The sequence below is a fragment of the Colwellia piezophila ATCC BAA-637 genome, assembly GCF_000378625.1.
In the GTDB taxonomy this organism is placed as follows: domain Bacteria; phylum Pseudomonadota; class Gammaproteobacteria; order Enterobacterales; family Alteromonadaceae; genus Colwellia; species Colwellia piezophila.
The window spans coordinates 1-115,343 of sequence record NZ_KB905170.1; the positions used below are offsets into that span (position 1 = coordinate 1).

Annotated in this window: 88 protein-coding genes and 3 pseudogenes (1 of these 91 running past the window's edge); 18 read left to right on the forward strand and 73 right to left on the reverse strand. The window is 37.5% G+C overall.

All coding sequences use genetic code 11. The features are described 5' to 3' along the window. Positions 1-100: 100 nt before the first annotated feature. From F580_RS0117110 to F580_RS0117185, 15 genes are all read right to left on the reverse strand, one after another. Positions 101-385 (reverse strand): hypothetical protein, encoded by a 285-nt coding sequence (locus tag F580_RS0117110; protein ID WP_019028973.1) that lies wholly within the window; start codon positions 383-385, stop codon positions 101-103. 120 nt (positions 386-505) lie between these two features. Then, positions 506-778 (reverse strand): hypothetical protein, encoded by a 273-nt coding sequence (locus tag F580_RS0117115; RefSeq protein ID WP_019028974.1) that lies wholly within the window; start codon positions 776-778, stop codon positions 506-508. Between the two features lie 478 nt (positions 779-1,256). Beyond that, positions 1,257-1,715: a hypothetical protein gene (locus tag F580_RS0117120; RefSeq protein ID WP_019028975.1), complete on the reverse strand. Its 459-nt coding sequence runs from the start codon at positions 1,713-1,715 to the stop codon at positions 1,257-1,259. A gap of 131 nt (positions 1,716-1,846) precedes the next feature. After that, positions 1,847-2,569, reverse strand: a complete 723-nt coding sequence (locus F580_RS0117125; RefSeq protein WP_019028976.1) for an SIMPL domain-containing protein — start codon at positions 2,567-2,569, stop codon at positions 1,847-1,849. 122 nt (positions 2,570-2,691) lie between these two features. Further along, the gene (locus tag F580_RS0117130; protein WP_157443158.1) at positions 2,692-3,048 is read right to left on the reverse strand and encodes a hypothetical protein; all 357 of its coding nucleotides are present in this window, start codon (positions 3,046-3,048) and stop codon (positions 2,692-2,694) included. 120 nt (positions 3,049-3,168) lie between these two features. After that, positions 3,169-3,606, reverse strand: coding sequence for a hypothetical protein (locus tag F580_RS0117135; protein WP_019028978.1), 438 nt, complete (start codon positions 3,604-3,606; stop codon positions 3,169-3,171). Positions 3,607-3,723: 117 nt separating this feature from the next. Then, positions 3,724-4,251 carry a hypothetical protein gene (locus F580_RS0117140; RefSeq protein WP_019028979.1) on the reverse strand — a complete coding sequence of 176 codons (528 nt, stop codon included), beginning with the start codon at positions 4,249-4,251 and terminating at the stop codon, positions 3,724-3,726. Positions 4,252-4,379: 128 nt separating this feature from the next. Further along, positions 4,380-5,036 (reverse strand): hypothetical protein, encoded by a 657-nt coding sequence (locus tag F580_RS0117145; protein ID WP_019028980.1) that lies wholly within the window; start codon positions 5,034-5,036, stop codon positions 4,380-4,382. A 116-nt stretch (positions 5,037-5,152) separates the two neighbouring features. Further along, positions 5,153-5,824 carry a leucine-rich repeat domain-containing protein gene (locus F580_RS0117150; RefSeq protein WP_019028981.1) on the reverse strand — a complete coding sequence of 224 codons (672 nt, stop codon included), beginning with the start codon at positions 5,822-5,824 and terminating at the stop codon, positions 5,153-5,155. A gap of 83 nt (positions 5,825-5,907) precedes the next feature. Next, positions 5,908-6,588, reverse strand: coding sequence for a hypothetical protein (locus F580_RS0117155; protein ID WP_019028982.1), 681 nt, complete (start codon positions 6,586-6,588; stop codon positions 5,908-5,910). Positions 6,589-6,858: 270 nt separating this feature from the next. Continuing rightward, positions 6,859-7,362, reverse strand: a complete 504-nt coding sequence (locus tag F580_RS0117160) for a hypothetical protein (RefSeq protein WP_019028983.1) — start codon at positions 7,360-7,362, stop codon at positions 6,859-6,861. 109 nt (positions 7,363-7,471) lie between these two features. Beyond that, positions 7,472-7,789, reverse strand: a complete 318-nt coding sequence (locus F580_RS0117165) for a hypothetical protein (protein ID WP_019028984.1) — start codon at positions 7,787-7,789, stop codon at positions 7,472-7,474. A 112-nt stretch (positions 7,790-7,901) separates the two neighbouring features. After that, positions 7,902-8,306 (reverse strand): hypothetical protein, encoded by a 405-nt coding sequence (locus F580_RS0117170; RefSeq protein ID WP_019028985.1) that lies wholly within the window; start codon positions 8,304-8,306, stop codon positions 7,902-7,904. Between the two features lie 506 nt (positions 8,307-8,812). Further along, a complete protein-coding gene (locus tag F580_RS0117180) occupies positions 8,813-9,031 on the reverse strand; it encodes a DUF7661 family protein (protein WP_019028987.1) in 219 nt (72 codons plus the stop codon). 115 nt (positions 9,032-9,146) lie between these two features. Continuing rightward, the gene (locus F580_RS0117185) at positions 9,147-9,521 is read right to left on the reverse strand and encodes a hypothetical protein (protein WP_019028988.1); all 375 of its coding nucleotides are present in this window, start codon (positions 9,519-9,521) and stop codon (positions 9,147-9,149) included. 230 nt (positions 9,522-9,751) lie between these two features. On the opposite strand from F580_RS0117185, the gene F580_RS0117190 reads away from it, so the two are divergent. Continuing rightward, positions 9,752-10,714 (forward strand): integron integrase, encoded by a 963-nt coding sequence (locus tag F580_RS0117190; protein WP_019028989.1) that lies wholly within the window; start codon positions 9,752-9,754, stop codon positions 10,712-10,714. Between the two features lie 468 nt (positions 10,715-11,182). Here the strand turns inward: F580_RS0117190 and serS are convergent, their stop codons facing one another. The 6 genes from serS to lrp form a co-directional block, all read right to left on the reverse strand. Continuing rightward, a complete protein-coding gene (serS, locus tag F580_RS0117195) occupies positions 11,183-12,463 on the reverse strand; it encodes a serine--tRNA ligase (RefSeq protein WP_019028990.1) in 1,281 nt (426 codons plus the stop codon). A gap of 115 nt (positions 12,464-12,578) precedes the next feature. Continuing rightward, entirely contained in the window at positions 12,579-12,980 is a 402-nt protein-coding gene (gene crcB, locus F580_RS0117200; RefSeq protein WP_019028991.1) for a fluoride efflux transporter CrcB, read from the reverse strand. Next, a complete protein-coding gene (locus F580_RS0117205; RefSeq protein ID WP_040357632.1) occupies positions 12,961-14,355 on the reverse strand; it encodes a replication-associated recombination protein A in 1,395 nt (464 codons plus the stop codon). Before F580_RS0117205 ends, crcB begins: the two co-directional genes overlap by 20 nt. Positions 14,356-14,533: 178 nt before the next feature. Next, positions 14,534-15,301 carry an outer membrane lipoprotein periplasmic chaperone LolA gene (gene lolA / locus F580_RS0117210; protein WP_019028993.1) on the reverse strand — a complete coding sequence of 256 codons (768 nt, stop codon included), beginning with the start codon at positions 15,299-15,301 and terminating at the stop codon, positions 14,534-14,536. Positions 15,302-15,414: 113 nt separating this feature from the next. Next, positions 15,415-18,078 carry a DNA translocase FtsK gene (locus F580_RS0117215; protein ID WP_157443160.1) on the reverse strand — a complete coding sequence of 888 codons (2,664 nt, stop codon included), beginning with the start codon at positions 18,076-18,078 and terminating at the stop codon, positions 15,415-15,417. Positions 18,079-18,312: 234 nt separating this feature from the next. Beyond that, positions 18,313-18,789 (reverse strand): leucine-responsive transcriptional regulator Lrp, encoded by a 477-nt coding sequence (gene lrp, locus F580_RS0117220; RefSeq protein WP_019028995.1) that lies wholly within the window; start codon positions 18,787-18,789, stop codon positions 18,313-18,315. A gap of 156 nt (positions 18,790-18,945) precedes the next feature. On the opposite strand from lrp, the gene ald reads away from it, so the two are divergent. The 5 genes from ald (at position 18,946) to infA (ending at position 23,605) form a co-directional block, all read left to right on the forward strand. Then, entirely contained in the window at positions 18,946-20,064 is a 1,119-nt protein-coding gene (ald, locus tag F580_RS0117225) for an alanine dehydrogenase (protein WP_019028996.1), read from the forward strand. A 248-nt stretch (positions 20,065-20,312) separates the two neighbouring features. Continuing rightward, positions 20,313-21,263 carry a thioredoxin-disulfide reductase gene (gene trxB, locus F580_RS0117230; RefSeq protein WP_019028997.1) on the forward strand — a complete coding sequence of 317 codons (951 nt, stop codon included), beginning with the start codon at positions 20,313-20,315 and terminating at the stop codon, positions 21,261-21,263. A gap of 140 nt (positions 21,264-21,403) precedes the next feature. Next, complete coding sequence (aat, locus tag F580_RS0117235; RefSeq protein ID WP_019028998.1) at positions 21,404-22,126, forward strand: leucyl/phenylalanyl-tRNA--protein transferase; 723 nt, start codon at positions 21,404-21,406, stop codon at positions 22,124-22,126. A 374-nt stretch (positions 22,127-22,500) separates the two neighbouring features. Beyond that, a complete protein-coding gene (locus tag F580_RS0117240) occupies positions 22,501-23,256 on the forward strand; it encodes an arginyltransferase (RefSeq protein ID WP_019028999.1) in 756 nt (251 codons plus the stop codon). Positions 23,257-23,386: 130 nt separating this feature from the next. Beyond that, positions 23,387-23,605: a translation initiation factor IF-1 gene (gene infA, locus F580_RS0117245; protein ID WP_019029000.1), complete on the forward strand. Its 219-nt coding sequence runs from the start codon at positions 23,387-23,389 to the stop codon at positions 23,603-23,605. A 153-nt stretch (positions 23,606-23,758) separates the two neighbouring features. Here infA and F580_RS0117250 read toward each other — a convergent pair whose 3' ends face one another. From F580_RS0117250 to F580_RS0117300, 11 genes are all read right to left on the reverse strand, one after another. After that, entirely contained in the window at positions 23,759-24,145 is a 387-nt protein-coding gene (locus tag F580_RS0117250; RefSeq protein ID WP_019029001.1) for a VOC family protein, read from the reverse strand. A 78-nt stretch (positions 24,146-24,223) separates the two neighbouring features. Next, positions 24,224-24,793 carry a DUF3087 family protein gene (locus F580_RS0117255; RefSeq protein WP_019029002.1) on the reverse strand — a complete coding sequence of 190 codons (570 nt, stop codon included), beginning with the start codon at positions 24,791-24,793 and terminating at the stop codon, positions 24,224-24,226. A gap of 230 nt (positions 24,794-25,023) precedes the next feature. Then, on the reverse strand, positions 25,024-27,342 hold the full coding sequence (recD, locus tag F580_RS0117260) for an exodeoxyribonuclease V subunit alpha (RefSeq protein ID WP_019029003.1): 2,319 nt from the start codon (positions 27,340-27,342) through the stop codon (positions 25,024-25,026). A gap of 1 nt (position 27,343) precedes the next feature. After that, complete coding sequence (recB, locus tag F580_RS0117265) at positions 27,344-31,294, reverse strand: exodeoxyribonuclease V subunit beta (RefSeq protein ID WP_019029004.1); 3,951 nt, start codon at positions 31,292-31,294, stop codon at positions 27,344-27,346. Further along, entirely contained in the window at positions 31,294-34,956 is a 3,663-nt protein-coding gene (gene recC, locus F580_RS0117270) for an exodeoxyribonuclease V subunit gamma (RefSeq protein WP_083927012.1), read from the reverse strand. The genes recB and recC overlap by 1 nt, the downstream gene beginning before the upstream one ends. A 527-nt stretch (positions 34,957-35,483) precedes the next feature. Then, positions 35,484-35,843, reverse strand: a complete 360-nt coding sequence (locus F580_RS0117275) for a DUF4870 domain-containing protein (protein WP_019029006.1) — start codon at positions 35,841-35,843, stop codon at positions 35,484-35,486. A gap of 168 nt (positions 35,844-36,011) precedes the next feature. After that, positions 36,012-38,225: a transglutaminase TgpA family protein gene (locus F580_RS0117280; RefSeq protein WP_019029007.1), complete on the reverse strand. Its 2,214-nt coding sequence runs from the start codon at positions 38,223-38,225 to the stop codon at positions 36,012-36,014. Then, on the reverse strand, positions 38,222-39,292 hold the full coding sequence (locus F580_RS0117285) for a DUF58 domain-containing protein (RefSeq protein WP_245560639.1): 1,071 nt from the start codon (positions 39,290-39,292) through the stop codon (positions 38,222-38,224). Before F580_RS0117285 ends, F580_RS0117280 begins: the two co-directional genes overlap by 4 nt. A 44-nt stretch (positions 39,293-39,336) precedes the next feature. Continuing rightward, on the reverse strand, positions 39,337-40,404 hold the full coding sequence (locus F580_RS0117290; protein WP_051092106.1) for an AAA family ATPase: 1,068 nt from the start codon (positions 40,402-40,404) through the stop codon (positions 39,337-39,339). Positions 40,405-40,468: 64 nt separating this feature from the next. Then, complete coding sequence (gene aroG, locus F580_RS0117295) at positions 40,469-41,527, reverse strand: 3-deoxy-7-phosphoheptulonate synthase AroG (RefSeq protein WP_019029010.1); 1,059 nt, start codon at positions 41,525-41,527, stop codon at positions 40,469-40,471. A 305-nt stretch (positions 41,528-41,832) separates the two neighbouring features. Further along, positions 41,833-42,093: a DUF5062 family protein gene (locus F580_RS0117300; protein WP_019029011.1), complete on the reverse strand. Its 261-nt coding sequence runs from the start codon at positions 42,091-42,093 to the stop codon at positions 41,833-41,835. Positions 42,094-42,336: 243 nt separating this feature from the next. Between F580_RS0117300 and F580_RS0117305 the strand changes: the two genes are divergently transcribed. From F580_RS0117305 to F580_RS0117320, 4 genes are all read left to right on the forward strand, one after another. Next, positions 42,337-43,452 (forward strand): DUF3083 family protein, encoded by a 1,116-nt coding sequence (locus tag F580_RS0117305; RefSeq protein WP_019029012.1) that lies wholly within the window; start codon positions 42,337-42,339, stop codon positions 43,450-43,452. A 152-nt stretch (positions 43,453-43,604) separates the two neighbouring features. Continuing rightward, on the forward strand, positions 43,605-43,820 hold the full coding sequence (locus F580_RS0117310; protein WP_019029013.1) for a hypothetical protein: 216 nt from the start codon (positions 43,605-43,607) through the stop codon (positions 43,818-43,820). A gap of 305 nt (positions 43,821-44,125) precedes the next feature. Beyond that, positions 44,126-45,475 carry an NfeD family protein gene (locus tag F580_RS0117315; RefSeq protein ID WP_019029014.1) on the forward strand — a complete coding sequence of 450 codons (1,350 nt, stop codon included), beginning with the start codon at positions 44,126-44,128 and terminating at the stop codon, positions 45,473-45,475. Between the two features lie 50 nt (positions 45,476-45,525). After that, positions 45,526-46,314, forward strand: coding sequence for a slipin family protein (locus tag F580_RS0117320; protein ID WP_425393352.1), 789 nt, complete (start codon positions 45,526-45,528; stop codon positions 46,312-46,314). 34 nt (positions 46,315-46,348) lie between these two features. Here F580_RS0117320 and F580_RS0117325 read toward each other — a convergent pair whose 3' ends face one another. The 3 genes from F580_RS0117325 to F580_RS0117335 all read right to left on the reverse strand — a co-directional run bounded on the left by F580_RS0117325 (position 46,349) and on the right by F580_RS0117335 (position 49,070). Beyond that, the gene (locus F580_RS0117325; protein ID WP_019029016.1) at positions 46,349-47,320 is read right to left on the reverse strand and encodes an FAD:protein FMN transferase; all 972 of its coding nucleotides are present in this window, start codon (positions 47,318-47,320) and stop codon (positions 46,349-46,351) included. A 76-nt stretch (positions 47,321-47,396) separates the two neighbouring features. Further along, the gene (locus F580_RS0117330; RefSeq protein ID WP_019029017.1) at positions 47,397-48,746 is read right to left on the reverse strand and encodes a DUF3570 domain-containing protein; all 1,350 of its coding nucleotides are present in this window, start codon (positions 48,744-48,746) and stop codon (positions 47,397-47,399) included. Between the two features lie 54 nt (positions 48,747-48,800). After that, positions 48,801-49,070: a DUF4266 domain-containing protein gene (locus F580_RS0117335; RefSeq protein WP_019029018.1), complete on the reverse strand. Its 270-nt coding sequence runs from the start codon at positions 49,068-49,070 to the stop codon at positions 48,801-48,803. Between the two features lie 611 nt (positions 49,071-49,681). Between F580_RS0117335 and F580_RS0117345 the strand changes: the two genes are divergently transcribed. Then, the gene (locus F580_RS0117345) at positions 49,682-49,963 is read left to right on the forward strand and encodes a hypothetical protein (RefSeq protein WP_019029020.1); all 282 of its coding nucleotides are present in this window, start codon (positions 49,682-49,684) and stop codon (positions 49,961-49,963) included. A gap of 145 nt (positions 49,964-50,108) precedes the next feature. Beyond that, a complete protein-coding gene (locus F580_RS25655) occupies positions 50,109-50,876 on the forward strand; it encodes a substrate-binding periplasmic protein (protein ID WP_019029021.1) in 768 nt (255 codons plus the stop codon). Between the two features lie 326 nt (positions 50,877-51,202). Here the strand turns inward: F580_RS25655 and F580_RS0117355 are convergent, their stop codons facing one another. After that, the gene (locus tag F580_RS0117355; protein ID WP_019029022.1) at positions 51,203-52,735 is read right to left on the reverse strand and encodes a winged helix-turn-helix domain-containing protein; all 1,533 of its coding nucleotides are present in this window, start codon (positions 52,733-52,735) and stop codon (positions 51,203-51,205) included. 292 nt (positions 52,736-53,027) lie between these two features. On the opposite strand from F580_RS0117355, the gene F580_RS0117360 reads away from it, so the two are divergent. Beyond that, complete coding sequence (locus F580_RS0117360) at positions 53,028-54,545, forward strand: amidohydrolase family protein (RefSeq protein WP_019029023.1); 1,518 nt, start codon at positions 53,028-53,030, stop codon at positions 54,543-54,545. A 407-nt stretch (positions 54,546-54,952) separates the two neighbouring features. Here F580_RS0117360 and F580_RS24870 read toward each other — a convergent pair. Next, positions 54,953-55,660 (reverse strand): annotated as a pseudogene (locus tag F580_RS24870) (IS6 family transposase). A gap of 709 nt (positions 55,661-56,369) precedes the next feature. Here F580_RS24870 and F580_RS26050 point away from each other — a divergent pair. The 3 genes and pseudogenes from F580_RS26050 (at position 56,370) to F580_RS24875 (ending at position 58,735) form a co-directional block, all read left to right on the forward strand. Further along, entirely contained in the window at positions 56,370-57,077 is a 708-nt protein-coding gene (locus F580_RS26050) for an HNH endonuclease (RefSeq protein ID WP_019029027.1), read from the forward strand. Positions 57,078-57,162: 85 nt separating this feature from the next. Beyond that, on the forward strand, positions 57,163-57,783 hold the full coding sequence (locus tag F580_RS0117385) for a hypothetical protein (protein ID WP_019029028.1): 621 nt from the start codon (positions 57,163-57,165) through the stop codon (positions 57,781-57,783). 283 nt (positions 57,784-58,066) lie between these two features. Then, a pseudogene (locus F580_RS24875) lies at positions 58,067-58,735 on the forward strand (endonuclease). Between the two features lie 50 nt (positions 58,736-58,785). Here the strand turns inward: F580_RS24875 and F580_RS26450 are convergent. The 24 genes and pseudogenes from F580_RS26450 to F580_RS24905 all read right to left on the reverse strand — a co-directional run bounded on the left by F580_RS26450 (position 58,786) and on the right by F580_RS24905 (position 89,449). Beyond that, positions 58,786-58,950 (reverse strand): hypothetical protein, encoded by a 165-nt coding sequence (locus tag F580_RS26450; protein WP_019029031.1) that lies wholly within the window; start codon positions 58,948-58,950, stop codon positions 58,786-58,788. A 103-nt stretch (positions 58,951-59,053) separates the two neighbouring features. Continuing rightward, entirely contained in the window at positions 59,054-59,881 is an 828-nt protein-coding gene (locus F580_RS25660) for a tetratricopeptide repeat protein (protein WP_019029032.1), read from the reverse strand. An 18-nt stretch (positions 59,882-59,899) separates the two neighbouring features. Beyond that, positions 59,900-60,088 carry a superinfection immunity protein gene (locus F580_RS0117410; RefSeq protein ID WP_019029033.1) on the reverse strand — a complete coding sequence of 63 codons (189 nt, stop codon included), beginning with the start codon at positions 60,086-60,088 and terminating at the stop codon, positions 59,900-59,902. Positions 60,089-60,098: 10 nt separating this feature from the next. Continuing rightward, entirely contained in the window at positions 60,099-60,959 is an 861-nt protein-coding gene (locus F580_RS0117415) for a hypothetical protein (RefSeq protein ID WP_019029034.1), read from the reverse strand. 176 nt (positions 60,960-61,135) lie between these two features. Continuing rightward, positions 61,136-61,522, reverse strand: a complete 387-nt coding sequence (locus tag F580_RS0117420; RefSeq protein WP_019029035.1) for a hypothetical protein — start codon at positions 61,520-61,522, stop codon at positions 61,136-61,138. 349 nt (positions 61,523-61,871) lie between these two features. Next, positions 61,872-62,354: pseudogene (locus tag F580_RS24885) on the reverse strand (tetratricopeptide repeat protein); the annotation flags it as partial. Positions 62,355-62,516: 162 nt separating this feature from the next. Then, a complete protein-coding gene (locus tag F580_RS0117430; RefSeq protein ID WP_019029037.1) occupies positions 62,517-62,831 on the reverse strand; it encodes a nucleotidyltransferase domain-containing protein in 315 nt (104 codons plus the stop codon). After that, positions 62,828-63,469: a hypothetical protein gene (locus F580_RS0117435; RefSeq protein ID WP_019029038.1), complete on the reverse strand. Its 642-nt coding sequence runs from the start codon at positions 63,467-63,469 to the stop codon at positions 62,828-62,830. Before F580_RS0117435 ends, F580_RS0117430 begins: the two co-directional genes overlap by 4 nt. Before the next feature lies 1 nt (position 63,470). Beyond that, positions 63,471-64,166 (reverse strand): hypothetical protein, encoded by a 696-nt coding sequence (locus F580_RS0117440; RefSeq protein ID WP_019029039.1) that lies wholly within the window; start codon positions 64,164-64,166, stop codon positions 63,471-63,473. Positions 64,167-64,403: 237 nt separating this feature from the next. Further along, positions 64,404-64,769: a hypothetical protein gene (locus F580_RS0117445; RefSeq protein WP_019029040.1), complete on the reverse strand. Its 366-nt coding sequence runs from the start codon at positions 64,767-64,769 to the stop codon at positions 64,404-64,406. A 69-nt stretch (positions 64,770-64,838) separates the two neighbouring features. Then, complete coding sequence (locus F580_RS0117450; RefSeq protein WP_019029041.1) at positions 64,839-65,039, reverse strand: hypothetical protein; 201 nt, start codon at positions 65,037-65,039, stop codon at positions 64,839-64,841. A gap of 69 nt (positions 65,040-65,108) precedes the next feature. Continuing rightward, on the reverse strand, positions 65,109-65,735 hold the full coding sequence (locus F580_RS0117455; protein ID WP_019029042.1) for a J domain-containing protein: 627 nt from the start codon (positions 65,733-65,735) through the stop codon (positions 65,109-65,111). Then, positions 65,735-66,310: a hypothetical protein gene (locus tag F580_RS0117460; protein ID WP_019029043.1), complete on the reverse strand. Its 576-nt coding sequence runs from the start codon at positions 66,308-66,310 to the stop codon at positions 65,735-65,737. Before F580_RS0117460 ends, F580_RS0117455 begins: the two co-directional genes overlap by 1 nt. A gap of 63 nt (positions 66,311-66,373) precedes the next feature. Continuing rightward, entirely contained in the window at positions 66,374-66,559 is a 186-nt protein-coding gene (locus tag F580_RS0117465) for a superinfection immunity protein (protein ID WP_019029044.1), read from the reverse strand. 84 nt (positions 66,560-66,643) lie between these two features. Beyond that, a complete protein-coding gene (locus tag F580_RS24890; protein ID WP_169338322.1) occupies positions 66,644-67,840 on the reverse strand; it encodes a tetratricopeptide repeat protein in 1,197 nt (398 codons plus the stop codon). A gap of 336 nt (positions 67,841-68,176) precedes the next feature. Continuing rightward, positions 68,177-73,480, reverse strand: a complete 5,304-nt coding sequence (locus tag F580_RS0117475) for a protein NO VEIN domain-containing protein (RefSeq protein ID WP_019029046.1) — start codon at positions 73,478-73,480, stop codon at positions 68,177-68,179. Positions 73,481-73,985: 505 nt separating this feature from the next. Further along, entirely contained in the window at positions 73,986-78,596 is a 4,611-nt protein-coding gene (locus tag F580_RS25665) for an nSTAND1 domain-containing NTPase (RefSeq protein ID WP_019029047.1), read from the reverse strand. 504 nt (positions 78,597-79,100) lie between these two features. Beyond that, positions 79,101-82,013: a UvrD-helicase domain-containing protein gene (locus F580_RS0117485; RefSeq protein ID WP_019029048.1), complete on the reverse strand. Its 2,913-nt coding sequence runs from the start codon at positions 82,011-82,013 to the stop codon at positions 79,101-79,103. 267 nt (positions 82,014-82,280) lie between these two features. Then, positions 82,281-83,192 (reverse strand): hypothetical protein, encoded by a 912-nt coding sequence (locus F580_RS0117495; protein WP_019029050.1) that lies wholly within the window; start codon positions 83,190-83,192, stop codon positions 82,281-82,283. Between the two features lie 715 nt (positions 83,193-83,907). Then, positions 83,908-84,495 carry a hypothetical protein gene (locus F580_RS0117500; protein ID WP_019029051.1) on the reverse strand — a complete coding sequence of 196 codons (588 nt, stop codon included), beginning with the start codon at positions 84,493-84,495 and terminating at the stop codon, positions 83,908-83,910. Further along, a complete protein-coding gene (locus F580_RS0117505; RefSeq protein WP_019029052.1) occupies positions 84,492-85,178 on the reverse strand; it encodes an RNA polymerase sigma factor in 687 nt (228 codons plus the stop codon). The genes F580_RS0117500 and F580_RS0117505 overlap by 4 nt, the downstream gene beginning before the upstream one ends. Before the next feature lie 539 nt (positions 85,179-85,717). After that, complete coding sequence (locus F580_RS24900; RefSeq protein ID WP_019029053.1) at positions 85,718-86,638, reverse strand: hypothetical protein; 921 nt, start codon at positions 86,636-86,638, stop codon at positions 85,718-85,720. A 157-nt stretch (positions 86,639-86,795) separates the two neighbouring features. Then, positions 86,796-87,980, reverse strand: coding sequence for a hypothetical protein (locus tag F580_RS0117515; protein WP_019029054.1), 1,185 nt, complete (start codon positions 87,978-87,980; stop codon positions 86,796-86,798). Between the two features lie 677 nt (positions 87,981-88,657). Further along, on the reverse strand, positions 88,658-89,449 hold the full coding sequence (locus F580_RS24905; protein ID WP_019029055.1) for a GIY-YIG nuclease family protein: 792 nt from the start codon (positions 89,447-89,449) through the stop codon (positions 88,658-88,660). 771 nt (positions 89,450-90,220) lie between these two features. On the opposite strand from F580_RS24905, the gene asnB reads away from it, so the two are divergent. Further along, positions 90,221-91,885 carry an asparagine synthase B gene (gene asnB / locus F580_RS0117525; RefSeq protein WP_019029056.1) on the forward strand — a complete coding sequence of 555 codons (1,665 nt, stop codon included), beginning with the start codon at positions 90,221-90,223 and terminating at the stop codon, positions 91,883-91,885. A 98-nt stretch (positions 91,886-91,983) separates the two neighbouring features. Here asnB and F580_RS0117530 read toward each other — a convergent pair whose 3' ends face one another. Beyond that, the gene (locus F580_RS0117530; RefSeq protein ID WP_019029057.1) at positions 91,984-93,666 is read right to left on the reverse strand and encodes an amidohydrolase; all 1,683 of its coding nucleotides are present in this window, start codon (positions 93,664-93,666) and stop codon (positions 91,984-91,986) included. A gap of 214 nt (positions 93,667-93,880) precedes the next feature. Between F580_RS0117530 and F580_RS0117535 the strand changes: the two genes are divergently transcribed. Continuing rightward, positions 93,881-94,567 (forward strand): cytochrome b/b6 domain-containing protein, encoded by a 687-nt coding sequence (locus tag F580_RS0117535; protein WP_019029058.1) that lies wholly within the window; start codon positions 93,881-93,883, stop codon positions 94,565-94,567. 311 nt (positions 94,568-94,878) lie between these two features. Here the strand turns inward: F580_RS0117535 and F580_RS0117540 are convergent, their stop codons facing one another. From F580_RS0117540 to prc, 11 genes are all read right to left on the reverse strand, one after another. Beyond that, entirely contained in the window at positions 94,879-95,358 is a 480-nt protein-coding gene (locus F580_RS0117540) for a c-type cytochrome (RefSeq protein WP_019029059.1), read from the reverse strand. Between the two features lie 169 nt (positions 95,359-95,527). Next, positions 95,528-96,538, reverse strand: a complete 1,011-nt coding sequence (pyrD, locus tag F580_RS0117545; RefSeq protein WP_019029060.1) for a quinone-dependent dihydroorotate dehydrogenase — start codon at positions 96,536-96,538, stop codon at positions 95,528-95,530. A gap of 143 nt (positions 96,539-96,681) precedes the next feature. Continuing rightward, positions 96,682-101,547, reverse strand: a complete 4,866-nt coding sequence (locus F580_RS0117550; RefSeq protein WP_019029061.1) for an NAD-glutamate dehydrogenase — start codon at positions 101,545-101,547, stop codon at positions 96,682-96,684. Between the two features lie 502 nt (positions 101,548-102,049). After that, entirely contained in the window at positions 102,050-104,368 is a 2,319-nt protein-coding gene (locus tag F580_RS0117555) for an efflux RND transporter permease subunit (RefSeq protein WP_019029062.1), read from the reverse strand. 62 nt (positions 104,369-104,430) lie between these two features. Continuing rightward, positions 104,431-105,465, reverse strand: coding sequence for a WD40/YVTN/BNR-like repeat-containing protein (locus F580_RS0117560; protein ID WP_019029063.1), 1,035 nt, complete (start codon positions 105,463-105,465; stop codon positions 104,431-104,433). 142 nt (positions 105,466-105,607) lie between these two features. After that, positions 105,608-106,981, reverse strand: a complete 1,374-nt coding sequence (locus F580_RS0117565; protein ID WP_019029064.1) for a DUF1329 domain-containing protein — start codon at positions 106,979-106,981, stop codon at positions 105,608-105,610. 15 nt (positions 106,982-106,996) lie between these two features. Next, positions 106,997-109,069: a DUF1302 domain-containing protein gene (locus F580_RS0117570; protein ID WP_019029065.1), complete on the reverse strand. Its 2,073-nt coding sequence runs from the start codon at positions 109,067-109,069 to the stop codon at positions 106,997-106,999. A 376-nt stretch (positions 109,070-109,445) separates the two neighbouring features. Then, complete coding sequence (locus tag F580_RS0117575; protein ID WP_019029066.1) at positions 109,446-109,661, reverse strand: DUF2835 domain-containing protein; 216 nt, start codon at positions 109,659-109,661, stop codon at positions 109,446-109,448. Positions 109,662-109,772: 111 nt separating this feature from the next. Beyond that, on the reverse strand, positions 109,773-112,391 hold the full coding sequence (gene pepN, locus F580_RS0117580) for an aminopeptidase N (RefSeq protein ID WP_019029067.1): 2,619 nt from the start codon (positions 112,389-112,391) through the stop codon (positions 109,773-109,775). A gap of 25 nt (positions 112,392-112,416) precedes the next feature. Next, a complete protein-coding gene (gene nhaC, locus F580_RS0117585) occupies positions 112,417-113,898 on the reverse strand; it encodes a Na+/H+ antiporter NhaC (RefSeq protein ID WP_019029068.1) in 1,482 nt (493 codons plus the stop codon). A gap of 387 nt (positions 113,899-114,285) precedes the next feature. Further along, positions 114,286-115,343, reverse strand: the 3' portion of a protein-coding gene (gene prc / locus F580_RS0117590) for a carboxy terminal-processing peptidase (protein WP_019029069.1). The gene runs 994 nt beyond the window's last position; only the last 1,058 of its 2,052 coding nucleotides appear in the window; its start codon lies beyond the right edge, outside the window; its stop codon occupies positions 114,286-114,288.

The following is a 115,343-nucleotide window of genomic DNA, read 5'->3' on the forward strand; positions in this document are numbered from 1 at the left end:
CCTAACGCCCTAATAATGGGCAAAAAATTGTTGGCTAAAATGTTGAGGAACGAAAACAGCCAACTGTTTTTTGTCCTTATTTATTAGCTTGTTATATGGCTTAACTGCCATCTGCTAAATGTACAACTGTATAACCCATTACTTTGGATTGAAACCATTTAGTAGAGTCGTTATAACACTTTTTAAACTGAGGCGTTTTATAATTACCTAACCCGTATTGATTACCACAGTTTTCTAAACTATATGAATTGATTATCCTAGCGAGTTCCAAGTTAGCTTTTCTTTTACTATTTTTAGCTTCCTTGGTGTGAACAAAATATCCAGTTGTTGCTGAGGCGATTACAGCAACTACAATAATAATACTGAAAAACTTCAGATTGCTCATACTGATCCTTATGCCATATAACGCCCACTTAAGGGGCAAAATAGAGTTGGCTAAAATAGGTGAACGGAGTGAACAAAACAGCCAACTGTATTTTGTCCCTCTTTAAGTTCTTGTTATGTTTTAAATACTTACCAAGCCTAAATCTCTTTGTGCATCAGATTTTACCGAAAGTAAATCAGAGTAAATACCACCACAACCAGAAGAAGACCAAAAACCTTCGCCTATACAATCGTATTCGCTTAGATCCCAAGAATAAATTACATATGTGTAAGTCAAATCTAGTTTTTCGCCAAATACAGCTACATGAAGTTTTGAGTCACTTACATATCGGCCTAACTCTTTAAACTTTTCAAATCTTTCATCGAAATTAAAAGACGTTGGATTAACACTCATATTCGCCTTAAAACATAACGCCCCGTTAAGGGGAAATTTATTGTTGGCTAAAATGTTGAACGGAGTGAAAACAGCCAGCTGTAAATTTTCCCTCTTGAACGGCTTGTTATAAGTACTATTCAAATTTCTCGCCGCAATTACGACAGAAGCCTTTGAAGTAAGAATTATAAGAACCTTTCGGTGTTTTAAAAATATAACTCTTACATTTAGGACATTTCAACAGCCATTTAGAAAAAACTAAATTTAGATAAAATAATCCGATAAAAGTACCAATCGAAACTAATGTATGTGAGTTTCCAAAAGTTTGTGCCCAAATTATAAAGCTCATAAACAAGATGATATAACTTGCGTACAACGTTTTCCGCATACTCCAATCCTTAAGTACTTATAACGCCCATTTAACGGGCAAAAAATTGTTGGCTAAAATAGCGACGAAGGAGCAAAAGCCAACTGTTTTTTGTCCTTGTTTAAATGCTTGTTATGCGTAATCACCATAAAATTTAATGATTTTGGCTCTTATAAATAATATGGTAATGCCAATCAATAAAAAGACACCTACTAGACGGTAATCAAAACCTTTTTTGATTACCGACACTCTTGGTATAAAAGGTAATACATAGGCAGTTATTACTTCGTTATAACGTTTTAACGTATTAATAGGTAACTTATTATTAAATGGTAAATAGAATCCCATAAATGACGAAGTATATTTTTCATTATTGAATTTATAACTATAACTAACGGATTGCCATTCTGTAATTGAACCACCTTTATAAGCTCTAGCTATATATTCAACATTAGTATACCCATACTGCACAGTTTTACTGGTTGAGTAGTCATTTAAAAGTGCTTTTGTAGGTGACCAAAAAAAAGTACTCATACCAAGAATAAACAAAAGCAATCCAATAGCTAATGAAAGAATCCCCACGATTTTCATTTTGATTAGTTTAATTTGAGCTCCAATTTACGCATAACGCCTCACTAAGAGGCTAATAATAGTTGTTTAAAATAAGCGACGAAGGAGCAAAAACCAACTGTTATTTGTCCTTTTGAGTGACTTGTTATATTTTAATTTTCCAGTCTATATACAACATTTATACTTTTAGATATTTCTATAAATTGTGGTATGAATAAAGTAGATGGCGGTACACGACGCCTTTGTTCAGCTACGAATCTAATGCGTCCAGAATTAAGCCCGAATGTAGCAAAGAATGATGAAAAAGAGCCGGTATCATTAAATGCAAACACTGAATCAATTTTTACATCAAGACCTAAAGCCATTTGCTGGGCTTTTTCCTTGGCATTTTGACCCGCTTTCTTTATCAGTTGCGCTTCAATACTTTGTCTCTTGGTTGTATCAAATTCAGAGTTTATATTTTCTACATTATTTGTGTTTAATAATAATTTTGTAATTTCGGAATACACTGATAAATTATTCAAGTGAACATTGAAAGACTGGGATACCTCATAACCCAATATAGATAGTTCGTTATATCTATCATCACGATCTCTTGTAGTTCTTTTATTAACTTCAAAAGAACTAATATCTTCTGGTATTACTCCAAGAATTTTTAATTCCTCTACAAGTCTTCCAACTGTCTGTTGGTGAAGTTGATTCGCTTTATTTGATTCTTTATCAAATGTAAGGATAGAAAACTCTATATTTACGATATTGGGTTTTACCTTACTTGTGCTTTCACCCGTTACAGTTACAAAAGGAAAATCAGGAATAGTAGCCGCTGTACCGTAGCAAGAAATACAAAAGAAAATAATTAATCCAAAAAATTTCACCAGACTCTCCATAAAATATAACGCCGTTTTAAGCGGCAAATTGCAGTTGGCTAAAATAAGTGAGGCACGAACAAAAAGCCAACTGTAATTTGTCCGACTTGAAAACCCTTGTTATGTTTTGGTTAGCACTCATCTGCCTTATGATTTAGTCCCTGCGTAAGGCTTTCTCTCGTTTTAGAACTGATTGAGTCACTTTTTAAAAGAAGCTCAATATCTGTTTTGAACATTTCCAAATATAAGTCTAGCGTTTCAACATCTTCGTTAGAAATATTAGGTAATGAGCATTCGATGTTTTTTAGGTAGCGGTAGTAGTACCCTTTATTTAACTGGTTACGTGCCTGCTCGGTTGAAAAAGATTTATATATCATCTCTTTCTTTGTCTGTTCGTTATTTAGAGTGAAGTAAAATAATACCGATAAAATTAGTAGTGGAAAAAAAGCTGCGGTGTATTTTTTAACTTTACTATTTAAATTGAGCACATAATCTCCGAAAAACATAACGCCCAAATAACAGGCTAAGTAATTGTTGGCTAAAATGTGAAACGAAGTGGAACGCAGCCAACTGTTACGTGTCCTTGTTAATTTACTTGTTATATGACGTTAACTCTTCCATATCGGAGTTATTTCTAACTGAGAAAGAACCTCATCAATAAACTCACGGCTATAAGAATCAACATAAAAGCACATTATTTTATCGCACAATACGTATGTAAAATCATCTTTTCCATTTTCTTTGGTATGAGTAAAAAAATGCTTATAGCTACCGATGGTTTCAAACTTATGGTCTATAAGTTCTATCTCCCAGACATTTTCACTTTTTGCTTTTTTAAGAAAACTATTCGCGGAAAACTCTCCATCTTTTACAGAAGAAAATGTTAGGTGATGTTGAGTATCCTTGCATTTGATAGTTATCAGAGCATGATTTTCTACTTGTAAGGAACAGCTTTCAGGAAGACTTAAGTTCTGGGAAAACACATTAAGGTCAACACCAGCAAAACAGCTTGTGCTTAAAAATACCAAGCATAGGAGGATTCTCATAACTTTCCTTAGTCATATAACGCCTAATTAACAGGCAAAAAGTAGTTGGCTAAAATAAGTGAACGGAGTGAACAAAAAGCCAACTGTTTTTTGTCCTTGTTTAATTTCTTGTTATACCTACTCTACCACTGTAATTGTTTTTGATAATTTTAAAGTTTTACCTGATTGATAATCTTTAACTGAAACCTCAAAGGTATAGTTACCTAGTTGTTCATGTGGTTCAACAACTAAACGGACATAATCGCGTCCTAAACCAATAGAGCCGTCTAAAGGTGATTGTCGGTTAAACCATAATTCGCTTTCTGGAATGTCAGCATAGTCTTCGCCGTCTGGCTGAATAATTCTATGCTTTTGAGATAACTGACACTTATTTTCTATTTTTTGGCAGCCTTTAAATACAACTAATGCCGTGATTATTTTGCCTTTATGAAATATTTCTGCCGTTGGAAAGAGAACACCTTTTGACTCAGTATTCCAATTTTTAAGGGCTTCTTCTTCTTTATGAGTTATAACAAGCTCAGCACCAAACTTACCATCAGTTTTCCTGAATTTTGTTTCCGGATAAGGTTTACCATCAGGTCCAATAAATGATGCATTAGTCATACAAGGAACTAATAATAAGATCATCCATAATCGATTAAACATGCTCAACTCCAAAGTAGGTATAACGCCCAAATAACAGGCTAAGTAATGGTTGGCTAAAATTGTGTAGCGAAGCGAAACGTAGCCAACTGTTACGTGTCCTTGTTGATTTTCTTGTTATATTTCGTTTGTTAATCTAAATATGGTTTTAATTTTTTGTTGGAGAAGGCGATCCCTGCCAGCGTAAAGAAGCCAATAAATATAAGGGCTACAATACAACCAATTACTTTAAAAAATGTAGCATATGAATTTCCTGATTTAGCTACAGTTTTGATTCTCATTGATTCGAAGTCTTTTGAAACCCTATAGGCTAAATTGTCACCAGATACCTTTATAGATTCAAACATCGGAGATGAAGTTTGACAATAAACGTATAATTTTTCATTTGATAATAACTTAAAATTTTCAAGGGTTAATACGCTACTATTCTTAATTGATTCTGGCTTCACATAGTTAAATGGTAATGTTTCACATGCTCTAATTTCTGTTCCACCGAAGTTTACAGTGAGTAGCATATTATTAGAGGGATTTTCAGATTCGTTTGAAATTTCAGTATAAAATATTGAATCTATATTTGTATTAATTCTTGGGACGTAAGTATTTGAAATTAATATCTTAGCAAGCTTTTTATTCTCAACTACTTGTTTTCTTAACTCAACACGCTGCTTTTCGGCTTCGTGTATTTTAGTCTGTAGAGTTCTTTCATTATTGTAATACATGACTCCAGCAGTGATCGCTGAAGCAACAATAGCCCCTATACATGTGAAAATTGCAGCTTTAGTGTCCATGAACCCTCGAGAAATATAACGCCGTTTTAAGCGGCAATAAAATAGTTGGTTAAAATAGCGACGAAGGAGCAAAAACCAACTGTTTTTTGTCCGACTTGAAAACCCTTGTTAGGGTACTACACGTCATAATTTTCACACCAATTACAATTAATATTTGGCATGAGGTTTTTCAAAGAATCAAAACTTGATTTAGGCGCAAATCTAGCCGAACGCAAATACGAGAGCTTAGGATTAGTTGATAAACAATCCAGATTTTTATCAGTTAATTGAACCGACGATAAATATAGAGCTTCTAGATTAAGTAGACCTGATATAGCTTGTAAACTATCAAGTTTCTGTTTGGTATACATACCACCTTCGATACCTAAAACAATTAACTGATGTGCACCAGATATAAAATCTATTGAGCCAAGGTGTTTGGCACTTTCAAGGAAAAGTTTTTCTAGAGAGTTAATTTTGATAAGTGCGCTATAGTCGGTAGCTTTTCTAATGCCTTGAATTTTTAGATAACGTAATTTGGGCAATTCAGAAAGCTTTGCTAGCCTTTCCGCTGTTACTGTTTCCAGCTCTAAGTATTCTAGATTTTGTAACTCAGATATTTCATTAAGAAACCCTTGATTTACTTGTTTAGCTGAAAGCTTAGTTATACCTTTAAAATTACTAATTCCTTTGTAATTATTCTTTTCACGGTAAAAAGAAACCGTAGTGGATGCCTCTTCGATATGTTCTACAGAGGTGACGCAATCAGGCCAGTCAGTCCATTCTCTAAAAGCTTCGTCTATGCTCATGATTGAATTAGTACCCTAACGCCCCATTAAGAGGCAAATAATAGTTGGCTAAAATAGGCGACGAAGGAGCAAATAGCCAACTGTTATTTGTCCTGCTTGAATGGCTTGTTATATGCAAAATTTCGTACACTGTCTAGCTTATTTAAATCATATTCATTATTGCTACGAACTTTAAATGAGCCTTGGCAATTAGATACAAATCTAAAACCATCTGAGTCCTTTGGAATGAACACAACGTATTCAAGACCTATTTCCAAGTCTAAACCACAGCTCCCTAACAAGATAAAAGTATGAACTTTTGTGACTGAATCCTGATTTACTTTAAACGATTCAATTATCGAAAATGTTGCTTCGTATGCAGTTAAATCGTCTTTTATAAATTTCTTATATTCAACTGCTTTGACTTCGATGAGTGATACTTGTGATGACTCATTAAAGTTATCTTCCATCGCTCTGTGCTTACATTTACAAGCATAAGAATTAAATGCAACTAAGCAAAAGCTAATTAGAATTATTCTCCACATCATAAATTTACGCCAAACCTTTTTGCATATAACGCCACAATAAGCGGCTAAGTAATGGTTGGCTAAAATGTGTAGCGCAGCGAAACGCAGCCAACTGTTGCGTGTCCGTTTGATTGCCTTGTTAGTTGCTTTTTTATTAAAAGCACAACATAAGCAATAAGTTACCATGTTTGTGAGTGATGCGGAAGAGTCAAAATACACCCAGTACCGCTGCATAAAAAAGGTTGGAATTTGAGCCACTCAATATCACTTATTGAAGCGAACACGCCAAACCTACAATTGACAAATGAGGTGAGTTTCGCTGGTTATCGCTAAACAGACAATGGCGAAAACTCACCGACATACATGCCAAGCCAATTTATAAAACACTGCTTTTACAATAACAATTTAACTTGAACTAGCGGTGCCAACTAACGCCTCACTAAGAGGCTAAAAATTGTTGGCTAAAATAGTGAGCGAAGCGAACCTAGCCAACTGTTTTTAGTCCTTTTGAGTGACTTGTTAGCTTGCTTAGCCACACTTACTATTTATTGGGAATAGTAAAGCCCCATTTAAAGAAACGCCCATTTTTGGTGATTTTGAAATATTTATGTCTTCCATATTATCGCTATAAATTGAATGTTGATAAACCTTATCACCATCATTTAAGTGTAATTTAAGAGAGAAATGAAACTCGTAAAACCAGCCCATTGATAGAGATTTAGTCAGAGTAATTCTAAATATATCTGCTGAATAATTAACACTTCCATTTAAAATATCTAGATAATTATCTTTTTTATCAAACTTCAACGATTTTTCGATGATTCTCACTTTGTTGTTATTGAAAGTATCAATTACATCATCAATCGTAAATGGAATATTTCCACCACCAAGATCCCATGAATTTTGGGGCTTACTCGTGTTGATATCAAAAGCCGTATTTTCAGGAGTAATAGAAGTAAATATTGCGCACGAACTTGCATTACTACTAAAGCAGGAAATTCCGACAGCTAAAATTAGAATAATTATGTGCATATGATTCCCTGCAAGCTAACGCCGTTTTAAGCGGCGAGTAATAGCTTGCTAAAATGTGAAACGAAGTGGAACCGAGCAAGCTGTTACGAGTCCGACTTGAAAACCCTTGTTAGGTGGTAGAACCCTTTTCAATTTCTTCTTTGTCTTGCTCTGAAATATTTACCCAATCAACTTCTGAACCCAAGCATATTGAGTAATATACATTATCAGAGTTACAAGTATTTAATATATGGAAAAACCATTCAGGATATGACCATTTCACACGGCTAGTTGACTTGAAAGCACCGCGTTTATTATCCCACGAGACACCTACACCTTCTCGATATATATGCTGATACCCAGAGCGTCCACCACTCTCTAATACAAGAATCAGCTCTCCACTTTCAAGAACTTCGACTCTATTTATTATCTCATCATGCTCGGCCATCATGCCACCTAACGCCCCATTAAGAGGCTTTTAATTGTTGGCTAAAATGTGAAGCGAAGCGGAACCTAGCCAACTGTTAAAAGTCCTGCTTGAATGGCTTGTTAGGCATAAATTAGCTGTACTTATCCAGTTTAGGATCACTTGGATTATGACAGATTACTTTTACATTCCACCAAGTTCCTCTTAGCCACCTTTTAGATTGTTCATTATCTTCGTAAGATTTTTCTTCGACGAAATCTAGGCTTTCACAACCAGTATGATATTTACTTTTTAGCAATAAGTTGGCTGTTTTCATTCTTAGTTCTGGTGTATTAGTTTGGTAGGTGTGTAGATCTCCTGATCCAGCACTTTTCTCCCAAACGAGAACATCATAAAAATATGAATTATCAGAATGCTTTCCTTTCTGATAATACTCCAAACCACCTTCTACAACATAAGTTGAAACCATAGTTTCATGAGAATATATCGCACAACCAGATATAATGCTGACAAAACCTAATACACTTAAAACTTTCACCGGATACTCCTTTATGCCTAACGCCCCAATAAGAGGCTTTTAATAGTTAGCTAAAATGAGAAGCGAAGCGGAACTAGCTAACTGTTAAAAGTCCTGCTTGATTGCCTTGTTAGTTGCTTGATGTTAAAAGCACAACAGAAGCAATAAGTTACCATGTTTATTTGATAAGCGAAAGATACAATAAACGCATCCGCACTACACACTAAAACATGAATTTTGAGCCTTAAAAACTAAAGCTATTTAAATCATTTAACACTGAAAGGCGAAAACTGGGTTGGGCAAAGATGAAGTGAATATTTGAAGGCACTTCCATTGCCAAACCAAAGATTGAACCAAACACAAAAATTAAGATAAGCACTGAACTAGCAAATAAATTAAGCTCAATTAGTGCGTGCAACTAACGCCCTCGTTAATGGGCAAAATTTAGTTGGCTATAATTGTTGAGGAACGAAACACAGCCAACTGTATTTTGTCCTGATTTAACAGCTTGTTATGTGGCTATTACTCTAACCTATTTCTATCACCTTTGGATTCTTATCAGTAGAATACTCATGATAAATATCATCTAGGTAAGTTGCTAGTTCTCTAGGTTCCATATCCGATGGAATAACAACATCGTAAACCCGCGATCGTAGACCTGTATCTGATTCATTAAACAGTAGCCACTCATTCTCTTTTTTGAGGATTGACATCGGCTTCCCAAAAACATTGAATTTGATAATCACAACTGAAACCTCCTAGACACATAACGCCTAATTAACAGGCAAAAAATTGTTGGCTAAAATAAGTGAACGGAGTGAACAAAAAGCCAACTGTTTTTTGTCCTTGTTTAATTTCTTGTTAGGTGAAATTACTGATTATTTCTTGTGCTCTACTTTTTGAAAACACACCATTGATTTCAGGATCTGTAAACTCGGCTACTACATCTTCTATACACTCATCGGAGAATGAAATAGATTCACACAATTGTGCCGCATCTGCAATATAGCTTAATTCAGAGTTAGATAACTTATCTTCAATAAACAAAGTGCACAATTTGGTTATTTCGTAATTGCCTATTTGAAGCTTACGATCTTCAATTACTATGATATCTATTGAGCTACCAACTACTTTTGTTAGAGCTTCATAATCTTCGTGGTATTTACTAAATTCAGAGAGGAAGTCTTTAGGCGATAACTCTTCCTTAAGTAAATTTGATAGCGAGCTTAGCTTCATGCACTTTTCACCTAACAGCTTATTGTCAGGCAAAACACCGTGTTTAAACAGCCTGTTTTGCCTTATTTTATGATTTTATTAATTTTACACTATATGTAATTAGTCTATTAATCAATAAATTAAAAAACATCTATAAAACAGAAAGGTTATATTTTGCCTTCTTTGATGAAATTGTGTTCACATACGCCTATACTGTACGTATATACAGCTTTAATTTAAAGGGATTTAAAATGAAATCAGAATTCCTAATATATGTTCATGAACAGATGTGGATCAGACATTATGCTAAACGAACAATAGAGTCTTACCTCTATTGGATCAAAGCTTTTATAAATTTCGCTGGTAAAAAGCATCCTATTAAATCGCATAATCACGAAGTTGAGTGTTTCCTCACCTATTTAGCGACTCAACTTAACCTAGCACCAAAAACTCAAGCCCTCGCTTTAAATGCTTTAGTGTTTCTTTATCGAGAAATATTAAAAAAACCATTAACCTTATCTTTAAACTTTCAAAAAAGTCATATACAACCCAAATTACCGGTTGTTTTAACCATTGATGAAACATCTCGTTTATTAGATAAGATTTCAGCAGGCTATTCCCTGCCCTGTAAGCTTATGTACGGTAGTGGCTTACGTTTAATGGAAACTGTTCGTTTAAGGGTACAAGATATAGATTTTGATTACCTTTCAGTTATGATTTGGCATAGTAAAGGAGGAAAACATCGTCGTGTTACGTTAGCAAAAGAATTAATAGAACCACTGAAACAACAAATAATGTCAGTAAAGCTTTATTACCAGCAAGATTTAAGAAATGCATACTATCAAGGTGTATGGTTACCCAATGCTTTACATCGAAAATATCCATCCGCCCCTAAAGATTTTGGTTGGCACTACTTATTTGGGTCTAATAGATTGTCTGAAGACCCTAAAAGTAATAAATTAAGAAGGCATCATATTGACGAATCATGCTTACGAAAATTCATTAAAAAAGCAGCTACAGATGCAAGTATTGATAAAAATGTTACCTGCCACACATTACGGCATTCATTTGCAACCCATTTATTGCAACGTGGTGCTGATATTAGAACAGTACAAGAGCAACTAGGCCATAGTGATATTCGCACAACACAAATATATACTCATGTTATTCAAGCGGGTGCCAATGGTGTGCGTAGCCCTTTATCAGATTTATAACCACTGTTAATAAATCCAAGGGCTGAGCAATCGTGCAACGTAAAGAATTTTTATTAAGTGTGTGGTGTTGTTGTACTCAGGAAAAAATTTCAGAGCAGCTTAGAATCGACGTGTTTTAACCAACACAAGTGAGAAATCACTGAGGGAATAGGAATTAGTCCTAAAAAAACAAAAGCTTTTATAGCCGCTTCATTAAGGTTGTGATCTTGTTGTGCATAGGAAAAACAAATCAGGGCAAGGCGCTCGATTGAGTAATAGCTGGCGATTGGGATTGGGATTGGGATTGAGAGTAACGCTGACATGTCGTATTTTAACCAGCACAAATGAGCAGTAATTAAATGAAATTGGTATTATACCTATATCCGCCTATCCTGATGTCCCTTGCCATGTTGAAGGTAAATCAAAAAAAGCGACCCAGATAACTGAATCGCTTTTATATTTTATCTAAGTGACTTAACTTAAGGTCGTTTAACCTATGTTAGTTACACCAGCCATATACGGTTGTAATACCGTTGGAATGTTAATACTGCCATCGGCTTGCTGGTAGTTTTCTAAAATGGCAACTAAGGTACGCCCTACTGCCAAGCCTGAGCCGTTAAGTGTGTGCAACAATTCAGGTTTATTGGTCTCACTATTTCTAAAGCGTGCTTGCATACGGCGAGCTTGGAAAGCGCCCATATTTGAACACGATGAAATTTCGCGGTAAGTATCTTGTGCCGGTAACCAAACTTCTAAATCAAAAGTTTTCATGGCACTAAAACCAACATCACCACTACATAATTGTACCGTGCGATATGGTAGTTCCAGTTTCTCTAGAATAATTTCAGCATGACGGGTTAATTCATCAAGTGCTGTCATTGAGTTTTCAGGTTTAACGATTTGCACCATTTCAACTTTATCAAATTGATGTTGACGAATAAGACCACGAATATCTCGACCACCAGAGCCTGCTTCGCTTCTAAAACACGGCGTGTGCGCAGTCATTTTAATCGGTAATTCAGCTTCATCAACAATTTCGTCACGCACTAAGTTAGTCAGTGGCACTTCCGATGTTGGAATTAATGAAAGCTTTTTGTTTGATAAGTCCGTGTGGAATAAGTCTTCACCAAACTTAGGCAATTGGCCGGTACCAAATAATGACGTGGGATTAACTAAATACGGCACGTACATTTCTAGGTAACCATGCTCTTCTGTATGGGTATCAAGCATGAACTGGCCAATAGCGCGGTGTAACTTAGCAATTTTGCCACGCATAACTACAAATCGTGTTCCCGCAAGTTTAGCGCCGCTTTCAAAATCTAAGCCTTTATCAACTGCAAAGCCTAAATCTACGTGATCTTTAACGTCAAAATCAAACTCACGTGGTGTACCCCAACGCTTTATCTCAACATTGTCATCTTCGTCTTTACCGTCTGGCACAGAGTCATCAAGTAGATTTGGCAGAGCGCTAGCAATGGCCTCAATTTTAGCTAAAACTTCATCTTGCTCAGCTTTCGCGGCATCAAGGGAGTCGCCAAGTTGGCTTACATGAGCAAGTAAAGGTGCAATGTCTTCACCACGTGCTTTCGCTTGGCCAATAGACTTTGAACGAGAGTTACGTTCACTTTGAAACTCTTGGGTTTTTACTTGGATAGCTTTACGTTGCTCTTCTAGGGCTCTTAACGTAGCGGTATCTAATACGTAGCCTCGTTTGGCAAGTTGTTGGGCGATATTATCTAAATCAGTTCTAAGCAGTTTGGCATCAAGCATAATTATTCACATTCTTGTTTATAAAGTTATTAAAATCGTATTTTTTGTTCAATATAAAGTTCGTTTATTCTGTAAAAATTTGGTTTGTTCTACGCGTTAAAAAATCAATTAACGGTTATTTTGCTAAAGCGGTAACCATATACATGCCAAGTGCTGCTGCGCCAATACACAGTGAAACATTCAGTAAAATATTTATCGCCGCTTTTAGCACTTCGCCTTGTTGTAATAATAACAAGGAGTCTAACGAAAATGTAGAAAAGGTGGTAAATGCACCTAAAAACCCTATTCCTATTAAGGTTCTATGAACACTAATGTCGAGAATTTCATGTTCGATAAGCTGATATAGCAAACCCATAATAAATGAGCCGCTGATATTAACCATCAATGTCGCAAAAGGGAAACCTTTTCCAAGCCAATTGAGAACTAATTGCGAAATATAAAAACGTAAACTCGCACCACAGGCGCCACCAAGGGCGACAAAGGCGTATAACGTAAAGTTACTTATAGCGTTGCTCATGGCTATTCCTATTAAGCTGGTTTAAATAATCGAGTTTTTCTTTGAGTTTTTTCTCTAGGCCACGGTCAGTGGGTTGATACAAGCAAGTGTGTGAGCTATCGGCATTGGCTAGCGCTTCTGGAAAGTAATTTTCACCGGCGGCAAAGGCATTTATTTCATCATGAGCATAGCGATATTCACTACCATGACCTAATTCTTTGGTAATGCTACTGGTGGCATTTTTTAAGTGCAAAGGTACATCTAAGTCACAGGTTTGCTGCGCTAAGACTTTCGCTTTATTAAAGGCTTGATAAACAGCATTACTCTTAGGGGCTAACGCCATATAAACCGTAGCTTGAGCAATAGCGCGTTCACCTTCACTTGGCCCCACACGGTGAAAGGTATCCCAGGCATTTATTGCCAGTTGCATAGCCCGAGGATCAGCATTGCCAATATCTTCACTGGCAATGGCAAGTAAACGTCTGGCTACATAAAGTGCATCGCCACCTGCGGTTAGAATTCGTGCATACCAATAAAGTGCAGCATCAGGGCTAGAGCCACGAACTGATTTATGAAAAGCGCTAATTAAGTCATAGAAGGCATCGCCACCTTTATCATAAAGAGCAATTTTGCTACCTGCTACTTGGGCGATTAATTCAACGGTAATTGTTTTAACATTGCCTTGAGGAACATCATTACCCTGCTCTTTTGCATCTGCCGATAGATTTGCAGTGACGGGTACTGCCATAACACTATCAAGACAGTTTTCTAGTAAGTTAAGTAAACGCCTCGCATCACCATCACTGCGGTTAAGCAAACTTTGCTTGGCATCATCACTCAGTGCAATCACCAACGATTGCGCTGTTTCAGCCTCACTTTCACAAAGTGTGATTGCCCGTTGTAATACTTGGGCTAAATCATCACGGGTTAATTTTTTTAAGGTATACAAGCGTGCGCGTGATAATAACGCTTGGTTTAACTCAAAGGCGGGGTTTTCCGTGGTCGCGCCAATAAAGATGATGGTACCGTCTTCAATATGCGGTAAAAAGGCATCTTGTTGTGCTTTATTAAAACGATGTACTTCGTCAACAAAAAGTACGGTTCGGCGCTTATTCGCGCCCTCACCTTGGGCACGTAATTTAGCTTTATCAATAGCAATGCGAATTTCTTTTATGCCTGAGGTAACCGCCGATACGCGCTCTATTTCGGCGTTAGCATGCTGAGCAATAATTTCAGCCAGGGTCGTTTTACCACTGCCTGGCGGGCCCCAAAAAATAAGTGAATGGCAATGACCTTGTTCAATCGATTGGGCTAACGGTGAGTTTCCTCCAAGAATGTGCTGTTGGCCAACATAATCAGCTAAGGTTTTCGGGCGCATTTTTGCTGCAAGTGGCATAAAGCTACTCGCTTTCTTCTCCGTTGGAGAAGTGTTATCGCCAGACCCTAAATCACTTTCTGCAGGGGGAAAATCAAACAATGAATTCTGCTGTCCTTCACTACTACTTTGATGACCTAACCCCGAAGGTGATTTGCCTGTCGGCAACTTTCCTGTAGGTAACGTTCCTGTAGGCAAATTATCGCTGGTCTTCAAGTCTCACGCCTTGCGGTAAGATAAATTTAAATAACGATGCGTCAGGGCGAACGGTACTATTAAAGTGACTCAAACTTATTTGGCTCACTTGACCGGTTGCATCTTGAAATGAAAATTCAGTTAGCTGGGGTTTTTGATTATTTTTAGCATCCGCGTTTGGCTCATGGCTGCGAGTAAAGCTCATGATTAACTGTTTAATCTGACTGTTTTTATCTTTGGGCGTCACGATGAAACGTGCGACTTCACTAGCAACATCTTCCTGAACAACATCATATTGCTGCCAAAGTGAAGGTTCATCACTGGTTAGCAATAAAATGGGGGTGTTATGGATAGACTTAGCAAGGCTATAAGCACTGGCTTGTTCAATGAACGGGTCATAAAACCATAAGGTACTACCATCACTAACGATCAAGGTTTCATCTGGCGTAATGGTTTGCCAATGGACCAAATTAGGCTTAGTAATGGCCATTTTCCCCGAGCCTTCTTGCAACAGCTCGCCTTCTTCGTTCAATATTTTTTGGGTGAAATCTGCACTAAAAAAAGCTAGTTGTCTGAGTTTAGCCATAAGTAGTTTTTTGGCTTCACTTGATTGCCTTGCTGTACCTTTGAGAGTTGTCGGAGCAGCATAGGTAGCTTGGGGTGCAAAGTCCGTCGATTGAGCAAGACCCATAACAGGTACTAAGGCCGTGGTAAATGCGCTAGTAAACAAGATAGTGCGAAAAAAGGGCTGACTGGTAAAATTGATTTGCATAGCAATACTTCTAATAAAGTTAACGGTGTTAAGGGTTAGCCGACACCGTAATAAATAAGTCGTGGTAAATTATAATAAAAAGTTACACCACGCTGAATAAGGTCAGGTATTAATTAAAAATCACCAACCGGTGGCGGCGCTAATACTTCACGGGCACCGTTATTGCCTGGTGTAGAGACAACACCTTGCATTTCCATTTGTTCAACGATACGTGCAGAGCGGTTGTAACCGATTCTAAATTGTCTTTGCACACTCGAAATTGACACACGGCGTTTTGCTGTAACGAAATTAACGGCTTCGTCGTAAAGTGCATCAACATCTTCTGCTTCGCTGCCCTCTGCCTGCTCACCGGGTAATAAAATATCTTGCTCGTTTTCACCGGATAAAATTTCTTCAACGTAATTAGGCTCACCACGAGATTTCCAGTCTTTTACTACGGCATGCACTTCGTGATCATCAACAAACGCGCCATGAACACGGGTTGGTACCGCAGTGCCCGGTGGTAAATAAAGCATATCGCCCATACCCAGTAATTGCTCTGCCCCTTGTTGATCTAAAATGGTACGAGAGTTCAACCCTGACGAAACCTGAAACGCCATACGCGTTGGGATATTGGCTTTAATTAATCCGGTAATAACATCTACCGACGGACGTTGTGTTGCGAGTATTAAGTGAATGCCTGCAGCACGCGCTTTTTGCGCAATACGGGCAATAAGCTCTTCCACTTTTTTCCCGACAATCATCATCATATCGGCAAATTCATCAACGATAACCACAATACTAGGCAGTTTTTCTAACAGCGGTGGCGTTTGGTCCATGCCATCATTTGGCTGCCATGTAGGGTCAATTAATGGCTCGCCAGCAGCAATCGCTTCAAGTACTTTTTTGTTGTAACCTTTTAGGTTACGTACACCTACCGCAGACATCACTTTATAGCGCCGTTCCATTTCACCAACACACCAACGCAAGGCATTTGCGGCGTCTTTCATATCAGTAACTACTTCAGCCAGTAAATGTGGAATACCTTCATAAACCGAAAGTTCAAGCATTTTAGGGTCAATCATGATCATACGCACATCTTCAGGCGTTGATTTGTACAGTAAGCTGACAATCATGGCATTCACGCCAACAGATTTACCTGAGCCGGTAGTACCCGCAACCAGTAAATGTGGCATTTTACCTAAATCGACCACTACTGGGTCACCCGCAATATCTGTACCTAACACCATAGCAAGTGGTGATGATGACTCTTCAAAAGCCGCACAGCCAATAACTTCACTTAAATAGACAATTTCACGGTGTTTATTGGGTAGTTCTAAACCAATAACTGATTTGCCCGGAATCACTTCAACAACACGGACACTAATAGCAGATAAAGCACGGGCTAAATCTTTCGACAAACTGGTTATTTTATTTACTTTAACGCCGGGTGCTAAATCTAGTTCAAAGCGTGTAATGACAGGCCCAGGGTAAACAGCCACAACTTGTGCTACAACGCCAAAATCGAGTAATTTCGCTTCAACAAGGCGGCTAACTTGGTCTAATTCATCTTGGTTAATCGGATTTTTGGCTTTATCAGGTCTATCGAGCAAATCGATAGACGGCATTCCTTGAGAAGGTTTTTCTTCAACAGGCACAAGATTTACTTGGCCATTCTCATCCGTGATATTTTGCGCAATTGGCGCTAATTTAGCGGGTATTGGACAGTGATTATCATCAGCAACGTCAGGTTTTTCTACGGTAGCAAACGCGGCGGTAATTTCTTTCTCACTCACATAGTCTTGAATATTGCCTATAACAGGCTCTGCCATCAGATCTGCAATATCAATAAAAGGTTCGCTTTTTGGGCTAACTGCTTGCGTAGTTAGATCCTGCTCTACTGTCACACTAAAAGGTTCCGGTAATTCAATGGGGTCTGTTTGTGCATGTATACCTAAAGGCATATCTTCTATAGACGTTAGTTCTGCCTGTTTTGCTTTTAAAGGCTCTGGCACTGACGTCAATTGCGCTACTTCCGCCGTTTCTTTTACCTTAACTTTCTTTTTAAAGAAGCTACTTTTAACCAATCGACTCTTGGAGGTAGCTAGCTTTTCATCTTCATCTTCAGCCAATGACTCACTGGTACCGAAGTGCGTTTGAATCAATTTAGGTATTTGTACTAGCCAAATTGTAGTCATTATGGCGTATTGACCGACCCTGTCGATAAATTTCAGCCAAGAGAAACCGGTTAAAAGCACAAAACCTGCGCAGGTAAATAATAAAAATAATAAGGTAGAGCCGACAAATGAAAAATACGGCAATAAGGTCTTACTAAGCACATCGCCTAAGATACCGCCGGCAGAAAAGTAGAAAAGATCATCAAAGTTCATGCTTGCCAATGAGGTTACCCCAAGGTAAAACATGAAAAAACCAATCAGTTTCAAACCGAGTGTTAAATAATCTAGTTTCATCAGTTCATGGAAGCGTTGAAACAAGAGCCAACCCACGATAGCGATAATAAAAGGTAAGGTATAAGCGATAAAACCGAATAGGGTTAAAAACAAATCCGAAAGGTAAGCACCAACCGTACCGCCTAAATTGCGTATTTCAGTTTGATATCCCGTTTGAGCCCAACCGGGATCAGCGGGATCAAAACTAAATAACGCCAACATCATAAACATGGCAAAGACTGTGAAAAACAACAAGCCAGTCTCGAGCAAACGCTGAACGCCGGTAAGCTGATTGTTTTTCAATGAATCCAAAGAGACATCGGAATTTTCTATAAGATCAGAAGACAATTATGAGTACCATCGAAAATAAATAGGAAAAAATTACATGTATAGCAGCTAAAGTATCAAATTAGCGCTTAGTTGGCAGTAATAAATTAGTATTAGTGCACTATATTTCAAGTGACTCGGAAAAAATATTGTTACCTAGTGGAGATTTACTTCGCTATTGCTCACTTGCGTTGGCATTCGTTCTTGATATTGATTAATGATATAAGCCATCGTCGTTATACTTAATTGATGATATTAACGTTGGATTGGCAAGTTATTGGTCGATTTAATTTCATCCATTACCACATAAGTTCTACTTTCACTTACCGCCGGCAATCTTAATAAGGTATCACCGAGTAGTTCCCGATAAGCCAACATATCTTTTACTCGCGTTTTCAGTAAAAAATCAAAATCACCTGAAACCAAGTGGCATTCTTGTATCACATCCAAGTCATCTACCGCTTTAGCAAAATCATCAAAAACATCGGGACTGGTCTTAGTTAACGTAATTTCAACAAACACTAATAAGGCTGCATCAAGTTTCATGGGGTTTAAAATCGCTTTATAACCACTAATGTATTGCTCTTTTTCTAAGCGCTTAACTCTTTCTAAACAGGGTGTTGGGCTTAAGCCTACCCGTTTAGATAGTTCTACATTGGATAAACGTCCATTTTTTTGTAGTTCAAATAGAATGTTTTTATCAATGCGATCAATGCCTTTATTCAGACTCATTTATATAACTCTGCAAATATGCCAATTGGCAACATTATATATCGTCATCCTACAAAAAACGACAGGTTATTCTAATAAGTTACTACTATACTAGTCGCAAATATTAGAAGCATTTATAAAATGCATTCCTACAAGCTTCGCTTAAGAGAGAAAAATATGATTATTGGTGTACCTAAAGAGATTAAAAATCACGAGTACCGTATCGGCTTAACACCTGCAGGTGTTAAAGAGTTAATCGTCAATGGTCACGAAGTGATTGTTGAAAATAATGGCGGTGCATCAATCGGTTTTGATAACACACAATATATTACTGCGGGCGCAAAAATCATTGATAGTGCCGCAGAGATATTTGCCACGGCTGACATGATCATCAAGGTAAAAGAGCCTCAACCGGTTGAATGTAGCATGCTTCGTCCAGGTCAAATCTTATTTACTTACTTACATTTAGCACCTGATCCTAAGCAAACTGAATTATTAGTCGCTTCTGGCGCAACCTGTATTGCTTATGAAACGGTGACTGCGGCTGCGGGTGGTTTACCCTTATTAGCGCCTATGTCTGAAGTTGCTGGTCGTATGTCAATCCAAGCCGGTGCACATGCACTTGAAAAAGCACAAGGCGGTTTAGGTGCTTTATTAGGCGGTGTTCCGGGTGTTGCTCCAGCTAAAGTTTTAATTATTGGTGGTGGTGTTGTTGGTACTCAAGCTGCACGTATGGCAGTAGGTATGGGCGCTGACGTTACTATCTTAGACCGTTCTTTACCGCGTTTACGTCAATTAGACACTGAATTTGATGGTCGTTTGAAAACTGTTTATTCAACTGCTGATGCCATGGACCACTTAATTGTTGAAGCTGACTTAGTGATTGGCGCGGTATTAATTCCAGGTGCCGCTGCACCTAAATTAGTCACCAAAGCACACATAAAGTCGATGAAGAAAGGTGCGGTTGTTGTTGATGTTGCGATTGACCAAGGTGGCTGTTTTGAAACTTCAAAAGCAACCACTCATCAAGAGCCAACTTATGTTGTTGATGATGTTGTCCATTACTGTGTTGCAAACATGCCAGGTGGCGTAGCACGTACTTCAACGATGGCGTTAACGAATGCAACTATGCCATTTGCGGTAACTATCGCTAACAAAGGTGCTAAGCAAGCTTTATTAGATGATGAGCATTTAATGGCTGGTTTAAACGTAGCGGCAGGTAAAATTACTTACAAGCCAGTTGCTGACGTTTTAGGTTATGAGTATGTTGAGCCAAGTGTTGCTTTAAACTTATAAGTTTAATCGAAAGAATTAAATAATTCGGTAAAGATGGCAGCAATGTCGTGTTTACCGTAAATAGCGCACTTTTGCTTACAATTAAGCAAAAGTGCGTTTTTTTTTATTTAACTATTTATATAACTTATAGCGCACTAGCTATTTACCCCCTTGCTTTATTCCCTTACCATCCCAATTAATTAAACTATTATCCCTGTTGCTGCATTCTATTAGCCAGCAACGTGGCAAATTATCATTTTGGAGAATCCATGAGCGACGTAAGACACTGTCCCCTTCTAATTTTAGGCTCAGGCCCTGCGGGTTATACTGCCGCAGTTTATGCAGCCCGCGCTAACTTAAAGCCGGTAATGATCACAGGCATGCAACAAGGTGGTCAATTAACCACTACCACTGAGGTAGAAAACTGGCCCGGTGATGCTGATGATTTAACCGGTCCAGCATTAATGGAACGTATGCAAAAACATGCTGAGAAATTTGATACTGAAATTATTTTTGATCATATCGAATCAGTAGATTTTTCTTCTAAGCCTTATAAATTAACTGGCAGCAATGAATATACTTGTGACGCGTTAATTATTTGTACGGGTGCTTCAGCACAATACCTTGGTTTACCTTCTGAAGAAGCCTTTATGGGCCGTGGTGTTTCCGCCTGTGCTACCTGTGATGGTTTCTTTTATAAAAACCAAAAAGTTGCGGTTGTTGGTGGTGGTAATACCGCCGTTGAAGAAGCACTTTATTTATCAAACATTGCCAGTGAAGTTCATTTAATTCACCGCCGTGATACTTTCCGTAGTGAAAAAATCTTAACTGACCGTTTACATGCCAAAGTAGCTAACGGTAATATCTTTTTACACACCTTCCGTACTTTGGACGAAGTACTGGGTGATAACATGGGTGTTACGGGTTTACGTTTAAAAGAAACGCAGTCTGATAAAACCGAAGAGCTTGATGTCGCTGGTGTGTTTATTGCCATTGGCCACAAACCGAACACAGATATATTTAAAGATCAGCTTGATATGAAAAACGGTTATTTAACCATTGAAAGTGGCACACAAGGTAACGCAACACAAACCAGCGTTGAAGGTGTTTTTGCTGCGGGTGATGTAGCTGATCATATTTATCGTCAAGCAATCACGTCTGCTGGTGCCGGTTGTATGGCCGCATTAGATGCTGAGCGCTACCTTGATGCGAAAAGCTAGACGACAAAAGCTAACGGTACAATAACAAGAGTCATTATGATCTTGGTTGCACAACAATAAACCACTTAGGCTATAACCGTTTAAGTGGTTTATTTAATTCTGCTTTAGAAACTTATCAATCAATACATTTGGAAGGTAATATGAGCGAAATGTTATATCAACTTGATGATGATAGTGTAGCTTTCCCCCCCACTGATTGCGCATTAACCGAACCAAATGGTTTACTGGCACTGGGTGGTGACTTATCGACTGCTCGGCTACTTAATGCCTATAGCCAAGGTATTTTCCCCTGGTATAGCGAAGACGACCCATTAATGTGGTGGTCACCTAACCCAAGAGCCGTTATAGACATTAGCGAATTACGGGTCAACCGCACGTTGGTTAAAGCCATTCGTAAAGCGCCCTTTACCATCACGCTAAATCAAGCCTTTACTCAGGTTATCCAGCTTTGTGCCGATGCGCCCTTTCGCTTTGATGAAACCTGGATACTTGATGATATGCAAACCGCTTACATCAACTTACACCAACAAGGCCATGCTCATTCAATTGAAGTATGGCAACACAATGATAATACAAAAGTGCTTGTTGGCGGCTTGTATGGTGTTGCTATTCATGGATTTTTTTCCGGTGAGTCAATGTTCTATAAACAAAGTAATGCCTCAAAATTTGCGCTTGTCGCCCTTGGGCAGTTATTGCAAAGCGCAGACATCGATTTTATTGATTGTCAGCTATTAAATCCCTTCCTTGAAGAGATGGGCGCCAAAGAAATCAGCCGTGAAAATTTTCTTAAAAAACAACAAACCGCGATAACTCAGTCATTGCCTGAAAATTTTTGGCGACCACGGACATTAACCCTGCTTTAACGAAAGCTAAAACATTAACTTTAAGATATTATTAAGGTTATCTAATTATAAGTTTGTTGAACTTAGTTATACCCAAGTAACTTGAAGGTGCTTGTTTCAGGATGTCTGAACTAATCATGATCAAGACGTCTACTTTTATTAATGGTTATTCCCTTAAAAAAGGAGACAACGAAGTGCATGGTTGGCTCAGGAATCCCCGCAGGGCAGGTTTAAAAACGATTTATACAGCGTTATTGATTTCGACAATGGAACGACCATTCTCTTCAATCAAAGCCTTGCCTAAATACGTTTTTAATTCCAGCTGAATCCGGCATCTTCATGTTGCTTGGGTATATAATTAACCTTGAGAGAGAGCAAAAATTGGTAAATTATTAATGAATGAAATTTCTTATAAACTCGGGGTTACTAAAATATTTCCCTGTAATTATTTACCCGACAAAGAAGAGCGCTTGCTGATTGCGGTTGATGATCGCCTCGCCAATAGTGAAAGTTACGGCTGGCTGATGACACAAGGCTTTCGCCGTAGCGGAGAGCAAAGTTACCGGCCACACTGCCCAAATTGTAATGCCTGTCAGTCTATTAGGGTATTAACGGCTAACTTTATTCCATCGAAAAGCCAAAAAAGATCACTGAAACGTAATAGTCATTTTATTATTAAACAATCCTCACAGTTAAAAGAAAGTTATTATCCGCTGTTTGAAAACTATATTAATACCTTACATCAAGACGGCAGTATGTATCCCGCCTCTTTTGAGCAATTTGAAAGTTTTTTAAGCTGCAACCTCACCAAGCAGCTGTTTATAGAAACGTGGGCACCGGCGAATGAGGAGGGTGAAGAAGAAATCTTGGTCTGCGTTGCGGTAACCGACGTATTGAGTGATGCTTTATCCGCCGTTTATACTTTTTATCATCCACAATATAAAGCCCATGGTTTAGGTATTTTCTCGATTCTCACTCAGCTTAACTTTTGCCAACAAATGTCATTACCTTATTTATATTTGGGTTATCAGATAGATGATTGTCAAAAGATGAATTATAAAGACCGATACTTTCCCTTTGAGCGCTTTATTGACGGTGAATGGCAATTAAAACTTAAACATGACGTTAATAAGCACAATATTACTAAATAATTGCCGGCAAGCCTTTACATTAGCCAAGCAATTAGGCATCATTCGCGCAGCTTTTTTATCTGCCAGAAGTAATAACCACTATGGATATATTTCTTGGCTAATTTGCACAACATTAGAGGTTTAGCGCCCCATGGCGAAAGAAGAAAACATTGAAATGCAAGGTACGGTTATTGATACTTTACCTAACACTATGTTCCGAGTTGAACTTGAGAATGGTCACGTCGTAACGGCACATATTTCTGGAAAAATGCGTAAGAACTACATACGCATTTTAACGGGTGATAAAGTAACGGTTGAGCTAACGCCTTACGACTTATCAAAAGGTCGCATTACTTTCCGCGCTAGATAAGCCAACAGATTACTTAGGTTGACCTACCCATTAAGTTTAATGACTTGAATTGGGTAAGTGTTTAAACCGAACTAATTAAAAAAACCAGCAGTCCTTTGGGATTACTGGTTTTTTATTGTCTGAAATTTGAAGAGAATTTAGCCTGCGGATAAGTTATGCCTCGGGCATATCCATATGAAAAGCATTAAGTTTGTTACCGTCAAGATCACGAAAATAAGCCGCATAAAAGCCACTCATTTCACCGCGTAGTCCTGGCTCGCCTTCACAGGTTGCGCCTAAACTCAGCGCCTTGTGATAAAAAGCATCCACTTTTTCATTGCTATCAACCATGATGGCTATCATGGTGCCATTACCAACAGTCGCTGGCTTAGTGTCAAAAGGTTTAGTGATGGCGAATCCTGCCTGTTCCATACCTGTAGACCAGGCAACAAATTGCTCAGTTTCTAAAAAGCGCCCTGCTCCGATACTGCCGAACAGCTCATCATAAAAGCTTACCGCTTTGGTAAAGTCATTTGTGCCTAAGGTAATATAACCAATCATATTTCGTCCTTAAATTGAAACATTGAGCCATTGCACCTGCTCAGTGTTACGACAAATATACCCGTCGTATATTTGTTACTAATATGAAGCTAGCAGACTTTTTTCAAATTGGGCAGCATTAATTGTTAAACCACTTGTTGCGATCATGTCATTCACTTGCTGCAAGTGTTTTTCAATACTCGATAAGGTAATGGTATTATCATCCAATTGGTACACTTGCAGTTGGCTTTGATAATAAAAAGACAAGATAATTAAGGCATTTTCTTCACCCTCTTTCGCGCTAAGTTTAATTTTTTTAAGCTTACGGTAAACTAAGTTTTGTAGCTGTTTAACCCGCCAAACGTAAAAAACTTCGCTCATAAATTTACTATTTTTAATACTGTGTAAAATAGCCCCATTAGCCAGTAACGCTAGAATAACGCCAAGTAGGTTGTATCTAAAGTTTGTATCTGGCTCAGCGACCACGCCATCAGTAACGACGTCAGTTACCGCTTGTACTAGTTCAGTGACCTCACTGACATTAGAAAACACACTAATAAGCAGGCTGCCAAATAATAGTGACATCACTAATAATGAGCTAATAAAGCCGACAATAATTATGTTTAAATGTTTTCTATAACGGGCTTTGTCTATATCAATCAATTGCATTAGGGTATAAATCCTTGGGTATTCTGGTAAGTAAAAGTGAAAGCTAACATAAGTGCCTAAGTTCAAGCGGCCATATTATACCAATTTCATTAAATTATTGCCCACTTGTACTGGCTAAAACATTCCAAGTCTGTGTTGCATCCCAATAGCAAGCTATTGCTCAATTGAGCGCCTTACCTTGATTTATTTTCCCTTCGCACAACAAGATCACAAACTTAATGAAACTGGTATTAACATTTTTCCTGCTTGGTAGATAAACGTAAACCGGAATGGCGCTTAACTTGTGCAGTAACACCTTGTTGCCAAATACGTTGGTTAGCCGCGATGGTCAACTGCTTTTTCGCCCGCGTAATGCCGGTATAAAGTAATTCTCGTGATAACAGCTTACTGCCTCGTTGTGCTTTATGTGGCTCGCTGACTGTCGCGGAGAGAACCATAGCCACATGGGAGAATTCACTGCCTTGGGTTTTGTGAATAGTCATGGCATAAACGCTCTCAAATTTGGGTAATCGCGATGGCAATATCTTTCTTATGCCAGGCTGCGGTGTTTCATCGGTGTTAACTTGACGATCACCTTTACTGTCAGTATTAGTATCGGTTTGAGTGTTAGCTGTAGAGCCTGCTTCAGCGCTATCTTCAAAACAGGCCATTAAATGAGCTTTGCCTGTTTGATCGAAAACTCGCCAGAGTATACCTATATCACCATTGTACAACCCTAAGCGGTAGTCATTTTCATTAATCATAATGGGCTGACCATGATAAAGCACTTGCTGATTTTGTTGGAAAGGTGCGTTATTTTTCCCTAAATAGCCTTTGATCACTTCATTGATGCTTTCAACCCCGTAATCACCCTTCCTAGTTGCACACAGCACTCTAAATTGCGCTAACAGGTCAAAAGCATCACTGACACTAGCGCAATACTCAATCGGCTGGTAATACTGTTTAACCAGCGGTGCTAACCAACTACCAAGCTCGCCTTGGGCCAGTGTTAACTGGCTCGGGCTGTGCTGACTTGTTGAAGATTGTGACTCTTGGGAATTTTTAAGCAACTGCCAACTCGACTTAACATCGCCTCGAATAACACTATTGGCGATTAAACCTATGCCGCCCTTGCCGTCAAAACGTCTAGATTTCATTAAGAAAGATAAATAATCAACCTTACTTTTACCATCACTGTATTGTGACTGCCCTGAAAAAGCCTCGCTAATTTGATTATTACTCAGCTGACAAACCTGATTTAAATACTTTTCATTATCAAGGCTGTAACCGCCGTGGGGACGCGGGGCGATATCAGCCAGTACGCTACCGGCGGCAACTGACGGTAATTGATCGGCATCGCCTAATAAAATGACTTTAGCATTGTCTTTTAACGCTCTAAATATCCGGGTCATTAACGGTAAATCAACCATAGAGACTTCATCAATAAGCACGACATCATAAGCTAAGCGATTATCTTCATGGTGTCTAAAGTTAGGCGAGTTCGGTAATACCCCTAACAAACGATGAATAGTTTGCGCCTGTGTTGGAATTTCAGCCAGTATATTATCGTCGATTAAGCCTTTAAACCCTGAGACGGCGTTGATAATAGATTCTGATAAACGTTGTGCCGCCTTTCCTGTAGGGGCAACCAGGGCGATATTGAGTGCTGACTGACGTGGTCTGTGTTCTTGTTCATTTTTCGCGGTTAAGCTTGTCTGCTCTAACATAAGTAGCGCTGCTAGCAGTTTTGTCACGGTATAGGTTTTTCCCGTACCCGGTCCGCCGGCAATCACACTAAAGTTTTTATTAATGGCATTGGCAACGGCAATTTTTTGCCAATCAATTTCTAATGGCGCTTCGTTATGTTGTCCACTAGCCAAACTCGGCTCATTTGGAAATAAAGCCGTTATACATTGCTCAATGTGGTCATTATCATAATGACCTTGCGGTGCTAAGCGCAAAGTAATGGCTTGTTCAAGTTCAGTTTCAAAGTAAAAATAGCGACGTAGATATAAGTTGTCATTGTTCAGCACCAACAATTGTTGGTCTGTTGCTTGGATAGCTAACCCTGTCAATAAGGCTTGCAATTGCGTTAATGGCGCGAAGACAAAACCCGCATGGCTAAGCGTCACTTGTTGCTCGGTTAGTTGCTGCGTTGCGGCTAACTCTTCGTTCTTCGCCTGAGCTGAGTTGTCTGAGTCGTCTGATTGCTCTGATATGGAAGCAGACACCGCTGTACTTTGTACGGGAAAGCCTTTCGCCCAATGTTGCTCAGCAATTTCACTTAACGGTAAACAACTGTGTCCTGCGCGTAAACTTGCGCTCAACGCTAAAAACATATGGAATAAATTTTTCTGTTGCCCCTCATCGAGCACCTTACCAAGTGTTAACGCGGTATTCATTTCTTTTGCAAAGAAATAATCGATAGCTTCAACGCCTTGGATAACTTGTTTAACTTGATTAAAGTGCTTATATACGGGTTCATTTACCGCTTTAGTCATTCCCTTTGTAATAGAACAATGGCCAGTCGCATCACTGGTATTAGTTGTATTAGTTGTTATCTCAGTCATATTAGCCCCCTTCATTTACGTGTGATTGGGCAGGACATTCATTAGAAAATAAGCTATCTAAGTTATTTATTTCTTGCTCACTGATTTGACGATAATAAACACCTGCGCCTTTATGGTCGGGATCTGTAGTCATACCGCGGAGATATAAATAATACACGCCGCCAAAATGTTGATTAACATCATAATCAACCAGGGTTTGTTTTAAATAGCGGTGCAACGCTAATGAATATATAAGATATTGTAAGTCATAATAATTTTTCTCAACATTATCGAGTAATGCATCAAATTGATAATCTTGAAAACTATCGCCTAAATGACTCGACTTATAATCACACAAGTAATATTTACCTTGGTGTTCAAAAATCAAATCGATAAAGCCATGCATCATACCGGATAGCTTTTTATAACTTGGTAACATCACTGGATATTTTAAAGATACCGATGAGCTCTGAGCTGAGGTATCAGTTGAGCTGTCACTTGCTTGCCCACGCTGTGCGCTATTTCGGTGATCGGTTAGCAATTTAGCCAAGGCGTTTGTGCCCTCACCTTGCATTGGAAAATAGAACTCACTTTCGCGTAAGGTTTTATTGCTACCAAGCTCGGCCAGACATGCTGCTGGTTCATCATCAGTAATACTATCCATTGTGGTATCACTTGTGTTAACGGTAAGGTGACTGGTAATGAATGGCGTTTTAAGCACGTCTTCTAACCACACCCTTAAATCAGCTTCAGTAAATGAGGTATCGTTGCTGGCATTAAGGTCACCGTAAACTAACAGCGGTTTTTCAAAACTTTCTTGCCAATCGGGGCCAGTAAAATCCGTTTGTTCTAAAATATCGTGTAATAAATTACCTGTGTGGGCACCTTTCGCTAATTTAAAGCATATTTGTTCACTGACTTGTAAAGCCCTTGCTTCTATGGAAATAGTTTCGATGGCGATGACTTCATTGGCGACCGCTGCGATGGTTACTATATCCGTATCCCTGTCAGGGTTAGACACACCCGCATGGCGAATATTGCGACTTAACGCTGAGAATGAGCTCAACCACCAATCTCGCTCTATTTTACCCTTGAACTTACTGGCCGCCGGCTTGGGCAAGTCTTGTTGGCTATTCGTCGCCATAACTAATGCTCGTTCATCTACGCCAGCATTGTCACTATCATAATCACTATCTAATGCCACTTCACGAATACCTATGGCATGTTCAGCACTGGCTTTTAGTGCCTGTAACGATTTAAGTATACTTTCTTGCTCTTGTATTTGCAGTGTTTTACCTAAGGGGGATAAATGATAAGCATCAAATGCACAGCACAATACATAACATCGACGCTCGGCTCTGGTAATCGCGACATAAAGCAGACGTATACTTTCGGCATAGGCTTCGTTGCTCATCGCTTTTTTAGCTTCTTTTGAGCCATCAAGGCTTAAACAAAGTGCACCTTTACTATCGTGATATTCAAGATAACTAACGGATTTATTGCCAAACTTCAAAGGATCTTTATGACGCGTGGCAAAAGGAATAAATACATAAGGGTACTCCATGCCTTTTGAGCCATGCTGAGTAATTAAACGAATAAGGTCGCCATCGCTCTCTAAACGTAGTTCTGCTTCAACGTCATTGGTTTCTAGGTGACATTGCTGCTCAAACCAATGTAGCAGCTCTTGTCCCTGACTTAAGCGCACACTCGCCGCTTGTAGTATTTCAAATAAATGCAGCACATTAGTTAAACAACGATCTTTATTATTTTGCGGCACATCAAACAGGTTGTGCATCAAATTAATGGCCATGGTAATAAAACCTTGTCGTTGCCACTGCGTTCGATAATCAATAAAAGCAAACTTCAATGTTTGATAAGCTATTTCATCTTGTTGTAGTTGATGAAGTTTTTGCGCATTAAAACCTAATAATCCACAGGATAATGCCGCAACAAATAACCGTTCATTTTCAGGAAGCAATACACCTTTGAGTAAAGACAATAATTGCTTGGCTTGCTCAGAATGAAATAAGTTAGCTCTATCTGATAAGAACACGCTGTCAAGACCTGCTTGTTGCAAAGCCTGTTTGATATCGCGTGCTTCAGCGCCATCTCGCACTAATATGGCGATGTCTTTTGGTTTAACTTTATCTCGTTCTCTGGTCGAGTCGAGTAAGGTGATGATTTCATTGGCACACCAATTAGCCAGCACAGGACGACTACCTTGACTGACTTTGTTACCTTGAGGTTTAGTCGAGCCGTGTTCACTGCCATTATCACTTTCTGTCTCCGTGAAGTGAATAAATTGCAGGGCTTTATCACTATCCGGGCTAACTTGCTCGCTCGCGCTTTGTTCTAGTATCGAAACTTTAGTTTTCTTACCCGCTAAGACAGGTAAATAAGGAATACCAAAACCAAAGACACTCTCTGCTTGGTGACGCTTTTTTTCGTCATCTAAGGGCTCATTACCTTGAACTGTCTCATTACCTTTATAAGTGAAAAACTGATTGTAGCCGTCGATCATCTCTGGCGTTGACCGCCAATTGGTATCCATTAACCAATGATAATCACAACCGCTGCGGGCATTTAAGTAGGCAAAAATATCGCCACCACGAAAGCCATAAATAGCTTGTTTAGGATCGCCAATAAGAAATAAACCGGCGCTGGCTTGTTTAGCGCTATTACCATAATAAATTGACTGTAAAATACCAAACTGTTTAGGATCGGTATCTTGAAACTCATCAATCAAGGCTACGGGGTATTGACCAAGTAACTGTTTTGCCAAAAACTTTGCTTTATCATCACTTGCACTGTCTTCGTTTGAATTGTCTTCGCTTGAACTACTTAAGCGAAGGCAGTTGGCTAAGGTATTGATAAGATCGTCAAAATCCAATAAGTTAAGCGCTTGTTTTTGTTCAATCACTTGCTGCCTGATAAGGTAGATACCTGATTTGACGATGGCATACGCTTTGGCTTTATTGATATTGTTAGCAATTTTCTTAACCTGCTCTTTAACGGCTTTTACCCCCTCAAACGCTGCAAGTAATTCAGCTTTATAAGTCGACCTTGCATAACGTTTACCATCAAAAAAACCATCCGGCATTGTTACTCTTCCCAGACCAACATCCATCAGTGAAAGTTCTTTACTGATGATGTTTTCAAGCCAAATTTTTAGTTGTGATAACTCGTCTCGTCTTTTTTCTTGCTCTGCGCCCTTTTTTACCAGTATTAAGGCATTTTCAAAGAGATCACTATTGGCGTTTAAATCGTGCAGGGCAATACGTACCAAGGATACAAATTCTGCGGCTATCTGTTCAACATCAATAACCGATAAAACACTGGTGTGGCCGATGGCTTTACTAAAACTTGATAAAAAACTATCTGGTGTTGCCCAAAAGCTGGCAAGTAGCATAAAACTATCATCATCTGACTTTGCTAAACTGCGGTACCAATCCTGGCACACTTGTAAGGTAATCTCAGAGGAGTTGGCCGCCATATTGGCGTTGAAAGGTAAACCACTGCTAAAAGCATATTGATTCAATACCCGCTGACAAAAACCATGAATAGTAAATATTGCTGCTTCATCTAAAAACAGTAACGCGCGTTTTAATAAGAATTCACGTTTTGTTTTTTCAATACGTGCATCAAGCAAGGAAAAATAAGCGTCATCGACACACAAGCTGTCCCAATCACTCAGTGCTAAGCGAATAAAGGCATCGATACGCCCTCGCAACTCTTGCGTGGCATCTTTGGTAAACGTCATCAATAATATTTGTTCAACGGTTAATTCACGCTCAAGTAATAATCGTAAATAAATACGGGTAATATTATAGGTTTTACCGGTGCCGGCACTCGCTTCAATGAGGTGTATACCACTTAAGTTGATAGTGGCTGCATCAAGGTTTTTTAGGGTTAGCACTTCGCTCGCTACCATGTCAGGTGTTTGATTAGAATCAGGAGTATTAACGTGAGACATTATTTGTTCTCCTGGGAAGCTTTAGTTTTAGCTGCGGCTTTTTTGGTTGCTGGTTTGGCTGCTCTCTTAGCGGCTTGTTTAACGACGACTTGGTATAAGTCCTGATAGATAAAATCGAGATCAGCTTCATGGCTAGTGTATTGTGGGCACTGTGGCCAAAAGTAACGTAGATAGTCATCATCACTTAAACCGCGCGTACTCATATCCCCTAACCATAAACTTTCAAAACGGGCTTGCGTCATCTCCACTGGCTGCCCACGCTTTTTAGTAAAAACATGCTCGGCCAATTGTCCGTTTAACAACAAAGGTTGCTGTTGGCCTTTAAAAAATAGCTTAATGAGGTTAATAAGTTTGGCTTTCGCCTCCATTATGGTGCCCACAGTGAACTGCTCTACTTTCTGCACCCTAGTATTAAAATATAAACCAATGGTGTCAGTCACTTTCTGTAGTTTATGTCCATTTTCGTCATTGATAATCAGTTCACCGGCGATGACCTGTTGCTGCCACACTTGTACGACAAGTTGCTGAAAATATAAGGTGAATTTGTCTTTTGCTTTAGCACTTGAGCTACGATAGTGCACCAATAAATTACCTTTAACGCTAAGCTGGCTATTCAGCGATACCTTGATACCCTCTACTTGAAGTTCGATATTACAGGCTATAATTTCAGGATTATCACAGCTAAGTTTGCTAATTTCCTCACTAAATTGCTGAACATCCTGCTGATAGTCATTAAACAAGTTTGCTGTGGTCGGTAAGTCGGGGAATTTCCCTGATAGCTGTGCACGAACGATTGCCTGTTGCGTCGCATCACTGGTTGCGGTTGAGTCTACTGACTGCTTTGACAAACTGTCTAATGAGGCACTGAGCAAATCTTGGCGTAATAAGTAACTTTGCAATTGATTGACGCTAAAAGGTTCAACATCTTCAAGTAGGCTATGGTTATTTTCGAAATATAAATTTAATTGCTGTTGAGCAAACATTTTGGATGGATGCTGATAAAAACGAATGAGTTGCTGACAAGATAAAGTCACTTCATCAAGTTGCTCATTTACTGTTAATGGCGGATCGATTGTTAACGGTGATTTATCGTTAAAGGTTTCAGTATCAGTTGCCTGCCCGGTCACAGCAGAACGTTGACCCAGCGCTAACCAATTGGCATCAAAACTCGGCCACTTACCTTGATAGTTGTTAACACTAAACGCTTGCATGGCTAACTGATAGATACCTGATTGCTGCGCTTCACTGTTACCTTGACTACTACTTTCATCGTTATTTTTACTGACGTTATCGCTATCACTCGCCTTTTCATCTTCATCTTCAACAAAATTCCAACCATAACCGTGCGTTAGATATTCCATCAATTCTTTAACCACCAATGACGGCTGCTTTTCATTATTGTTCTTAATATTGCGACCTTGGAAGCTTAGATATAATGAATTTCGTGCCGAGATAATCGCTTCAAGAAATAGATACCTGTCGTCTCCACGGCGCGATCTATCGCCGATTTCTGCTTTTGACAATGACATTAAATCAAAACCTAACGGTTGACGTTGCCGAGGAAATTCACCATCATTTAAACCCAATACCGCGATTACTTTAAAAGGAATGCTGCGCATTGGTAACATTGAACAAAAGGTAACTTGGCCAACCATAAACTGTTTACTGGCATCGCCCTGACTAAAATGTTGGCTGAGGTAGTCCACGATGATGAGTAGCGATATGTCCTCTTCAAAATGGGCATGATGACAATGTTCAACTAGCCCCGCAATCGCCTGTTCAATAACCATAAGACTGTTTTCATTACTGACATTATCACCATCAACGCGACTAAATAACTCGTTCAATTGCTCAAGTAAAAAGCTTTGCCATTGAATTGCGCTGCGAGTTCTTTGCAAGTTTTCACTAAAATACTGTAACTGTTCGATAAAGAGCATTAACTGACCGAGTAATTCGCCGTCACTGCCCTCTACATTGCTCAATAACAATTGCTCTTGGTAAATTTCTTCACTGTCAGCATAAGCAAAACCGCGTAATAAACGCGATAAACCTTGTTGCCAGGTAAAGGCAGCGTTAGCTTGTGGTCCTAATAAGGCTTGTTTATGGGTTAAATCTAAGCCCCAGTGAACTGTTGCTTGTTCTAACCAAGCAGAAATTTTCACTAAGTCTTCAGAGTTAATGGCGAACTTACTCGCCATGGCCGGTAACCGTAAAAAGGCCAATAATTGAGAAACACCAAATCGGCTATCGGGTAAGCTTAATAATTCCGTGAATGCTGCCACTAAAGGATCGCTATCTTTCGCACTACGATCGGCAATTGAGCATGGCAATGGTGGTACTTCACCCGCTATATCTTGCCAACCGCGAGTAAATACTGCATTTACATAAGGGGCGTATTCTTCTATCTGTGGGCACATCACTAGAATATCTTTTGGCGTTAAGCTTTTATCGTCATTAAATTGATGTAATAAGTAGTCGTGTAATGCCTGAACTTCGCGTAGCGCACTATGACAACTGGTGATAACTATAGAGTCATCTTGGCGTGCTTGATTAAGGCTAGGGGACTCATCTTTGTTCAGAATTCTGGCATCAGACAATTCAAGAATATCATTTTGTAGACTGTGTAAAACACTACTATGGGCGGTAGTATCTTGGCTTGGTTCATTTTTAGTCGCTTGCTCAAAAAATTCCACATCGATGGTACTGTAGTCTTGTAACATCGAGATAAATTCTCGGCCCTGCTGTCCTAAGTTGGCTAATAATGGATTGCCAACAAAACTTTGTACGTCGTTCACTTCCGCTGAAACGCCATCTGACCATTGCGATAACTTATTCAGCGCATGTTTTTCAGTGACTATGTCTCCCCAATAAGAGAAACACGGATTAAGGTGAAAGAAATGCACCTCAACATGTTCACTCAAGGCATTAATAAAATTTAGCCACATCGGTGCCATGGTATTTAAACCAAAGAAACTAATGCGTGGTGGAATCAGGTCTTTTTTGTTAGCAATATTAGCGATGGCATCATTGAGTAATTCCACCGGATTATAAGGTAATTGTGCAATTAATAACTGCCACAGCTTGCCTTGCCATTTATGTTCACTGGTGGCTACATTCTCCAGACCTGACAATTCAAATTGTCCTTGCTGCCAATTGTCTAACCACTGCGGCCTAAAAATTAAATACTGCTCATATAAATCGGCCAATTGTGTTGCTAATTGATAGCGTTTTAACTGTGCTTGTTTATCTTCTTTATGTTTTGTTTTAGCCGCTTGTTTTTCACTTTCGTTGGCGGTAACGTCACCGCGCCAATAATGAGTCGCTTGGCTAAAGTCATCATCTTCAACCACTGAATCTAGCTCTAAAAGTGCATGGATACGCCAACAAAGCACCTCTCTTGAGTATGGCGACTGATCAGGCACCTTATCTTCGCTAGCGAGTGTTCTTATTAGCTTCCATAAAAACTGAGCCGGTAACGCGTAACGCATATTCATGCTGATACCACGTTCTTTGGCAATGGCTAAGTTAAGCCAATGCTGCATACCGGCATTTTGCACTACGATGACTTCTTGATTAAATACACCTAGAGGAGAAAGTTGGGAAATTTTGTTGAGTAACAGCAACAAATTTTCCATTTTATTGGCAGGATATAAGTGGATCAAGATAACGCCTTAATGAGCTAATATTCAGCTAGAATTTAGCTAAATTTTTATACCCGTCACCCTTCAAGATGCTTGTTTCAGAGCGGTTGAGCGATTTCACTTCAAGGCGCAGTGATGAAGGAATGGTTATTCCGGAGAATATGCTCCTGCATTCTCTAATAAGCTACATCCATGTAGCGTCCTCCTTAAGTCACTGCAACGAAGAAGTGATATTGCTCAAACGCTTCTATGATGGGTTTAAAATGACTTTATGCTGCGGTAAATAATCAAAACATAGAGTGACTATGTTGGAATTATTCTCCTTGCCTAAAGCCATTTTAATTCCCACTGAAATCGAGCACTTTGAATGGTAACGGGTATATAACAAAAATAAAGACAAATTTAACCACAAGGCGTTGAAGAAAACTAGTAATATCAGTGTGCTATTTGTTAACCATTTACCCTCTGCTCACTTACTGCTTAATTACTGTTTAATTACTGCTTAATTACTGATAACTAATTGATAATTAATTGAAGACTATTTAACTTTATTTGATAAAGTCTAACTGCTGTTGATAGAAATCACCAAGTATAGGTACTTTGATTTCTTGGCCTTTTATCGCGGTGTATAATCCATATCCCCAGGCGAAAAATACCGCTATATTGAGAACCCACCCTACTAACGGCACAAATGACAACAGAGCACCGGTAATGATAAGCCCTAACGATTGACGCAAGTGAAAACTCGATAATGATGATTGATGTTTATCATAAATGACCAAAGCGACTATCCAACCAATTAAGGTAAAGTAACTGATAACCGCCACTAAAGTCGCCATTTTATATTGCTCAGCTAGGCTTAGTTTCTTTTCAAAAATATTGTCATAATCACTTGGGATATGTGGCATAAAAAACTCTCCGTCGCTAATATTGTCAAAAATTTATTGGAATTGGTTTACTTTAAATCTAGGAAAAATAATGCCATTCAACAAGGGGCTATTATTCTTCCCTCAGTACAGTAACGGCTAATTGTTTCAATTTTATGAATAAAAGCGAGTTTAATATGTTTAATTTTTTTATGCAGAACGTTTCATCGCATGGATAAAGTGTTGATACTGGTGCTGCATGGCCAGGGTAAGTTCTTCTTGTTTAGCTGCAGATAATGGCTGGTAACACAAACAATTATAACTCGCGCTAAGTCGAGTAAAAACAATGGCTAACTCTGGACATTCGCGCCTTACCTGTTTGGAAAAATCATTTACTGTCATGGCGACAGGTTTATCTAAACCTTGTTTGGCTAATTGAGTTAATGATTTTTGATAGATACGCTGCCACTTAGTTAATGAACGCGATTTTTTCTTTGGTTGGTTCAATAAGTGTAAAAACAGCATCAATATAGCCATGGTCACCACTAACGATACGGCCATGATCAATGCTAATTTCCATGACGCCATCTTGCCAAACCAGTGTTTGAATAGATCATATTGTTGCTTGTTGTTAAAACCGATAACCCAACGGGTCCATTGATAATCAAGGGCATCAAATTGTAAACGCAGTGCACTTAACCATTTGATGTTTTTCATTTGATATAAGCTAAGAAGATCGTTATTCAGGGCAGATTGCTCTTGTAATAATCGAGTGGACCAACCCGAATCTACACGCTGGGGATCGACAGCACTGGTAGGGTCAATACGCAGCCAACCTTTGCCTTCAATCCATATTTCAGACCAAGCATGCGCATCGTATTGATAAATGCTTAAATGGCCGGTGTTATCGGCTTGCTGACTATCATTGATACCATTATATTCGCCGCCCAAATAACCCGTCACCATACGTGCAGGAATACCTGACGCGCGCATTAAAAAGGTGAAGGCGCTAGCATAGTGCACACAAAAACCCGCTTGGGTATCAAAAAAGAACTGATCTAAGCTGTTATTATCAAGCAATGGCGGCTGTAGTGTATAAGCGTAATTTTCTTTATTTATTAGTGTTAATACCGCTTGCGCCCGCGACATGACATCGACATAGTTGTGCTGTAACTGCAAGGCTAATTGCTCAAGCCTAGGATTACTGTTTTTTGGATAACTCAAGTTAGCCATTTTACTTTTTTGTGATAACTCAACACCAAACGGCGCCGTTAAGTAACTGGATAATTGATAAGATTTAGCCTGGCTAAGCATCTTGGTACTGTTAAACGTATAACCCGCTTGGGCTTTGATACCACTGCTATCACCGATAGCTACTGCCGGTGCTAAAGCAAATAAATACTTTTGATAACTCGGCTCAGCAACGACTTGATAAGTTAACGGGCTAACTTCGGTTTTACTGACATCAAAGCTAAAGGCTTTAATTTTAGCGCCCGGTATTTTATTACTAGCAAACCGTTTTTGTCGAGTCCACTGCCGGCCATCATAATCCTCTAGCACCATAGCGCGCCAATAGAGTTGTGAATAAGCAGGGATCGCTTGTTGGCCAAAGTCTGCGCGAAAGGCCAACTTGGTTGATCGAGTCAAATTGGCAATATCGCCAGGTTTTACCGTGTCCGATAAACCCGTTGCTGCTGACTTTGCTGAGGGTACCTGCCAAAAAGGTGATAATCTTGGAAAGACTAGGAAAAGTACCACAGCTAAAAGCGCACTTTGAGTTAGTAACATAATGATAACTTTAACGTTAGCGACAAACTTTCTTTGGTAGGAGAAGAGCTGGTGTAATACCGCTAAATTTAGTACTAACAAGGTCAAGATTATCAGAGTAGCCGTTAGGTCTTGTCTAAAAATGAGTGATGCCGCTAAGACAAATAAACCTAACAGTAATAGTTGATAAAAATCACGGCGGCTTCTTACTTCAAAAGCTTTAAGGACATAAGAAAAACACAATAAATGTAGCATGCTCACCAGAATGCCCACTTGTTTCGCGGTAATGGCAATGGCTAAACAACCGAGTAAAGCAAAGACAGCCAATATAATTGGCGAAACAGGTTTGTTTTGATTGTTATTGGCGTGCTTACTTTGCCTAGTACCTTGTCTAGGCCCTGGTTGTTTAGCTGTTTTTAGCTGTTTTTTATTTCGAACACTGTCTCGGCTTTGATGTAATAAATGCGCCTGCCATGCCAGTGCTAAGGAGATAATGCCTAACATCCAGGTACTTAACTCTAAACCAATAACCGCAACATTTAAGCATTGGCACAACCACAGTAACCAAGAATTTTTTCGACTTAAATAAAAACTACTGCTCGCTTTTTGTTTAATGCCCCATGACTGTTGATTGACTTTCGTGTTGAAGAAAATCATTGATATAGGGCCAATGCGGTCAAACAAGCTTGTTGATGATTAATGCCAGAACTGGGCTGGATATTCAGTAAGGTATTAGTGGTGTTAGTGGTATTAGTGGTATTAGTGCTATTGTCGATATTAGCTGACAGCTGTAGGCCAAAAGTTTGATTGCTTGTCGTGAATTCACCAATAAGAAAACTTAAATAAGCCAGTTTTGTTTCTAACTCATCACTGGGCATATCACTTAATTTAAGCCACTGTAGCTGATTTTGACTTGATTGATAATGTTTGGAAAAGTGACCCTGCCCTTTGGCTAACTGTTTCCAAGCCGTTCTTGCTCTTGACTCGCCTCGAACAAAACTCTTCAACTCACAGAAATCATCTGTGCCGACTAAGTTAGCCGTATGGTAACTTTCTATACTGGCTGAATCTTCCTGAGCAGAACATTGATATTGTGCCAACGTTAAACGCCTTGGCTTTGGAAAAATAATCACGTAATGACCGAAATCTAGCACAGTTTTACTTTTAAAGAGACCTAAAGAGTACTCGCTAAAAATGGTCACTCGACCCAAAAAATGCTTACCTCGTTGTGATGATTTAACCCGTAAGCTGAACTCTTGACTGCCTCGTTGGCATTGCTCTACTGTCTCAATGTTACTATTTAAAGTACGATCAGTAAAATGCGCATTGATATCATAGTGAATTTTCTCAGCCGTTATTTTAATAGCAAAAGATAAGGTATCGTCAGCATAACCTTGCTGTTTAGCTAAGCTAAAAAAGCGTATCTGTGAAAAATTATAAAAGCTATGCAACATGACACTGATAAACAAACTAGCCAATAAATAACTCAACAATAAAATAATATTATTCTGGTAGTTAGTCCCTAATAAAAATACCAAGATAACAAAACCTAGATACGCCATGCCAAATCGGCTTGGGTATATCATGATATTACGACGGTTCAGTTGGTGTTCCTGCCTTTTGGGGATCCTTCGAGCTAGCCACCGCTCAAAATTTGATTTAAAAAAACCGCTAATCAACTGTCTGGGTAAAAATTTTGCCTTAGCTGCCTTAGTTACCATCATGACTCCCCTGTTCAATGGTGCTAATAACCACTTAAAAAACTATCTTAATAACCAAAGGGATTGAGCACATCAACACTATCAAGTATTTGTTTCGCCACCGAAGCGCCAAACTGATTTCCACCTAACGGTTGGTTTGGTTGTATTTCTAACCTGTGCTGGCAAACCACATAAAAGACGGCCTGCACATCATCTGGTAAGACATAATCTCGGTTATCTATAAATGCCATGGCCTTTGCAGCTTGTAGTAACGCTTTTGATGCTCTTGGTGATAATGGCTTGCAGCGAATTTCGATTTCGTCGGCGCTACCATTAGGCTCTTGATTAGCTTGAGCAGTCTGGCCACTATATGCCCGTCTACTGACATGACTTAAGGCAATAATATATTCAATAACATCATTTGAAACAGTCACTTCAGTCACTGCCTGTTGCATAGCAATAAGTGCTTGTTCTGTTATCACCGGCTCATTATCAACGGTATTAGATCCTTGGTTAGTTGACGTCGACTGATTTGTCCGCAGAGCAGGTGATAATAATATTTGTTTTTCTGCTTTTAAGTCAGGAAACCCTAAGGATAAGCGCATCATAAAACGATCGAGTTGTGACTCAGGTAATGGGTAAGTACCCGCATGAAACAACGGATTTTGAGTCGCTATCACAAAAAATGGGTTCGGTAACGCATGGGTAATACCATCAATACTGACTTGGTTTTCAGCCATTGCTTCTAGCAGCGCACTCTGTGTTTTGGGACTTGCTCGGTTAATTTCATCAGCCAAGATAACCTGGTTGAAAATAGGGCCTTTGTGAAGTTCGAAGCCGTTAGTCTCATTATTAAAGATTGAAAACCCAACAACATCGGCGGGTAATAAATCATTGGTGAACTGGGTACGCTGATAGCTTAAACCTAACGTAGTGGCAAGTATGTGAGCCAAGGTGGTTTTACCCATACCAGGTAAGTCTTCAATTAACAAATGTCCTTGGGCAAGCAAACAAGCAAGTGCTAATCGACACTCTTTGGGTTTACCAAATACTACCTTTTCAATGGTCGTTAAAATGGCAGAGATGGACTGTTGACTGGCGTAGACTTTATCGACAATGGGTGGCGATTTCGGCATAAAAAAACGTCTAATTAAAGAATTAATTAGACGTTTTATCATGAATAGAGGGTAAAGGGAATTGCTAGCCCTTATTATTTCGACGGCTAACAACCGCTTCATTTAACTGACTTAATAATAGCTCGGTATCATCCCAACCAATACAAGCATCCGTGATACTTTGGCCATAAACCTCTGCCTTGCCGTTAACAAGCCCTTGATTGCCTTCTACCAAATGGCTTTCGACCATAACACCAAAAATATTATCGTTACCTTGACTAATTTGGCCGCTAACATCGGTAGAGACTAACATTTGGTTCTCGAATTTTTTATTTGAGTTGGCATGGCTAAAGTCGATCATCACTTTAGTATTCAAATCAGAGCTTGAAAGTTGTTCGGTTACCGCGTTAACACTTTTCGCGTCAAAATTAGTGGTTTTGCCGCCACGTAAAATAATATGGCAATCACCATTACCGGTAGTTTCAACAATGGCCGCATGACCAAACTTTGTGACCGATAAAAAATGATGTGATGCCGCTGCTGAGCCAATAGCATCAATAGCAATTTTAATGGTGCCATCAGTGCCATTTTTGAAACCTACCGGGCACGATAGACCTGACGCTAATTCACGATGAACTTGTGATTCAGTGGTACGCGCGCCAATAGCGCCCCAACACATAAAGTCAGCCATGTATTGCGGTGTGATCATATCTAAAAATTCGCCCGCGGTTGGCAGACCCAAATCATTTAAATCAAGCAGTAATTGACGACCAATACGTAAACCATCGTTAAGTTGAAAGCTGTTATCCATATAAGGGTCATTGATTAAGCCCTTCCAACCCACGGTAGTACGCGGTTTTTCAAAATAAACACGCATAACAATTTCTAAGCTATCTTGATATTTTTCACGTAATTTTACTAAACGATTGCCATATTCAAGTGCCGCTTTTGGATCATGAATAGAACAAGGACCGATAACCACGAGTAAGCGATCATCTTTGCCCTTTAGAATATTGTGAATAGCAGTTCTGCCCGCAACCACTGATTTAGTTGCTTGCTCTGACGCAGGAAATCGCTCTAACAAGGCGATTGGAGGTAATAAGTCTTTAATTTTATTGATGCGTACATCGTCAGTTTGGTACATAGTTGGCTCTCTTTACTGCTATTTCAGTGCTAATTAATGATAAAACTTGTGTCTTATACTTAATTTGCAAAATGTCGACGATACTTATTTGTTGGTTAATTTTCTATGACTTTACGTTCTACTTTACGTTTAAGAACCAGAAAATCAACTTAAGTACCTTATTATTTATTCCTAATTAGGATCCCATCATCAATCTAGCAGTGTTGTTAATCGAATGCCACGAATAATTGACCCGACCTGTAAGTATTTAGACTAATTATTCTAATCAGGCCAAAGGCAGAGTAAATAAAGAGAAAAGCTAGCGGTTACTTAAGTAAGGCATGTCCCTCGGGTAACTGTTTTGCTATCCATAATGCCAGTTTATGTTTCATATTGGGTTGATCCTCATTATCCACAGCTAAGGGTTGAATAAGTTTATCGCTAACCAATAAACGATAAAGACTTTCTATTTTATCCTTAGCTGAATTGGTTGCTGAAAAGGCACTATAACCGCGGTTAACGGCATATTTTTCACCTATGGTTAATGCTTTTTTTAATAATTCGGCTTCATTCTTTAATTTTTTCATCGGTTTTGTCCTGCTAGAAATATGGCTTGATTTAACCATGTCTTAAAAGACCAAAGAATACAAGATAAATACTAATACCTTAGGAAAGTTACCGAACAATAAACGCCTAATAAACAACCAATTACAGTTTAATTTTCTTTCCTCAACACTTTCTGGCATTTCTTTTGATATACATCATATTAGCGGATCATCATGCTCGTATAATTGCGGGATAAACTAATAATTAACTATTCCGGTGTCACTATGCCTATATCACGTACAAAAAATTTACAACACAAAGCCTATATCCCTTCATCCGCTCGTGAAAATCAATACTTGATGGCTAAAATCCCCTTAACTGATGCGTTAATTACTCAGTTCCAGTACCTGATTTATAAAAATAAAGAGAATCCTTTTGAGAAACTCTACCAGTACTTCGCCGATACATTTTTCGCTATTAATGATAAATATGCCCTAGAAAGTACTCAGTTTATTGCCAATGATAAATTTGCTAGAGTACGCTTTAGCCCAGAAAAATTTACCGCACAAACAAAGCAACAAGTGTTGTTTTTATATAATCCTAAATATCATACCAGCCGCAATAGCTTTTTTAATGGTGCCAATAGAGCCAAAAAGATAACCTTAATTTTTTTGGCAAACGGGGAAGATATTCGTGGTCAGTCAGCTCAATTTCATAGACTAGTGACTAAAGCCTTAACCGACTTTGCCCAAGAAACGAATATTGCACTAAGCCAAATACGCGTGAGTGATCATCAGCACTTAACTTATGACTTATTTGCCAAAAACAAGGGCATAGAAGGCAGTCAAGCACACAAATTTAGAGCTATTGCTGACCGATATTTGGCAGACAACCTAGTATTACCTGAGCAGGCGAGATCACTAACCTACGCGGTAGTTGATTTCCCTATTAACGCCCGCATTCGAGGGTTAGTGGATCTAGACGAAAATATTCAAAAGCGATACAACCCACTTTACAGCCTTATTGCTGATGCTTTTATTGGTGCAGCTAAAAATCAAAACTTAAATAACGGCGCGGTTATCGCCAATGGTTTAGTGCCGATAATACGTTCGGCTGAAGATGAAAACGTGGTTACCGCGGGTGAATTACTCATGTTGGGCTATAACCCTCAACATACCAGTTGTGGTTATACCTGTAAGTGGAATTCAGCTAAATTAGTTGACAGTATTCAACTAATATTTGTCGCCAGTGACCAGGATAAAACTAGCCATGGTTATGGAAAGTTTGTAAATAATGTTGAGCAAGCTTTACGCGTATTTTCACAAAAACTTGATATTGTTACCGAAAAAGAAGAAATAATGGTGAGATTACATCAGCATATTGGCTTTCATTTAGCATAATTGCGCTTAATGTATTTTCATTGATTTGTTTCAGTAGTCGTTAATAATTTTGGCTAAACTAAGTGTTTTCGGCTATTTACTTCAATTATCCATGCATCATCCTATTAACCGTTATACTCATAGTTACGAGGTTACGCTTGCTGGAGATTGGTATGTTTTTAAAAAACAGAAAGAATGGCGATATGGTTGATGTTGATAAAATCCAAGATTTAACTAATTTGTACCATGAAAAGGTTTTAGGAAGTTATCAAGTGGGCGAAGAAGTTCAAGATCCACAAGAATTTGAAAAATCAGAGCTGACTTTTCTTTCGGGTGAAGACCTACCCCGGTGTTGGACTGATCCACACTATAGAGCCCATAGGAAGTAGTTTGACTACACAGGGTTATAAAACTTTGCTCGGCACAGAAGAACAATCACCTTACTAAGGAAGAGTATTATCCCCCTTTCTTAGCTCAATTTAGCCATTTTATTGAGTAAAAATAATTGGCTGAAAATTTAACTCTGCTTGAAATACCTCAAGCCATTAAGATGTGCGGCAAAACGCGCTATCTGTAAGTTAATATAGCTATACATTGTTATACATTCGCCCTGATAGTTATAATTTTCTATAGGCAGGGTTTCGCTATTTGAACTAAAATAATAATAAGTCGCGATTAACTTGAGCGTGAGTATATGTTGCGTTTATTCTTTTTTATAATGCTGCTCAACCCTTTGTTGCTCAATGTCACATTAGCTGCAAAGCCCCCTCCTTCTGTTCAAAAAACCATCCCTGTTTTAACCATAAAAGGCGCTATTGGCCCAGCAGTGAGTGACTATATTGCTAAAGAAATAAGCAAAGCTAATCAACAAAAACAAGCTGCCGCTATACTGCTTATCATCGATACACCCGGAGGCTTAAGTAGTAGTTTGCGCGATATAAATCAACGTATCCTTGATTCAGACATACCACTACTGTGCTTAGTTTTCCCACAAGGTGCACGCGCAGCTAGCGCTGGCACTTATATATTATATGCTTGCCATGTTGCAGCAATGGCCTCAGCAACAACATTGGGCGCCGCTACACCGGTAAATATCGGCGGTGGTTTTACCCCTAAGCAACAAGACAAAGCAGCTAAACCACAAAAATCTGCCATGGAGAAAAAAGTGCTCAATGATGCCATCGCCTATATTCGCTCGTTAGCGCAATTAAGGGGACGCAATGTAAAATGGGCTGAACTGGCCGTTAGCGAGGGCGCCACTTTATCTGCCCAAGAAGCCTTAGCAAAAAATGTCATTGACTATTTAGTCGAAAGCCCAGAGCAATTGTTAAAAGTACTTGATGGTAAAACCATTACGGTTAAAAAACATCAATATCCGTTAAAACTCGCCGGTGCACAACTGGACTACCGGCAACCCGATTGGCGTAGTAAATTTATTGCCACCATTACCGATCCTAATATTGCCTACCTGTTAATGATCATTGGTATCTATGGCTTGTTGCTTGAATTTTATAATCCCGGTATTGGCATCGCCGGTATCACTGGTGCTATTTCGTTATTTATCGCCCTATATGCATTTCAACTTTTACCTCTTAACTACGCCGGCTTAGCTTTATTATTACTCGGCATTAGCTTACTCGTTGTCGAGTCTATGGTACCGAGTTTTGGCGTGTTTGGACTCGGTGGTTTAGTCGCTTTTATCTTAGGCTCTATTTTTCTAATAGATACCGAACAACAACAGTTTCAAGTCTCGCTAAAGCTCATTATTACCCTCGCAGTAGCCAGTGGCTCATTCATTATTTTCATTCTAGGCTATATGTGGCGTCTACGTAACAATCAAGTCGTTAGTGGTTTGGAGGCCCTTATTGGCGCCCAAGGCACAGCACTTGAGAATTTTACTGGTGACGGTTTTATTTTGTTAAAAGGTGAACGTTGGGCAGCAATCTCTGCCGCAGAGCTTAAACAAGGCGAAAAAGTGACAGTAAGTAGTATTAATAATTTAACGGTTACTGTAACAAGGTCAGCTCACCTTGATAAAAGTTAACCCATTGTATGGAGATAAATACCATGATGGAATTTTTACTTGATACCGGTATGTTGATGCCGCTGGCAATCATTAGTGTAGTGTTATTGTTTGCCTTTAGTTTGTTCAGGGTTTTAAGAGAATACGAGCGTGGGGTAATATTTTTCTTAGGTCGTTTCGAAAAAGTAAAAGGGCCTGGATTAATCATTGTCATTCCTATTATTCAACAAATGGTACGGGTCGATTTACGTACTGTCGTTATGGACGTGCCTAGTCAAGATGTTATCAGCCGTGATAACGTTTCCGTGCGAGTGAATGCCGTTATCTATTTCCGTGTTGTCGATCCACAAAAAGCCATCATTAATGTTGAGAACTTCTTACAAGCAACCTCACAATTAGCACAAACAACCCTAAGGTCTGTTCTTGGTCAACATGAGTTAGATGAGATGCTTGCCAATCGGGACATGTTAAATACTGATATACAGGCTATATTAGACGCACGCACAGACGGTTGGGGTATTAAAGTATCAAATGTCGAAATTAAACATGTCGACTTAAATGAAACCATGATACGAGCAATTGCCCGTCAAGCAGAAGCAGAGCGTACTCGACGAGCTAAAGTTATCCACGCCTCAGGGGAAATGGAAGCCTCTCATAAATTGGTCGAGGCTGCTAATACTCTGGCGGTGGAGCCAAATGCGATTTTATTACGTTATTTACAAACGCTTACTGAAATCGCAGGAGAAAAGAACTCAACGATTTTATTTCCAATGCCAATGGAGTTGATGGAAGGAGTATTTAGCAAAAGAACTCACCATGACCCAAAAAACACCCCGGAAAGTAAAAAACCAGATGGTTAACTCTATTTAAGACCGTTTTCATGGCCGATAGACTTTACCTTCGCGCCCAATAAGTAACGGCTTGCTCAGATAAAAACTGCTCGGCATTTTGCCCCTGTAATAATGCTAACGTTGCTAACATACCGGCTTGAATACATTGTGGCGCCAGGGCCGTAATCGATCTTGGAGCTTGCTCTATTGGCCAGCCAGTTAAGGCATTAAGTACATGGCTATAACGTTTACCCTTTTTAGCTAAATAACGTTTACTATCGCCACTTGTTGCCAAAGCGCCATGATGCAGGGCAACAATGATGTCTTGCTTAGTACTTACTTGCTCCGTATTTCTTTGGTCAGTATTTATTTGGTCAGTAACACTAGCTCGGTCATTCTCCTCTGGTGCTTCAATAGCAACTTGCCAAGCTTTATCCCCTAATCTAGGCCCTGATACGGCTAAATCACCACCAAGATTAACTAATACCGGCAGCGCTGTTATTTGTTTACTGAGCAATATAGCGCGGTCTACAGCATACTCTTTACCAAATCCGCCAAAATCAAGCGCCATGCCTGCGGGTAACGTAATACTATTCGGTTGAAGTACAATTTTATCCCAACCAACAAAAGGTAATATTCTCGCGATATCCGCTGAAGTCGCGATATTTTCACTGCCGTCAAAGTACCAAATTTGATTTAGAATACCGGCACTGATATCAAATAAACCACCACTGAGCTGATAACATTGCTGAGCAAAGATTAATAACAGGTAAGTTTCTTCATCAATAGTAATGCACTGCCCTGCACTGTTATTTATGTGGCTACAGACACTGTCTTTATTATAACGACTATATTTATCTTCAATTCGCCACACTTCATCACTGACAAGCTTAGTAATTTTTTTTACCAAGTTAAGCTCTGTTGTTTGAATGAGTATTTCACAAGGACTGGCCATCGCGTGAAAGGTGGCACTATAACCTTGCTCTTGGGCTTTGAACGATAAGCTACGCGGGCTGATTAGATTGTTATTTTTCATTATCGTTACTGTTATAGATTGAAGATTGAAGGTTGATGGTTGAATTTTTTACTTTTGACCAGTTGCCATAAATTCATCATAAAAAGGAGTAACTTATTTGCAGAATGATCGCTTGCACAACTGGGTACACGGTTAAATTTTCTAAACCAGCCGGAACATCAAAACCTGCGTTTGTTGGCGTTTGTTGGTAATACTCTAACCTTACTGAAAAATCATTACCATTATTGAACGTGAAGCCATACTTTGCCCCCAGTGTGATGGCATGCATTTCACCAATACGATAATCGGCACTGACGAAACCTTGGTTTGTCTCAAGACCATGCCCAGTAAAGATATACGGCTGATAAAATTCAGCTGCACTTTGTTGATAATAGCGCAGGTGCGGCTGCAGATAACTTTGCTTACCAAACCAATTGCTTAATGGAAAATACCAAGTGCTATCGAAGGTATGCGATTTTATTTGCCAATCATCCCACATATAACGATAAGAAAAATCTACTACGCTGTTGAATAATCCCTGATCAAAATGATATTTAGCTTGGCCAAAGATACTTTGTTTACGCCGTTCATCTGGGCGCTGCTCATAGATATAATCCTGAGTTATGCCTTGCTCATTTAAGACACTGACAATTTTAAAGGGATCGGTTAAATAACCACTCACTGTAGAAAAAGAATAGTTAAACTGGGTGATCATTCTCCGGTTAATCACTTGGCTAAAGCCCAGTAAGATATCCGTAGTATATTTATTATCACTACTGGCTATTCGAGTGTGCGCGAACTCCTCATCCCAACTGGGTGAATTGCTGTCACCAATAAGCATAGATTCATGGGGCTTAGGAATACCGCCTATCGGGGTAAACGTATCTTGAAAGTGACTAAAACCTAAAGAAATAGTTGAGTTTTTCTTATCAAAGTCGACCGCCAAGTTAGCATTTATGCCGAGAGATAAATAATCAAACTCTTTGGATAAATGCCCGCCGACACTGGCAGTATAATTATCAGCGATTGGTTGAGTCCACTGAGCATTGAGTTGTACTCGAGTATCTTTAAAAGTGTCATCAAGTGGCGTATCGCCAACAGGGGTAACGTACTGTCCATCACCCGAGGGGCGAGTAAACGTTTGTGCTTGACCTTGTGCCACCGCGCCATTGGCGGAAGCACCGGTTAAACTGTCAATAGTCAGTTTAAAATTCAATACTTCATCATTAATAAAAGTTCTATTGCCACTAATGATGACCTCTGCAGCTGTGACTCGGTCTGCTTCAGAATAGAATAAAAAGGCACTATCAATTTGCCAGTCTTTTAACACTTGCGCTTTGGCATCACCCACAGCCGTGGTAGTGCCCAATAAGGCGCCAGCAGCCATAGATAAAGCCGCTTTGACATTGATGTGTTTTTTGGCGCTTTTTCCAGACAATGAGTTCATCATTACAGCCTAACTAATAAAGGACTAATAAATAACTAATAGCTTCCCTACCCCTTAATTACAGCCACAGCCTCCGCCACCAAAACTTTTACCGCCACTAGAAGCTTCCTTAGAGAAATAAATATGATCATCTAATGCGGCATCAATCGGTGAAGAAGTTAATGCCATTGCTTTAGTGGCGAGTAAGTCGCGCTCCCAAGGCTCGACTCCCAAACTACCACAGGCAGTCAGGTTGGCAAAAATAGCGGCGAGCAAAGTACACTTTACTGTAGCTCGGTTCAAGCTAAGCAACGTTTTTAAAATGCTTCGATGACTCTTTATCATGACTTTGATTTCCTCGGGTAAAATAGTGACACAGATTAGTTAAAAAAGACCCGTAAAGTAGCTAATTTAGGTAGTAAAAAAATTAACGTTTCTTTAGCTAATAGTTACCTATATACTGCGCCGCCATGGCACCTATTAATAGCTCCACAATAATAACTTCCAAGAACCCCTACGCTTTATTGTTATTCTTATTATGCTTTTGCTTTTGCTTTATCAGCACGAGTTATGCCCAGCCCTGCTTATCAGAAACAAATATAACTGTCGCTTTATCCTGCCAACTTGAATTGGAAGAAAATAACGAGCCTAGTGAACTTTTCACCGGTCAACTTTATTTACAAAAGTTAGCAACAGCCGATAAAGCAATTAGCCAAGTCAACGTAAAAAAACTGCTACTGCATAGTATTGCTTGCTGTAACCGTGACCCACCATGTACTTCACTTTATCACAATCAGTAATCAATACTATAAGCCATCCCGCGATAACCGTTTATTCGCGCGTCAAATTTGTCCTTTTAAAGCAGAAGTTAAGCCATAGTATTTTCTTTTATTAAGAGCCCTGTTCATAGCTTAAGTTGTTATGGCATCTCTTATTGACATGCGTAGACCATTATTATGATAAATACCGTTATTATCACCCTTGTGGTCATCAGTCTGGTGATGATCATTACCGAAGATTTAATTCACCTCAACAAAGCGAAAACAACACTGTTTTTTGGCACCTTATGTTGGATCCTCATCTTTATATTCCCTACTACCCCGGATAGTGCCAGTCACACCACAGAGCAACTCAATGAATTAAATTTCATAAGTTACTTAAGTAATGTTTTCTATTTGATTATCGCTTATACGGTCGGTTATATCGGGGTTTATTTTGCTGCTACCCGCAGTCAATGATGGACAGTACCGTTTCAAATGAATTTATCTAGTACTGTCATATGAGTTGTTCTTATGAATTGTTCTTATTAATCGAAAATTTGTGATTATGTTATAATGACCATCAAGTGGTAAACATAATAATTTCATGTTTAGTTAAAATCGAATGTACAAAAATATGCTAAAAACCTCTAGCCTGATCAGTCTATTTATTTTGACATTATTAAGTCATTCATTAGTCGCTAAAGAATTATTGATGCTAACTGATGATGGCCCCCCGCACATGATTGCCGCCTCAAATAGCGGCATCGATGTAGATATTACTCGTGAAGTCTTACAATTAATGGGTCATACAGTGACGCTTGGTTTTGCCCCCTTAAAACGTACCATGCGACAAGTAGAGAACAAACAAGCAGATTTGTTTTTACCGACATTCTTCCAGAGCGACACCGATAAACTCTTCTTTTCTAAACCTATTATCAGCTATCGTCCCATAGCACTTAGTTTGAAAAAGAAAAAATTCAAATTTAACAATATCTCAGATCTTATCGGTTTGAAGATCGTTACCTTTCAAGGAGCGGCCGGTTATTTTGGTCCGGAATTTGTCAAAGCATCAAAATTTGATAGTTATTTTGAGCTACATAACATGTCAAAATTCCCAGAGATGTTGATAAAAGAAAGGTGTGACGTTGTCGTGTTGGATTACTATATATTTTACTACTACTTACAAAAATACCTAAAACAAAAAACGACTGTCGAGTTCTCTGTTAAGGAGATTGATGAATTTCACTTATTCCCTGAAGTTAAAGCCCATGTTGGCTTCCATGATAAAGCCTTACGAAATAACTTTGATACGCAATTTGAATTATATAAAAGCCAAGGAAAAGACAAAATAGTAATAACTAAATACCTTGGTGAAGTAAACCCTAAGTAATCACCTCCTTTAAGTTCAGCAGCCTTTTAAACATTACTTACTCTCTGATAAAACAAGCACTCGTTTGCCTCCAACCAAGGTTATTGAGCATGTTTTAACGGAAGTAGCACCCCAATATCCAGATTATCGCGTGGTTGACTGTTGATTAATCTGATTAAGGAAGTAATTTTAGTACATCTAATCAAATACTTAGAGGAGTGCTCGAGAATTATTTTACTCGTTAATTCTCGCACTAAATGAGAACAAGTAAAATAGCTGCTATCTACTAAATCGTTATAGCGGGTATCAATTCTTAATGTCGGCCAAAATAGTAAAGTTAATACAAGTTAAAGAGATGACATCTTGCCTTCCAATTTTTTTAATAAGGGAAGTGCTTTTATTAAGTTTTTTTCCTGAATCAGCACCTTAGCTTTGTTTGCATTTTTTTTAGCTTGTTCTGTTTTACCTATCGCTAAATAATAATAGGCAAAATCAATGTACCCTTGTGTGATCCCCAGAGGGCAGTTAAGTAATTCTTGGTATTCTAACGCGGAACTGAATAACTCAAAGGCTCGGTCATAACGTTGTTGATTCTGGCTGAGTTTTCCTAACATAGATTGGCTGTAGGCATAATAAAGCCAATCTTTTTTTGTTCGAGAGAGCTTGTTAGCGGCTAATATATTATCCTCAGCTTGTGCTACTTTCCCCATGCTAGCAAGAGCCATTCCTTTAAATAAGAGCAATCGAGGTTCATATTGAAGATCGCTATCCTTTTCGATAAGAGAAAGTGCTTTATTGATGGCATTTAGAGCGTCTTGTGCTTCATTAAGGTTTAATTTTGTTTTCACTAACAAATACAATGCAGTCATGTTGTTAGGTTCACTGATTAAGGCTCCATTAATAAAAGTCAGCGCCGATTCGTAGTCGTCAACTTCTAAAAACTGTACCGCCTTAGAAATGAGATCATTTTGTAATTGTTTATCAAATTTTCCAGCATCATAAGCCAACGTTTCATCAAGGCTTTGCTCTAAAGATTTTACGATTTGAGTAAAAGCCTCATCATGGCTTCTCGCGTGTATTGTTTTGGTTGTTCTATCTGTTCGGCTGTAGATAGTATAGACAAAAATCCATTCACCTGGCGTACCACCAACCGAGGTTTCGAGTACATAGGATGCTCCAGAGAGGGCGAATATATTATTAATGTTTTGACGTTTTCCTACTGGAATTCTATTGAGTATTTCAATGACATCTTCCAAATGAAAAATTGTCACACTGTTATTTGGAAGGATTTTTTTAATAACACCTTCCATTGCCCCATATCGCAGCCATTGTTGGGAGTCTGTTAAGGAACTGACATCAAAAGGCAATACCAGAATTCCTTTATGCGCTAGCGTATTATTCAACAATGAAGGGGATTTTAAGGATAATTCTTTTGGTTTAACAGAATTTGTAGTTGATACAAAATACGTAAGTGCACTACCAACTAAAATCAGTAAAGTTACTAGGCATGGAATAATGAATTTTTGTAAATGCATAGGTTTCGGCCGAGTAATGCTTTTCGCGGTGTTTACAGTTAGATGATCTACAATTTTTATTGGAACACCTGTACTATATCCTCGTCGTGGATAAGTCTTTATTACCTCAGCGTTCCCTAACTCTTTTCTGATCTCATTGATTGACTGAAAAATAACTTGGTCTTCAACAACGGTTCCTTGCCACACGGATGCCAATATTTCAGATTTAGAAAAAATTCTTTCTGGTTTTGAAGCCAATAGTAGAAATAACTGAAAGGTTTTAGGTCTTAAAACCGTGGTATTACCGTTAAACAATAGCTCGCCCGTTGTTGTATTTATTTCACAAAATTGATCACCTAAAGACACCTAACACTCCTAATAATAAAACCTGAAATTAAAACCTGAAATTAAATTTTCTAATAATAAGCTAAAACAACACTATATATACCTGTAAAAAAGAGTAAATACTTAATTTTTCATCAACAGACAATATACCGTCACAACCTGAGTTTTCACAGGCTTTAAAGCCAGTTTTAGCGAAATTATAGAGAACTTATAGCATTCATCAATGGTTTTTAAGTGCTAATCATTCAAATATGACCTAACGAGTCTTGAAGGTAGGATTCAAAAAAATTAAACAACCATTAGGAATGAAGATATGAAGAAGTTGATTTCAAATAAACGGGCGTTAATAGTACTGGCTGCATTTTTTTCTGTGAATGTTAATGCATTCGAAAACCTAAATACAAACTTAGATCATGGTCAAAATAGAGCATTTATTGGTGCAAATATATTAAACCCCAATTTAGATATAAGCATATCGAATGCTACTATTTTGGTGAGCAAAGGCAAGATTGTTAAAATACAGCCACACTCAGAAGAAATTCCTGAGAGCTATTCAGTAACCAATATAGAAAATAAGTGGGTTATCCCAGGACTCATTGATGGGCATGTCCACTTGTCTGAATCAGGTGGAGCATTCACTCGTCCAGATATGATCGATGCAACCAAAATACAAAATTACGAAGAAGACCAGAAATGGCTTTTGGCCAATATGTCTTCAATGCTACAAAAATATACCGCACTAGGTATTACAACTATTTTTGATATGGGCGGACCATCGGAATACATAGAACATTATCGAACATTAACGAAGCAAGGTATTTATCCAGACATCTATGCAGCGGGTGCATTATTAGCGCCAATGGAAGTACCAAAACTTAATGTAAATGGTGAAATATTTACAAAAGTAACCAATGCACAAGAAGCAAAAAAATTGGTTGAAAGTCAATTGGCGTTACACACTGATATTATAAAAATAGTGTGGGCTCCTCACGGTGGTTTTACAACGGAGCAGTTGTATTCGATGTATCAACCCGCCATAGCATTAGCCAAACAACACAATAAAATTGTCGCGGTACATGTTCAAGATCTTGAAAATGCTAAAAGATCGATTGAAGCCGGTGCAGATATCTTGGTACACGGGGTCTTAACCAATGACATTGATGATGAATTTATTAGTTTAATGAAGAAATACAATGTGACTTATATGCCAACTTTATCCGCATTTAGTCACTACATCGAAATATTTAACAATGAATTACAATTTACTGAATATGAAAAACGTCATGGTCACACTGAAATTATAAACTCTTTTCAGCAGCTAATGAGCAATGTCAAAGATACTGGCCAAATGTTTCAAATGTTCCTAAAATATATACCGGAAGTTGATAGTACCGCAGACGAACTTGCAAAATTTTCTGCTCGAGAACAATCAATAATCAAACAATTAGGTACTATGTTTTCATCTAAATCTGTAAATAGCCAAAAGAATAATTTGAAAAAAATCATCCATTCAGGGGTAAACGTAGCTTTGGGTACAGATGCTGGAAACCCGGGGACATTACATGCATCATCATTGGTGGGTGAAATGATCGCATGGCAACAAGCGGGCATTTCGAATAAAGATATATTAAAAGCCGCTACCTTTGGTAATGCCCAAGCGTTAAACCTAACGGACACAATAGGAACCTTGATATCCGGAAAAGATGCAAACTTTGTCGTGTTAGACGCTAATCCATATAAAAACCTAACAACGCTATCAACGCCAGTAATGACAATTAAACGTGGAAAAATTGCTTACATAAATGGCAGTGAACACGATGGAACACACTAAAGTTGCGTTATTTTTAGTGTCCATTTTGTTCGTAAACACAGCTGCCAGCGTACCGGCACAAGTACACGGCCCATCCTCGGATGAAAACTATGACCAACACGTCCTTGTGTAACCAATGACCTTCTTAACATCGCTCGCCAGGAAGCTGGCGAAGGTCACAATGTAATGATTGTCATTGATTATATTACTTATACTCGAATATCATCAGGTTAACCTGGTTTCTCTGAGCACGCTTTTGCAAGTAGTGGGCGGTGATATTCGGGCGAATATAAACGAGTTTGTGTAAAAGACTGTTGAGCGAAGTTCCGCTTTGGCAAATCAAGTGCTTGTAGTTTATCGTGCCTTAGCTTTCTTGCGTGTATTTTTAACTTAACAAATTATAATGATAAAATATAATTTTCAATGACTTACGCTAAATTTTGGATAGAACTAACCCTTGCCCACTCAGCAAATAGGCGTTCTCTGAGAGTCATATAATTATTAGCCCTCATTAAATGGCGACCAAGCCTGAACAAGTTGTTGACCACGCCATGACAAGAGAGAAAACGCTGAGCCTGGCCTTGAGTCTTGAACCGCCTCATTTGTTTTTCCTGTTGCCTTGTCGGTTGATGGGACAATTCGCATCGGTTATTCTCATACTACTGAGTTGAATGTTCGGTGCTGGGCATCAGCTCTCGCTTTGCTGCCGAGTAACTACGTAGTTTATCTGTCACTATTTTCAGAGGCGAGGCTTGCTGACCCTTCAGTAGCTTTTTAAAGAATCGACTGGCTGCCCCTTTATTTCGGCGCTTCTGTACCAATATATCAATTTCATCACCATCTTGATCCACGGCACGCCATAGATAGTGAAGCACACCATTGATCTTGATAAAGACTTCATCGAGAAACCAAGTGTCACCGAGTTTCCCTCTACTTTTCTTGATCTGGTTACAATATCGGTTTCCAAACTTAAGGCACCAATTCCTGACAGTTTCGTAGCTAACGGTGATCACTCTGGCGGCAAGAAGCTCCTCAATATCACGGAAACTTAAGGGAAATAGATGGTAAAGCCAAACTGCGTGACTGATAATCTGAGCCGGATAACGGTAACCCGAGTACATATTAGTATTTTTCATGTTCAGATTATCTCATAGTTTCATGTGTAGTCGATAAGTTGACAGTATCCTCAGAGTGTCTTCAGTGATAATATCTTTATCGTAAAACGTTTTTATTTCTCTAATCGCTTCGAAGTATCTTTCTAGAGCAGCTTGCTCGACTTTTTTTAATTCTTCTGTTTCTTTCCATAGATCATTTAGCATATTTATTCCAATATAAAATCAAAGGTCAATTTAATTAGGTCATTTTCCCTCTCTTGCTTTATGTAAAATCATTATTCTTTAATGGCTGTATCTAAGATTATTTTTTCCCAAAGCGGTTTGTCGAAATTTATTTCGCATATTCTGCAAGCAACTTCTGCATAATCAATAAATTTATAATTCCCGAATATAAAATTGGATTTTTCATTAATGATTTTACTTGTATGAAATAAAAGGGGAATAGCATCCATTAATAACAAGCTGGTGTAGTGCTTGACCGCAAATATATTGCTACCCTTCTATTTCTTAAATAACTTCTCTATTTCAACATCTCGCTTTTTAACTTTTCAGCAGTAACAACGAGCATATTTTTCAAATTTGAGGAAAATAGTCTTTGTTCATATGATAGGACTTATTGTACTAATGTAAAATCACAGGCATATTCACACAAAGAATCACAATTTATTACAGTTCAGACCTCGGTATACATTTAGTATATTAAGAATAAACATTATCTAAGTAGGTCTATATGGAATTAAGTATTGAGCAATATAAACAAGCTTTACAAACTGACGGCATACTTAAAGGTAATAACCTCGAATTACTGAGTATCCTTTATGAAGCACCTAACTGCGAAGCGTCTGGTTATCAAATTGCAGAAGTCCTTGGTTACAATGGCTTTCAACCAGTTAATGCAGTCATAGGTAAGTTAGGTAAGAGAATAGCCCTACACTTTGGATATGCTAAGGATGATATTAGAACCGAATACTCAGGCTGGTGGCAAATGGTCGCTAACGGAAAATATAGTGAAGATAATTTTGTGTGGTCATTAAAGAATAATTTCTTTGATGCGTTAGTTGAACTTGACCTATTACAAACAAATGACTCGTTTATTTTCCCTGAAGTAATATCAGAAAATGATACTTTAACCGAAGGTAGTAAAAAGACAGTTACAGTAAATGCATACGAAAGAAGCCCACTCGCACGGAAGTTATGCATTAAACACCACGGTATCTCTTGCTCAGTATGTGATTTTGATTTTTCTGAAAAGTATGGAAAACTAGGTGAAGGCTTTATACATGTTCATCACTTACTCCAGCTATCCGTTATTCAAACAGAATACATAGTTGACCCTATTAAAGACTTAAGACCTGTATGCCCTAATTGCCACGCGATGCTACATAAAACAAAACCAGCTATCTCTATTGAAGAACTAAAAGGCATCATCAGTAAATAATTTACATGTGGTCCTATGCCACTTTTACAAAAAAATCAATAAGATACTTGAAATCAAAGTGACCAAAAGAAGGGTAAGTAATCTCATGAAATATTTATATCTATACAGTAATTTTGGACTATCTAAAAAAGAAAAAGAAAAGAAAAAGAAATTACTAGCCAATTTAGGTATGAACCTCTGTTATCAAGTAACTGCTTTATCAAATTTAAAATACCTGCAGGATTTTGCTTATACAATTCCAGCGGCACTGGTTGACGAAAGATGCATAGGGAAATTTAAGCCATACATGTCTGCGTATTATCACTTAGGTAAATGGCAAGACAACCAAGTGAAGAAAGACACTATATTAAATAAAATAAATTATCACGGGAAAAATTTTGATGATTTTATAACGGCAGTTCTTCTCGACTTAAAAAAAGAGAAGCTGTTAGCAAAATCACATAAAGAAAAAGAAACCACTAAGGGCAAGAAAACAGGTAAGAAAACCATAAAATCACTTCAAGAGAGAGAAAGCGAGTTAAAAAATATTTTGGATGCAAGGGCTCCCGTCACAATAGGGTTGGGGATAGAGCCGACTTTCAAAGCCAAACGAATACAATCAATCGATGTAATTAAAACAAAAAGCGAAATAGAAAGTTCAGAAGAAAAGCGAATGATTTATTCTGCTGCAGGCTTCTCAATGTTAGGAGCATTTACAAGAAATTAAGATACTAAACTTGGTAAGAAACCTGATGTATTAGTAAAGAAAATAACTGATTGGTTATAATCTTCTTATCTAGAGCAGTAATACCTTTATCTAAAGAATCATAAACTCTGTATTGTATATAATCTGCAAGCGCATAAAGTAAGTAACACCCCTACTTATTGTACTCACCCGCCATTACTGGCATATTCACCCCACAATTAAGCCTAAAGCACCATAATGAAAACAATAATCACCGCACTAATCGCAACTTTAATCACCGCCCACCCTAGCGACCAACCAAGCAATCCACTCATTTAGTAAAGCTAAAAAGATATTAGAAAAGCAGGTTTACAACAATCACCGCACAACACTTTATTGCGGTGCGACATTTGATGCTAAGAAAAAAGTAACACCACCCAAAGGTTTCACGACGACTAAATATGTTAAACGTTCAAAAAAGATAGAATGGGAACATGTTGTACCGGCAGAGAACTTTGGTCGTACCCCTAGCGAGTGGCGTGATGGCCATAAACAATGCATCAGTAGCAAAGGTAAAGCATTTAAAGGCCGTAAGTGTGCTGAGAAGGTAAATACTGAATATCGCTACATGCAAGCGGACATGTTTAACCTTTACCCTGCAATCGGTGCTGTTAACTCCCTAAGAAGTAATTATAACTTCACCATGTTACCTGGAGCTAAAAGTGACTTCGGTAGTTGCGCAATGAAAATAGATAGCCGCAAAGCTGAACCACCTAAAATGGCTAGAGGCCGCATAGCTCATACGTATCTGTACATGAGAGGCGCTTAGAAGCGATATAGTATGAGCAAATCACAACGACAACTAATGAGTGCTTGGGATAAAATGCACCCTGTAAATGCCTCGGAGTGCGCGAGAGCTAAGAAGATAAATGCTATACAGAAGAGTCAAAATCATGTGGTGAAGAGTCGATGTGATACTGGTGGTATTTGGTAGTATAAATGGCTAATGAATAAATCAAGCTACCAGTTAACTAGGTCTTTCGGTCAGCCGAAACTGACGAAGCCTATCTTTGCAGCGCGATTTGAGTCTTTATTGGCTGTAACAGCAGCTTGATGCTGCTCTTCAATCATTTTAGAGGGAATGTCTAACGTGGTTGTTTGGCTTTGGGCTGAATTACTTGTGCTTGGGTCGAATTGTTCTACGGTCATATTGCGCTCTGCTGCTTTAACTGGCTCAAAACTACAGGTTAAAGCGTCATAAGTGGTGAATTAACTGCATTTATTACAAGATGAATATCTTCGCTAGGGTACTTTAGTTCAGATTTGCTTCTCTTTTAGCTCTAGCTTCCTCAATTTGAAATATTATTTTATCCCTTTCAATCACTGCTACCTCAATCTCTACTGGACCGAATAACTTAGCAAGTCTTTTAGAGTGCTTTACAGCTAAATCTTTATCTCCATAATGCATAGCAACACGAAACCACACGTAAGCTTGAAATTCGCCTTGATGAAATGCACCACCTTTTTCAATTATTTTAGCTACCTCTATTTGAGCAGAAGAGCTACCACCGTATGCAGCTGACTTATATTTTTTAAAGTCTTCCTTATAGAGCTCAATTGCGACTTCATCATGTTTACGGTAAGACTTATATTCTGATACATATATTTGGTGTTTTGCATCTGAACTACCCAATTCAGCACCACTTCTGTACCAAATGAAAGCTTTTTTAATGTCTTTCGGCGTACCTTCACCAAACTCGTGCATTAGCCCTAAGTTATAATGAGCCATAGCCAATCCTTGACTAGCCGCTAAAGTAAACCACTTAATAGCCTCTTTATAGTTTTGTTCAACACCATCACTATCAGCTAAACTTGCACCAATATAATTCTGGGCTTCAGCATAATGTTGCTTAGCTGATTTCCTGTACCAAAAAAGACTTAGTTTAGAGTCTTGGGTTACACCATCACCCAAATCATATCGAGTACCTAAATCGTATTGAGCTTTAGCGTCACCCTGTTCAGCTAACTTAATAATTTCAGGTAGCTCAGTTGAAAAAGTCGCAAGAGGAAACAATATGCTTATAACAGTCAGCATTACTAGAGCGCCTTGTGTTAACCTTTTTAATAAAAATCCAAACATAAAATAGTTCCTAATAAATTAATCGTTATCGTTCATGAATGCCCAAACTAATGCACCAACCCAGCCGAGAAACATCCAACCTAAACACAAATTAAGGATTAGTATTGCTTTAGCATTACGATGATTTCGCTTTGAAGCAACAATTGCTGGAATGAAATACACCCATAGAGCAAAAACAACTAGTACTATGATTAAAATAATTTCCATAAGCCTCCCGTCACGATTCCTTGAACTTTAATAAATAATTTTTAATGTCAATTTCACCACATAAGTCGGCATACTCTATAAATTCTATGAGCCTTGTATCATGTATTTGATATTTGTTATCTTTAATAAATTCAAAATCACCATTTAAGATGGCACTTTTAATTCTGGGTGCTATTGGTATACCAATAATTAACGACTCAATCTCTTCATATTCATAATATGAACTTTTAGATTCAACATATTCGTCTAAAGGAGCAGTAGAATTTTCATTATTACTTTCTTCCAGTTCAATTGTTGATTCTTTATCGTCCTTTTCTTCCAGTTCAATTGCTGATTCTTTATTGTCATAAGTTTGAATGTCCTCTTTCTTAAATAGACGTAAAATACGCTTAAATATGAACAAAAAACTATAACTACCAACAACCAACACAAGTCCATTGGTTAAATTAAAAGCCAACATTTGCTTATTATCAAAACCAGCCGTATTAGTAAGTTCACTAGGCCCCCAACCAGATAAAGCACTAGTTAATATGGTCATCACTACCATTAATACCTGAACACCAAGCCAACAAAGTAGAGATATCATCAATAGTGTTTTTAGTGAATTAAAAGCACCTTTAAATATTTTTGATAAAATAGATAAATCGATCGGAGTTAACTTGGGTTTAACATTTGTCGAATTTATATCATCCCTCAATGATTGAACTCTATATTTTACATATAAGGAATCAGCGATAGCTAAATCACCATTAGAATCTGCAATAGCCTTTAGCCATAAACCTTTTTTCTTGTTTTCTTGCTGTAACTCATCAGAAACTTGCTCATAAAGCTTTTCTTCATCTTGCCTCTTTTTTATTTTATTACTTCTCATATTACCTCTTTAATAATCAAGATGATTATTAACTACAAATTAAAGAGTGGGAAATACAGCCCAACCCAATCTAATTGCATCGCAATCATCATGTAATACACGTCCCAATTGAACTAAAAACCAAGGTGCTTAAGATAAATACATTCAAGAACATTAAATGTGATCTCTAATATTCCTTATTTACATTTGAGGGTAAATGAATTTGATTTCGTGTCACTAAAATAGCTAACAAAAACCAACTCAACCACATCAACATTCCAGTACCACGCGGTATCTGCCAGCACATCTTTGCACATGCCAATACTTAAAAGCTCAGCCCTAACCTCTTCAGTGTCAAAGTCAGAAATAATCATTTTTACATCCCATGTATAGAGTATTTGCAGCCTTGAATTATCGAAGGCCGAAACAACTGAGCGCAAAGTAGTGCTATCACCGAATTTCTTACCCTTTAAAACCTCCATAGTCTGATTAGTTGCAATTACATTTACTTGTGAAAAAATTTTAGCGCTAACAATATTAATTAAAGCAAGTGCGATTAATGTAATAACTATGAATTCCTTCATTTTGAGACCCCTTATTACCTTTAATTACCGATCGAGGTTAAGTTTCATATCAGTCTATTATGTAGACCAGAGGTCCCTTGAAATATATGTTAAATAAGAAATAACTAATAAGTGCAATTGAGCAATAACCATACCTATATTGTAACTAACCAGTAACAACAAACAGTTAAACACTGTCACCACACTGTGTTAAGTTGTAATCAATCGGTTGCTTAAATCAAATCGGTAGACAATGAGGGGATTTGATATGGTCATGGGGTTTGACAGAAATTTACAGCCTCATAAGTGGCGATTTAACTGCCTTTATTGCAAGTTCAATGTCATGTTGGCTTACTCGCAAGATGTAAAATCAATTACAGTTTTCATAGCTCGATTCTACGCAAACGTTTGCCATGTCTATAGCTTTATTAATATCTATGAGCGTCATGTTTTTTTCCATAAGGTCTATTAGACCTTCAGAATTGTCGTAGCCGTTATTTCTCGATATAACTACCCACATATAAGGCTCTTTATAATCTTTCAAAACTGCTTGTTCTTTTAGATACTCTAGAGCGAGGATATATTGTGCCTTTGCATGCCCTTGCTTTGCTGCCTTACGAAACCAAAGAACTGCTTTTTCACTATCTTTAGCAATCCCTCTACCATAAGAATACATTATACCAAGATTAGCCTGAGAGTCTGAATGTCCTTGCTCTGCGGCTCTAAGGTACCAAAAAACTGCCTGTTTGTTATTCTTAACGACTCCTTGACCATAGGCATACATTATACCAAGTTTTGCCTGAGATCCGGAATATCCCTGCTCTGCAGCCTTAAGAAACCAATAAAAAGCTACTTGATTTCACGCAAGGAACTGGTCAGATAATTGGCTTCAAAAGCAGCCAAAAAAAGCCCCTTGAAGATAAACTTGAAAGCAACAAAAGCCCCGCGAGGGCGAGGCTTTGTATTCAAAAAGCGGGAATAAAAAATATGCTCTGACCCTATACCTTAAATAGATTTATTTGCATCGCCCGGTAGAGTCTACCGTTAATACAGCAGTACTCTTTTGAATTGAAGTAACATTGATTGAATCAGCTTCTTCAAACGTAAATAAAGATAAGTGTAACGGTAATTCAAAAGCCTGAACGTCAATTGCCTTTCTAAGTTCATCCGCTTGATTATCGTTGCGACAAAAGATCATTAAATCAATATCCGATGGGCTAGCCTCATCACGGCTTACTGAACCAAATAAGTGCCACTCTGTATTCGTTGCAAGAGAGCCAAGAGAGCATGCGACCTCCCTAAACTTTGCAATCACATTAGCTCGATTCATCTCGCTAGTCGCTGCATCAATTCCTTAAACGTTAGCGCTTCAGCTCCCAGAGATGCCGCTGCTGATTCTGCTTGATGAGTTATAGAACCATAGCTTGACGACTTAACGACAATATCAAAACTACCAATACAAGTTCTCGCATTTCGCACATCTTCAGCACTCATGTTGTATGCGTCAATTACTGCGATTGTGAGTCTATCCCCGCTAACACGGTCAACGCGAAAAACAGAGTCATATACATACGAAACACTTATTACATTACTGTGCTGTTGCATGCCGTTTATAAAGAACCCCATATTTTTATTGCGAAAGGAGCCTGCGTCCATTGTTCTAGCCGCTCGTTCTATATCACCAAAAGTTCCAAGTGCAGCACCTTCTGCATGAATAGCATCAATAGCCAACCCATCCCATAAAACTTTTGAAGGTACATTAACCACAAGTTGAGGTTTGTTAGCTGTTTTAAATAATGGGAGCACATCCGTATCTTTAATAACACCTCTATTACCAATAACCGCTACATTAAACGTGTAACCGTGCTTCCCTTCCACAACAAGAAAACCTTCCGCAGTCCTTCTGACAACTTTTAGGTCATTTTCATCAGCAAGCCTGTTTTCTACCCAACCTATTGCTTTCGTCATACTAATCCTTAAAAATATCTGCCATCTCTACAGGGAAGCGAGATGAATCTTGCCTGGCGTCTTCTATATGAAAAGCTTCTAGGTCATCTATGTGCTGGCGAAATTTCTCTTTCGTTACCTTTTCGCTGTCAGACAGCAGATGACGATTGGCATCTACAAACGATAGGACTTTTCGGTTGTTAGGGATAATGATTGTAAGCACTTTTCGCTTCCACTGTTCTGCTGCACCGCTTTCCGGATTCTGTGCTTCTTCGATGTGAGGCCCGTACATTTCGAAGACTGTTCGACTTTCAATTAAAAGAGGTTCAACAACATCTCGAACGGATTCTCTGTCATCAAACTTCCTAACGCCAAACAGCTCTACTAATTTATGCTCATGCTCTCTTTTCCAACGCGTCATCATTAAATCGGGGAAAGCATCTGGAGCTTTGTCTACCATTGTATGACAGTTGGCACATAAGACAATTAGATTTTCGAATGCACCTCGCTCTTCATCGCTTAGCTCTGCGTTAGCTCTAGGACCGTCATCTTGTGCTGCGAAAACATGAGCCAATTCAGCTATGAGAAAACGTGTCCCCCCGGCCTCATCGAACAATTTTTTTGAGCAACTTGGATTTTGGCAGTACCCTGCGGAAGAGGCAAACAACCTTCGCTGAGTATGTGCATTTGGGGAAGCTTTCCCTCTAGCATTAGCCACAATTACTTCCTTATTATCTTATCAATGATTTCCTAAACAATATCATTTAGTTAGACATCAATTCAAGAACATTCGCCCTAACAACTTGTCATTAAAATGAAAGCCCGCGAGTGCAAAATATTCTGTCACCGGAGTTCTAGGTTATTGTTCTAATCCCCTTTGGCTTCAAAAGCAGCCAACAAAAAGCCCCTTGAGAGGGTGCAGTGTCATAATTAATTGACTGTATTGAAAAGGCACTTATAGGTAATTAGCTTTATTAAACTCAAAGCTCTTTTTACTAGCCTTTTCTATAATCATTTTTATCTTTGATTTGGTTGATTTGGCTATATATTCTAATTCATCATACTGCTTCATTATTTCTTTCGCTTTTTCAAGACCTCTCGTACCATCATTAGATTTTATAGCTGCCTGTATTGTGTGTAATGCCTCTTCATTTTTCTCTTTACTAAGTTGATGAATATATATACCAAAGCTATTAATTGTATCTGAAACAATATCAACACTTTCTTGGGTGGAATTTTCGAATTCATCTACCAACATTAAAGAAAATTTACTCAATTGCTCTAAATTTAAACTATCTAGTCTAGTCATATCAACATTCATAGTGACTCCTTTAATAATTATTGTCCTAAGGTTCAACTGCTTACTACTAATTTCATGAGTAAATTTTAACTAGAGTCTTTTTAATAGTTCACTTACAAGCTCATCAGCATTATTGAACTGAGGCTCTACTAGTTTCTCAACTTTCGAAAATTTCTCTTCGGTTTCAGATAATATATTAATCCCTGTTAGCACCTTGATTTCATTATTGTAATAAAGCATTTTATACAAACAATCTGAAATCTTAGAGTTATTTTTTGTATCATAAAACATATTCTTTATTCCTTTTTATCAAGCACTTATTATTCATTTAATTCAATGTTAAGAAGTTTATAATTTTACTTAATATTGCTTTCCTTCAAAAGACATCTCTGTTTGCCGATCTGAGCTATAACCACTTGAACTAAAGGCACCATGGTCAATATAATCAAGCAATTTTTCTGCGACATTTTCAAATAAATCAATAGTTTCATTGATATGGTCAATTGAATTCTTAATGCTTGTTATTTTTGACATTAAAGCGGTATTGAATAAATTATCACTAGCTAAGCATGAGACTCTATCTTTCATAATGTTAAATTTTAAAATCTCATTGTTTAAATCTTTTACTTTAGCGTATAGGGCTTCTATAGTTTCACTAACTTGTAAAGCTATTATGCTAATAATATTTCCATCAAAATCATCTTGATCTATAAAAGCAGTAAACAGTCTTGTAATTTCAGCTTCAATAGGGTTTATCCGCTTTTCATCCTCTATATCGCCTCTAATATCATATTCAGCACGCCTATCAATATCCCCAAGAATTTCATAGGCATTTTTTATTTCTTTAAATTTTTCTGTAGCCTCAGCTTTCGCTTCTTTACCCATGTGTTTATCTGGATGCCATAGGCTACATAACTTTCTGTATGCTTTTTTTATTTCAGCTTGAGTTGACTCTTGGTCAACCCCTAGAGTGTTATATAATTTCATTACCTACCCCTTATCAAGGCATCAACATCAATTAGTTTCTTTCTTTTAGGCTTTGCTGCAATTTTTTTTGCTGCAACATCAGCTTTTTCCTCTGCAATTCTTTTGTATTTCAGTGCTTCATTTACTAGCCTTTCCGCTTCTTCTTTACCTTGTCGTTCTTTTTTCTGTTTATCTATTTCAGCTTGCTTTGCAGCTTCTCTATGAGATGAGATTTCTTCTTTTTCTTTTTCAATTCTTTGTCGTTGTTGTTCGGAGTGCTCTGCACTCGCCCACACAATTTTATTAAATTCATCAATTGCCAACCAAACGGAGCTTGAAGAAAAATCGACTTCTTTAATTCTATGTAACTGATCTTTTAGCCATAAAATTTTACTTTCATCCAGAGTGAAGCGAACTGAGTCTGAGCAGAAATTAAATGCAACACTACGAACTTCGTTTCTCTTAGAGCCTACGTATACATCAGAAGAAAAAAACTCTTTCCCCCCAAGATTCCAAAAGTAAATATCAATCAACTTTTTTTGGTCATCTGTCAGGTTTCCAGCTTCATCCCCGTAGAAGGTAATATCTATGTCCATTCATAGCTCCTTAGAATATATTTGTAACAACTTTCGATATTAGAGACGAAAGTCTTTTTACTTTTAATCATCATTTGTGAAAGCCCATATAAGGGCACCAACCCAACCAAAAAGCATCCAGCCTAAAAACAAGTTAAGAATAAGTATTGCTTTAGCATTCCTATGATTTCTCTTTGAAGCGATAATTGCCGGAATCAAATATATTAATAAAGCAATAACACCTAGAAAAATAAACAATATGACTTCCATCACAACTCCTTAATAACTATTGAATGAAAACAAAATATGGAAAAAATAAAAGTGTAAATGTAATGTTTTATCACTCTAGAGTACTCAAATGGCATCATCACCTCCTTGTTCAGCGGCTTTTTTGTACCAGTAAGTTGCTTCTGATATATCCTCTAAACCGCCATTAACATCCTCATATATAAGCGCTAAATTAAATTGGGCATCAGCATCCCCTTGTTCAGCAGCTTTTTTGTACCAGTAGATTGCTTCAAATGTATTTTCAAAACCGCCATCAACATCATCATATATAAGCGCTAAATTAAACTGGGCATCAACATCCCCTTGTTCTGCGGATTTCTTGTACCAATAGATTGCTTCAGATGTATTTTCAAAACCGCCATCAACATCTTCATATATAAGCGCTAAATTAAATTGAGCAGCGACATCTCCTTGTTCAGCGGCTTTTTTGTACCAGTAGATTGCTGCTGATTTATCTTTGAAACCGCCATTAACATCATCATATATAAGCGCTAAATTAAATTGGGCACCTACATCCCCTTCTTCAGCGGCTTTTTTGTACCAGTAGATTGCTGCTGATGTATCTTTGAAACCGCCATTAACATCATTATATATATGAGCTAAATTAAATTGGGCATCAGAGTCACCTTGTTGAGCGGCTTTCTTGTACCAATAGATTGCTTCAAATGTATCTTCGAAATCTTCATTAACATCATCATATATAAAAGCTAAATATAACTGGGCATCAGCATCCCCTTGTTCAGCGGCTTTTCTGTACCAATAGATTGCTTCTGCTGTATCTTTAAAGCCGCCATTAACATCATCATATATATGAGCTAAATTAAATTGGGCATCAGAGTCACCTTGTTGAGCGGATTTTTTGTACCAATAGATTGCTTCTGATGTATCTTCTAAATCGCCATTAACATCATCATATATATAAGCTAGATTAAATTGAGCTTGAACAAGTCCATTTCGAGCAGGTGCTGTATACCATTCTATTGCCTTCTCGTAGCTTTGGTCAGTACCCAAACCATCATGGTGCATTAGCCCCAAATGGTATTTAGCTTTATTGGAGTTCTGTGCTGCTGCTTTTGTATTCCAAAACAAAGCTTCTTTATAATTTCGGGTTGTTTTATCACCGTTAAAATACATCAGTGCAAGTTTGTACTGAGATTCTACGACCCCATTTTCAGCGGCAATCATTGTTTTATCAAATGAAGACTGTGCAAAGCAAGCGGGCATAAAGAACAAAGTAATTAATAGCCATTTAACAGCTATCATAAATCTGTTACCCGAACTATTTAAAAGGGGGGGAATGCATTGATTGGTATTTTGTTGGTAGATCATATCTTTATCTCCTAATTGTTTATTTAAATGCAGGTTTTCTGCCTTCATTTAAATAAACGGAGATAAGACGTTGGAATTAACATTTAATTTAAATTATTTTGTTAAACAATTTAATTAACTAATTTAACCTTCGGAGTGTAAGTGTAAGGTTAAATTAGTTGATCAATCATCGATGGAGTTGAAGTGGCAGAGTTAATTTGGCCACCTAACTAGAGGTGTTATTATGTACTAATTAAACTTTACGAATAATTCAGTTTGTAAAATATATATTTAAGATATATCACGAGCTATTTTCTTCCATGAACTATCGAACATAAACCTCTTCATCTCTAAAACTGGATTCTTTAGCTGATAAACATTTACCGGATGCTGATTAATGTTCTCTATAACAACTAACCACCAGTTATCATTTTCTAAGGCAAACTTCACTTGTGGAAGTGTTACAGAAACCCCTCTATCTCTCCAAGACCCTGTTAGTGTCTTTACCTCAATATATCTAACAACTCTTCCATTTTTATCTATTTCTTGGAAATCGTAACCCTCGTTATTTCCCCCCATTTTCAATATATTATTACCTGATTTAAGAATGTAGGCTTTATAGTGTTTTTTAAAGAAATCCTCTCCTTTATCACCTATCTTTAAAGAAAGATTTTCACTATGTTCGTCATCATAGCGGTTATTAAAAACAGTAACTGGCAACTTGCTATTATCACTAACAATATTAGCTGCACTTTTACTTTTCCTACTTTTATTTGATCGGTTGGGTTTATTGCTTACAGTACGATTTGAATCTGAATCCCCCTCTCCTTCATTTTTCTTGTGAAGACTTAAAGTATTTCCTTTAGATGTACCTGAAAAACTGTTAACAACTCTATCTACTTGTTCATTTTTTTCAAAGGAAGGCTTATTACCATAAACTTTTCTTAAATCATTATTAGTTCCGCCTTCAATCGTGTTTCGGCCAACCACTTCCACTTCAGAAGTGGAATTTTGGCTACTATTAGTTGAGACTGATTTTTCAGCAGTTTCATGTGGAAGTTCAGGAGGAGTTAGATTACTCTGTTCGGAACCGTCACTGTTACTTGTATTAGAGAAATCGGTTTCATTTATAAGTGAATAATCATCAATATTTCCTTCAAAATTATCTTCATAATCAAAAACATCATCTTCTATATCAACATAGATTTTTTCAGGTAACTCTTTAACTTTCCGACTATCTAAAAGTTTTGCTATATTTATTCCTTCAGTATTTTTCCTTAATATTTTTTCAATTGAAGAAAAGCTTTCTCTAGATAAATTTGTCTTTTTTTGTATATATGCAGCAATAATTTCACACATATCATCAAGATCATCCTGATTTAAAATATAAAGAATGTCAGTTTCATGGTTCTCGAATGTAGTTGCTTCATTATCTGTATAAAGCCAACTCGACCTAACATAATAATCAACAACAATTTTGTTTGAGAAATATATATCAGAAGGAATAATTCGATTAATATCTGTCTTATCTAGTTCACTTTCACTTATCTTGTTTTCATGATAATTCAGTCTTAAAATTGCGACCTTAAAGTGATTACTCTTCAGTAAAGATTTTATAGATTTGGCTTTCGGTGATATGCAATCAGTAAAGGTTGTCTTATTCTGATCTATCTCACCCTTTGCAGTTTCAGCTAATGATTTTACTCCTAAAAATTTTTCTAAATTTGGGTACCCTTTTTTACATAAATTAATCTTGTCATTTTTGTCATCTGCATTATGATATGCTGGAAAATCATCTATATATAAAACATTCGCATTATACAAAACACCCTGTTTTGAGAGTAGTGGAAATGTGGTTCCTTCAGCAAGCCTGTCAACAATACTAACTAGACATTTTTGTAGCTCCTTTGCATCTCTTAATTGGGTTTTATTTAACTCTTTTCCCATAGGGAGACTATTTAGTCTTTCAATAAAAAAAGATGATTTAGGTTTATTTAAAACCCCAAGTTTTTCTAACCCTGATTGCAAATTTTCATTTTGCTCACCATTTAAAATATCATTCCAACAGTAAGTATTCGAAATTGAAAATAATGACTTAAAAACTATATTTGATGGTAACCATTTCTCTCTAATTCTAATGCATTTATTCTTTATACTTCTAGGTATGTTTTCTATTTTCAAACGACCAATATAACTGTAAAACGCCTTGGCAGATTTTTTAATTTCGCCCTCATCAGTTATTGATATAGGAACAATTGATGTTAAAATTTCAAAGCTTTCAAATACACTTTTGATCGGCACACTAGTACATAAACCTAATGCCTTAGCTTTAGTTTTTTCATCTGTTTTATGTTCCGTATCTAACGAAGAAGAACTAAGATCAACCCCAAAATGTAAAGCATAAAACTTACCTCCAGCAACTTTTATATCCTTGCCTAATATTAAATTTCTAGAATAATCTAATTTTGTATACTCCTTTTGGGGTTTAAGTAATATCTTTGGTTCAGCAACAGGAAACCACGGTTTATTGCTCAATATCTTTATCAGAGCTTTCCCTTCATATTTTACCCTTTCAAAGTTCTCATAATTATCAGAAATATAACGCAACAACTTTATCGACACTAACTGATTGTTATTAATTATAATTTCATTTGCCACATAAATAATATGACTCGGTAATATTGATTGTGAGCATCCTATTTGTTTAAGAAAAAAATTCCATTTTTCCTGGTGCTCCTCAAAAAACATTGGCAGAAATAGTTTGTTTTGAAGGAAAGTAGGTAAATACTCAAAATGGCTTGGTAAGTAATACTCTTGAGCTGTATTTAGTGATGTATTTTCCAAATTTGGTATTATTTTAGAAACTGTTAACGTTTTAGTTAATTCAGCCAACTTTTCTTCATTGAGGTTGTTCGTATAATGATCCCATTCTGATGCTAACCATATTAATACCCTATCTCTATCGGCTACATCAGAAGTGTTCTTTATAAAAGGAATTATTACATCATCTATGTAGTTTAAAATGGATTGCTCTTCTTTCCCAAACCGTTTTAATAACTCTTTATGGTTAGTGTCAACTATCCGAATTAATTCATATTCACCATTTAATGAGTGAATATGCTTTGGTGGTTCAAAGTTACTAGGAAGAAATAAATTAGCCTCATCATTTAAGCAATAAGAATTATCATTTTCTGTCTGAATAAACGGAATAAGTTTAAATAGTTCTTTTTCTTTGCTATCAAGAGTTTCAAACCATTCAATATCACTCACAATAAAATTTGTAAGAAAATTTTTCACACGTTTGTTTTTAAAAAATGAATAATCCTTTAAAGTTATCAGGTGTTTGACTAAATTCTCTGGATTTATTCTATCTAATACATTGTGATTAACCAAAGGTGCATAAACATTTAAGTATTCTGGATGAATTAGTTCTATATCCGTTGCTTCAAAGCATTCAATATTTTCGATATCTCTATCGTCAATAATTAATGGTTTATCCCTTTGAGTTAAATTAATTAATTCATCTCTATTTGTATTAAATATTTTTAATTTTCTAATACTATCTATCGAGCGGTTGATCTCGACCGGACTATGATTAGTGATAAATGAAACAATATTTTTTATCCATAATTTATCTAACTTAAACATATTGAAATTATTTTCTATTGATTTCAATGAAGTTTGTAAGCTAGGATATTCCCAAGAACAAGGTAATTCAGCATCATCTTTGATGACATCTATAACATCTTTAGCTAAGAATAATTCAGTATGATTCTGGAAAAGATCTAGATCAGGCTCCTGATCTAAAATAATTTCCATATCTATTCGGTAAAGGAAATTATTTAAACGAAGCTCAAATGGTAATCCATCTAATAATGAATAATCACTACCATCTTCTGAACAATAATTAAGTATTTCTTTAAACCAAGTTCGATTATTAAGCATCTCGATGCTTGATTTACCGAATAAAATAGGAAATTCAACACCATCTGTTTCCTTAGAAATATAACCTCTTATGTACTTGGGTGTTATGCTAGTTAACCCTAGGTCTATCCTATTGATGTTATTAATAACAAATCTAGGAGGAGTAGGTGAAACTATATTAAAATGCTCACGTAGAGGATTAAGTAATAAATCATTAGGATCTTCATGTATATGGAGTGCTCCTTTGTACGAAGACATCCAACCTTCGGTATCTTTAGTTAAACTGTAAAAGCAATCATTAATAGACGCATGTCTATAAAAACCTGATTTTAAGCTATTATCAAACATGTTGTTTTGTGGGTTTAACCAAAGTTTATAATATTCTTTAATATAATTTTTATTCTTAATAAAGCTTAATAAGTTTACCCATGCTTTTCCAACACCTTCTTTTAAAAGTAACTGATTCCATCCTATTAATATTTCTTTATCATTCCCTGAGCCTTTAAATGTCAACTCTGTCCGCGTGTCATTTAAGTCGAACCAACCATGTATATGTACTGGATGTCCACTATCTATAGGTAAGTGCAAAAATGTGAATGTTTTACCTTTAATAGTGCAGGGTTTACCATCTCCTCCTATTTTTATTGCAACTCCTACCCAAGGTAAAACCTTTCTTGGGATAGGCGTTATATTCAATGCTTTAATCGCTTGATGTATTAAATTATTTTCATTACCTCTAAATAGACCATTGGCTACAGCCCACTTCTCTTTTGTTTTTGTTATTTTGTCTGTTACCTTGTTAAAAGATGAAACACTAAGCTCCTGATAGTAAGTATAAAAAGGGAGGTGATGTTTGCTAGATAGCCAATAGTTGCACGTGTCAATTGGAGAGTTTTTAAACTCTTTCTTTATTTCTTTATTTATATTTTCGACTTCTTTGGAATTACTTGTCGTTATTTCAACATGAACTATAACATCCCCGTTTTCTGAGATTTCCTTTAAAACAAGCCTGTGAATACTTCTTAAAAACAAAAGGTTATCCGGATTTTTCTTCCATTCATCACACAAAATGTAAAAATCGTCGATTGTAAATATTTCAGTACTAATTTTACTTTGTTTTGAAGTTACTTCATTCCTGACAGGCAATCGAAAAGTGGTAGGAGCTAAATTATTACAATTAGGGGATTTAAAAGTATTGACCCAATTTTTGATTGAGGAATATTCTTCTTCTCCCCATCCACGAATACTTTGAGGTATATTTTTACTTACTGCTGTATGTTGTATATCAAACCAATATGCTCTCCCGTTTGATATAAAACTTGGGTGATCTGATATACTAAATGAAGAACTAAAGCCTTGACCAAAACGGCCTGTTTTGTCTGATTCTCCTGATTTACCTTGCGCACTAAGCTCTTTAATGCTGTCAAAATCTTTTTCTTGAAACAAAGAGTTATTTTGAATAACTAATGCACACCCCATTCCCTCTTCAAATTCAGTACCATTGAGTGATAAATGATTCCTCTGATCATAAGTAACTATCAACTCTGTCGCACCAGAGTCATCTGCGTTTTGTAAAAATTCTTTTAAAATAGTATCTTTCGTATAACTATTTATTAAACCTGTGATACGTGTAACGAGGTTTTCTTTATATGTGGAATCATGTACTGACATTATTACTTCCTAGTACTGCTTATTAAATAGGGAATTGAACACTTAACTAACTTCAATACGCTTTATTGGATAGCCTATTATTTTTCTAGTCGCTAACTTGTCTCAATATATTGCTTCTGATGTATATTCAAAACCGTGATAGTTCTGTTAACTGTTCTGTTTAAAGTGCGGGGAACCTATTGATTGGTATTTTTTTGTAGCTCATAATTCTATCTCCTGAATGTTTATTTAAATGCAGGTTTTCTGCCTTCATTTAAATAAACGGAGATAAGGCGATGGAATTAACATTTAATTTCAATTATTTTGAAAAACAATTTAATTAACTAATTTAACATAGGAGCGCGAGGTTAAATTAGATGATCAATCATCAGTGGATTTGATAATTGATTTAGCGAAGTATCAAAATCATTGTCTCCAAGTTACTTTGTAAACTATTATAAATGCAACGCTTAGTATAATTGAGGATATAAATTTTTCGCGAGTATTAGAATGAAATTATAAATTTTTAGTTTTGATTCTGATTCTTTAATATGAGAGATAAATTAAACTGGGCATCAGAATGCCCTTGTTCTGCGGCTTTTTTGTACCAATGGATGGCTTTTGATGTGTCTTTAAAACCACCATTAACATCATCATATATAAGCGCTAAATTAAACTGAGCATCAACATACCCTTGTTCAGCGGAATTTTTGTACCAATAGATGGCTTTTGATGTATCTTTAAAACCTTCATTAACATCATATATATAAGCTAAAAGAAATTGGGCACCAAAATCACCTTGTTCAGCGGCTTTTTTGTACCAATACATGGCTGCTGATGTATCTTTAAAACCGCCATTAACATCATCATAGATAAGTGCTAAATTAAACTGGGCATCAGAATAGCCTTGTTCAGCGGATTTTTTGTACCAAGTCATGGCTATTGATGTATCTTTAAAATCACCATTAACATCACCATATATCAGCGCTAAAAAAAATTGGGCATCAGCATTCCCTTGTTCTGCGGATTTTTTGTACCAATAAATGGCTTCTAATGTATCTTTAAAACCACCATTAACATCATCATATATACGCGCTAAAAGAAATTGGGTATAAGCATCCCCTTGTTCAGCGGATTTTTTGTACCAAGTCATGGCTTTTGATTTATCTTTAAAACCACCATTTACATCATTATATATAATCGCTAAATTATGTTGGGCTTTAGCATCCCCTTGTTCAGCGGATTTTTTGTACCAAGTCATGGCTTTTGATTTATCTTTAAAACCACCATTAACATCATTATATATAGTCGCTAAATTATATTGGGCATCAGCATTCCCTTGTTCAGCAGATTTTTTGTACCAATAAATGGCTTCTAATGTATCTTTAAAACCACCATTAACATCATGATATATAAGCGCTAAATTAAATTGGGCATTAGCACTCCCTTGAACAGCGGATTTTTTGTACCAAGTCATAGCTGCTGCTCTATCTTTAAAGCCACTATTTACATCATCATATATATGAGCTAAATGAAACTGGGCTTTAGCATCCCCTTGTGTAGCTGCTTTTGTGTACCAAGTAATGGCTTCTGATGTATCTTCTAAATCGCCACTAACCACATCATAATTCAATACGACTTTAAGCGACTTATTGGGGTAATAATGCCTTATTGATTTCAATCGGTTGTTTTCATCATATTCATAAATTGATTTCCAAAAACCATCCTTATTTGCAACTGGTTCTCCATTTACCCCAAAGTATGAACGGCTATTAATAAGATCTACGTCATCGTAAGATAATACCAACCTGTGATAATAATCATTATAAAGGGCTGCTTTGTCACAAGGGTCAAGAGCTGCTTTGTCACAAGGGTCAAAGGCCGCTTGCTCTATTATGGCTCGCAGATCATCTCCTAGATCAGTATATTTATATTTAACATATGAATAATTACCATGTACGCTTAAAAAATCACCTGATCTATCTAAAGTTGTACGTTGAATTAGATCTCCATTTTTATCATATAAAAACTTTACTTTATAATAACTGTCTTTTGACGTTGGGCCGTATTCTTCGTTGGTAAGTTCTATAATGTTTCCCATCCCACCCCATAAAAGCGTCATGGTATAAGTATTTTTCCAACCATCAAGTACATTATTTTTTAATTTAATATCTCGCTCAAATCCATCAAATTTGCTTGGTCGGCCGTGTATGTCGTATTCAAAAACCTCCCTGCCATAACCGTCAGTATTTTCTGTCGGATAGCCTTTTTTATTATATGTAAGCTTCCCAATCTTATTACCTGAGCTATCATATTCTAAAACAATGCGAGCAGGTTTATCGGAACTTACGGTTAATTGTCCACCTTCATTAGTCTGCATTATTTCTGTGTTATTACCCCATATATCATATTCTCTAACTTCAGTATCACTAGCATTCTCCAATACATGAGTTTTTTTAATATTAAAGCCTTTTTCGTCTTGTTTATACTCTACAGTACCAGACACAGAAGATTTAATTGGTTGACCGTTCTGATCTAAAAATAACTGAGTTGAGATTTGTCCTGAATGCGTATAGGTAAATTTTTCACCAAAACCTGTATGGTCATCATCTGAAATTCTCTTACCATATGCATTCAAATAATACTTTTTAGTAATAAACCCTGATTCATTATAAAAATATTTGTATTGAGATATACCAGCAACCTCAACTTTAAATTCTTTTAAATTTTTCCATATATCAAAAGGGTTAATATGAAGGTAACTTTTACCGATGAATACTTGTGATTGGTTTTTAGCGAATCGATAATTATCTAACCGAATTCGTTTTCTGGAAGAGGTTTTTATATCAACTGAAAATAAATTACCATCAGCAGCATATTTATACTCCCACAAGGCTGCATTGTCCTTTTCCTTGTTTTTTATCAATGTTCCAATACTATTTTGATAACTCAGCTTTTTTAACACGCCCCGCTGATAATCAAGTCGATAGTATTTCCCTAGATGTTTTTTTTCTTCTTCGTTTAACTCATATAGACCAAATGGCACACTCCACCTTTCAGCAATATTAGCGAAGTAATAACTCTTAACTCGATTAAGATCCCAATAATAAAAAGAACTAAGAAATATAGGCAACACAATGAAAATAAAGGAAATGCGAAGTCGAGTATTAGTTTTATGTTGCTTTGATAACTTAAGGTATTTTGCTAAATGGTTATCACTGATAATGCCACTTTTAAAATAGCGCCAGCCTTCTTTGAGTAACCTGTTATCTTTAATAAGGTAATTATTTTTTTGTTCCGAACACCAACGTAAAAATTGACCATCGACACTGTAGCGCCACTCTAAATAATCCTTATTTTTTGTAACCCATTCCTTCAGTTCGTTCCAGTTATTAAACAAACTATCATGTACCAATTTAATCATGGTGTCGGCACTTGTATTGTTCGCACTAACGATTAAATTTGCGTCAATAAATTGTTGGGCCAGTTTATATAATTGGGGGGAGTCTACTTCTAGTTTATTTAGATCAACGTGTTTCGCGTAAGGTAAAAACTCGCCATTTAAACCCACGAAAGCATCAAAAAGCTGAGCAATTAATTTTTCGTTGGCTTTATTATCTTTTAATACTTGAGTTGCCCTATAAGCAATGGCACCGGTAAGGCCACCTAACTCTTGATAATGTTGGTACTTTAATTCCGTTGCATTAGGATTTTCTAACGTAGCTTTGAGGTAAAGCTGCTCTAATAGAAACTCCACCATAGGAAGTGCAAAGGGTGTTTTAGATGCCTCATCTATGATGACTTTATCTAATACCCCACCCTCGCTATCATGCTCGAAAGTAATCCCAGAAAATGCTGATTGTTCATGAATGATTGCTTGCCAATCATCTAGTTCAAGCTGTGATGCCACATTAGATATAACGGGTGAACTAAGCGCCTGATTATCTAACAAACGACCTAGGTACTCATTACGAATTGCCAACACTATATCTAGCGGCTTCAATTGGTTTGCTAGGTCGTTTAAAGCTTTTAATGTACTAACAATATTTTCGTTTGGTTGGCTGAATACCTCTTCAAACTGGTCAAAGTAGATTAAGCATGGTGGTGTTTTATCGTCAACAATAGTGCTGATTGTCTCAATGGCTTTTCTTGGTGAGCTAGCAAAGGTTAATATTAACTCTGTTATCGACAGCCCTTTTTGCTCTAACTGCCAAGCTTTGTTTAACTCTTCTAAAAGAAAGCCGATTATCCCAATATTTTCTGGCACTTTTGATGGTGTAGTATAAGCCCAACTAAACTGATTACTAACTTGCTCTAGTTTGGGTATTAACCCTGCTTTAATTAATGATGATTTTCCCGTACCACTTGCACCACTGACAATTAGCAAACCTTGGTTTTGTTTTAAATCTTCATACAAACGATTAACGTCTTTGCTTCTGCCAAAAAAGCGAACACTGTCTTCATAATCAAAACTACTTAAGCCTTTAAAAGGTGCCCAACGACCAAGAGGGTCTCCATCGTAACTGTCATCTAATAGTTCACCAATTAAATTTTGTAGCCGAGTTACTGTTAATAAAACCCCACCTAAGTCCGCAATTTTTTTACGTTGCTCTTTTGTTATGTCATCATCGTTTTGTATTGGATAACATATAGAGAATTGGGTAAATCGGTCTTGGTTTTTTTCTACATAAGCACAAACAGAGTCAATCTTCTCGCATATATGGCTTATTGGTAGTACATGCCCCGATGTTAATATCTCGCCTGTTGCAAAAATTGGGAACTCAAACTTACCTGGTTTTTTTAATACTACTCGCCACCAGCTTTCAAAAAGAGCGAGTGCATAGCCTAAACCACTACTAGAACTTCCTTGGCTGAAATTGAAACTATCATCATTTTGTGTTGTTAAATTGATACCAGCACGAAAACGCTGGCGTTGGTCCAATTTATTTAATGAAACATAAGCGGCAATAGCACTACTATTTAAATAGCGTTGCTGATCTTGAAAAGATTGGGGAGTTAATTTTCGTTTGAGCGTTAAATTTAACTGCGCTTTAACTGACGGGTCACCAATTTGACTTTCTTGTGGGCGAACCTCAGTTTGCAAAACTGTTGTTGTATTGGTGAGTATGTAAATCATTAGCTTAAAACTTTAACCTTAAATTTGTATATCATTATCAACACTTCCCTGAACCGACTGCGCACAAGAAGTATTAATTACCCACTACCTTTGACTACTAAGCCTAGAACAGGCAATTGTTGCTAAAGCAATATGAAATTATAATGCTTTTGCATCAACGCTATAAAGCGTTAATGCTATCACTTAACTAAACAACAATTAATTACATGTTGGTTACCACATTGCAACCAAAGTTAAAAATAAAGAGGTGCAAAATATTCAGTTCATATGTAATTTAGAATTTAAATTGACTAACTTTTTCCTAATCGCTTAGTTTTGGCACTCGATCAATAAACCATAAACACTTATATTCCAGGCTGTTTCAGAACGGAATTTCATCCGATTCATCATCTAAGCCAGAAGTTGAGGGTTTGGATGATGAATTGTTATTATCAAAATTATGCTTATATCATTTGTAGTTCATAGGCATGAATTTCAGTTGTGTACACAGACTAAATATTTAAGTTAAGAAAACAATGCTTTAAACTGCTCAGGGATTTTTATAAAATCACCAAATATAGCCAGATGCTTCCTTGGCCTAGAAATAGAAACATATAACTTATTAAGCTGATCTTTTTTAGTCCAATCTACGTGCTCTGCTCCAGCAAAAATCAAAGTATCAAACTCAAGTCCTTTAATATGTTCAGGGGATGAAAAATGTACTTTGTATTTCTTCGATAAATCGATATTTTTAGCCACATATGATTCTCTAAAGTCACAGGCTAATGAACTTCTCAAACGTGCTTCTAATTCACACGCTAAGTCGTGTTGTGGACAAATAACTGCGACAGTTCTACCTTTTGGCTGTAATTTAATAACTTCCAAAATATGTTTATCTAATTTAGAAAACTCAAGATCATAGAGAATTGCATCACCATCTAACTTATGTTTTTCCCTTAATAATTCAATATTACTTAAATCATCAAATAACCTTTTATCTTTTTGTATAGTTGCGCGAAATAAAGAAGAAACTGCGACTAATTGTTGACGGTTTTCTTGTCGTTTATTTTCCCCAAGTAAAACTTTTTCTACAGATTTTTGGTATGGAAAACAATTCCCTGGCTCACTAGCACTACCCGAATATAATTGTTGAAATAAATCCCCAACCATTGTTATTGAATCATACTCAGGGTGAGCTTGTCGGCCCATCACAAACACTTGGATTTCGGAGAAATCTTGTACTTCATCAATAAAAACCGTTCTAAAGTAATTTTCTTGCTCTTCTAAATGAGAGTAGGCTTGTCCTAACTCACTTGCTCCTCGACTTATAATTTGAGCAATGGCCAATAAAATATCAACATCATGTTCAGCTAATTTTTGATTACTAACCCTATTGGCAACTAATTTGGCAATGCTATTAGAATCTTTTAGGCTTTTAATAACATTAGTATATAAATCTGCATATTTTAGGTTACTCAACAGTAGAGTTTTAAGTCGATTTTTTAATAGTGCTTGTAAAGAGGTATTAGTTAAAACATCCTCTGTATTTAGGCGTTGTAGTTTTGCCTTGAATGGGTTTTCTAATATTGCCTTTGTTATTTTATTATCTTTAATAATTAATAAAGTGCCTGCCGCAGCAGAAAAAATCACATCGTCAAATGAACCTACCTTTAGTTCAACTTGAGGCCCAGAAACATCACAATAATACTTATTTTCAGTTAAATCCTGCCATATTTTATTTGAAGAAGTTGTATTAACTAACGTCCCTGATTGATCAAATATATTACACCCAGTTGCAATCAATCGTTCTAAATCTTGATGAGAATTCATAAGGACAGATGCAACAGTTCTTCCTGATAAAAATGCAAATATAACCCCACTTTTTTGTAACGCTGATAATGCCTTTTGATTATCTGAAAACATTTTCCATTTATTTTCAGCTAGCTTTACCCATGTCCCTTTATCTGTAAACCAGGCTCTATTAATATCATCTAAAAACTTTTTAATCTTAGCGGCATATCCATCAATATAAAAAGGCGAGGAAATAGATAACGGTGAGTCTAATGAAGACAATATGCCTGACAAACCTTTTATTACATCTTCTTTAAAGTCAGCTAACAGAGCATGACCGGTCTCTTCAGGCAAAGATTTGGGCCACTGTACGTTATTTGGAAGAGCTAATGCTGATGGAGCATCACTAACTTTATCTCGTAAAAGAGAGGCTATTGACTTATCGACAATAGATAACCAAGACATAGTTGTTTCTGAATGGTAATCGTAATTAACTTTATCTAGTTCGTATTTAGGGTATAGAAGGTTACCTTCTTCATCTTTATTAACCTTCGGTCTCTGCTCTACATTCAATCTTTTATTCAGGTCATGTTGAAGTTCTTTGTATTCTTTGATGGGAAAATGCGACAGACCTAATTCATTACAGCTTGCTTTTAAATATTGAATTAACTCACCAGTCTTTACAAAGCCTGCGCTTGATTCTTGAGCGAAAAATCGTCCAGAGTTGTCACCCTCTAATCGCTCTCCTCCACTAGCTGAATCACAGAGTGTTTTTGCTCTACCTATAGCTACGCAAGTTTTCCCCGACCCTGCAATCCCCTCTATCAACATTGGACCTGTATGCACACTACTATCCATTATTTCCAATTGTGTTTCAGTAGGGTTTAAATAAAAGTAATTACTGAGACCAATCAAATCATCTTGTTCAAGGTCATTATGGATTATATCTGCAATATCAATTTCAGGTTCATCTTCTAGCTCTATAGTTGTTTCAAAATCGTCTATTTCAATCTCTAAACCACCAAAGTGATTAATACTCTCAGGTATAATTGGGGAACTATTTTCTGCTTCACTTACAACTTCTACTCTTTTGTCAAACCACTTTTTAAGACTTTTACTTAAATTCTGAACAGTTAATACCTCCTTTTTTTCATCAATATTATTCTGGTATTTTTCTTGTCTCATAAATTTGAAATTACGAATATTATCTTCTGCTTCTAAACCTCTAAAACGGAGGGAATTTCTTATTTCAATAATTTCAAAATCACCTAACCGTTCATTGTGTCCGTCATAACCAATTTTTGCTGACCGACACAATTTTCCATAACTCGAATTAGGTGTAGAATAGCCCATACGAGTGGAGGCATAATCACAATTAACCAATGATACTCGATAAGATATTTCACCCAACTTTTCACTTTTTATGACAACCGTTTTCCCAAAACCATGTCGCCTTAACTCTTTGAATGCTAACTTTCGGGTGACATCGTCTTGATAAATAGTACTAGATTCTTTTCTTTCTACTTCTGATATTAAGATATCAATATTTTCAAGTTCATTTACTACAGCATGCTTGCAAGACTTAGAAGATGCCTCACTTACATTTTTAATTTGCCTAGGTAATAACCATTCATTTTTATTATTCATTAATTTATTCCCTTCATATTTGTATTCATTAGTTTTTGAATTCTGCTGTAAATTTCAATTGAATTCAAAGAGTATTCATTACCATTAAGAGGCAAATTTAAAGCTGATCCGACTCTGCTTTTTAATTCTATTTTCTTGTATCCTAACATGTTAATCCAAGATGATTTATGACTGGGTTTAGCCGTTTACTTAATATTTTCTTCTAAGTATTTAGGCTTATATATAGAAACGACCTTTCTTTTATAAAATTAACAATTAATTTCCAAATCATTCAATTAATGTCTTCAAACGTTCAATTAGCGATAAAACATCAACGTCTTTTTCCATAACATCTTCTAAAATAAGGTTAAGAGCAGCGTCATGGTTTAGCTCTTGTGCATCTTGAATCTCTTGTATTAGTTTTAATGCTTCGTGTTTGTTTAGAGTACGTAATTCATTGGTTCTATTAAGCTCTGCGCTAACTAGCCAAAGCTTTACTCCTGTAACACTCAATTCACTTTTGAAAGCAGGTAAATCTGCGGTAGTCATATTAAGTTCTTCCGGACTAAACACTTCGTCTACTATTGCAATTTCATCAGGCTCGAAATCAGAGGTTTCTAAATTTGGATCATCAATGTCTTGAATTAAGCTATCGGTATAATGAAGCTTTGTTGGTAGTTCCTTATTAAGTATTTTCATTACTTTTTTAACCATCAAATTAAGTGCTTTTGCGTCAAGCTGAATATCTAAGTCATATAACACTTTGTCTATTTGGTCTAAAGCTAATTCAGTCCTAATTGCATCAAAAGCACTTAAACCGCGACTAATGAGTTTGTTTTTTTCACTTTGCACAAGTAATTCCGAACACTTTTTGATATGAGTTTCTATCAACTTTACTAAATGAGATTGTTGTAATTTTTCGTCTTTAATTGCCTGAGATTGACGTTTTAATTCTTCTCTTTTTGGCGCGGTAAGCTTTTTAATTCGCTTTCTAACTTCTGCTTTGAATTGTTCAAGGGCACGATAGTCAGAAGGCGTTGAACTGGTATAAAGAGGCTTCTCAACACCTTCAACAACAACTTTCAGGTGATTTTTGCTAGATTTGCTGTATGAAAAATCAATGTCATAGGGCATTAACATTATTTTTAATTGTGAAACCACTTTTCGTTGAAACTTAGATAACCATTTATCTGTACACATACTTTACTTCCTTAATATTTTTAAATAGTTTAAATTCTCTATTTGAGTTGAAACTTATGCTTCGTTAATTTCTTTATGTTCTGCATAGGTAAACAACCTACATTGGCAAGAATTAACAAATTAATTTGAAAATATTAATGAACAGCGTTTAGACCCATAAGTTAAACGGTTTCTTTTAAAAAGTGCCGATGTAAAAACTGCTGATAATCCACGGTCATTTTTGTCTAAAGGGGATTAAGTGATGCTTTGAACTGCTGATTTATAAAGGTAAGGAAGCTGAAGTTTGGAAATATACTTTACGATGTTGGTGGTATGAGCTTTTTCTATGTCGTGACATAGTATTTGTGCGATACTTTTTCTATAAAGCCCTGAACTGAATCATTAGTGCTATTTTAAAAAGATAATGCTATATGAAGCCAGTTAATTGGCTTTATTTTATTCGGGTATATCAAACATAAAGCCAACAGATAAAATAGGGTATGTCGAAAAGCTGGTGAATATAATGGCAAACATTATAATACTGGTGAATTAAATAGAGAGATAAAACCATTAATACCTCTTTAGTTGCAAATATACGATTATAGAACGTACTACTTTTTAAAATTAAGTCGTAATCACGCTTCAAAACAACCTAAAGCGTAACCTAACTACTACTCGAACTCCCTAGTGTAGAATTAATTAATTAACTTCCGTCTATGGGATTTGTTTTATAAATTTAATTGTCCTTCATAATAATATTTATGCTAATTTTACCTTTGACCCCTCTCATGTTTTCACTATTACTCAAATAGCCACTCCCTTCAGCAGCCGTGCCTTCTTCATCAACATATATAGTGGCAGTTAATAGATCTTCACCGTCATTTAGAATAGAAATATCTAATGACTTACCAAGATATGATGATAATGAACTCTTCATTTGAGCGCTGTTATCTGTATTGGGAGTAAGATATAAGTCAACTTCATTATCTGAGCCTATCACACGTCTTACATCTAATATAAAGCCTGCACCACCAAAGTTAATCGGTTGAGAGAACCAATCAGCTAATGAAGTTCCTGATGCTGCGAGTAATACCGTTTCAGCAAATTCGTAAAGGTTTTCTTTCTTTTGTCTCTTAAATGGAATGATATTTTCTGTAGGTTGTTCAACAGATGAGCCTGCTTTCGCAATAAGTATATCAAGTTCATCCTGCAATGATTTAGGTATCCCTTCAGCTAATTCTTTATCTACCTCATTAGCCATATCGTTAAAAACATCACTTTCATGCATTAATAAAATCTGTTTCGTTATATTCTGATTTTTCATGATGTTGCCTCTGAATTATCTATTAGTTCTCGTAAAAACTGGATTTGCTCATGCGGATTATTTACGACAACTCCATGACGTTGGGTGCACTCAGATACATTAGCAATAAATCGATTTAATTCTTGCGTTGGATTGGTAGAACTATAGCCGACATGAATAGCTAATTTATTTAATGGCAAATCATATTCATTAAAATCCCAAAAAGCCGCCTCGAAAAATTTTCGTGTATCAAAATTAGATATATTAAGCAGTAATTTATCAAAACAACTTTTTATCCATTGATATGCTTCTTTTACAAAAATATATTGTTCAGGGTTTTCAACTTGTGAAAGTGCTATCTCACTTTCACAAGTATCTTCTATTGGATTGTTCGTAATGCCTATATACGGTCCACTTAAAGGCTCCCTTTCTGCTTTGGGTAACCTTCGGATAAAGCCCAATACTATCAACTGATCCATATAACAAGAATGGACAGTTCGCCTTATATAACTAGTTATCATTTTTCGATCATCTTCAGATTCAAACTTATTTTCATCAAAAAAATTCTGTTTAAATAACTTAAGGAAGACCTCTTGAACAACATCATCAACAAAACCTTTGTGGTCTGGAGACTTTATTTTCCATGCCGTTATTTTTTTGATTAACAACAAGTACTCAGCTAACTCCTTATTGTTTGCTCTCATGAAATTACTATCCTTATTCATTTAAATAATACAGATGAAATATCAGTATATGGCATTAAAGAGTTCATTCAAATGGAATGAGTTATACCATTCTTAACTTAGAGGTTTAGTTTTTATATCCTGCCCTCTTAGCCAGATAACTTCGCCAGTACTTTTGAAGCCTATAGCCTTGTAACGATGCTTTACTAACTTCACCTAACCAAACGTCTTGAACCAAACTAGGTTATGGACAAGCTTTTCCTATTCGTTCAATTACCTAAGTTTTCGTGTTCATATAGAGAAACTAGCTACTGATGTGAAAATTAACATTTAATTTAAAATAAAATTTCGACATATTATGCTTTTATAATTTTCATATGGTGCATCAAGACTTCAATTGGGTCTTTTTCTTTTTGTTAAAGTATCACTTAAAGTTTGATGAGGGGCATGATAGCGCCTCTAAATTAGGTGGCCAAACTAGCGATGCTACTACAACATAAAGTTATGCTGTTATCTTGCCGTAGCTGGGAGCTTGTGAAAACTGTTTGCTGTTTAATTAATTAAGGATGTCGTTTATCGTGTGGATAGCCGTTGTCTAAAAGCAAAACATCCTTACTAAATAACTCACTGTTACCATCCCTCAATATTAATTCCCCTGTATATTTAAAAGCTTTATGTTCTCGCATTATTCGCTTTTCTTCGTCTTGTGCATCAATACCAAACGGGTGAAATTTTTCAGATAATACGGTAATTTTACTTTTATCTTTTCTAAAGCGTTCTTTGACTGTTAAGTTCGTTATGCCTATTTTGTAGCAAAGCTGATTTCTAGTCTCAACACGTAAGTAATAAAGTGTTGCGGGTATAATTGGGTTAAAGCCGCTTTTAGCACAAGATGGACAGCCTTTAGCAGCTAAGTGACCGTCAGGCGTTTGGAGAAAGCCTTCATGTATATGGCAAATTATTTTTATCTTTGTGATGTTGTTAATGTAATTAACTAACGAATAATCATAGGTTTCACCGTGTATTCGTTTAGCTTTCTCTATAAAAATTAACGTAGTGCATGTTTTCATTTTTGCTGTTAATTCATTGCCGCAATCATTACAGCCTTTACCAGCTAAGTGAGCATCGGGTGTTTGGAAGAACTCTTTATGTACACTGCATATTATGGTTACAGGTGTATCGCAATTAACATAATCAACCTTTGAGTAGTCATATCTTTTTTTATGTATAGCTTTAGCTTTTTTTATGAAATCTGGAGTGTTGGAGCTTAATTTTTTTGCTGTCGATTGGCTGCTGCAAGCATTGCAACTGTGACCCTTTAAGTGATTTGATGGTAATTGTTTAAATCGACCGTGTACTGAGCAAATAATAAATACATTTGTAAGTGCATTTTTGTACTTCACTAAAGAATAATCGAACCTATCGCCATGCACTTTTTTGGCTCTAAGAATAAACTCCTCTTTCGTAAATGCTTTTCCCATTATCTACTTCTTCATTTCAAATTTTAGTGTGGGAGAGTAATAAAGTATCATACTCAAAAATCGGTTAAGCAGTTTCAGCTTTTGAACTCAAGCACCAAGCGGTGATAGAGGCTTTAACTCAAAGAGGCAGTTCTTGAGTGCCTCGGTATCCATTTTGCTACTCTATACCTAATGTGAGTTGAGTTGGTCTGTGTAGTAAGTTTGCATTAACGTCTATTACGTCAACAGGACTTCCTGAGGCTGTACAATCAAGCTCTAAAATATCCCTAGTAAACAACTCTGTGTTGCCAGCACCTATCAGCACATTTGGTCCATAATATTTTTCATGTAAAAACTGCTGTAGTATTTCAGTTTCATGCTTTTTAGCTTCTAACCCTACCTTAAATTCCCATTCTTTGATGACTCTTATTCGAGCAAGATCTTTTGATGAAAATCTACGGTGAATAGTGAGATTAGTTATACCTATTTTGTATAAAATTCCACCGTCATCTTTATTTACAGCGATATAATAAAGTATGCCAGACTTGGTTTGATCAAAGCCAGATATAGCACAACCAGGACAACCTGCTTGATTAGTTCCAATGTGATTACTAGGAGACTGTAGGAAGTGACCATGCTTCTTACAGACAATTTCTACTTTCACAGAGCTAGTTTCATAATTTACTTTTGAATAATCATAGCTGTCACCATGAATGGCTACGGCTTGTGTTTTGAATTCTTCAAGAGATTTTCTTCTTTTTACACCCGCAACTATATCGCTGCATTTTGAGCAGCCAAATCCTAGAATATGATTATATGGGTTCTGTTCAAACACACCATGAGTTGAACAGATAATTTTGATGTTACTTTGTGCATTTTGATAGTTGGCCAATGAATAATCGTATACTCCACCATGAGCTTCTTTAGCTTTACTTAAAAACTCTTCTTGAGTGAAACTTAACTTCTGAGCAACTTCTTCACGGCCACATTCGTCACACCCAAACCCTCTTAAATGTGACATAACTCTTTGTAAAAATGAGCCGTGTTCGGGGCAAATGATTTCAACTTTAGACTCAACATTTTTGAACTTTACTCTAGAGTAGTCATATTGACAGTGATGAAAATTCTTAGCACGTTCAATAAACTTCCCAATTGATAGAGGCTTATTACCACCACATTCATGGCACCCATGTCCAGTGCTAGCATGATTGGCGGGGGTTTGTTCAAACTCACCATGTTCAGGACAAATTATCGTGACCTTTTTTATCGCTGCCAAATATTTAACTTTTGAATAGTCGTACTTATTACCGTGTTTTTCACGGGCTTTATTTATAAAATCTTTAGTTGTGACTCGTTTAGACATGTATAAATCCTAGCATAATTTGATAGTAGGTATCTTTAACTTATGAGCACTATTATTTAATAACTACTATCTACGTTAAAAACCAAAATAGCTGTTTACTCCATATTTTGGGGCAAGAACAATGAGCACTTTTGAGACATTTACAAGGGGGGCGAAGTTTTCTAAATATATATGTACAACAACTGGATCATACTATCGTGCCTGCATATAAAGACAGGCTATGAAAGTATATTATTAAAAAGAACAAACAAGTAGTTGACCATTACACTTACAGGTAATTTCAAAAATGATCCTAAATCACTATATAAAGGATATATGAGACTCAGTCTGCAATATTTAGGATCACTTTGTGAAGGTTTGTTGACGTTATCTGCTGGTTGTTCTTTAGGTCAACTGATAGCCATAAGCGGTCATTGAGCTTTTGTGAAAGCACGATCATATTTGGGCAATACTAACTGATGTTTCTTGCTCATTTGTGGGGCAAGTTTAAGCTCATTGCTGCCGTTGACCTTCCATCAATTGATGTTAACTTTGAGCGAGTTGCAGTCGTTTTAGTAGTGTTAATGTAATCATTACATTTCTTTAAAGCAGACCTTGTTCCTGAGTATAGTAAGCGAAGTAAAAGTTGTGTTATTTTTGATTGCTTTAAATAGTCGAACAGCCCATTTAACTATAAGTTATGGAACCAATTCTAGTCTAAGCGTTCTATTATATTTATCATTAATACAAATCACACCTGGCTCATCTACTGCCGCCATTATTGAGCGTTTCTCATAGATATCAAGGTCATCTTCTGGCAAGCAAGATGTGATGCGAGTAAATTCAAATACGCAGTCTGGATCTTTATGGGCGATTTTTTTGAAGGTTTTTAGCATACTACCTGAACCTTTATATCCATCATCAAGGTCATCGGTTTTATGCTGACCCACATACGAATATTTATGCCCCTTAAAAGTGAAGGTAATTTTATATATGTAGCGAAATTTATATTTTTTCTTATTCGGTTCGTCTTCGATAGCTTTTAATTTTTGTGTTATGAAACTTTCAAATAAGAGCGAAATAATAACTTTACAGCCAGGTTTGTATGATCTTAGGGGTAAAAACTCATTAAGGTATCTATCGAATTCGTCTTGGATTTCGTCAGTCAAGCGATACATACTTCCATAGTTTTCTTTGTCTTCATCAAAAAACCAATCGGTTGAACTTCTCTCGACTAATCTTATTAATACATGATGTACAGGGTACTGCAAATTAAAAAAGTTGTAGCAATGATGTTCAAAATCTTCGGGGTTCATTGTTATGACTTCGAAACAACCCTGAATTAAATCGTTTAATATGATCAGTTTTTTTTTGTTCGTGGTTTTGTATTGGTAATCCGAAAATGTTTCTTCGCCCCATCTCTGAGCAAGCATTTCTTTTACTTCGCTAGGGGAATATTCGTTACTATCACTTTTTTTATTTACAGGCATAACAGGCTCTTTGTTTTTGTGTAACTTGTTCAAAGTATAATATATTTTTTGACAACTTTGATTGAATAACCGTAAGCGGCACAAAAGAAACCTTAGCCAAACTTTTTTATACACACAAATGCGCCGCGGATAGTCCGCTTTTCTGGACGCCCAACATTTTTAGCATATTTAACAAACGGTTCAAAATGACACTGAGAAGTCATGCCAATACAATTATGTGAATGGCGGCTTTGGTGGCATTTTTGCCAGTCATGCTATCCGATTAATTGGCAATATTTATAGTCAAACAATGCATATTTATATCTGTGTGGAACGTCCGCTATCGTATCAAAGTGGTCATTAGATAGGATGATTTTGGTTACTAAAAAGCGACCATTAAGATGAAGACTCAATCTCATTTGGTGAGTGCTAGTCTCAAACATTATGCGCAGTCACAAATCTGTCCCTAAATGAGAATACCAAGAATATTCTCATTTCCGACGAGATTAACCACAATTCTAATTGAAGTAACTGTTGTTATAACCTTTAGTGTAAAAACTTTACTTTTTGGTATTGATCTTTCTATGAAAACTGTCAAAGTGAAGTTGCTTGTTTATTCTCACTTGATTTAGCACTTGTTTTAGTTAACGTCATAGAGATAGATATTAGAGGTACTGACAGGCTCTCCTCAGACAAAAACCTGCACTACAATTCGGCCTAGTTTAATTATGTGACATCAATCGTTAATATAATAAACTAGCATTACAATATTAATAAAGGAGTAGCGCTTCAATGTGTTCGATCTTTGGTATATTAGATATAAAAACAGGTGCGCAAGCACTTCGTCCTAAAGCATTAGAATATTCTCGTCTTTTACGTCACCGCGGACCAGATTGGTCTGGAATTTATCACAGCGACAATGCCATATTGGTACATGAACGCTTATCCATTGTTGATACTGAGCATGGAGCTCAACCACTTTACAATAGCGATAAAAGCAATGTACTGGCGGTTAACGGTGAAATATATAACCACAAAGCGTTAGCCGCTAAGTTAAACATTGATTATACTTTTCAAACGGCCTCTGATTGCGAAGTTATTTTACCTTTATATGAAGAGTTCGGAACTGATTTTGTTGATAAATTACAAGGTATGTTTGCCTTTATTTTATACAACGAAAAAGACAATTCTTATTTAATTGCCCGTGACCATATTGGTATTATCCCGCTTTATACCGGTTATGATAGTGATGGTAACTTTTATGTTGCCTCTGAAATGAAAGCATTAATGCCAATTTGTAAAACTGTTGAAGAATTTCCTCCTGGGCATCTGCTAGATAGCCGTGTTGGCAAGTTACAAAAATACTACAAACGCAACTGGCAAGACTATGCTGCGATTAAAGACAATACCACCAGCACCACTAAAATTCGTGAAGCGTTAGAAGAGTCAGTAAAAAGTCATTTAATGACCGATGTGCCTTACGGCGTATTATTATCGGGTGGTTTAGATTCATCATTAATTTCTGCAATTACGCAAAAGTTTGCTGCCCGTAGAATTGAAGAAAATGATTTAAGCGAGGCTTGGTGGCCAAAAGTACATTCATTCGCCTGTGGTCTTGCCGGATCGCCTGATTTAATAGCCGCACAAACAGTCGCTGACAGCATTGGTACTATTCATCATAGTATTGTTTTTACTGAGCAAGAAGGTATCGACGCCCTTAAAGAAGTTATTTATCACTTAGAAACCTATGATGTAACCACTATTCGTGCTTCGACTCCTATGTATTTAATGGCGCGTAAGATTAAGGCCATGGGTATTAAAATGGTACTTTCGGGAGAAGGCGCTGATGAATTATTCGGTGGCTATTTATATTTCCACAAAGCGCCAAACGCACAAGAGTTTCATGAAGAATTAAACCGCAAGCTTGACCGTTTACATAAATTTGATTGCTTACGTGCCAACAAATCAATGTCTGCCTGGGGCATTGAAGCTCGCGTGCCCTTCTTAGATAAAAACTTTATGGATGTTGCTATGCGCATCAACCCAGAAGATAAACTTTGTGGTAATGGCAAAATGGAAAAAGCCATTTTACGTGAGTCATTTGAGGGCTACTTACCTAAAGAGATTTTGTGGCGTCAAAAAGAACAATTTTCTGATGGTGTTGGCTATTCTTGGATTGATGGTTTAAAAGCCCATGTTGAAGCACTCGTTACCGATCAACAACTGGCAAGTGCTAGTTTTAGATTTCCGGTGAATACTCCTGATAATAAAGAAGGTTATTACTACCGCACTATTTTTGAAGAACGATTCCCATTAGCTTCCGCTGCCGAATGTGTTATGGGTGGCAAGTCTGTTGCTTGTAGTACCGAAGAAGCACTCGCTTGGGATGAAAGCTTTCAAAACAATGCCGACCCATCAGGTCGTTCCGTGTTGAGTGTTCATAATGAGAGTTATTAATAAGCGCTTGTAACTGCTTGTTTCACTAGCAAGATCATAAAAAGCCGATATTTGATAATATCGGCTTTTTTATTTTTCTCGATTCGATTTAGCTGATGCTATTTTGCTACAGATGGCTCGGTCACAGAAAAAATCTTCTTCCCCGCTACCCAGGTTTGTAGTACCTGACTTTGCCAAATTTTCTGCTCAGACATAATAAAGAGATCATCAGAAATTAAAATAAAATCGGCTTTTTTACCTGCCTCTAAGCTACCTAAAAGCTTTTCTTGATGCCCAGCATAAGCGGCATCAATGGTAAAACTTCTCAAGGCCTCAGCGCGTGTCATTTTCTGATCTGCATACCAGCCACCAACGGGTAAGTTTTTATGGTCTTGTCTGGTAATAGCTGCGTGTAAACCATAAAAAGGGTTTGCTGATTCCACCGGAAAATCTGAGCCTGCGGCAATAACAACATGATTATCAAGTAACTTTCGCCACGCATAGGCGCCTAGGATACGTTCTGTTCCAAGGCGAGTAACTGCCATGTTTTTATCGCTCGTCGCGTGTGTCGCTTGCATTGACGCAATGACATTGAGCGATGAAAAACGCGGGATATCTTCTAAACGCAATACTTGAGCATGCTCTATTCTATGCCGTAAAGACTTAGTTTTACTTTTAGCAATGGCTTGCTGATAGACATCCAATATCAATTTATTAGCATTATCACCAATGGCATGGGTATTGACTTGAAAACCAGCATTCATAGCAAAATCAATATAGTGTTGTAAGGTTTCATTATCATGCAATAACAAGCCCTTATGACCAGCGTGATCGCTATAATCGTTAATTAATGAAGCTCCCCTACTGCCTAAAGCACCATCTGCTTGAATTTTTACACTGTTAAAAGCAAACATATCATTCTTACTTCTATAAGGTCCCTGCTCTAACTGTTGTTGCCAGTTTTCGCTTGGTAAATACAACATGCCATTAATACGAATAGTCATATTATTTTCACTAGCAAGCTCTTTATATAAGCCAATGTTTTTTTGATCTATACCTGCATCATGGACACTTGTTAAACCCATACTGGCAAGAGACTGCATTGCTCTGCTTAAGGCGACTTTATTTTCTAGTCGTGATGGAGGAGTAATGCTGTTAGTAATTAAATCCATAGCATTATCAATAAAAACGCCGGTTGGTTGACCATTTTTATCTTTTATTATCTCTCCGCCTTGCCCAGCTTGACTCGCAGAAGTAATACCGGCTAATGCCATAGCTTTTGAATTTGCCCATCCCGCATGGCCATCAACTCGCCTGAGCCACACGGGTGTATCAGGGAAAAATTTATCTAAACTTTTAGCACTTGGAAAGGTATTATTAGACCATTGCACCTGATTCCAACCCCGACCTAGAAGCCATGTTAATGACGGATTATCATTTGCATAAATTTTGGCTCGGTTAACGGCATCTAACTCTGAAGACGTATTAACCAGATCAACTTGCATTAGACTATGCCCATAACCGAGCACATGTCCGTGCGCATCAATTAAACCTGGCAGCATAGTTTTGCCCTGACCATTAATAACTATCGCATCATTAGGTATTTCAACCGTCTCTCCTAGCGGATAAATTTTATCTATGGTGTCGTTAGTAAACGAAATGGCAGAAAACTGTGTTAATGATTTATCAATGAAAGTATATCCATTAATATTTTTTATTAGGGTTGTTTGAGAGAAAGATGGACTGCTAATTAACAGGGTTGCAAATGCGGTAATGTACTGAAGTTTATTTAGTTTAATCATGTTTGTTATTTTTAAATGGTCGGATGCTTAACAACCATAGCCTTTTTTTAGCAAGGTTTACACTGTACAGAGTAAAATGAATGTAAACATTTTTATAATGGCTAATTTATTCAGTGGTACAACCCGTTTATATTTAGCAACTTAACTTTGCTGACTAATTTAGTTAAAATAGCAAAGCAATAACTGTAATAACTTAGTAATTAAAGGTAAACACGTGTCAGAAAAACATCTTATTTGGGATTTACCCCTACGCCTGTTCCATTGGAGCTTTGCTTTCACCATTTTGGCTTGTTGGTATACCGCAGAGCAAGGCAGTGACTTGGTTGATATTCATATGCAACTGGGTTTTGTTGCCATAGGTTTAATTGTGTTTAGAGTATTATGGGGTATCGTTGGTCCAAAACATGCGCGTTTCTCGCAGTTCTTGCCCTCGCCAAAAAACCTAATTTCCTATTTGAAACAGTCTAAAGGCACTAAGACTTCTGCCGGTCATAATCCACTGGGGGCTTTAATGGTTATTTTGATGATTGTCTTAATATCCATGCAAGCCATAAGTGGCTTATTCATCGATGATGATGTCTTCTCTTCAGGGCCGTATTATGGCGCTTTAGGCAGTGACTTTGGTAAAGTCATGAGCTTTTTACATCACAACACCTTTGACTTCATGATCGCTGCCATTGCTCTACACTTAGGCGCGATTGTTTATTACTGGCGAGTGAAAAAACAAAACCTAGTAATCCCGATGATCACCGGTAAAAAAACGGCTCAACAAGTCTCAGCCGCTGATGCGATACCACACTCTAAACTAGTGCTCGCTTGTATCATTGCCATCGCTTGTATCGTCTTTGTTTATTGGTTGGTTGTTATCAATGTCCCGGTAGTTGAAGAGTTTTATTATTAACGAGTACCATGCCTGCCTAGGTATCAATAAAAAGTCGATAATTAAACAAGTCCTCTTAGACAAAAAGGTTAGCCAATTGGCTAACCTTTTTTTATAGCTACAGCAGCTACTCTATAAAGTGATGAACTATGGCAGATAAGATAAGCTTTGCCGGTACCTAGATCACGATGACATAAACCTCGTCATTAAGACGTAAGCTTTGCTTATGATTTTCTGTTAACAGCACGGGACGGTTTTGAGGGCAATAAAAAAGCCCCGCATAACGCTAAGGGCTTTGATAACGATTATTTACTCAGAATACTTTGTCTTTACTAGTCTTTCTTAAAGTCGTCATGACAACCGCCACACGTTTTACCCACACCACCGATGGCTTTTTTAATAGCGCCTTCATCGTTAGTTTTAGCGGCTGCGATTAAGTTCGCTGAAGCTAAGGTTAACTTTTCGATATCTTTACTGAAATGTGTAGGGTCTTGCCAAATTTTTGCTAAAGCTTCCGTTTCAACATCAAACTTTGAAGTATCAGTACGGGTATAGTCAGCAATCATCAATGATAATTGGTTGATACGTGTTGCATTTTTTTCAACAACTTCAGCATCAAGGGCAATTTTACCCTTCGCCATTGCACCTAACGTCCCCATATTACTACCAAGCAATTTAAAAATTGATTGGCGTAATTCAGTTGCTCTATTGGCATGTTTTTCAGAGCTTGCTGGCTGAGCCATACTCGCCGTTGCCGCAACTAAGCTGGCAGATACTGTAATCGCTATAAAAGCTTTTTTAAGGACACTCATTGAAACTCTCTCTTTTGGTAATTATTATTTTGATATTTTTTATGTTGATGATGATTACTTAGCTGGTTCAACCTACGAGCAAAAAGCAGCAAGAAACCTACATTAGCAAGTAATCATCTAACAAACTGTGAAAGTTTTTCTTTAAAAACTGGTACTTATAGTAATTTACTTAAAGGCCATTAACAATATCTTTTACCAGTGGTGGCCCTTGATAAATAAAGCCGGTATATACTTGTACTAAACTGGCACCGGCTTGTAATTTTTCATTGGCATCATCACTCGAGGCAATACCGCCTACGCCAATAATAGGTAATTTATTATCAAGCGCCTCACTGAGTAGCTTAATAACTTGAGTGCTTTTGTCTTTAACCGGTTGTCCGCTTAATCCGCCTTGCTCAGTACCAAACTCAAGCCCTTCTACACCTTCTCTAGATAACGTGGTATTGGTCGCAATAACACCATCAATACCATTATCAATTAATGACTTGGCAATAGATTTAACTTCATCTGCATTTAAATCTGGTGCGATTTTAACCGTCAGTGGAATATACTTGCCATACTTATCGGTAAGTATTTTTTGTTCTGCTTTTAATGCTGCTAGTAATTCATTTAGGGCGTCACCATATTGTAGTGCACGTAAACCTGGGGTATTGGGTGAAGATATATTCACTGTGATATAAGTCGCCAAGTCGTAGACTTTACGCATACAATGTAAATAATCATCTTTTGCATTTTCTTCAGAAGTATCTTTATTTTTCCCGATATTAATGCCTAAGACCCCTTTAAAATTGGCGGCCTGTACTTGTGAAACCAAGTAATCAACACCCTTATTGTTAAAACCCATACGGTTAATTATCGCATTAGCTTCAGGAAGTCTAAAAATACGAGGTTTGTCATTACCGGGCTGTGGACGTGGTGTAACTGTGCCTACTTCGACAAAACCAAAACCCATCGCAGCAAAGGCGTTAATACATTCACCGTTTTTATCAAGCCCTGCAGCTAAACCCACTGGATTTGGAAAGTTAATACCCATCACTGTTACTGGTTTATCTTGTACCGATTGCTTATACAAAGCATTTAAGGGGCTTTTACCCGTGCTTTTTAAGCCCTTAATCGTTAATTCATGGATGGTTTCAGCGTCAAACTGAAAAAGTACTTTACGAATGGCTGGATAAAACATAGTGCCTCGGCTTATATGAAAATTATAATAAAAAATCCCCGCTTGGCGAGGATTTTATCAGTTAACCTTAGCATTACAATATGCTAGAGCTGTTTGACTAAAATAAACTTATCATCGGTTTATTTTTCTTTCTGTTCAGCTTTCTATTTTGGCGAAACAGGCTGACAGTTTAAGCTCAACAGCATTAATTCACGTAACGCTACCGAGAATTTAGCGAAGTCATGAGACTGTCCTATCTTAAAGTCAGCTAAGATATGCTTCCAACGTGCAAGTGGTTGCTCATTCGTGTCGATCCATTCAGTCAACAATTGCTCTAAATCTTCAAATTGGGCATCACATTGACAACGTAATACCACTGACGTTAATGAACGCTGCTGCCAATCTAACTCTTCTCTAAATGAGGCACGAGCAAGTGCTTGCCAATGATTTGCCACAGGTTGGCGAGTAATTTGGTCTAAGAACCAATGTAACTCTAGGCGTGCACCCAGTTTGAAGTATAAGCTTGCTGCTTGTTCAACAGTACAGTTATTTTCCTGAGCTACTTCGGCAATATCCATAGTTGAAAATAACGTGCTTAAGTGAGATAAACGAATCGCAATGACTTTCGGAACACCGGCTTCTATTAAGTCATTAGCCACACGTTGCAATGATTCAACTTCATCACTGATCATAAAGCTGGTTAGTTTTTCAGATAAGATAGCAAAAGTAGGTTGATACAAAGCTATTGACTGTGCAATTGATAGTGACTTATTACGATGACGCAAGAACCAACGAGTGACACGACGAACGGTTCTACGGTACTGGAACAACATTTCAGTTTGAATAGCGGTAGATATTTGATTGTCTAACACCTCAATTTGTTGCCAATATTCACCCAATTCGAACACTGCACTAGCGATGGTGTAGCAATTTGCGATTTCAGCAATACTGGCACCCGTTTCTTCTTGCATACGATTAACAAAGTTAAAGCCCATGTCATTACCAATTTTGTTGGCAAGCTTAGTCGCAATAATTTCTGCACGCAGTGGATGCTGTTGCATTTCCGCTTGATATTTCTCACGTAACTGTCTAGGGAATGCTTCTACCAATAAAGTATTATGGTAAGGATTATCCGTGATTTCAACATGCACTAAATCATCTTTTAATACCATTTTACTGTAGGCAAGTAATACTGAAAGTTCTGGACGTGTTAGACCTTTACCTTGTGCTAATCTATCGGCAATTTCGTCATCATCAGGAATAAATTCTAAACTGCGATTTAATTTACCTGCTCTTTCCAGTTCATGAATAAAGCGCACTTGTTCTTTCAGTTGGCTAACACCACGCATGGCAGTAATAGATATTGAATGCGTTTGACGATAACAATCATCAATAACAATATCGCCAACTTCTTCGGTCATATCACCGAGTAACTTATTACGTTGCTTAACGGTTAAATCACCGTTTTGTACTAAGGTATTGAGTAAAATCTTGATGTTTACTTCGTTATCAGAGCAATCAACACCGCCGGCGTTATCAACAGCATCGGTGTTTAAACGACCACCGTTAGCGGCGTATTCAATACGACCTAATTGAGTTAAACCTAAGTTACCACCCTCGCCCACTACTTTAGCTTTTAAATCTACACCATTGATACGTAAAGTATCATTAGCTCTGTCACCTACTTCAAGGTGAGTTTCTTTAGAGCCTTTAACATAAGTACCAATACCACCATTCCATAATAAGTCTACTTCCATCGTTAAAATGGCTTGCATCAAATCAGTAGGTGCCATGCTCTGCTTTTGTGTACCAATCATTTTCTTAATTTCTGGTGTTAACTTGATTGATTTTACATGACGACTGAAGATACCACCGCCTTTCGAAATTAGCTCTTTATTATAATCTTCCCAAGTACAACCTGGTAAGTTAAACAAACGCTCGCGTTCTACATAAGAGCTTGCCGCTTCTGGGCTTGGATCAATAAAGATATGCATGTGGTTAAACGCTGCTTGTAAGCGAATATGCTTAGACAATAACATACCGTTACCAAATACATCACCGGCCATATCACCAATAGCAATACAGGTAAAATCAGTGCTTTGACAATCGATGTCCATTTCTCTGAAATGACGTTTAACAGACTCCCAAGCACCTTTTGCTGTGATACCCATCGCTTTATGGTCATAACCTACACTACCACCCGAAGCAAAGGCATCACCTAACCAGAAATTATATTCAGCTGAGATAGCATTGGCTATATCAGAAAAAGTTGCGGTACCTTTATCAGCAGCAACAACGAGGTAAGCATCATCTTCATCAAATCGCACTACATCTTTAGGTGGTACAACTTCACCACCAACAATATTATCCGTAATATCTAATAAAGCACGAATGAAGGTACGGTAGCATTCTTTACCTGCTTCAAATATTTCTTGACGTGAGCCATTGGGTAATTGTTTACAAACAAAACCACCTTTCGCGCCTACTGGTACGATTACTGTGTTTTTAACTTGCTGGGCTTTTACTAAGCCAAGAACTTCAGTGCGGAAATCTTCACTACGGTCAGACCAACGTAAACCACCACGGGCCACTTTACCACCGCGTAAATGCACACCTTCAATTTGTGGTGAATAAACAAAAATTTCAAACTTTGGTACTGGCTGAGGCATTTCGCTTATTAACTCAGGAAGTATTTTAAATGAAATGTATGATTTATCGCCTTTAACTGGGTCTGCTTGGAAATAGTTAGTTCGAATAGTCGCGTTAATCATTTCAACAAAGCGACGGATAATGCGGTCATCATCTAAGTTAGCAACATTATCAAGTGAACTTTCAATTTCAGCTAATAATTTGTTTGTCGCTTTTTCTTTCGCTGTAGGCGTTGATTTACTTTTAGGATCAAAACGTAAAACGAATAATTTAATCAATAATTCAGCGATTTCTGGATAACGAGAAAAGGTGTTCTCGATATAACTTTGGCTAAAACGACCGCCAATTTGACGTTCATATTTAGCAAATGCACGTAAGATAGAAACTGCACGACCTTCAAGGCCAGCACCTAATATTAGACGGTTAAAGCCATCATCTTCTAAATCGCCATGCCATACTTTAGCGAAGGCATCTTGGAAAAGCGTTCTTACTTTATAGAGATCAAACTTACCTTCACCGGTAAGATACATTGAAAAGTCTAATATCCAGTTTGTTTCACCGTCTGCAGTTTTGATTGCATAGGGTCTTTCACCGATAACACGCAAACCAAAATTTTCTAACATTGGTAACACATCACTCAGGTGGATAGGCTCACCTTTGTGAAATAATTTAAGTTTTACAAAACGGCTATTTGCTTTTTCTTCTAATGGTTGATAGAAAAGCATTTCAAAGTCATTTTCAGGGCTGATCTGTTCAAGCTTTTCAATATCAACAATAGCAGAGCCAGGTAATACTTCATCTTTATAGGCTTGTGGAAATTTCACATATTTTCGGCTAAGCGCTTTAGCCGCAGCTTCACCACGATTAGCCCCCAAAGCACTGACTAATTTATCATCCCAATTACGGGCTGCTTCATTTAAATTCTTTTCAATTTCTTTCACATCAATATCTGCTTTAGTTGAGTTGACTCGAACAATATAATGGGTTCTGGCATGAACCGACTCGGAGAAGAAGGTGGTAAATTCAACATCTTCGCTACTACCAAATACTTCTTGAAGTAGTTTTTGCGTATCCATACGTAATTTAGTGTTATAACGTTCTCTTGGCACGTAAACCATACAAGAATAAAAACGGTCAAATGCATCCCGACGCACAAATAAACCACAATAATCACGTTCTTGCATCTGTAAGATACCGGTCACGTTATGCAATAATTCTTTAACCGATGATTGTAAGATCTCATCCCTTGGATAGGTTTCTAAGATATTGATCAGTGTTTTGTAGTTGTGGGTGCCTTTAGCAAAAGGAGACGCCTGACAAACAGCCATGACTTTAGAGCTAATTAGCGGTAGATCTAATGCACTATTTGTATAATAAGCAGAGCCGAACAAACCAATAAAGCGCTCTTCACCAATAACATTACCGTTATCGTCAAAACGCTTAATACCAATATAATCTAACTGCGCTGGTCGATGCACACGAGAGTTAGAATTGGTTTTGGTTAAGATGAGGTGATTTTGACCTAGCGCTACTTCTCGGCCAGTTTCACTAAGGCTTGAGACCAAACGCGATTGCGATCCTTGAGAGTTTTTCATCAATCCAAGGCTTGATTCTACATTCGCTTGTAATGAAATATCACCTTTAACAGCCTCAACGTCATATGAACGATACCCCATCAGGGTAAAGTTGTTAGCGGCCACCCAAGTTAAGAAATTTAAGGTATCTTCTTTTTGGGCTTTAGTGCCTGGATACTTAGATTTTTTAACATCTCCAATGATCTTTTTTAAACAAGATAACATCGGTTGCCAGTCGCTTACCGTTAAGCGAATATCTTCAACAACAGACAATAGGGTATTTCTAATATTGTCCAACTCTTCTTGAGTCGATTGACGGTCAATTTCAATTAGAAAGATTGTTTCTTCAGAGCTCGCTTTTATTTTAGTATCAACAATTGCGGCTAACTCAGTTACATCCAATTTATTATCGCGTAGGATTTTAAGTGGTGCATTGAGCATCATGTGTGGCGACAAACCTAAACGATTTAATGCAATACGAATCGAGTCGACTAAAAATGGCATGTCTTGAATAATAACTTCGATAATCGTATGACTAGACTTCCAACCATTTTTACTTACCGATGGATTGAAAACATGGATAACGGGGGCGTCATCTTTATGTTCATTAAGGGAACTCCATAAGCTTAAAGCTGCACCATACATATCACTTTCATTGCGGTGATCGAGGTCTAGTGATGACATGTTGCCATAAAGTAAGTTGGCAAATTGCTCAACTAAAGTAGCGGTATTACCATCTACTTTTTGTTGGATAAGTTTTGCTACATTGCTAAGTATAACCGAGGGTGAACCGTTTACTAACGCCATGAATGTTTCCTTTTCCTTGTAAAAAGAAAGCTTGAAATAATTAATTTTAATCTTGATAAAAGCATTGTTTAAAGTAATTTTATACTTAAAGACACTTTTATAGTTAAATTTTTTATAATTTGTATATCAGAATAGACTATAGAAGGTGATTTTATGAATAAATTTAGGCTTTTGCGAGTGTTTTTTTGTATTTTTGTTGGATAACTTTCAACAGGTAGATCAGTAAACGACCCGTTTAATTTACAGTTAACTACTTTTATGCAGTTATGCTAAATAGATACTGGTTAATTAGCATTATTATTGTTTATTTATGCAATAACACCCCGTGACATTCGTTTATTCTTTACTAAAAAAAAACATCAAATTAAATAGTTTACTATCTAATTTGATGCTTATTGTCACTTTCTGGTCAACGGGTCAAACGGTAACTGTATTTGAGCTAACTAAGTTACCTTTCCGCGGGTAGTGGCTAACCATTAATAAGACGTTTTATTTATTGTGTCTATTTTTTAACCTTTTTCTTATCCGCCCATAAAAAGGCGGAAAGTGCCGGTAAAATAATAATGGCAGCAAGCATATTAACTAAAAACATAAAGGTTAATAATATGCCCATATCCACTTGGAACTTCAAATCAGAAAAGAACCACGTTGAAACACCGATAGCTAAGGTTAATCCGGTAATAAGTACCGCACTGCCACGCTCTTTTAATGCGGCGAGATAAGCATCATGCACATTCAAGCCTTCTTTCAACTTCGTACTCATGGTTGACAGTATATAGATGCCGTAATCAACGCCAATACCTACACCTAAAGCGATAACAGGTAAAGTAGATACCGTTAAACCAATATCAAGGGCAGTCATTAGCCACTGAGCTAAGGTAGACACCAAATATAAAGGTACCACGACAACTAAAGTCGCTTTTACGCTTCTAAAGCTAATAAGACAGAGTGCAATAACAGCGCCATAAACATAAAGCATCATCGGTAATTGAGCTTTTGCTACCGCTTCATTCGTTGCCGCCATAACACCAACTGGACCTGAGGCAAGCTTAAATTGTACATGTTCACTGCCTAATTCTTTCGCGGCCGTTTTAACTGCATCAATAACGGTATTGATTGTTTCCGCTTTATGGTCTTTCAAGAATAAAATTACCGGCATAACACTACAATCAGTATTAAGTAGGCCACTGGAAGAAGGAACTCGCGCGATAGATTGTACCAGGGTATGTTGATTACGAGGGATAACACGCCATTTCGAGTTGCCTTCATTATAACCGGCATTAACCAATTTAGAGATTGACGCTAAACTAACCGCTGATTGCACACCTGGCACGTTTTCCATCCGCCATTGGAATCTATCTATCGTGGCCATCGTGTCATAATAAGTACAAGCATTGGGGGTCGTTTCTATAATAATTGACATGTAATCAACACTGATCGCGTACCTGTCGGTAATTAAAAAAGTATCTTGGTTATAACGAGAAGATTCATGCAATGCCGGAGCTCCTGCATGCAACTCACCTATTTTCAGTCCTTGTCCCTTGTAAACAGCAACCACAAATAAAATCGCAGAAAATATCAGTATTATCCTAGCCGGACCTTTAGTAGCAAAACTTGCCATAAACGTCCAAACCGCACTTTCTTCACTCAACTGCCCTACTTTAGCCGTGGTTTTTATTTTGGTATAAGACAGTAATATTGGCAGTAAAACGAGGTTGGTTAATATGATCATAGCGACACCAATTGACGCCGTAATGGCCAGCTCTTTTATAATACCAATATCAATGGAGAGTAGCGTTAGAAAGCCTACCGTATCTGACACTAGTGCCACACCACCGGGGATAAGCAGAGCATTGAAACTGGCTTGCGCTGCTAGTGCAGGTGTTAAACCCAAGGCCACTTTTTTAACCACTGAGTTTATCATCTGTACACCATGACTCACGCCAATAGCAAAGACTAAAAACGGGATTAAAATCGACATAGGGTCAAGGCCAAAACCTAACGTTGATAACATACCCATTTGCCAAACGACAGCAACTAACGAACAAAAGATAGGAAGAATAGTTAAACGGATTGAGTGGCAAAAAAGATAAACCATGACCGCGGTAATGGCGATGGCAAGTGCAAAGAATAACACCACGCCTTTAGCACCCTCGGCAACATCACCGACCATTTTTGCAAAACCGATAATATGAACCGTGATATTTTCGCGCTCAAATTCTTGGCGTATTTCTTGTTCTAATTTTTTTGCTATATCAAGAGTATCTAGCTTTTCCCCAGTATCCGGATTGAACTCTAGTAACGCAGCTTTTACCATTGCACAACTGTAATCATCGCTTACTATGCTACCAACGATACCGGCTTTTTCTATATTAGCTTTTACAATGGCCAGACCTTGTTTTGTCGCTTGAAAGTCTGCGGGGATCACCGGGCCACCGGCAAAACCATCTTCAACCACTTCAACAAAGCGAGTACTCGGCGAGAATAGTGACTTCACTTGAATTCGATCAACACCAGGGATGAAGAATAACTTATCGTGGGCACCTTTTAGTGCATTAAAAAATTCTGGATTAAATATATCGCCACGGCTATCACAGACAGAAATAAGGATATTATTCGCGCCACCAAAATTTGCCCTATGTTTAAGATAGGTTTTCATGTAACTGTGTTTAAGCGGTATATTTTTAGTAAACGAGGCATCAAGCCTTATCTGAGTGGCTTGAAATAGGAAAAAAACGCTGGTGATAACAAATAACATCAACACAAACAGTTTATGGCGAAATAGGGCTACTTCAATACGACTAGCCAGAGAAATTTTCATAGTAATATATTCCGAACTTTATTATTTTTAAATATTATAGGTATCTTTCAGGTAACACCGATTTATGTTTTAGGTAAAACAAGTACTTTGATGCCAACATCAGAAACAGCCAATAATTTACCTTTAAACCAAAGACCCGCAATGAGAGGTTTGCCGTCATGTTGAGTTCTTTGGGTAAAAGTCTCACCGTCATCATCACTAATGAGTAACATGCCGTTATTGCCAAGAATAAAAATACGGCCATCATCAGCAAAGACGATATCATTAAGTAGTGCTGTAGTGCCTGTTGGTACTTCCTGCCATTGCTGGCCATTATTTATGCCACGAAAAACATGACCACGTAAACCGACAACGAGTAATTTACCGTTTTGCGTTCGAGCAACAGAGAAAAATGATCCTTGATAGAAACTATTAAATTTCTGCCAACTTTTACCAAAATCATTACTTTTTGCTAGCAATCCCGTTTCACCCATTAAAAACAAGCTACGGCCATCTTGTACTAAACCGTTAAAATGCGGCAAGATAAACGCTATCTCATCTAAGTATGCTTCTTCATCTTCTGCTTTAAGGTCATTAATATAATCTACATCATCAGCCAATAAAAACTCTTGATGAAACTCGCTTTGCCAACTTTTCCCACCATCATTACTACGGAAAAATTGTCCATATGCTCCCACCGCAATGCCCTCCAGTTCATTTTTAAAATGAATACCTAACAAGGGTTTCTCTAATTCGGGTAAATAGAGTTGCACGTGCCAGTTAAGGCCGCCGTCTTGACTATGTAATATTGTTGCATCATGTCCAACAGCCCAACCCAAGCGATCATTTAAAAAATACACGCTAGTTAATGTTGCCTGAACCGGTACATTCGCTTGTTGCCAACTTTCACCATCACTGGAAAGTAAAATATGGCCATGTTGACCGACCGCCACTACTTTGTCCTTGCTAATCTTGGCAATGTCTAACAATAACGACTTAGCAGCTAATGCTGATTTGGTGGCAGGCGTTGTGCTTGCCTCTGTGACTGTTGTGTTATCAGCACTAACAGGCGAAAGGGAAATAAAAGATATAACTGCAAAAAAAACCAATAAACGCATAAAAAACTCTTTCTCAAATTTTCTGAAAATAAAAATAATAATACAAATAAAGCAAAAACATAGTGTTCAATTTAAATAACTAACCATTAAATTGCACACTAAAAAAAACGGCTAACATGTGTCAGCCGTTCCTTGGTACTGGTTATCTACGACCTTCACGTCTAAGCGCTGCGGGAGTAAAATCTCGCTCGTTTAATTTTTTAGAAAAGTCATACATTTTCGTTTCGTTATCTAAGCCGATGGCGATATAACGACGAGATTGTAAATCATGATAAACATCAAGAGTTGACCAAAGTGTTGGTACCTCATAATAATTGATAGCATGGGCAACAGCGACACGATAAAGCTCATCACGGTTATCATAAATATCGGTTACCGCAATTTGCCAGCTATCTTCATCAATATAAAAGACCCGCTTTTTATAAATATGACGGGTATTTTCTTTAAGGTTCGCTTCAACGACCCAAACACGATGTTTTTCATAACGAACGAGGTCAGGATTGATATGACCCGGTTGTATAATCTCATCATAGCTAACTTGATCACTATGAAGACGATAGTCATTGTAAGGAATAAGCAATTCTTGCTTACCTTTTAGTGTCCAGTTATAACGGTTTGGCGCGCCATTATACATATCGAAATCATCGGTAGTTCTCAAACCATCTGCCGCTGTTCCTGGGGCATCATAAGCAACATTAGGTGCACGTCGAACACGGCGTTGACCGGTATTATAAGTCCAAGCTTGACGAGGGGTTTTAATTTGATCCATCGTCTCGTGTACCAACAATGCCGTTCCAGCTAAACGCGCAGGCTCGGTGACTTTTTGCTTAAACTTGAATAAAATATTGCTTTCTTCAAGTTCCTTGGGTGTTGTACCTTCAGTACTGTAAGGTATTAACATTGTTTCTTTTAAACCAACGTAAGTATAACTTCCTGATGCCGTTGGTGCTGCTTGACCCGCTGAACGGGTAACCGATTCACCACGATAACGTAAGGTATGATTCCAAATAGCTTCCAAGCCGTTAGCCGGGAACGGGAAAGGAATACCAACAGCAGCTTGTTTTATACCATTACCATTTTCAACTAACTCAGTACGTGTCGCATTGTCTTTAACCGCTTGATAAACATGCTCAGGATATGAAGCACTTCGGCGCGTTTGATAGACATTCATTTTATACGTGTCTGGATAAGTCTCGAATAATTTAACTTGCCCAGGCGTTAGTAACGCTTTGTGCTCTGCAACATTACTTGCAGTGATAGTAAATTTAATTTTATCATTCGGAAATGGGTCCATATGATGATCACCTGGAGTATAACCCGCTGGTGCTTTAGTAATGCCCCCTTCCCACTTAGGGATTGAACCATCTTCATTGGCTGCACGAGTAGCACCCATTGGTGTTAGTTCTGATGATAATTTTGCTGCTTCATCGGCGGGAACTTTAGCTAAAGCACCTGCAGATAAGACCATAGAGATGGTCAATGATAATAATGTGACTTTATTCATGTTATTTCTCATGAGTTATGCCTTAAATTAGATTGAATAACTTACGCTGAAAGATACATAATCGCGATCTTCCATTTTATTGGTAGTGCCAACGCCACCGAAGAAACTGTTATAGGTTAAATCTGCTGACCAAGTGCTTTGATAATCAAAGTTCAAGCCTAAAGACACTGACTTTCTCTCTTCAATAAACATAAACAATGGATCTGGCGTGATACCTTTAACATCGTGAGAAAACACAAGACGTGGCGACATATTGATACCCGCTACAACGTTGGTGTAATCTAACTTAGCAACCGCGCGGTAGCCCCAAGCAAATTCTGTTGGGAATGGGTTAGTTTCAGTACCACCTTGTAATACGTGCATAAGGCCACCGGTGCTGCCACTTCGAGCAGTACCTGGACCATTTAAACGCAATTCACTTTGATCCGGCATATCATTGATATTAATGCCACCAACTTCAATAAGGCCCACTAATTGACTGGCACCGAATGTTGGTCCAAACAAATGTGTTAAGGTCATTTGTGCTTGCACAGTATCTGATAAAATATAACCTTGTGCTGTTTGGCCCGGCTGATATGGCGTACCGTCAGCTTGTACCATTTGTGAAACACCATCTAAAGCGGCATATGCTGGGTTACCAGTATTGGCAAGTTGCTGTGGTACCGCAGCAAAAAGCAATTCAACATCATCAATTTGCAATGGTTCGTCTTGGCGGTAACTTACTTCACCGGCCAAAGCGGTAGTCCCAATAGTGGTATTAAAACTTAACGCATACATTTTAATGTCTTCAGGGTAATCTAACTCAACACGAGAAAAGGTGTTTAAGTCGGTGTAGTTATCTTCAGTAATTGTTGTGCTTGCTAGCATACCAATATCACCAGCAATTGTTTCCTGGCTGAAATCTGCTGTTACCCCAGAAAATATCGGCCTACGGCTATGATAATTCACATAATACAAACTAAATTCTGTATCATTTAACTCTGGGATAAACCAAGATAAACGTAAACCGTATTGGCCACCATCATCGGGGTCATTTTCAGCTTTTGAGCCGGGCGCACGAAGCGTCAAATTGCCAGCATAAGCAGAATACATTTGCCCTGCCTGCTCTGGTGAAATATGACCTGCTTTAACTGCTGCACCAATTTCATTTAGACCTGACATTAAGTAATCAAGGTTCATATCAGGATTACCGCCAAAACCTAACTGGACATTATTATATTGTCCACCATCACCGGCAAAATCATTGGTAGAGAAGTAACTACCCGGCGGTGGTAGCACAGTTTTTTCCCAATCGTATTGATAAAAAGCTTCAATGTTGAAATTATCAGTTACGCCCAATGATCCCCATAAGGAACCGACCGGAATAAAGGCTTCTTTTAATTGAGCACCTGGCGCTCGTAAACGGGCAATATCAACTGCATTTATCTCACTAATACCATGAGAAATAAGGGTACTTTCACCCCAACTAATCACTTGATCACCAAGGCGTACTGAAAAAGGCATATCACCTATTTCAAAATCGCCGTATATATAGGCATCGAGTAAACGCACATCATGACAAACTTGCTCATCTGCCTTTGAGTCACGACAAGGATCAAAAACGTTACCGGTAAGTGCATTAGAGGATGCTCGGTCGTCCTTCATCATGGCAAAATCATAGAAATACATACCACGAACAAAAATACCGACATTTTTATAGTGAATATCTAATTCATGTACGCCTTTAAATATTTTAGAGAAACTTTCACCGGCATTGTAGTTTAAATTACCAGCATCACCATTGGTAGAATAGCCTCCTTCACCTTGTGCCCAAATATCTTCTTTCGATGGCGAGGGAGAAAATATGGAATAATTGCTAAAATCTAGACCATTATTAGGGTTATTAGACTTACCTACATTATCATTCCAGTTTCTATTTTCTGTCCGCCAACTTGAGCCTAGGCTAAAAGTAGAATCAAAACTGATCTCTACATCACCTAGCTCCCATCTTGCTGCTTGAGCAGTATTAACCATTGAAGTTAGTACTGACAATGAAAGTGCAGCAGCAATACCTACAGCTAAAGGTTTTTTGGCAAAGCCATGTTGAGGCTTGTTTTTCATCTATTCTCTCCCCTGTGCAAAATATGATACTAAAAGATAAAAGTTCAGCGAAAATTCATCTTCATATATGTAATCAAAAGTTAGTTTTTGTTTTATTGTTTATCTAACGGCAACAATAATTACATCATTTCACTTAGGTAGCAAGCGTAAAAGTTAGAGTTAAAGCGCTATATTTTAGTGACTTGCATCGAACTAGCCGGGAGTTTTAATACGATGTTTTAAACTAGCGTTTAAAAACGAAACATTAAAAAACCTAGTTTGTTTTATAAGTAGATGAAATAAAGCAAATTTGTCAGCAATGCGACTAGATACGCATGTTTAAAATGGTCAGACCACTGTTTCAAGTCTTTACTCTAATCAAGCAGTAAATAGCGGGTTATTTGAGTTTAACTAAGGATAAAAATTTATTATTTTGGGTCTTTAAACAAAAATCACCCTGTATACCACTAGCGTTAAGGTGTTTTCGTAAATGCATGGCGGGAAATTGAACTTTTGTGCCCAGTGTCGTTGTTACCACCACATTTTGAATAGTGCCTTGATAATAGGGTAAGAACTCAGTGGCAGAGACATTGAGGCTGAAATAGTATGTCATGGTTTTATATTTTATATTTTATATGAAGGTAACGCTTGCTAGCTTGTTTACTAAAAGATATTAAACAAACAGCAAGTGTGATATTAGCGAAAAAAAACCGAGCCATGTGTGTTAGTCACGTAAGGCTGCATCCAACTTTTCTTTCAAGTCATTTGAAAGCTGGGCTATTGCACGTAATTTAATAAGCTCGGCTTTCATTAACTTTTGCTGCGTTGGAGCAAAACTTTTATATTGAATTAATGGCGTAATTAACCTGGAAGCGACTTGCGGATTAATACTATTTAACTTTGCAATTTGCCCGGCTAAGAATTGATAACCCTGCCCTGTTGGGCAATGAAAGTATTTTGGGTTATTCATAGCGAAAGCGCCAATGAGGGAACGTGCTCGGTTAGGGTTTTTCAAGCTAAACTGTGGGTGCAACAATAAACGCTTTAATTGCGTAAAAATATCGTCACTGCTGACACTAGCACTTAAAGCAAACCATTTGTCCATCACTAAGCTTGTTTGTTGCCATTTGTGCTCAAAATGTTGTAGCTGCTCAGAGAGACCCGCTAAATTATGTTTAGCTGAGCAACTTAATGCCGCTAGGCTATCGGTCATATTCTCTTGAGAAACATCCGCATTGTTGCTTGCTTGTTGGTATTGCTCAGTGACTAAATAATGATATTCGGGCAAATGGCTTAAATAAGTTAAACAAACATTTTTTAGCGCTCGGTTTGCCACACAATGGTTAGCTTCGCTAGCTTGATTGCACGCTTGATAACAAGAAAACAACTGCTGCTCTGCCCCCTTAGCGATTGTTTGCATTAAACGAGTTATCGCACGAGTAAGCGCAATAGGGTTAACATCAACCATCAAACTTGCCGCTTCATCAAAGCTAGGTAATATTAACTGCTCGGCAATAAAAGCCCGGTCGTCATCACGACTTAACATAGTGTTAATTGCCATGACGAGATCATTTGGGATGTCATAATCAGCATTAAACGTTAACTGTTGTATGTAACCCATCAACAATTTTTGCCCTGCATCCCAACGACAAAAACTATTTTCAGCTTTTTTCATCACCGTTAATAAGCTGGCATCATCTTGGTCAAAAATAAGTTTAACCGGCGCACTAAAATCGCAAAGCATGGCGATAGTGGGTTTAGCGGTTAAACCGGTAAAGGTCCAACTTTGCTCAGCTTGGGTTAATTCAAGTAACTCACTGTAAGCGCTACTTTCACCTGCTTCGCTGATGAGTTCAATTTTAATCGGGATATGTAACGCTTGCGGCGCTGGCTGATTCGTTGTAACTGGCGAATGTTGCGATAAGGTCAAGGTATAGCTCTGTGTTTTCGCGTCAAAGTACTCTTGCGCTTTAATAACAGGTGTACCCGATTGGCTATACCATAATTTAAATTGGTTTAAGTCTTTACCACTGGCATCACTCATCGCATTAATAAAGTCATCACAAGTCACTGCCATGCCATCAAAACGTGCGAAGTATAAATCCATGCCTTGTCTAAATTTATCGACCCCAATCAAGGTATGTAACATTCGAATGACTTCGGCGCCCTTCTCATAAACGGTTAACGTGTAGAAATTATTCATTTCTAATACTTTTTCAGGACGTATTGGATGCGCCATAGGGCCAGCATCTTCAGCAAACTGTTGAGACCGCAAAACGCGTACATTTTGAATTCGGGTCACCGCACTAGAATGCATTTGCGCACTGAATTGTTGATCACGAAAAACGGTCAAGCCTTCTTTTAAACTCAGCTGAAACCAGTCGCGACACGTAACTCGATTACCCGTCCAGTTATGAAAATATTCGTGAGCGATTACCGCTTCAATATTAAAATAATCACTGTCGGTTGCGCATTGACTATCCGCTAAAACATATTTGGAATTAAAAACATTTAAGCCTTTATTTTCCATTGCGCCCATATTGAAAAAATCGACCGCGACAATCATGTAGATATCTAAGTCGTACTCAAGACCAAAAGTCTCTTCATCCCAAGTCATCGATTTCTGTAAAGACACCATGGCATGTTTAGCTTTCGCTAAATTGCCTTTATCTACAAAAATCTCGAGGGCAACATCGCGCCCTGATGAAGTGGTGAAATTATCGGTGAGTATATCGAAATCACCCGCCACTAAAGCAAATAAATAACAGGGTTTAGGAAACGGGTCATGCCAAGTGACAAAGTGTTTGTTATCCGCTAATTCGCCGCTCGCAACTTTATTGCCATTGGAGAGTAAATAGGGATATAAAGTTTTATCGGCGATAACTTTAGTGGTGAATGTCGCCATTACATCGGGTCTATCGAGATAATAGCTAATTCTGCGAAAACCTTCGGCTTCACACTGAGTACAAAAAGCTTCGCCTGATTTAAACAGCCCTTCTAACGCGGTATTCTCTTGTGGGTTAATCTCAGTAGTAATGGTGACAACAAAATTAGCGCGGTTTGGTAGACTGCTTGGCGGTATTGTTAGTAAGGTATCACTGAGTTCATATTGCGCTTTACTTAAAGCTTGATTATCTATCACTAAGGAAACTAATGTTAGCTGCTCGCCATTTAACTGCAAAGCACTTGACCCATCGCCTTGTCTTACCAGTGTTAAAACACTGACAACTTGGCTGCAAATATCGTCTAAACTAATGCTTAAATTTACCGTCTTAATAGTAAAGTCAGCTGGGCGGTAGTCCGCTAAAAATCGAGGAGCTGTGTCTGATAAAGTAGATGACATAATGAGCCTTTGTTGAAAATATAAATTAAGCCGTTGCTTTTTGATTAACGCTTTTGGTAACTTTTTTAGATAACATTTTGATATTAAAACCAATAAAGCCGTAAACAACCGCTAATATAGGGTTAATCCAGTTAAAGAAGCAATAGTAAATATAATCTAAAGGATTAACTAACAGCACACTTGACATATAAACTGCACAGGTATTCCACGGAATTAACGGTGAGGTAATAGTGCCAGAATCTTCTAGTGTACGACTCAATACAAGTGGGTCTAAACCTCTACGCTTGTATTCTTCTTTATACATACGCCCTGGCATAACAATAGCCATATATTGATCAGCCGTTAACAGGTTGGTACCGATACAAGTCACTACCGTGGTGGCAATAAGGCTGCCGGTAGATTTTGCTGTTGCTAAGATGGCATCAACAAACCTTTTAAGCATACCTAGGTGCTCTAACACAGCGCCAAAACTTAGCGCACACATAATTAACCAAACTGTATTTAACATGCTAGACATGCCGCCACCGCTAAGTAAATCGTTCAATTCACTGTTACCCGTTTCAATACTAACGCCATCAAAAAATGCTGTCCAAACAACGATGATATTTGCCGTTATTTGGTTAGTTTCACCACCGGCTAAGCGTAAAATGAGCTCTTGTTGAAAGAGTACCGCCCATAACCCACCTATCAAGGCACCAATTGCAACGGCAGGGAATGCAGGCACTTTTTTAATAGCTAAGGCAAGTAAGACAAAGAGTGGCACGAGGTTAAATAAAGATAGGTTGAATTGCTCGCTAAGCTGTCGACTTAATAAATCAATTGTTTCGTTGTTACTACTACTCGTTTCAGAGAAGCCTAAAATGAGAAAAAGGATTAATGCGGTAGTGATAGACGGCATAGTCGTCCAAAACATATAACGAATATGGGCAAATAACTCACTACCTGCAATGGCTGGCGCTAAGTTGGTGGTTTCTGATAATGGCGATACTTTATCACCAAAATAGGCCCCTGAGATAACGGCCCCAGCAGTAATCGCCGGAGATAAACCTAAGCCTTGTGCTATACCAATTAATGCCACACCAATGGTTGCCGCCGTTGTCCATGAACTACCTATGCTCATTGCAACCACTGCACACATAACACATGCTGCCGCGTAGAACCAAGCAGGGTCAAGTATCATTAAGCCATAATAAATCATGGTAGGCACAGTTCCAGATAATAACCAAGTACCGATAAGTGAGCCAACAGCAAATAAAATTAATACCGCGCCAAGAGATAATGAAATTCCTTTAACAATCGCTTGCTCAATGTCGTGCCAGGCATGGCCATTTTTTATGCCGATGACAACGGCAACTCCCATGGCAATGAGTAAAGCAATTTGATTTGGCCCATACGAAGAATTATCACCAAAGTAAGCAACCCCACAGCCGAGTAGACCAATTAGAGTGATGACGGGTATAAAAGCATCTAACATGCTTGGCTGTTTAATTTGATTTAACTCTGACATTAAATAAAACCTTCTCTTATTATAGTTATTTAGGGTATTAATACCAAACGGATTAATTAATTGACCAACTTAGAGCTTCAGTAGCGAGCTTAGAACAAACAAAATGCGTTAAACATAGTTATTCTATATTTCTTGCATTTTGTGATGTTATCAGTTTGCTACTGAACTCCCAAAGGGCGAGTTTAAAAGGTTTATGTGCCGCGTTATTAATTTTGACAAGGGAATAACCATTCTCTTCAATCAATGCCTTGCCTCTAAACCTTTTAACTCTCGCTAAGTGATCAATAAATTAGTCCGATTGGTATAATATAGGCTAATAGATCAACTGGCCTAGTAGCTATAAAAAACAAAGCCGCCTCGAGGGCGGCTTTGATTATGTATTGATAATTATTTTTTGGCTATTTTACCTAAGGAGATAAAGTCAAAGGTGATTCGCGCTGCTTCATCTAAAAACGGGTCTAGATCATCAAGTTCATCCGATAAATCATCTAAATCAGACACTTTTTCTTTACCCAGTAGCGCAAGTTGTTCGTTTACGCGCACTAAACGTTTACTTTTACGCGCTTCACGTTCGGTTTTACGGGTAGCAAGGTTTAATGAAATTGTCTTATCATCTTTTTCCGCTTGGTAAATATTTATATCTTCGAGCAAATAATTAAATTCTGGATTATCTTTAATACGTTGCTGATATAATGACGTTAAGTACTCAATATCGGTATTTAATTCATTCAACGGTGTATATTTAGCTTTCTCAATTTGATCCCAAGGTAAAGCGTTTTCTTCTTTACTCTCACCCCACTCGTCTGGATCTATGGCCGTAGGAAAGGCAATATCAGGTAAAACACCTCGATGCTGAGTACTACCGCCATTAATACGGTAGAATTTTGCAATGGTATATTGAATGCTGCCTAACGGTTTTTCGTATAAATCATAAACACGACCCAAACCACGATGCTGTTGGACAGTACCTTTACCGAAGGTATGCTCGCCAATAATTACACCACGGCCATAATCTTGAATGGCCGCAGAAAAAATTTCAGAAGCAGAGGCACTGTAACGATCAACCATTACCGTTAGTGGTCCGTCATAAAAGCTAATCCCGTCTCTATCACTATTCACTTGAATACGGTTTGCCTGATCTCTAATTTGTACAACCGGTCCTTTATCAATAAATAACCCCGTCAGTAAGGTCGCTTCACTTAACGAACCGCCACCATTACCACGCAAGTCAACAATAATGCCTTGTACTTCTTGCGCTTTTAACTTGGCAATTTCTTTTTTAACATCTTTAGATAAATGGTTGTAAAAGCTTGGGATGGTAATTATGCCCAGTTTTTTACTGTCTGCATCATCAGGATTTTCCAGGAAAACTTCAGACTTTGCCGCTCGGTCTTCAAGTTTAATAATATCGCGTACCATTGTTACTACTTTGATATTAGCGTCAT

Bases quoted from the DNA above. Each gene is read 5' to 3' on its own strand.
- crcB (WP_019028991.1), bottom strand. From the start codon at position 12,980: ATGAGCAACGCTATAAGTAACTTTACGTTATACGCCTTTGTCGCCCTT.
- pyrD (WP_019029060.1), bottom strand. From the start codon at position 96,538: ATGTTTTATCCAGCCATTCGTAAAGTACTTTTTCAGTTTGACGCTGAA.
- F580_RS0117475 (WP_019029046.1), bottom strand. From the start codon at position 73,480: ATGTCAGTACATGATTCCACATATAAAGAAAACCTCGTTACACGTATC.
- F580_RS0117415 (WP_019029034.1), bottom strand. From the start codon at position 60,959: ATGAGAAGTAATAAAATAAAAAAGAGGCAAGATGAAGAAAAGCTTTAT.
- F580_RS0117495 (WP_019029050.1), bottom strand. From the start codon at position 83,192: ATGTGTACAGATAAATGGTTATCTAAGTTTCAACGAAAAGTGGTTTCA.
- F580_RS0117550 (WP_019029061.1), bottom strand. From the start codon at position 101,547: ATGGCGTTAGTAAACGGTTCACCCTCGGTTATACTTAGCAATGTAGCA.
- F580_RS0117420 (WP_019029035.1), bottom strand. From the start codon at position 61,522: ATGAAGGAATTCATAGTTATTACATTAATCGCACTTGCTTTAATTAAT.
- F580_RS0117300 (WP_019029011.1), bottom strand. From the start codon at position 42,093: ATGAAAAAATTAAAGAATGAAGCCGAATTATTAAAAAAAGCATTAACC.
- F580_RS0117505 (WP_019029052.1), bottom strand. From the start codon at position 85,178: ATGAGAGCAAACAATAAGGAGTTAGCTGAGTACTTGTTGTTAATCAAA.
- F580_RS0117465 (WP_019029044.1), bottom strand. From the start codon at position 66,559: ATGGAAGTCATATTGTTTATTTTTCTAGGTGTTATTGCTTTATTAATA.
- F580_RS0117360 (WP_019029023.1), top strand. From the start codon at position 53,028: ATGAAGAAGTTGATTTCAAATAAACGGGCGTTAATAGTACTGGCTGCA.
- F580_RS0117250 (WP_019029001.1), bottom strand. From the start codon at position 24,145: ATGATTGGTTATATTACCTTAGGCACAAATGACTTTACCAAAGCGGTA.
- F580_RS0117240 (WP_019028999.1), top strand. From the start codon at position 22,501: ATGAATGAAATTTCTTATAAACTCGGGGTTACTAAAATATTTCCCTGT.
- F580_RS0117325 (WP_019029016.1), bottom strand. From the start codon at position 47,320: ATGAAAAATAACAATCTAATCAGCCCGCGTAGCTTATCGTTCAAAGCC.
- F580_RS0117255 (WP_019029002.1), bottom strand. From the start codon at position 24,793: ATGCAATTGATTGATATAGACAAAGCCCGTTATAGAAAACATTTAAAC.
- F580_RS0117135 (WP_019028978.1), bottom strand. From the start codon at position 3,606: ATGAGAATCCTCCTATGCTTGGTATTTTTAAGCACAAGCTGTTTTGCT.
- F580_RS24905 (WP_019029055.1), bottom strand. From the start codon at position 89,449: ATGCCTGTAAATAAAAAAAGTGATAGTAACGAATATTCCCCTAGCGAA.
- F580_RS0117455 (WP_019029042.1), bottom strand. From the start codon at position 65,735: ATGAAATTATATAACACTCTAGGGGTTGACCAAGAGTCAACTCAAGCT.
- pepN (WP_019029067.1), bottom strand. From the start codon at position 112,391: ATGTCATCTACTTTATCAGACACAGCTCCTCGATTTTTAGCGGACTAC.
- F580_RS0117430 (WP_019029037.1), bottom strand. From the start codon at position 62,831: ATGAATCGAGCTAATGTGATTGCAAAGTTTAGGGAGGTCGCATGCTCT.
- F580_RS0117450 (WP_019029041.1), bottom strand. From the start codon at position 65,039: ATGTTTTATGATACAAAAAATAACTCTAAGATTTCAGATTGTTTGTAT.
- F580_RS0117160 (WP_019028983.1), bottom strand. From the start codon at position 7,362: ATGCACATAATTATTCTAATTTTAGCTGTCGGAATTTCCTGCTTTAGT.
- F580_RS0117345 (WP_019029020.1), top strand. From the start codon at position 49,682: ATGATAAATACCGTTATTATCACCCTTGTGGTCATCAGTCTGGTGATG.
- F580_RS25665 (WP_019029047.1), bottom strand. From the start codon at position 78,596: ATGATTTACATACTCACCAATACAACAACAGTTTTGCAAACTGAGGTT.
- asnB (WP_019029056.1), top strand. From the start codon at position 90,221: ATGTGTTCGATCTTTGGTATATTAGATATAAAAACAGGTGCGCAAGCA.
- F580_RS0117110 (WP_019028973.1), bottom strand. From the start codon at position 385: ATGAGCAATCTGAAGTTTTTCAGTATTATTATTGTAGTTGCTGTAATC.
- F580_RS0117435 (WP_019029038.1), bottom strand. From the start codon at position 63,469: ATGACGAAAGCAATAGGTTGGGTAGAAAACAGGCTTGCTGATGAAAAT.
- F580_RS0117145 (WP_019028980.1), bottom strand. From the start codon at position 5,036: ATGGACACTAAAGCTGCAATTTTCACATGTATAGGGGCTATTGTTGCT.
- F580_RS0117385 (WP_019029028.1), top strand. From the start codon at position 57,163: ATGAAATATTTATATCTATACAGTAATTTTGGACTATCTAAAAAAGAA.
- F580_RS26450 (WP_019029031.1), bottom strand. From the start codon at position 58,950: ATGACCGTAGAACAATTCGACCCAAGCACAAGTAATTCAGCCCAAAGC.
- aat (WP_019028998.1), top strand. From the start codon at position 21,404: ATGAGCGAAATGTTATATCAACTTGATGATGATAGTGTAGCTTTCCCC.
- F580_RS0117330 (WP_019029017.1), bottom strand. From the start codon at position 48,746: ATGAACTCATTGTCTGGAAAAAGCGCCAAAAAACACATCAATGTCAAA.
- F580_RS0117460 (WP_019029043.1), bottom strand. From the start codon at position 66,310: ATGGACATAGATATTACCTTCTACGGGGATGAAGCTGGAAACCTGACA.
- F580_RS26050 (WP_019029027.1), top strand. From the start codon at position 56,370: ATGGAATTAAGTATTGAGCAATATAAACAAGCTTTACAAACTGACGGC.
- F580_RS0117560 (WP_019029063.1), bottom strand. From the start codon at position 105,465: ATGCGTTTATTGGTTTTTTTTGCAGTTATATCTTTTATTTCCCTTTCG.
- F580_RS0117140 (WP_019028979.1), bottom strand. From the start codon at position 4,251: ATGTTTAATCGATTATGGATGATCTTATTATTAGTTCCTTGTATGACT.
- ald (WP_019028996.1), top strand. From the start codon at position 18,946: ATGATTATTGGTGTACCTAAAGAGATTAAAAATCACGAGTACCGTATC.
- F580_RS0117275 (WP_019029006.1), bottom strand. From the start codon at position 35,843: ATGCCACATATCCCAAGTGATTATGACAATATTTTTGAAAAGAAACTA.
- F580_RS0117320 (WP_425393352.1), top strand. From the start codon at position 45,526: ATGTTGATGCCGCTGGCAATCATTAGTGTAGTGTTATTGTTTGCCTTT.
- F580_RS0117515 (WP_019029054.1), bottom strand. From the start codon at position 87,980: ATGTCTAAACGAGTCACAACTAAAGATTTTATAAATAAAGCCCGTGAA.
- F580_RS0117335 (WP_019029018.1), bottom strand. From the start codon at position 49,070: ATGATAAAGAGTCATCGAAGCATTTTAAAAACGTTGCTTAGCTTGAAC.
- F580_RS0117315 (WP_019029014.1), top strand. From the start codon at position 44,126: ATGTTGCGTTTATTCTTTTTTATAATGCTGCTCAACCCTTTGTTGCTC.
- F580_RS0117410 (WP_019029033.1), bottom strand. From the start codon at position 60,088: ATGGAAATTATTTTAATCATAGTACTAGTTGTTTTTGCTCTATGGGTG.
- infA (WP_019029000.1), top strand. From the start codon at position 23,387: ATGGCGAAAGAAGAAAACATTGAAATGCAAGGTACGGTTATTGATACT.
- F580_RS0117115 (WP_019028974.1), bottom strand. From the start codon at position 778: ATGAGTGTTAATCCAACGTCTTTTAATTTCGATGAAAGATTTGAAAAG.
- F580_RS0117570 (WP_019029065.1), bottom strand. From the start codon at position 109,069: ATGAAAAACAAGCCTCAACATGGCTTTGCCAAAAAACCTTTAGCTGTA.
- serS (WP_019028990.1), bottom strand. From the start codon at position 12,463: ATGCTTGATGCCAAACTGCTTAGAACTGATTTAGATAATATCGCCCAA.
- F580_RS0117485 (WP_019029048.1), bottom strand. From the start codon at position 82,013: ATGAATAATAAAAATGAATGGTTATTACCTAGGCAAATTAAAAATGTA.
- F580_RS0117575 (WP_019029066.1), bottom strand. From the start codon at position 109,661: ATGACATACTATTTCAGCCTCAATGTCTCTGCCACTGAGTTCTTACCC.
- F580_RS0117305 (WP_019029012.1), top strand. From the start codon at position 42,337: ATGCCTATATCACGTACAAAAAATTTACAACACAAAGCCTATATCCCT.
- F580_RS25660 (WP_019029032.1), bottom strand. From the start codon at position 59,881: ATGTTTGGATTTTTATTAAAAAGGTTAACACAAGGCGCTCTAGTAATG.
- nhaC (WP_019029068.1), bottom strand. From the start codon at position 113,898: ATGTCAGAGTTAAATCAAATTAAACAGCCAAGCATGTTAGATGCTTTT.
- F580_RS0117205 (WP_040357632.1), bottom strand. From the start codon at position 14,355: ATGCCACTTGCAGCAAAAATGCGCCCGAAAACCTTAGCTGATTATGTT.
- F580_RS0117540 (WP_019029059.1), bottom strand. From the start codon at position 95,358: ATGAGTGTCCTTAAAAAAGCTTTTATAGCGATTACAGTATCTGCCAGC.
- recD (WP_019029003.1), bottom strand. From the start codon at position 27,342: ATGACTGAGATAACAACTAATACAACTAATACCAGTGATGCGACTGGC.
- F580_RS0117185 (WP_019028988.1), bottom strand. From the start codon at position 9,521: ATGAAGCTAAGCTCGCTATCAAATTTACTTAAGGAAGAGTTATCGCCT.
- aroG (WP_019029010.1), bottom strand. From the start codon at position 41,527: ATGTACCAAACTGACGATGTACGCATCAATAAAATTAAAGACTTATTA.
- F580_RS0117290 (WP_051092106.1), bottom strand. From the start codon at position 40,404: ATGCCGAAATCGCCACCCATTGTCGATAAAGTCTACGCCAGTCAACAG.
- F580_RS0117445 (WP_019029040.1), bottom strand. From the start codon at position 64,769: ATGAATGTTGATATGACTAGACTAGATAGTTTAAATTTAGAGCAATTG.
- F580_RS0117165 (WP_019028984.1), bottom strand. From the start codon at position 7,789: ATGGCCGAGCATGATGAGATAATAAATAGAGTCGAAGTTCTTGAAAGT.
- recB (WP_019029004.1), bottom strand. From the start codon at position 31,294: ATGTCTCACGTTAATACTCCTGATTCTAATCAAACACCTGACATGGTA.
- F580_RS0117565 (WP_019029064.1), bottom strand. From the start codon at position 106,981: ATGAGAAATAACATGAATAAAGTCACATTATTATCATTGACCATCTCT.
- F580_RS24890 (WP_169338322.1), bottom strand. From the start codon at position 67,840: ATGATAGCTGTTAAATGGCTATTAATTACTTTGTTCTTTATGCCCGCT.
- F580_RS24900 (WP_019029053.1), bottom strand. From the start codon at position 86,638: ATGGGAAAAGCATTTACGAAAGAGGAGTTTATTCTTAGAGCCAAAAAA.
- F580_RS0117530 (WP_019029057.1), bottom strand. From the start codon at position 93,666: ATGATTAAACTAAATAAACTTCAGTACATTACCGCATTTGCAACCCTG.
- F580_RS0117310 (WP_019029013.1), top strand. From the start codon at position 43,605: ATGTTTTTAAAAAACAGAAAGAATGGCGATATGGTTGATGTTGATAAA.
- F580_RS0117190 (WP_019028989.1), top strand. From the start codon at position 9,752: ATGAAATCAGAATTCCTAATATATGTTCATGAACAGATGTGGATCAGA.
- F580_RS0117555 (WP_019029062.1), bottom strand. From the start codon at position 104,368: ATGAAAATTTCTCTGGCTAGTCGTATTGAAGTAGCCCTATTTCGCCAT.
- trxB (WP_019028997.1), top strand. From the start codon at position 20,313: ATGAGCGACGTAAGACACTGTCCCCTTCTAATTTTAGGCTCAGGCCCT.
- F580_RS0117150 (WP_019028981.1), bottom strand. From the start codon at position 5,824: ATGAGCATAGACGAAGCTTTTAGAGAATGGACTGACTGGCCTGATTGC.
- lrp (WP_019028995.1), bottom strand. From the start codon at position 18,789: ATGAGTCTGAATAAAGGCATTGATCGCATTGATAAAAACATTCTATTT.
- F580_RS25655 (WP_019029021.1), top strand. From the start codon at position 50,109: ATGTACAAAAATATGCTAAAAACCTCTAGCCTGATCAGTCTATTTATT.
- F580_RS0117120 (WP_019028975.1), bottom strand. From the start codon at position 1,715: ATGAAAATCGTGGGGATTCTTTCATTAGCTATTGGATTGCTTTTGTTT.
- F580_RS0117280 (WP_019029007.1), bottom strand. From the start codon at position 38,225: ATGATTTTCTTCAACACGAAAGTCAATCAACAGTCATGGGGCATTAAA.
- lolA (WP_019028993.1), bottom strand. From the start codon at position 15,301: ATGCAAATCAATTTTACCAGTCAGCCCTTTTTTCGCACTATCTTGTTT.
- F580_RS0117500 (WP_019029051.1), bottom strand. From the start codon at position 84,495: ATGAAAAATCAGAATATAACGAAACAGATTTTATTAATGCATGAAAGT.
- F580_RS0117285 (WP_245560639.1), bottom strand. From the start codon at position 39,292: ATGATGGTAACTAAGGCAGCTAAGGCAAAATTTTTACCCAGACAGTTG.